The organism is Aeromonas sp. FDAARGOS 1414 (assembly GCF_019047065.1).
Taxonomy (GTDB): Bacteria; Pseudomonadota; Gammaproteobacteria; order Enterobacterales; family Aeromonadaceae; genus Aeromonas; species Aeromonas veronii_A.
The window spans coordinates 745,248-860,590 of record NZ_CP077210.1; the positions used below are offsets into that span (position 1 = coordinate 745,248).

87 protein-coding genes, 3 tRNA genes and 3 pseudogenes (2 of these 93 cut by a window edge) are annotated in these 115,343 nt (G+C 57.8%); 57 read left to right on the top strand and 36 right to left on the bottom strand.

The annotated features are described in order from the left end of the window. The 4 genes in view from I6L44_RS03360 to I6L44_RS03375 are tightly spaced (each overlapping or abutting the next) and all read left to right on the top strand, a layout consistent with a single transcriptional unit that may run on beyond the window. Positions 1-234 carry the 3' portion of a hypothetical protein gene (locus I6L44_RS03360; RefSeq protein ID WP_064338245.1) on the top strand. The gene continues 96 nt to the left of window position 1, outside the view, so the window shows 234 of its 330 coding nt (coding positions 97-330); its start codon lies off the left edge, out of view; it ends in the stop codon at positions 232-234. Then, complete coding sequence (locus I6L44_RS03365; protein WP_216953291.1) at positions 222-1,079, top strand: DUF692 domain-containing protein; 858 nt, start codon at positions 222-224, stop codon at positions 1,077-1,079. The genes I6L44_RS03360 and I6L44_RS03365 overlap by 13 nt, the downstream gene beginning before the upstream one ends. Then, positions 1,072-1,866, top strand: a complete 795-nt coding sequence (locus tag I6L44_RS03370; RefSeq protein WP_216953292.1) for a putative DNA-binding domain-containing protein — start codon at positions 1,072-1,074, stop codon at positions 1,864-1,866. The genes I6L44_RS03365 and I6L44_RS03370 overlap by 8 nt, the downstream gene beginning before the upstream one ends. Further along, positions 1,863-2,471 carry a DoxX family protein gene (locus I6L44_RS03375; RefSeq protein ID WP_064338242.1) on the top strand — a complete coding sequence of 203 codons (609 nt, stop codon included), beginning with the start codon at positions 1,863-1,865 and terminating at the stop codon, positions 2,469-2,471. The genes I6L44_RS03370 and I6L44_RS03375 overlap by 4 nt, the downstream gene beginning before the upstream one ends. 114 nt (positions 2,472-2,585) lie before the next feature. Here the strand turns inward: I6L44_RS03375 and I6L44_RS03380 are convergent, their stop codons facing one another. The 7 genes from I6L44_RS03380 to I6L44_RS03410 all read right to left on the bottom strand — a co-directional run bounded on the left by I6L44_RS03380 (position 2,586) and on the right by I6L44_RS03410 (position 8,096). Further along, complete coding sequence (locus tag I6L44_RS03380) at positions 2,586-3,257, bottom strand: NAD(P)H-dependent oxidoreductase (protein ID WP_216953293.1); 672 nt, start codon at positions 3,255-3,257, stop codon at positions 2,586-2,588. A 167-nt stretch (positions 3,258-3,424) separates the two neighbouring features. After that, on the bottom strand, positions 3,425-4,603 hold the full coding sequence (locus I6L44_RS03385) for an MFS transporter (protein WP_201995468.1): 1,179 nt from the start codon (positions 4,601-4,603) through the stop codon (positions 3,425-3,427). Between the two features lie 487 nt (positions 4,604-5,090). Then, positions 5,091-5,894, bottom strand: a complete 804-nt coding sequence (gene dkgB, locus I6L44_RS03390; protein ID WP_216953294.1) for a 2,5-didehydrogluconate reductase DkgB — start codon at positions 5,892-5,894, stop codon at positions 5,091-5,093. Between the two features lie 65 nt (positions 5,895-5,959). Continuing rightward, positions 5,960-6,256 (bottom strand): putative quinol monooxygenase, encoded by a 297-nt coding sequence (locus I6L44_RS03395; protein WP_064336428.1) that lies wholly within the window; start codon positions 6,254-6,256, stop codon positions 5,960-5,962. A 402-nt stretch (positions 6,257-6,658) separates the two neighbouring features. Then, a complete protein-coding gene (locus I6L44_RS03400) occupies positions 6,659-6,961 on the bottom strand; it encodes a hypothetical protein (protein ID WP_216953295.1) in 303 nt (100 codons plus the stop codon). A gap of 483 nt (positions 6,962-7,444) precedes the next feature. After that, positions 7,445-7,711: a VOC family protein gene (locus I6L44_RS03405; RefSeq protein WP_216953296.1), complete on the bottom strand. Its 267-nt coding sequence runs from the start codon at positions 7,709-7,711 to the stop codon at positions 7,445-7,447. Further along, positions 7,698-8,096, bottom strand: a complete 399-nt coding sequence (locus I6L44_RS03410; RefSeq protein WP_216953297.1) for a DUF6404 family protein — start codon at positions 8,094-8,096, stop codon at positions 7,698-7,700. The genes I6L44_RS03405 and I6L44_RS03410 overlap by 14 nt, the downstream gene beginning before the upstream one ends. A gap of 195 nt (positions 8,097-8,291) precedes the next feature. Here I6L44_RS03410 and I6L44_RS03415 point away from each other — a divergent pair, with 195 nt between their 5' ends. Then, positions 8,292-9,194, top strand: a complete 903-nt coding sequence (locus I6L44_RS03415; RefSeq protein ID WP_216953298.1) for a LysR substrate-binding domain-containing protein — start codon at positions 8,292-8,294, stop codon at positions 9,192-9,194. A 171-nt stretch (positions 9,195-9,365) separates the two neighbouring features. On the opposite strand, the gene I6L44_RS03420 is transcribed toward I6L44_RS03415, so the two are convergent. The 4 genes from I6L44_RS03420 to I6L44_RS03435 all read right to left on the bottom strand — a co-directional run bounded on the left by I6L44_RS03420 (position 9,366) and on the right by I6L44_RS03435 (position 14,403). Beyond that, entirely contained in the window at positions 9,366-9,599 is a 234-nt protein-coding gene (locus I6L44_RS03420; RefSeq protein ID WP_019446771.1) for a hypothetical protein, read from the bottom strand. Between the two features lie 193 nt (positions 9,600-9,792). Continuing rightward, positions 9,793-11,769 carry a methyl-accepting chemotaxis protein gene (locus tag I6L44_RS03425; RefSeq protein WP_216953299.1) on the bottom strand — a complete coding sequence of 659 codons (1,977 nt, stop codon included), beginning with the start codon at positions 11,767-11,769 and terminating at the stop codon, positions 9,793-9,795. A 228-nt stretch (positions 11,770-11,997) separates the two neighbouring features. Next, positions 11,998-13,500, bottom strand: a complete 1,503-nt coding sequence (gene glpK, locus I6L44_RS03430; protein WP_157160496.1) for a glycerol kinase GlpK — start codon at positions 13,498-13,500, stop codon at positions 11,998-12,000. Between the two features lie 54 nt (positions 13,501-13,554). Then, complete coding sequence (locus I6L44_RS03435) at positions 13,555-14,403, bottom strand: MIP/aquaporin family protein (RefSeq protein ID WP_005350866.1); 849 nt, start codon at positions 14,401-14,403, stop codon at positions 13,555-13,557. A 489-nt stretch (positions 14,404-14,892) separates the two neighbouring features. Between I6L44_RS03435 and glpT the strand changes: the two genes are divergently transcribed. From glpT to I6L44_RS03480, 9 genes are all read left to right on the top strand, one after another. Then, a complete protein-coding gene (gene glpT, locus I6L44_RS03440; protein ID WP_005337540.1) occupies positions 14,893-16,251 on the top strand; it encodes a glycerol-3-phosphate transporter in 1,359 nt (452 codons plus the stop codon). 102 nt (positions 16,252-16,353) lie between these two features. Next, a complete protein-coding gene (locus I6L44_RS03445; protein WP_005337538.1) occupies positions 16,354-17,112 on the top strand; it encodes a DeoR/GlpR family transcriptional regulator in 759 nt (252 codons plus the stop codon). 317 nt (positions 17,113-17,429) lie between these two features. Beyond that, a complete protein-coding gene (gene glpD / locus I6L44_RS03450) occupies positions 17,430-18,917 on the top strand; it encodes a glycerol-3-phosphate dehydrogenase (RefSeq protein ID WP_216953300.1) in 1,488 nt (495 codons plus the stop codon). 106 nt (positions 18,918-19,023) lie between these two features. After that, entirely contained in the window at positions 19,024-20,112 is a 1,089-nt protein-coding gene (glpQ, locus tag I6L44_RS03455; protein WP_216953301.1) for a glycerophosphodiester phosphodiesterase, read from the top strand. Between the two features lie 218 nt (positions 20,113-20,330). Beyond that, on the top strand, positions 20,331-20,813 hold the full coding sequence (gene eco / locus I6L44_RS03460; RefSeq protein WP_005337529.1) for a serine protease inhibitor ecotin: 483 nt from the start codon (positions 20,331-20,333) through the stop codon (positions 20,811-20,813). 298 nt (positions 20,814-21,111) lie between these two features. Beyond that, positions 21,112-21,483, top strand: coding sequence for a DUF413 domain-containing protein (maoP, locus tag I6L44_RS03465; protein WP_005337527.1), 372 nt, complete (start codon positions 21,112-21,114; stop codon positions 21,481-21,483). After that, complete coding sequence (hdfR, locus tag I6L44_RS03470; RefSeq protein WP_005337525.1) at positions 21,483-22,355, top strand: HTH-type transcriptional regulator HdfR; 873 nt, start codon at positions 21,483-21,485, stop codon at positions 22,353-22,355. The genes maoP and hdfR overlap by 1 nt, the downstream gene beginning before the upstream one ends. Before the next feature lie 171 nt (positions 22,356-22,526). Further along, complete coding sequence (locus I6L44_RS03475; protein WP_216953302.1) at positions 22,527-23,468, top strand: hypothetical protein; 942 nt, start codon at positions 22,527-22,529, stop codon at positions 23,466-23,468. A gap of 145 nt (positions 23,469-23,613) precedes the next feature. Then, complete coding sequence (locus I6L44_RS03480; protein ID WP_005350888.1) at positions 23,614-24,804, top strand: amino acid aminotransferase; 1,191 nt, start codon at positions 23,614-23,616, stop codon at positions 24,802-24,804. A 106-nt stretch (positions 24,805-24,910) separates the two neighbouring features. Here I6L44_RS03480 and I6L44_RS03485 read toward each other — a convergent pair whose 3' ends face one another. Together I6L44_RS03485 and I6L44_RS03490 are read right to left on the bottom strand one after the other, a co-directional pair. Then, positions 24,911-25,414, bottom strand: coding sequence for a DUF2062 domain-containing protein (locus tag I6L44_RS03485; protein WP_100646164.1), 504 nt, complete (start codon positions 25,412-25,414; stop codon positions 24,911-24,913). Next, positions 25,408-25,926: a DUF2062 domain-containing protein gene (locus I6L44_RS03490; protein ID WP_005350890.1), complete on the bottom strand. Its 519-nt coding sequence runs from the start codon at positions 25,924-25,926 to the stop codon at positions 25,408-25,410. The genes I6L44_RS03485 and I6L44_RS03490 overlap by 7 nt, the downstream gene beginning before the upstream one ends. Positions 25,927-25,953: 27 nt before the next feature. Here I6L44_RS03490 and I6L44_RS03495 point away from each other — a divergent pair, with 27 nt between their 5' ends. The 14 genes and pseudogenes from I6L44_RS03495 to I6L44_RS03560 all read left to right on the top strand — a co-directional run bounded on the left by I6L44_RS03495 (position 25,954) and on the right by I6L44_RS03560 (position 39,633). Further along, positions 25,954-28,155, top strand: coding sequence for a DNA internalization-related competence protein ComEC/Rec2 (locus I6L44_RS03495; protein ID WP_216953303.1), 2,202 nt, complete (start codon positions 25,954-25,956; stop codon positions 28,153-28,155). A gap of 104 nt (positions 28,156-28,259) precedes the next feature. After that, positions 28,260-30,023, top strand: a complete 1,764-nt coding sequence (msbA, locus tag I6L44_RS03500) for a lipid A ABC transporter ATP-binding protein/permease MsbA (protein ID WP_005359702.1) — start codon at positions 28,260-28,262, stop codon at positions 30,021-30,023. Continuing rightward, a complete protein-coding gene (gene lpxK / locus I6L44_RS03505; RefSeq protein ID WP_216953304.1) occupies positions 30,023-31,018 on the top strand; it encodes a tetraacyldisaccharide 4'-kinase in 996 nt (331 codons plus the stop codon). The genes msbA and lpxK overlap by 1 nt, the downstream gene beginning before the upstream one ends. Positions 31,019-31,141: 123 nt before the next feature. Continuing rightward, positions 31,142-31,330, top strand: a complete 189-nt coding sequence (locus tag I6L44_RS03510; RefSeq protein ID WP_005347033.1) for a Trm112 family protein — start codon at positions 31,142-31,144, stop codon at positions 31,328-31,330. After that, positions 31,327-32,076 (top strand): 3-deoxy-manno-octulosonate cytidylyltransferase, encoded by a 750-nt coding sequence (gene kdsB / locus I6L44_RS03515; RefSeq protein WP_128815636.1) that lies wholly within the window; start codon positions 31,327-31,329, stop codon positions 32,074-32,076. The genes I6L44_RS03510 and kdsB overlap by 4 nt, the downstream gene beginning before the upstream one ends. A gap of 212 nt (positions 32,077-32,288) precedes the next feature. Further along, positions 32,289-32,933, top strand: a complete 645-nt coding sequence (uvrY, locus tag I6L44_RS03520; RefSeq protein WP_005337448.1) for a UvrY/SirA/GacA family response regulator transcription factor — start codon at positions 32,289-32,291, stop codon at positions 32,931-32,933. Positions 32,934-33,060: 127 nt separating this feature from the next. Further along, the gene (gene uvrC / locus I6L44_RS03525) at positions 33,061-34,914 is read left to right on the top strand and encodes an excinuclease ABC subunit UvrC (RefSeq protein ID WP_216953305.1); all 1,854 of its coding nucleotides are present in this window, start codon (positions 33,061-33,063) and stop codon (positions 34,912-34,914) included. A gap of 199 nt (positions 34,915-35,113) precedes the next feature. After that, positions 35,114-35,668, top strand: coding sequence for a CDP-diacylglycerol--glycerol-3-phosphate 3-phosphatidyltransferase (gene pgsA / locus I6L44_RS03530; RefSeq protein WP_005337443.1), 555 nt, complete (start codon positions 35,114-35,116; stop codon positions 35,666-35,668). Positions 35,669-35,849: 181 nt separating this feature from the next. Beyond that, positions 35,850-35,925: transfer RNA gene (locus I6L44_RS03535), tRNA-Gly, on the top strand. A 35-nt stretch (positions 35,926-35,960) separates the two neighbouring features. Next, positions 35,961-36,034: transfer RNA gene (locus I6L44_RS03540), tRNA-Cys, on the top strand. 41 nt (positions 36,035-36,075) lie between these two features. Continuing rightward, positions 36,076-36,162: transfer RNA gene (locus I6L44_RS03545), tRNA-Leu, on the top strand. A 397-nt stretch (positions 36,163-36,559) separates the two neighbouring features. After that, positions 36,560-37,289 (top strand): annotated as a pseudogene (locus tag I6L44_RS03550) (IS3 family transposase); the annotation flags it as partial. 93 nt (positions 37,290-37,382) lie between these two features. Next, a pseudogene (locus I6L44_RS03555) lies at positions 37,383-38,234 on the top strand (IS5 family transposase); the annotation flags it as partial. Between the two features lie 220 nt (positions 38,235-38,454). Then, positions 38,455-39,633 carry an acyltransferase gene (locus I6L44_RS03560; protein ID WP_216953306.1) on the top strand — a complete coding sequence of 393 codons (1,179 nt, stop codon included), beginning with the start codon at positions 38,455-38,457 and terminating at the stop codon, positions 39,631-39,633. A gap of 63 nt (positions 39,634-39,696) precedes the next feature. Here I6L44_RS03560 and I6L44_RS03565 read toward each other — a convergent pair. Continuing rightward, positions 39,697-40,331, bottom strand: a pseudogene (locus I6L44_RS03565) (integrase core domain-containing protein); the annotation flags it as partial. A 176-nt stretch (positions 40,332-40,507) separates the two neighbouring features. After that, positions 40,508-41,863 carry an 8-oxoguanine deaminase gene (locus tag I6L44_RS03570; RefSeq protein WP_216953307.1) on the bottom strand — a complete coding sequence of 452 codons (1,356 nt, stop codon included), beginning with the start codon at positions 41,861-41,863 and terminating at the stop codon, positions 40,508-40,510. A gap of 1,182 nt (positions 41,864-43,045) precedes the next feature. Here I6L44_RS03570 and I6L44_RS03575 point away from each other — a divergent pair. Beyond that, positions 43,046-44,695: an MBL fold metallo-hydrolase gene (locus I6L44_RS03575; protein WP_216953308.1), complete on the top strand. Its 1,650-nt coding sequence runs from the start codon at positions 43,046-43,048 to the stop codon at positions 44,693-44,695. Between the two features lie 131 nt (positions 44,696-44,826). Here I6L44_RS03575 and I6L44_RS03580 read toward each other — a convergent pair whose 3' ends face one another. Further along, entirely contained in the window at positions 44,827-45,468 is a 642-nt protein-coding gene (locus I6L44_RS03580; protein WP_216953309.1) for a hypothetical protein, read from the bottom strand. Positions 45,469-45,586: 118 nt separating this feature from the next. After that, positions 45,587-46,963 (bottom strand): cysteine--tRNA ligase, encoded by a 1,377-nt coding sequence (gene cysS, locus I6L44_RS03585; RefSeq protein ID WP_216953310.1) that lies wholly within the window; start codon positions 46,961-46,963, stop codon positions 45,587-45,589. Positions 46,964-47,175: 212 nt separating this feature from the next. On the opposite strand from cysS, the gene I6L44_RS03590 reads away from it, so the two are divergent. The 4 genes from I6L44_RS03590 to I6L44_RS03605 all read left to right on the top strand — a co-directional run bounded on the left by I6L44_RS03590 (position 47,176) and on the right by I6L44_RS03605 (position 52,945). Then, the gene (locus I6L44_RS03590; RefSeq protein WP_005337417.1) at positions 47,176-47,673 is read left to right on the top strand and encodes a peptidylprolyl isomerase; all 498 of its coding nucleotides are present in this window, start codon (positions 47,176-47,178) and stop codon (positions 47,671-47,673) included. Then, complete coding sequence (locus I6L44_RS03595; protein ID WP_216953311.1) at positions 47,663-48,460, top strand: DUF4269 domain-containing protein; 798 nt, start codon at positions 47,663-47,665, stop codon at positions 48,458-48,460. Before I6L44_RS03590 ends, I6L44_RS03595 begins: the two co-directional genes overlap by 11 nt. Then, positions 48,457-49,212, top strand: a complete 756-nt coding sequence (gene lpxH, locus I6L44_RS03600; RefSeq protein WP_216953312.1) for a UDP-2,3-diacylglucosamine diphosphatase — start codon at positions 48,457-48,459, stop codon at positions 49,210-49,212. The genes I6L44_RS03595 and lpxH overlap by 4 nt, the downstream gene beginning before the upstream one ends. A 298-nt stretch (positions 49,213-49,510) precedes the next feature. Next, positions 49,511-52,945, top strand: a complete 3,435-nt coding sequence (locus I6L44_RS03605) for an ImpA family metalloprotease (RefSeq protein WP_216953313.1) — start codon at positions 49,511-49,513, stop codon at positions 52,943-52,945. A 177-nt stretch (positions 52,946-53,122) separates the two neighbouring features. On the opposite strand, the gene nrfD is transcribed toward I6L44_RS03605, so the two are convergent. The 4 genes from nrfD to I6L44_RS03625 form a co-directional block, all read right to left on the bottom strand. Further along, positions 53,123-54,076: a cytochrome c nitrite reductase subunit NrfD gene (gene nrfD / locus I6L44_RS03610; protein WP_216953314.1), complete on the bottom strand. Its 954-nt coding sequence runs from the start codon at positions 54,074-54,076 to the stop codon at positions 53,123-53,125. A gap of 69 nt (positions 54,077-54,145) precedes the next feature. Beyond that, on the bottom strand, positions 54,146-54,814 hold the full coding sequence (locus I6L44_RS03615; RefSeq protein WP_216953315.1) for a 4Fe-4S dicluster domain-containing protein: 669 nt from the start codon (positions 54,812-54,814) through the stop codon (positions 54,146-54,148). After that, positions 54,811-55,431, bottom strand: coding sequence for a cytochrome c nitrite reductase pentaheme subunit (gene nrfB, locus I6L44_RS03620; protein ID WP_216953316.1), 621 nt, complete (start codon positions 55,429-55,431; stop codon positions 54,811-54,813). Before nrfB ends, I6L44_RS03615 begins: the two co-directional genes overlap by 4 nt. Positions 55,432-55,584: 153 nt before the next feature. Beyond that, positions 55,585-56,196, bottom strand: a complete 612-nt coding sequence (locus I6L44_RS03625; RefSeq protein ID WP_216953317.1) for a c-type cytochrome — start codon at positions 56,194-56,196, stop codon at positions 55,585-55,587. 246 nt (positions 56,197-56,442) lie between these two features. On the opposite strand from I6L44_RS03625, the gene I6L44_RS03630 reads away from it, so the two are divergent. Genes I6L44_RS03630 through I6L44_RS03640 form a run of 3 tightly spaced genes read left to right on the top strand, consistent with a single transcriptional unit; the run spans position 56,443 to position 61,554 of the window. After that, entirely contained in the window at positions 56,443-58,527 is a 2,085-nt protein-coding gene (locus tag I6L44_RS03630; protein WP_216953318.1) for an OmcA/MtrC family decaheme c-type cytochrome, read from the top strand. Between the two features lie 55 nt (positions 58,528-58,582). Then, a complete protein-coding gene (locus I6L44_RS03635) occupies positions 58,583-59,557 on the top strand; it encodes a DmsE family decaheme c-type cytochrome (RefSeq protein WP_216953319.1) in 975 nt (324 codons plus the stop codon). Between the two features lie 11 nt (positions 59,558-59,568). Beyond that, positions 59,569-61,554 (top strand): MtrB/PioB family decaheme-associated outer membrane protein, encoded by a 1,986-nt coding sequence (locus I6L44_RS03640; RefSeq protein ID WP_216953320.1) that lies wholly within the window; start codon positions 59,569-59,571, stop codon positions 61,552-61,554. A gap of 391 nt (positions 61,555-61,945) precedes the next feature. On the opposite strand, the gene I6L44_RS03645 is transcribed toward I6L44_RS03640, so the two are convergent. From I6L44_RS03645 to I6L44_RS03680, 8 genes are all read right to left on the bottom strand, one after another. Next, complete coding sequence (locus I6L44_RS03645; protein ID WP_216953321.1) at positions 61,946-62,701, bottom strand: ABC transporter substrate-binding protein; 756 nt, start codon at positions 62,699-62,701, stop codon at positions 61,946-61,948. Between the two features lie 127 nt (positions 62,702-62,828). Beyond that, positions 62,829-63,584: an ABC transporter substrate-binding protein gene (locus tag I6L44_RS03650; protein ID WP_216953322.1), complete on the bottom strand. Its 756-nt coding sequence runs from the start codon at positions 63,582-63,584 to the stop codon at positions 62,829-62,831. Positions 63,585-63,704: 120 nt separating this feature from the next. Further along, entirely contained in the window at positions 63,705-64,451 is a 747-nt protein-coding gene (locus tag I6L44_RS03655; protein ID WP_216953323.1) for an ABC transporter substrate-binding protein, read from the bottom strand. Positions 64,452-64,522: 71 nt separating this feature from the next. Further along, the gene (locus tag I6L44_RS03660; protein ID WP_216953324.1) at positions 64,523-65,041 is read right to left on the bottom strand and encodes a GDYXXLXY domain-containing protein; all 519 of its coding nucleotides are present in this window, start codon (positions 65,039-65,041) and stop codon (positions 64,523-64,525) included. Then, a complete protein-coding gene (locus I6L44_RS03665; protein WP_216953325.1) occupies positions 65,038-66,042 on the bottom strand; it encodes a DUF4401 domain-containing protein in 1,005 nt (334 codons plus the stop codon). Before I6L44_RS03665 ends, I6L44_RS03660 begins: the two co-directional genes overlap by 4 nt. After that, positions 66,035-66,973, bottom strand: a complete 939-nt coding sequence (locus I6L44_RS03670) for a DUF2157 domain-containing protein (protein WP_216953326.1) — start codon at positions 66,971-66,973, stop codon at positions 66,035-66,037. The genes I6L44_RS03665 and I6L44_RS03670 overlap by 8 nt, the downstream gene beginning before the upstream one ends. A gap of 162 nt (positions 66,974-67,135) precedes the next feature. Continuing rightward, a complete protein-coding gene (locus I6L44_RS03675) occupies positions 67,136-67,693 on the bottom strand; it encodes a TMEM165/GDT1 family protein (protein WP_005346773.1) in 558 nt (185 codons plus the stop codon). Positions 67,694-67,952: 259 nt separating this feature from the next. Beyond that, positions 67,953-68,282 (bottom strand): translation initiation factor, encoded by a 330-nt coding sequence (locus I6L44_RS03680; protein ID WP_216953327.1) that lies wholly within the window; start codon positions 68,280-68,282, stop codon positions 67,953-67,955. Positions 68,283-68,401: 119 nt separating this feature from the next. Here I6L44_RS03680 and I6L44_RS03685 point away from each other — a divergent pair, with 119 nt between their 5' ends. From I6L44_RS03685 to I6L44_RS03695, 3 genes are all read left to right on the top strand, one after another. Next, complete coding sequence (locus I6L44_RS03685) at positions 68,402-68,629, top strand: FeoA family protein (protein WP_005337384.1); 228 nt, start codon at positions 68,402-68,404, stop codon at positions 68,627-68,629. Between the two features lie 129 nt (positions 68,630-68,758). Further along, on the top strand, positions 68,759-71,029 hold the full coding sequence (gene feoB / locus I6L44_RS03690) for a Fe(2+) transporter permease subunit FeoB (protein WP_216953328.1): 2,271 nt from the start codon (positions 68,759-68,761) through the stop codon (positions 71,027-71,029). Further along, a complete protein-coding gene (locus tag I6L44_RS03695) occupies positions 71,026-71,265 on the top strand; it encodes a FeoC-like transcriptional regulator (protein WP_005350974.1) in 240 nt (79 codons plus the stop codon). Before feoB ends, I6L44_RS03695 begins: the two co-directional genes overlap by 4 nt. A gap of 99 nt (positions 71,266-71,364) precedes the next feature. Here I6L44_RS03695 and I6L44_RS03700 read toward each other — a convergent pair whose 3' ends face one another. Further along, positions 71,365-72,015 carry a DUF2913 family protein gene (locus tag I6L44_RS03700; RefSeq protein ID WP_216953329.1) on the bottom strand — a complete coding sequence of 217 codons (651 nt, stop codon included), beginning with the start codon at positions 72,013-72,015 and terminating at the stop codon, positions 71,365-71,367. A gap of 98 nt (positions 72,016-72,113) precedes the next feature. Next, positions 72,114-73,409, bottom strand: a complete 1,296-nt coding sequence (locus I6L44_RS03705) for a DEAD/DEAH box helicase (protein ID WP_216953330.1) — start codon at positions 73,407-73,409, stop codon at positions 72,114-72,116. Between the two features lie 286 nt (positions 73,410-73,695). On the opposite strand from I6L44_RS03705, the gene I6L44_RS03710 reads away from it, so the two are divergent. Continuing rightward, complete coding sequence (locus I6L44_RS03710; protein WP_113738658.1) at positions 73,696-74,274, top strand: O-methyltransferase; 579 nt, start codon at positions 73,696-73,698, stop codon at positions 74,272-74,274. Positions 74,275-74,348: 74 nt separating this feature from the next. Here the strand turns inward: I6L44_RS03710 and I6L44_RS03715 are convergent, their stop codons facing one another. Next, on the bottom strand, positions 74,349-75,764 hold the full coding sequence (locus tag I6L44_RS03715; RefSeq protein ID WP_005346752.1) for an FAD-dependent oxidoreductase: 1,416 nt from the start codon (positions 75,762-75,764) through the stop codon (positions 74,349-74,351). A 12-nt stretch (positions 75,765-75,776) separates the two neighbouring features. Further along, positions 75,777-80,234: a glutamate synthase large subunit gene (gene gltB / locus I6L44_RS03720; protein WP_216953331.1), complete on the bottom strand. Its 4,458-nt coding sequence runs from the start codon at positions 80,232-80,234 to the stop codon at positions 75,777-75,779. A gap of 611 nt (positions 80,235-80,845) precedes the next feature. Between gltB and I6L44_RS03725 the strand changes: the two genes are divergently transcribed. The 9 genes from I6L44_RS03725 to I6L44_RS03775 all read left to right on the top strand — a co-directional run bounded on the left by I6L44_RS03725 (position 80,846) and on the right by I6L44_RS03775 (position 103,877). Beyond that, positions 80,846-81,775, top strand: a complete 930-nt coding sequence (locus I6L44_RS03725) for a TIGR01212 family radical SAM protein (protein ID WP_216953332.1) — start codon at positions 80,846-80,848, stop codon at positions 81,773-81,775. Between the two features lie 351 nt (positions 81,776-82,126). Next, positions 82,127-84,271 carry a type I secretion system permease/ATPase gene (locus I6L44_RS03730; RefSeq protein ID WP_216953333.1) on the top strand — a complete coding sequence of 715 codons (2,145 nt, stop codon included), beginning with the start codon at positions 82,127-82,129 and terminating at the stop codon, positions 84,269-84,271. Beyond that, on the top strand, positions 84,264-85,697 hold the full coding sequence (locus I6L44_RS03735; protein ID WP_216953334.1) for an HlyD family type I secretion periplasmic adaptor subunit: 1,434 nt from the start codon (positions 84,264-84,266) through the stop codon (positions 85,695-85,697). The genes I6L44_RS03730 and I6L44_RS03735 overlap by 8 nt, the downstream gene beginning before the upstream one ends. 37 nt (positions 85,698-85,734) lie before the next feature. Further along, complete coding sequence (locus I6L44_RS03740; protein WP_216953335.1) at positions 85,735-87,060, top strand: TolC family outer membrane protein; 1,326 nt, start codon at positions 85,735-85,737, stop codon at positions 87,058-87,060. 138 nt (positions 87,061-87,198) lie between these two features. Next, positions 87,199-87,951 (top strand): transglutaminase-like cysteine peptidase, encoded by a 753-nt coding sequence (locus I6L44_RS03745; RefSeq protein ID WP_254204305.1) that lies wholly within the window; start codon positions 87,199-87,201, stop codon positions 87,949-87,951. Between the two features lie 3 nt (positions 87,952-87,954). Beyond that, positions 87,955-89,880 carry an EAL domain-containing protein gene (locus tag I6L44_RS03750; RefSeq protein WP_216953336.1) on the top strand — a complete coding sequence of 642 codons (1,926 nt, stop codon included), beginning with the start codon at positions 87,955-87,957 and terminating at the stop codon, positions 89,878-89,880. 269 nt (positions 89,881-90,149) lie between these two features. Next, positions 90,150-102,458 carry a retention module-containing protein gene (locus I6L44_RS03760; protein WP_302055937.1) on the top strand — a complete coding sequence of 4,103 codons (12,309 nt, stop codon included), beginning with the start codon at positions 90,150-90,152 and terminating at the stop codon, positions 102,456-102,458. Between the two features lie 85 nt (positions 102,459-102,543). Next, positions 102,544-103,104, top strand: coding sequence for a hypothetical protein (locus I6L44_RS03770; protein ID WP_042056172.1), 561 nt, complete (start codon positions 102,544-102,546; stop codon positions 103,102-103,104). 56 nt (positions 103,105-103,160) lie between these two features. Beyond that, positions 103,161-103,877: an SIMPL domain-containing protein gene (locus I6L44_RS03775; RefSeq protein ID WP_005337338.1), complete on the top strand. Its 717-nt coding sequence runs from the start codon at positions 103,161-103,163 to the stop codon at positions 103,875-103,877. 136 nt (positions 103,878-104,013) lie between these two features. Here the strand turns inward: I6L44_RS03775 and ahpF are convergent, their stop codons facing one another. From ahpF to I6L44_RS03790, 3 genes are all read right to left on the bottom strand, one after another. Further along, complete coding sequence (gene ahpF, locus I6L44_RS03780; RefSeq protein ID WP_159163816.1) at positions 104,014-105,594, bottom strand: alkyl hydroperoxide reductase subunit F; 1,581 nt, start codon at positions 105,592-105,594, stop codon at positions 104,014-104,016. A gap of 123 nt (positions 105,595-105,717) precedes the next feature. Then, positions 105,718-106,284, bottom strand: coding sequence for an alkyl hydroperoxide reductase subunit C (ahpC, locus tag I6L44_RS03785; RefSeq protein ID WP_216953337.1), 567 nt, complete (start codon positions 106,282-106,284; stop codon positions 105,718-105,720). Positions 106,285-106,976: 692 nt separating this feature from the next. Beyond that, a complete protein-coding gene (locus I6L44_RS03790; RefSeq protein ID WP_013723842.1) occupies positions 106,977-107,423 on the bottom strand; it encodes a CBS domain-containing protein in 447 nt (148 codons plus the stop codon). A 212-nt stretch (positions 107,424-107,635) separates the two neighbouring features. Between I6L44_RS03790 and queA the strand changes: the two genes are divergently transcribed. The 8 genes from queA to I6L44_RS03830 all read left to right on the top strand — a co-directional run. Beyond that, positions 107,636-108,688 (top strand): tRNA preQ1(34) S-adenosylmethionine ribosyltransferase-isomerase QueA, encoded by a 1,053-nt coding sequence (gene queA / locus I6L44_RS03795; protein ID WP_042056163.1) that lies wholly within the window; start codon positions 107,636-107,638, stop codon positions 108,686-108,688. Between the two features lie 74 nt (positions 108,689-108,762). Beyond that, positions 108,763-109,899 carry a tRNA guanosine(34) transglycosylase Tgt gene (gene tgt, locus I6L44_RS03800; RefSeq protein ID WP_005337329.1) on the top strand — a complete coding sequence of 379 codons (1,137 nt, stop codon included), beginning with the start codon at positions 108,763-108,765 and terminating at the stop codon, positions 109,897-109,899. A gap of 51 nt (positions 109,900-109,950) precedes the next feature. Continuing rightward, entirely contained in the window at positions 109,951-110,286 is a 336-nt protein-coding gene (gene yajC, locus I6L44_RS03805) for a preprotein translocase subunit YajC (protein ID WP_005337327.1), read from the top strand. An 18-nt stretch (positions 110,287-110,304) separates the two neighbouring features. Beyond that, a complete protein-coding gene (gene secD / locus I6L44_RS03810; protein ID WP_216953338.1) occupies positions 110,305-112,158 on the top strand; it encodes a protein translocase subunit SecD in 1,854 nt (617 codons plus the stop codon). A 10-nt stretch (positions 112,159-112,168) separates the two neighbouring features. Next, complete coding sequence (gene secF / locus I6L44_RS03815; RefSeq protein WP_005344682.1) at positions 112,169-113,116, top strand: protein translocase subunit SecF; 948 nt, start codon at positions 112,169-112,171, stop codon at positions 113,114-113,116. Positions 113,117-113,200: 84 nt separating this feature from the next. After that, entirely contained in the window at positions 113,201-113,569 is a 369-nt protein-coding gene (locus I6L44_RS03820) for a rhodanese-like domain-containing protein (protein ID WP_005344690.1), read from the top strand. Positions 113,570-113,659: 90 nt separating this feature from the next. Then, a complete protein-coding gene (gene nlpI, locus I6L44_RS03825) occupies positions 113,660-114,595 on the top strand; it encodes a lipoprotein NlpI (RefSeq protein WP_005344691.1) in 936 nt (311 codons plus the stop codon). Positions 114,596-115,195: 600 nt separating this feature from the next. Then, positions 115,196-115,343, top strand: the beginning of a protein-coding gene (locus tag I6L44_RS03830) for an AraC family transcriptional regulator (RefSeq protein ID WP_216953339.1). The gene runs 830 nt beyond the window's last position; 148 of the gene's 978 nt are visible here — the first part of the coding sequence; the start codon lies at positions 115,196-115,198; the stop codon falls past the right edge of the window.

Consider the following 115,343-nt stretch of genomic DNA (forward strand, 5'->3'; position numbering starts at 1 on the left):
GCCACCCCGAGCGATGCGCCGGTCAAGGCCGCCCCCAGCGAACAGCACGGCGGCAAGTGTGCGGCGGGCAAGTGCGGCACCGAGAAGCGCTTCGAGAAGCAAGCCCTCGACAGTGATCCGCAGGGGCGGCTGGTGCGCGCCCGCGATGGCAAGTGTGGCGTGGCGGGCGAGGGGATTGATGGCGACAGATCCAGCAACGGCAGCAAGATGACGGAGGGGGTATGCGGCCAATAAGCTCCCGCAGTCGGGGGATCGGGCTGCGTCAGGAGCATCTGGATGCGCTCTGCTCCGGTCCCGTCCGCCCCGGCATCGACTTTCTCGAACTGGCGCCGGAGAACTGGATGGCCATCGGCGGCGCCAAGCGGGCGCAACTGCACCAGCTGGCCGAGCGTTACCCGCTGGTGGCCCACGGCCTCAGCCTCTCCCTCGGCGATTGCCAGCCCCTCAATCGCACCCTGCTCAGCCAGATCCGCACCTTTCTGGACGAGTTCGGCATCGGGATCTACAGCGAGCACCTGAGCTTTTCCCGCGACCAGCAGGGGTATCTTTACGAACTGCTACCGGTGCCGCGCCAGTGGGAGAACATCCCCTATCTGGCAGAGCGGATCGCGCAGGTGCAGGAGGCGCTGGCCCGCCCGCTGGTGCTGGAAAATATCTCCTACTACCACGGCTATGACCACGAGATGCCGGAGGAGGATTTTCTCGCCGAGCTGGTGGCGCGCAGCGGCTGCGAGCTGTTGCTCGATATCAACAACGTCTTTGTGAACAGCCGCAACCACGGTTACTGCCCCAAGCGGATGATTGCCGGGCTGCCGAGCAATGCGATCCGCTATTTCCATATCGCCGGTCATCTGGAAGAGGCGGATGGCACCTTGCTGGATACCCATGGTCGTCCGGTCTGTGAGGCGGTGGTAGCGCTGGCCCGTTATACGGTGCAGACCCACGGCCTGCGCCCCCTGCTGCTGGAGCGGGATCACCATCTGCCACCGCTGGCAGAGCTGGAGGCCGAGCTGGCGCGGGTGCACGGCGCCTGTTGCGAGGCGATAGACCGTCAGGTGCGGGAGGTGCGTTATGGATAGACGGTTATCCCTGATCACTGCGCCTAAAACGGCGCCGCAGCGAATGCAGCAGCAGACCGCCTGGCTGGCGAGCCGGGTGCGGCTGCCGCAGGATGGCATCGCCAGCCACTATGCCCGCAGCGTGCGCGCCAATGTGGAGTCGGTGCTGGAGAGCGCTTTTCCGCTCACCCACGCTCACTGGGCACCGGTGGATAGGTGGCAGCTGGTGGAGGGCTTTGTCATCGCGCACGGCGCCGAGGCCCCCGAGTTTCACCATATCGCCATCGAGTTTGTCCGCTATGTGCAGCATCGCCACGGCGAGGGCTCTCTCAACTGGCCCAAGCAGCGGCTGGCGCTGCTGGAGTACGAGTGGGCCTGCCTCTGTGTCGAGATTGATGAAGGGGTAGTGCCGCAAGTTATATCGGGGGTTGAGGTGACGGCGGAGAGTCCGCTTGTGCTCAATCCCACCCTGCAACTGCTGGAGATCCCCTTCGCCATTCGTCGCAGCGGCGTGGTGCCGACCCGGCAGGGCAACCACTTCTATGGCCTGTTTCGCAGCCCGGAGCATCAGGTGGTGACCCAGCGGTTGCGCGAATGGGATGTGGCGCTGATCCAGTTGCTGCAACAGCAGCCGGGGATCACTCAAGCCGCGTTCAAGCAACAGGTGCAACAGGTTCGCCGTGATTTTGATCTGACAGGGTGGGCACGCCATTTTCACCGGCTGGGTCTGTTGATCCTGCCCGTCGGTGAGCGCCAGCCCGGCGCCCCCTTGCACCCATTTAGCAAACACCAAGGAGAATTCCCATGAACAATACCCTGATCCAGTGGTACGAGCGGGCGGTGGCCCAGTGCAAGCGGCTCGATTTTCTGGCCCTGCTGGCCATTCGTCTCTATCTCATTCCGGTCATCTATGTGGGGGCCCACTCCAAGGTGATGGGCTTTGCCGGCACCGTCGCCTGGTTTGGTGCGCCAGTCTCGGAAGGGGGGCTCAACCTGCCGTTCCCGACCCTGCTCGCCTTTCTGGCTGCGGGCACCGAGGTGCTGGGCTGCATCTGCATCGCCCTTGGCCTCTTTACCCGCATCATGGCCATTCCCACCATCTTCCTGATGAGCGTGGCGAGCGCCATGGTGCACTGGAAGCACGGCTGGGATGCCATCGCCACCGGCAGTATGGAGGCCACCTTGCGCCTCAACGGCTTTATCGAGTGGCTGGCGGCGAATTTCCCCGGTCGCTACAACTACATCACCGAGCTCGGGGATCCCGTGATGCTCAACAACGGGATGGAGTTTGCCGCCACCTACTTCGTGATGCTGCTGGTGCTGCTGGTTTACGGCGGTGGCCGCTACGTCAGCCTCGACTACTGGCTCAAACGTGCCGTGACCGGCAAAGCAGGCGTGCAACAGGCGGCATAAGACCCGCTAACGGATAACAAAAACCATAACGACAGAGCGTGAAAAACAGCGAGCGGCCGGGTGCCGCTCGCTGTTTTTGTGCTTTTGGGGGGAGAGTGTCAGCTGCGTCAGCCGTTACAGGTAGCGGCCGACCGCGATGGGGGACTCCTGCTCAATCTGGCCAAGGCGCTCGGCCCACTGGGCGAGCCAGGTTTCCCGCTCTTCTTGCGAGACCCGCACCGGGGCATAACAGATATGGGGGCGCAGCACGTCGAAGCCGACAAATTGCAGGATCCCGCGCTGGATGGGGCGCAGCACCCCGTCGATATCGCCGTTGAAGCCGTCGGGCAGATAGGTCTCGGCGGGGCCGCCGGTGGTGAGGCTCAGCAGCGCCCGCTTGCCGCGAAACTTGCCGCTCTCGTAGATATGACCCTGACCATAGACTCGCCCCATGGCAAAGACCCGATCCACCCACCCCTTGAGAATGGCGGGCAGGCCAAACCACCAGAGCGGGAACTGGAAGATCAGCAGATCGGCCGCCTCCAGCTTTTGCATTTCCTGCTCCAGCTGCGGGGCAAAGCTGCCCTGCTCGGTGGCAGCCAGCTCTTCAAGCTGCAGCTTGAGAAAATCGGGATCGCTGGCGGCAGTGAAGTTGCGCCGATCCGAGACGGGATCAAAGCCCATGGCATAGAGATCGCTGGTCATCACTGTGTGGCCCGCCTGCTCCAGCACCCTGATGGCGTGGCAGAAGAGGGCACCGTTGAAACTTTTGGGTTCGGGATGGGCATAGACGATAAGCACCTTCATAACAGACTCCGTGGCAAATGATGCGAGGGTGACAGGCTTGGTTACTGAAAAAGTGACTGAAACAGTTGCTGAAATAGTTGCCGGGTTGACGCTGTGTCACAGCATAGAAGCCTGCCGCACCGATTGCAGCAGGCGCCACGCCCTTGCGTGACGCCTGCTGGCGCAGCTTATGCCTGACAGGCGGCGAGCCGGACGGCTTCGCGGCGCTCGCTGACATGGGTCAGTCCGTAGGCCAGCAGTACGATAAGGGCGCCGATCCAGGGGGTGTGCATCAGGCCGAGGTGCTCCACCACCAGGCCACCGACGACGGAGCCCAGCGCGATGCCAACGTTGAAGGCGGCGATATTGAGGCCGGAGGCCACATCCACCGCCTTGGGGGTGTGCAGCTCGGCCTGTTTGACCACCAGCACCTGCAGACCCGGCACGTTGCCGAAGGCAAAGGCGCCCCACACCAGCACGGTCAGCACGGCCAGCACCGGATGGGGGGCGGTGAAGGTGAGGGCCAGCAGCACCAGCGCCAGACCGGCAAACAGCAGCTTGAGCGCCGGCAGGGGACCCATCTTGTCGGCCAGCTTGCCACCCCAGATATTGCCGATGGCGACCGATACCCCGTACACCAGCAGGATCAGGCTCACCGCACCGGCGCTAAAGCCGCTCACCTGCTGCAGGATGGGGGCGAGGAAGGTGAAAGCGGTGAAGGCGCCGCCATAACCGAGGGCGGTCTTGGCGTAGACCAGCAGCAGCGGCTTCTTGGTCAGTACCGAGAGTTGCTCGCGGATGGTCGAGGCTGCTCCCTTGGGCAGGTTGCCCGGGATCAGCAGCAGGCTACCCACCATGGCGATGAGGCCCAGCAGGCTTACTACCAGAAAGGTTTCACGCCAGCCAAAGACCTGACCAATCCAGGTGCCGAGCGGTACGCCTGTCACCAGCGCCACGGTAAGGCCGCTGAACATGATGGCGATGGCGCTCGCTGCCTTCTCTTTGGCCACAAGACCCGTGGCGATGGTGCTGCCTACCGAAAAGAAGACCCCGTGCGCCAATCCGGTCAGGATGCGGGCCACAATCAGGCTCTCGTAACCGGGGGCCTGCCAGGCCAGCAGGTTGCCGGCGGTAAAGAGCGCCATCAGCCCTACCAGCAGCCACTTGCGCGGCACCTTGCCGGTCAGCGCTGTGAGCACGGGGGCGCCGATGGCTACGCCAAGGGCATAGAGGCTGACCAGAAGGCCCGCCGAGGGAAGCGAGACATTGAGCTGCTCGGCAATGGTGGGGATAAGCCCCACGATCACAAATTCGGTGGTGCCTATCGCAAAGGCACTCAGGGTAAGGGCAAATAACGCCAGTGGCATAACAACTCCTTGGTTAGGGACTCCCGACGGGAGAATGGCGCCAGTATGCCGATGGGTTTTGTTGGCAAAAATGACGGTGACATCAAATTACTTTTGCCAAATCAGCAGCAATGGCGATGAGTAGGAGGGGAATGGGAGAGACAAGAGTGGCCGCAAAGAGGGGGGAAGAGAGATGAGATCGAAGTGACTGGAAAGCAGAGACAAAGCGTGTTGAGCGAGTAGGGTATAAAGAGGAAACGGGGGCGGGGGTAATGGAAGGAGACAGGGTTGGCTGAACCTGCTGTGCGTGGGGGAATGAGCAACGAGTGAGATGAAAGGGCAAAAAAAGCGGGAGGCATGATACCTCCCGATTTTGCTGAAAAATGTCGTTGAGCGTTATTTGCACCCTTCTCCCGTCGGGAGAGGGGATAGTTCGCAGTTGCAATAGGCTCGTGAGAGTTGCCGGTATCCGCCGTCGAAGCAAGAGAGCCCATGTCTCCCTTCCCGTTTAATCCCAATCTGGTGCAAAGTCCGGGTTGGCGCAGCGCTCACCCCGATCCAGCGTGGCGATGGCGGCCATCTCCTCGCTGCTCAAGGCGATATCGAGAGCGGCCAGATTGGCAGCCTGATTCTCCCGCTTGGTGGAGCTCGGGATCACTGTCATGTCCTGCGCCAGCAGCCAGGCCAGCGACACCTGTGCAGCCGATACCCCGTGGCGTTTGCCAATCTCCATCAGCAGCGGCTCGCTCAGCACCTTGCCATAGGCGAGCGGCATATAGGCGGTGACGGCGATACCGTTAGCTTTGCAGAACTCGACCACCTTGCGGTTTTGCAGCAGGGGATGAACCTCGATCTGCTGGTGGGCGATGGCCCCAGGCCCCAAAATCTCGATAGCCTGTTTGAGCTGGGCCACGGTGAAGTTGGAGACCCCGATCTCCCGGGTCAGGCCCCGGGCCTTGGCCTCGGTCAACTGCTCCAGATAGACTGCCATCGGCACCTCATCCTTGGGGGAGGGCCAGTGGATCAGCGCCAGATCCAGATAGTCAGTGCCCAGTTTTTCCAGGCTTACCTCCAGGCTCGGGAGCACCTTGCCCGGGCCAAACTCGCTGGTCCACACCTTGGTGGTCAGGTAGATCTCGTGGCGGGCAACAGTGCTGCGGGTCAGCACGGCGCCGACTTCGGCTTCGTTGTCATAGATCTGGGCGGTATCGATATGGCGATAGCCCAGCTCCAGACCGTTGGTCAGGGTGGCAAGCAGCGGCTCGCCCTTCAGGCGGAAGGTGCCCAGACCCATGGGTGGCATATTGATCATCTTATTCCTCAATGGGGTGGTGGTTGGCCCTTGATGGGCTGAACAGAAACAGGCTCTAGGGCCAGTCAGGCGCCCAGTGGCTGATAGCGGCGAATGGTGCTGCTGGCAAACCAGGGCTCGGCCTTGGCGACAAATTCGGTAAAGTGGGGTTGGCCCTGATGGGCGGTGAGGGCCGCTTCGCTCTCCCACACTTCGTAGAGCATCCAGCTGTGGGGATTGTCCAAGTCTTGGTGCAACTGATAGCGCTGGCAGCCCGCCTCTTGCAGCGTGGCCGCAATCAGCGGCTCAAGGGCGGCGCGAAACTGGGCGGCGAATTCGGGTTTGGCTTCAAGCTGGGCAATCACAATCACGGGTGATGACATCTGAACCTCCTTGGCAAAAACGAAGGGTCAGTATGCCTGTCGTGACTTGCTGGAAACAGGGCGCTGGTCGCAAAACAGTATTGAGGGGAGAGCAGCAATGGGGTAATCCAGGACATATAAGAGGAATACGCTAATGACCTCATTACACGAATCAACAATTTATTTTTTTAGTTTCTAAGTTTCGACCTATTCTGATTGCAAGCGTCAGGATCTTATGTGCTTCTACATAAGCTTCGATTGTAGGTGATTTGCTGAATGTTCCATCCATCTTAACATCTTGAACTATTGCATCTACTAAATGATGAAAGTTAATAATTTGCTTCGATGTTTCATGATCTACCACGCCCAAATGTTTACAGTTTTCTTGATATACTCTGGAATAATGAGGCGGGATATCGGAGGCTAATATGTATGTATCATCTGGATTTCTTTTAAATGAGCAATGGCGTTATTGATACTGTCAAGAAACCCTCTTGTTTCCATTAAATTAAGTAATGCGGATATTTCGGTAATCAGAGATCTTGTAATTTGTAATGAAAACATTTTCTCTTTTTTACGTTCAATTATGCTAGAAGTAATAATTGAACTGAGCGAACCCAAAACTGCACCGCCAAGGGCTGCAATAACTGGAATCCATTCGTTCGATCCTTTACTTCCAATAGCCTTGATTGATTCAGTTACAAGATTAATTTCTTCTGGGCTCATAGAACACCTTTTATAAAATTGCCATATAGATGGCATGATATTCTACTGTAATTACCTTCAAAATAACACCTTGAAATTTTGATGCAATCTGACAGCCATCTGCATCTGCAATAGAATGTAATAATATTTGTTGGGAACTGTGTCTTAAATGCCATGATTAAGTCAAGAACACGTAATATGAAATGAACACTTCACCTGTTTTTTTCAAAAAAACGGTTCGGTGTTTTCTTTTATAAACCTTTCGGATATGTAGTAGAGAACGATATTATGAATAATATGGATGTAGATTGTTTCACTTCGTCCAGTATTATCAGGCGCTAAATAGCTGTTCCGAATAATAGATCACTGCACTCGTACAGCTTCTACAAGTGACATTGAGCACGCATCGTGCGCTAAGCCTTGTCACTTCAGGCTTTCTCGCCAGATTGCACAAATGCCTTACGCCACAAGGCTTCCGGCAAGATGGAGCACTATTAGGATCAGTTATTTAGCTTGCACCGACCAGACCGCAAACTCATTGCCGCTGGGTTCAACGAAGTGGAAACGGCGTCCACCGGGGAAGTCGAATAGTGGGCGATTGATGGTGCCACCGTGTTGGCTTACCTTGGCTTGGGTCGTTTCAATATCGGCGCTGTAGTCGGGGCCGTAACCGACAAACTGCCAGCCAAATACGGCCTGAAAGAATGCTTTGGTCGCGGCGAGATCCCTGGCCGCAAACTCCACATAGTTCAATTTTTCATGGGCTTTCATGCAGTTCGTCTCCCTCATCATCAGCATCGCTGGGTTCAGCAAGTTGTTCCCACGGGGTCAGTTTAAGCTGCTTGCGCCGTAGCCAGAGCCAAGATGCCATGGTCAGGCCGCAGAATCCCGCAAACAGGGCTGTTTGGCGCAGGGCAAACAGCGGATCTATCCCCATGGGGTGCCAACTGAAAAACCACATCGCCATGCCCCATACCAGACCAATGCCTACCCCGAATAGCAGAACGTTGGTTAGCCAACCCTCATAGTGAGGCGGTTTGACGGGATAACCGAACCTGCGCAGCAGTCTGCACAGCGGTGGATTGTAGTTGGCATGCCATACCCCTTTGTTAGCCAGCTCCTGATGGGCGGCGGCCAGCCGTTCTTCAAATGTCATGGTATTCATCCTTGTGAAATAAGTGGTGCCATACGGTGCTTTTCTGGCTGCATTGTACTGACAAATCGCGGGCATGATGTGGGCTCGCGGTCACGTTCTTTCTCTGTAGAAAAAAAGAACTGGCCTCACCGCACGCTTGCCAATCCACAGCGGCTGCGCCTATAAAGGCCCATTACTCTTGTCCGGATAACAGCAATGAAGACCCATTCTGATGAACTGACCCTGTTTGTGGCGGTGGTGGAGGCGGGTAGTTTTCGCCAGGCGGCGGAGAACCTCGGCATGGATAACTCGGTGGTGAGCCGTGGCATCAAGCGGCTGGAGGAGAAGCTCTCAACAGTTTTGCTCAATCGCACCACCCGCCGGGTCAGTCTGACCGAGGAGGGGAGCTGGTTCTATCAGCGGGCGGTGAAGATCCTGACCGAGATGAGCGAGGCGGAGGGGCATCTGCTGATGCGCCGGGAACAACCCGAAGGGGTGTTGAGAGTCGATGCGGCTACCCCCTTTATTCTGCACCGGCTGGTGCCGCTCATCGGCGAGTTTCGCCGCCGCTACCCTGCCATCGAGTTGCAGCTGCACAGTTCGGAGGGCTTTATCAATCTGATGGAGCGGCGGGTGGACATGGCCATCCGCATCGGCGAGCTGACCGACTCCTCACTGCGCGCACTGCCACTGGGCCGTTCGCGGTTGCGGCTGCTGGCTTCCCCTGGCTATTTGAGCGAGCGCGGCACCCCGCGCCAACCGGCGGATCTGCTGAGCGGTCACGAGCTGCTCGGCTTTTTGCATCCCGATCACCTCAACCACTGGCCGCTGCTCAGTGCCGAGCAGGGGGATCGCTTTGCCATTACCCCCAGCCTGCGAGCCAGCAGCGGCGAAACCTTGCGTCAGCTGGCGTTGGCGGGGCAGGGGATCGTCTGTCTGTCAGATTTCATGACCGGGCCGGATCGGGAGAGCGGCGCGCTGGTGGAGGTGCTGGCCCGCAGCAACAGTGGCGCCTCGCGCCCCATCAATGCGGTCTTCTACTCCGATGCCCAGCGGGATATCCGGCTGCGGGTCTGGCTCGATTTTCTCAAAGAGCAGCTGGGCAGCTATACCCTGTAGTTCAGGTTGGTTTGTGCGGTTTGTTTGAACGGTTCGTCGCTGCGGTTTGTTTGGCGAAGAACAAGCCGCGCCTTCGTTGCGGCCCATCAGCATGAGCCAGGTGGCAGATAAACAGACGGCCGACTTGAGGGTCGGCCGCCGGTTCGGGAAGGTGTGTGAGCTGAAGCGCAGTTAGCGGGGCAGTTTGCCCCATACCCGGCTGAGCAGGGCGCCGCCGATCACCGGCGGAATGGCTAGCAGCAGGGTCCACTGCCATGAAAGGCCGCCGACGGTGGCGGCCAGTACGATGCAGGTGAGCACCACCAGTTGGGCCACCATCATCAGGAAGGTGCCTTCGCGGGGGGTCAAGGTCTCTTTTTGAGTGGCGACGTGGGCTACGGGCGCTTGATTGGTGGTGGGTTTCATGGCGATATCCCTCTGTTGAGTCTGATATCACTAAGCAATGGCCGTTCCACATTTTTTCATGTTAATTATCAATGACTTGCAAGTCTTGTCGTCATTCCCGTTTCGAGAGCGCAGGCAAAATGATTTGCAAAATGAAAACGCCACCCTGCGGTGGCGTCTTGGTTATTGAGAGGGAGAGGGGGAAGCGCCGGGTCTAGCCAATCCGGTATTGGCGGATCTGCTCGTCGATGGCTTTGGCCAGTTCGAACAGTTCGCGGCTGGCGGCATTGCTCTCCTCTGCGTGTTCACGCTGATGCTCGGCCACCATGGCCAGCTCGTCAAGCGCAACTCTGGCTTGCCCCATCTGTTGATCCTGAGCTTGTGCCAGCGCGCTGATTTCGTTGAGTTCCCTTGCTGTCTGGTTAATTTGGCTGGTGGCATCGACCAGCACCTCTCTGGCTTGATGCATCCGGCTATAGCCCTCTTCGCTCAGGGTGTGGGAGCCTGCCATCGAGCTGCTGGCCTGCCGGGTTCCCTCCTGCAGACGCAAGATAAGATCCTGCACATCCTTGGTGGCGGTCTGGGTGCGCACCGCCAGTTGGCGCACCTCGTCGGCCACCACCGCAAAGCCCCGCCCCATATCCCCTGCCCGGGCAGCCTCGATAGCGGCATTGAGGGCCAGCAGGTTGGTCTGGTTCGAGACATCGCGGATGAGGTTCATGATCTGGGTGATGTTGTTGCTGTCCTTGACCACCTCTTCAAGCAGCGCGGACGAGGTGCCGATGCTGCTGCGCAAAGTATCGAGACGATCGGCACTCTGGATCACATCCTGTTCGACACTGAGCATGTGGTCAGCGATGCGCCGGGTCACGTCGCTGACCCCCTCGGAACGGCTGGCGATCTGCTCGGCGTTGTCACCGATGGTGGTGACCACAGTGGTCAGCTCCTGAATGCTCTGGGCCTGCTGGCATGCTTCTCCTGCCAGTGCCTGGGCCTGCTGCATGGATTGGGACGACTGGGCGGAGAGGGCGCTGCCTGACTGCTGGAAGCGGGAGAAGCTCTGGTTAAGACTCTGGATCAGCCGGTTGAAGCTCTGGGCCATCTGGCCCAGCTCCGACTCGTCGGAGAAGTCGAGGCGGGTCGCCAGATCCCGATCGGCGGTGATGTGGTGCATGCCATCGGCAGCCTGACGAATCGGGCGACTGATGGAGTGAGCCAACCAGGCGGAGGCCAGCATCGCCAGAGTGCCGATGGCGAGCGACACCATGATGATGAGCTGGCGTGACTCATGTAATCCCTCTTCCAACTCGGCGCTGTTGATCTCGCCAATCAGCAGCCGGTTGAGGGTGGGGATGTAGCGTACAGCAAGAAGGTAGGTTTCTCCCTCCAGCGTCAGTGCCTCAACTGCCACCTGTTCCCCAGCCTTGGGGATAAGCCGTTTGACGGTATCGAGAAAGGATTGTTGATGGTGAGCGGCATCTTTTTGCTCCAGTGCGGGGTGGATCTCGATATTGCCTCCCATGTCCGCCAGATAGACCTGACCGCTCTTGCCGATCCGATAGCTGCTGATGAGCTTGCTCAGGGTGCTCATGTCGATGGAGGTACCGGCCACCGCCAGGGTATTGCCCTCGTGGGTGACGGCGGTGTTGATATAGAGGGAGGCTCGCTGGTTGAAATCGGAGATGTCGAGGTTCAGTTCGTAAGGTTGATTGCGCTGGAGAAAACCGTAAAACCACTCATCTTTCGGGTCTGACTCGCTCAGCGCTTTCTGGGCGGTGGGGCCGTCACTGAAGTTGAGCAAGGTGTTGGTCTGGCGAGGGGCAATAAAGACGTTACCGCCGAGACGTCGTTGCAGAGCCTGAAAGTAGCGCTCCATCTCGGGCCACTCAGCTTCTGGCATGCCAGCGGTCAGCCAGTCGATGACGAAGCTGTTGCTGGCGAGCGCTTGCGCCTCGGTCAGGTGCTGGGTCAGCTGGGCGGTCAGCTGGTTGGCAATGCGGTCCACACTGCTTGGCAGCTCATAGCGTTCGACCCGCTGCTGTGCCTGCGTGTGGGATATCTGCTCGAGGATCAGGGTGATGCAACTGATGGCGATAACCATCAGTATCGCTACGCCGGAGAGGATCCGGGTGCGGATCCCGAGCCCTGACCAGAGTGAGTGCAGTGTAAAACGGTGTATCGCCCTCTCCATATTTCTCTCCTCCATAAAGAAAGGCCGCATATGCGACCCAGATGATGATTATAGATAGAGAACTCAATTGTGTTGTGGCGGATGATGACAACAGAGGGCGACAGAAAAACAGGAGGGAGCAGTTAGCGGGGAAGTGGGCAGAAAGCGGCAAGGGAAAGCATAAAAAGAGAGGCCGACATTGCGGTCGGCCTCTTGGGTGTTTATCTCAACGGAATGTCGGGTGCCCGATCAATCCTCTTCAGCCCAACGGCGTGAACGTTCAACCGCTTTTTGCCAGCCGCTGTAACGTTTGGCGCGATCGTCTCTGTCCATCTGCGGGATGAACTCGCGGTCCACGCTGAACTTGTCTTCCAGCTCGTCCGAGCTCTTCCAGAAGCCGACTGCCAGACCGGCCAGGAAGGCGGCGCCCATGGCGGTAGTCTCGATGCGGGTCGGACGTACCACCGGGGTGTGCATCATGTCAGCCTGGAACTGCATCAGGAAGTCGTTGGCTACGGCGCCGCCGTCTACCTTGAGAGCTGCCAGCTTGATGCCGGAGTCCTGCTGCATCGCATCCAGCACGTCGCGGCTCTGGTAGGCGATGGATTCCAGCGCGGCGCGGATGATGTGGTTGCGGTTGGCGCCACGGGTCAGACCGACCATGGTGCCGCGAGCATACGGATCCCAGTAGGGGGCGCCCAGACCGACGAAGGCCGGTACCAGATAGACACCGTTGGTATCGCCCACCTTGGAGGCGAAGTAGTCGGTGTCGCGGGCATCGTGAATGATCTTCAGCTCGTCACGCAACCACTGGATGGTGGCGCCGCCCATAAATACAGCACCCTCGAGGGCATAATTCACTTCCCCTTTCGGGCCGATGGCGACGGTAGTCAGCAGGCCGTTGCTGGAGCGAACCGGCTCGGTACCGGTGTTCATCAGCATGAAGCAGCCGGTGCCGTAGGTGTTCTTGGCCATCCCTTTTTCAAAGCAGAGCTGGCCGAACAGGGCAGACTGCTGGTCACCGGCGATACCGGCGATGGGGATGCGGGAGCCGCCACCACGGGTGGTGTAGCCGTACACTTCGGAAGAGGGTTTCACTTCCGGCAGCATGGACATGGGGATGCCCAGCTCGTCCAGCATCTTCTGATCCCACTTCAGCTCGCGGATGTTGTAGAGCATGGTACGGGAGGCGTTGGTCGGGTCGGTGACGTGCACTTCGCCATTGGTCATCTTCCAGACCAGCCAGGTGTCGATGGTGCCAAACAGCAGCTCGCCGTTCATCGCCTTCTCGCGGGCACCTTCCACGTTGTCGAGGATCCACTTCACCTTGGTACCGGAGAAGTAGGCATCCAGCACCAGGCCGGTGTTCTCGCGAACATACTCTTCCAGACCGCGAGCTTTGAGCTCTTCGCAGATGGCGGCGGTGCGGCGGCACTGCCAGACGATGGCGTTGTAGATGGGCTTGCCGGTGGCCTTTTCCCAGACAACGGTAGTTTCACGCTGGTTGGTGATACCGATGGCGGCGATCTCTTCGCTGCGCAGGCCGGTCTTGGCCAGCACTTCGGTAAAGACGGAGGATTGGGTCGCCCAGATCTCCATCGGGTCGTGCTCTACCCAGCCCGCTTTCGGGTAGTGCTGGGTGAATTCGCGCTGGGAGGTACCGACAATGTTGGCATCCTGATCAAACACGATGGCGCGGGAAGAGGTGGTTCCCTGGTCCAGAGCGACGACATATTTCTTTTCAGCAGACATGATGTTCTCCACGTTTCTATTTTCCACGTTTTTATACGTTGGAGGGGGCCGCTCTTATGCGGCAGCCTCTTCTTTGGCGGTTTGGGTCGCTTGCTCGGTGGTGACGACACGGTTGCCCGGGACGCAGGGAGCCAGCACTTTGACATACAGAGCGGTACCAATCTGGGCGCCAACGATGGGGCCAAGGATCGGAACCCAGAAGTAGGGGTTGTCACGACCACCGGTCAGGGCAACATCACCCCAGCCAGCAAAGAACGCGAACAGTTTCGGACCAAAGTCACGGGCCGGGTTCATGGCAAAACCGGTTAACGGGCCAAGGGAGGCACCGATCACCGCGATCAGGATACCGATCAGCAGGGCGGCAGCGAAACCCTTGGGGGCGCCGTTGTTGTTGTCACCCAGCGCCATGATGCCCAGCATCAGGACGGCGGTGATCACCAGCTCGACGGCAAAAGCTTGCATGTTGGTCAGCAGGGCATTGGGGTAGGTGGAGAAGATCCCGGCGGTGCCGAGGCTCTCGACACTGCCGCGCACCACGTTATGGGTCACTTCCCATTGGGTGAAAAGGTTACCATAAAGGAAGTAGACAAGGGCGGCGAAGCAGAAGGCACCGGCCATCTGGGCGATGATGTAGGGCACCACCTTGCGCTTGTCGAAACCGCAGAAGGTCATCAGCGCCAGGGTGACGGCCGGGTTCAGGTGGGCACCTGAAATACCGCCGGTCACATAGATGGCGATGGCCACGCCCAGACCCCAGGTAATGGAAATTTCCCACTGCCCGAAGTTGGCGCCTGCCAGCACCAGTGCCGCCACACATCCGACACCGAAAAATATCAGCAGGCCGGTTCCGATAAACTCGGCGATGCACTCGCCAAGCAGGGTATTGGGTCTTTGTATGCTCATACTTTTATTCCTTATATCCACCCGTAGAGGTTTGATGTTCCGTTCTATCTTTTTGTGTCTATCCGTTGCTGCCGAAAACGTTTCCTTGTTGTTTTTGCGTCTTGCGCAAACGTTATGCTCGTTTGTGCTCGTTATCGGTCGTGACAGAAAATAACCCTTCCCAATAATTTCACCATCCCCCCTCCATAGGAAATGTGGACAAGATCCCACTCATTGCTAAGAAAATGTGACGTAAAGCATCTTGATAACAGCTAGTTACCACTTAGGGGGTAGCTTGCAACCCTTGCCACACAAGGGCTGGCGCTTGCTGAGCAATTTCTCATTTGGAGCTTTTATTTGTAATAAAACTGCAATATTTGAGCATGCATCACAGATTAAATGAGCGCATATGAGCACAATTGGCTCGCTTGCGAATCGGTGGACTCACATGATTCGTTGGAATGGTCAGGGCATCCTCAACCGCCCATAACAACAATAAGGAAGCAGAACATGCTTAGTCTCTTCAGGCCTGCGGCGCACATCGACAGGCTCCCGGCTGACAAGGTCGACCCCTTCTACAAACGCATGCGTTGGCAGGTGTTTTTCGGGATTTTCTTCGGTTACGCCGGCTACTATCTGGTACGGAAAAACTTCAGTCTGGCGATGCCCTATCTGATCGAGCAGGGCTTTTCCCGTGGTGATCTCGGTTTCGCGCTCTCCGGGGTCTCCATTGCCTATGGTCTCTCCAAATTTCTGATGGGGAACGTCTCTGACCGTTCCAACGCCCGTTACTTCCTCTCCGCCGGTCTGCTGCTCTCGGCTGCCATCATGTTCATGATGGGTACCATGCACTGGGCCACCTCCAGCATTGCCATCATGTTCGTGCTGTTGTTCCTGAACGGTTGGGCACAGGGCATGGGCTGGCCGCCCTGCGGTCGCACCATGGTGCATTGGTGGTCACAGAAAGAGCGCGGCGAAGTGGTTGCGGTCTGGAACGTGGCGCACAACGTGGGTGGCGGCATGATTGGCCCGCTGTTTATCCTCGGGATGGGTTGGTTCAACGACTGGCGCAGTGCCTTCTATGTGCCTGCGGCAGCGGCGGCCGCCATCGCAGTGATCGCCTTCTTCGTGATGCGTGATACCCCGCAATCGGTCGGTCTGCCTCCTATCGAGGAGTACAAGAACGACTATCCGAAGGATTACAACGAGAGCCACGAGCAGGAGTTCTCCGCCAAGGAGATCTTCGTCAAGTACGTGCTGCACAACAAACTGCTGTGGTACATCGCGATCGCCAACGCCTTCGTTTACCTCATTCGTTACGGTGTGCTGGACTGGGCGCCAACCTACCTGAAAGAGGCCAAGCACTTCACCGTCGACAACTCCTCCTGGGCTTACTTCCTCTACGAGTGGGCCGGTATTCCGGGCACCCTGCTGTGTGGCTGGATCTCTGACAAGATGTTCCAGGGCCGCCGTGCCCCGGCCGGTATCCTGTTCATGGTGCTGGTGACCCTGGCTGTACTGGTTTACTGGTTCAACCCGGCCGGCAACCCGACCATCGACATGATGGCGCTGGTGGCTATCGGCTTCCTGATCTACGGCCCTGTCATGCTGATTGGCCTCTATGCTCTTGAGCTGGCACCGAAGAAAGCAGCCGGTACTGCGGCAGGTTTCACCGGTCTGTTCGGTTATCTGGGCGGCGCGGTCGCGGCCAACGCCATGCTGGGTTATACCGTTGACCACTTCGGTTGGGATGGCGGCTTCATGGTGCTGACTGTCTCCTGCGTGCTCTCTATCATCCTGCTGGCGATGACCCTCAAGCACGAGAACATTGCCGTTGCGGCCAAGAAAGCGGCTGCCCATAAGGCATAAAACGTGATCCTCAGCTTATTGATCCCAAAGGGGATCAGGTAAACTGCCAAAAGGCCCCGCATCTGCCGGGGCCTTTTTTTGTCTCATCATCGGAGTGCAAGCGTGAAGCAAACCCAACGACATCTGGAGATCCTGGACGTCCTGACGCGGCAGGGATTTGTCTCGACCGACGATCTGGTGACCCACTTTGACGTCAGCCCCCAGACCATTCGCCGGGATCTGAACGATCTCGCCGAACAGAACAAGATCCGGCGCCATCATGGCGGTGCCTCCCTGCATTCGAGTACCGTCAATACCGCCTACAGCGCCCGTAAAGTGATGCAACTCAAGGAGAAAGAGCGCATCGCCCGCGAGGTAGCGGCCAATATTCCCGACGGCTCATCGCTCTTTATCGACATAGGTACCACCACCGAAGCCATTGCCCGCGCCCTGCTCGATCACCGCGAGCTGCGCATCGTCACCAACAACCTCAACGTGGCCAGCATTCTGACGGCCAAGGATGACTTCACCGTCATCATTGCCGGCGGCGAGATCCGTAACCGCGATGGCGGCATCGTGGGGGAGGCGACCCGCGACTTTATCGGCCAGTTTCGCATGGACTATGGCGTCATCGGGATTTCGGGGATCGACAACGACGGCTCCCTGCTCGATTTCGACTATCACGAGGTGAAGATCGCCCAGGCCATCATCGCCCACTCCCGTCAGGTGTTCCTGGCCGCCGACCACACCAAGTTTGGTCGCAATGCCATGGTCAATCTGGGCAATCTCAGCCAGATCCACGCCCTCTTTACCGATCAGGAGCCACCGGAAAAGCTGGCGCGATTGATGGCGCAACACCAGATCGCCTGCCACATCTGCTGACGGCGAAACACGCCAAGGCTGTGCCGGTCGCCCGTCAGGGCGGCCTCCTTTCTCTTTCTCTCCCCCAGTCCCGCACTCATCTCACCCCTTTATGGGTATTGCCAAAACCACTATTCAATCAGGTTTTTTTGGCTATTAACCCGCCGGTTTTGGCCCGACGCCATTCGGTCACTTGCCGTATCACTTTTGCCACCTCTGGCGGGCTGTGGCGATCACACTTTCGCCATAAAATGTTCGTTTGTTGTATTTTCATGTTCTAAAATGAGCGAAATCAAACATTGCTGTTATAGCAATCATAAAAATGAAAGTAGGTGAACATGAGCGAACATTATGATCTGGTCGTCGTCGGTGGCGGCATCAACGGGGTCGGCATCGCAGCCGATGCGGCAGGACGGGGTCTGAAGGTTGCCCTGTTTGAGGCGCAAGATCTCGCCTCTGCCACCTCGTCCAACTCCAGCAAGCTGATCCACGGCGGTTTGCGCTATCTCGAGCATTACGAATTCCGGCTGGTGAAAGAGGCGTTGGCGGAGCGTGAGGTGCTGCTCGGTATGGCGCCTCACATCGCCCGTCCCATGCGTTTTCGCCTGCCGCACCGCCCGCACCTGCGTCCGGCCTGGATGATCCGCGCCGGTCTGTTCCTCTATGACAATCTGGCCAAGCGCGACAAGCTAAAGGGGAGCTGTGGCGTGCGCTTCCTGCCGCAAGATGGTTTGACCGCAGGGATCAACAAGGGGTTTGAATACTCGGATGCCTGGGTCGACGATGCCCGGCTGGTTGTGCTTAACGCCATGATGGCCCGTGACAAGGGGGCCGACGTGCAGACCCGCACCCGTTGCATCAAGGCGGTGCGCGGATCCAAACACTGGACGCTCACTTTGGAGCGGGAAGGGGGCGAGCAGTTCACCGTCACCTGCCGTGGTCTGGTCAATGCGGCGGGCCCCTGGGTCAAGACCTTCTATGACGAGAGCCTGCACGAGAAATCCCCCCGCGGCATTCGCCTTATTAAAGGCAGCCACATGATAGTGCCGCGCATCCATGAGCGCGAAGAGGCCTATATCCTGCAAAACGAAGACAACCGCATCGTCTTCGTCATCCCTTATCAGCAGGACTACTCCCTCATCGGCACCACGGATGTGGAGCACCACGGCAGTCCGCGGGAAGCGAAGATCAGCGAGGCCGAAATTACCTACCTGTGCGAGGTGGTCAACGCCCACTTCACTCGCCAAATTGCGCCGAAAGATGTGATCTGGACCTATGCCGGGGTGCGCCCGCTCTGTGATGACGAGTCAGATTCACCGCAGGCGGTGACCCGCGACTACACCCTCGAACTCTCTGGCGAGTCTGACGGTGCGCCGCTCTTGTCGGTGTTTGGCGGCAAGCTAACCACCTATCGGAAGCTGGCGCAGGCCGCCTGCAACAAGCTCAAGCCCTGGTTCAGCCAGATGGGGGATGACTGGACGGCGACCAGCCGTCTGCCCGGCGGCGAGTTTGACTGCTCGGTACGCGAGCTGGCCCGCGCCTTTGCGCTGGAGTTTGACTGGCTCGATGATCGCAGCGCCCTGCGCATCGCCGAGGCCTATGGCGCCCATGCCCGTCTCTGGCTGAAAGAGGATCGCGGCATTCACTTCGGTGGTGGCCTCTACGAGTCGGAAGTGCGCTATCTCATCGAACGGGAGTGGGCCTGTTCACTGGACGATATCCTCTGGCGCCGCAGCAAGCTGGGGCTGCGCCTGAACGACTCAGAGCAGCAGATGCTGCAGATCTGGCTCGACCAATACCATCAGGCTCTGCGCAAGGCGAGCTGATGAGTGACGGTGGGCAGTGCGCTGCTGCTCACCGCTTTCCACCGTAAATATGCAACAAACCTCTGATAGAACAATTACCTACACACAATAATAAAGAGCATCACATATGAAAAAACTCGCCGTTTCCCTCATCGCCTTGAGCCTTGGGGCCTCCCTCTCATTACCCGTGTTGGCTGCCGATGAAGGCAAGGTGGTGATCGCCCACCGTGGCGCTTCCGGCTACCTGCCCGAGCATACCCTGGAGTCCAAGGCGCTGGCCTATGGCATGGGGGCTGACTATCTGGAGCAGGATCTGGTGATGACCAAGGATGATCAGCTGGTGGTGATGCACGATCACTTCCTCGACGGTATCACCAATGTGGCGGCGCGCTTCCCCGGCCGTGCCCGTCCGGACGGCCGTTACTATGTGGTGGATTTCACCCTGGACGAGGTGCGTTCCCTGCGCATGACCGAGCCGTTCCAGCTGGTGGATGGCAAGCAGGTGCCGGTCTATCCGGCCCGCTTCCCGCTCTGGAAGTCAGACTTCAAGATCCACACCTTCCAGGAGGAGATCGAGATGATCCAGGGGCTCAACAAGAGCACCGGCAAGAACATCGGCATCTACCCGGAGATCAAGGCGCCCTGGTTGTTCCGCCACGAAGGCAAGGATATCTCCAAAGCAGTGCTGAAGGTGCTCAAGGAGTACGGCTATACCGGGAAGGATGACAAGGTCTATCTGCAGTGCTTCGATGCCGATGAACTCAAGCGCATCAACAGCGAGCTGATGCCCGCCATGGGTATGGATCTGAAACTGGTGCAGCTGATGGCCGAGACCGACTGGAACGAGACCATGGTCTACGACGCCAAGGGTAAGGCGACCCCCTACAACTATGACTGGATGTTCAAGCCGGGAGCGATGAAAACCATCGCCAGCTATGCCGAAGGGATTGGCCCGTGGAAACCGATGATCGTCACCGAGCCGGGCACTTTGGGCAAACCGGTCTTCACCGGTATGGTAAAAGAAGCCCATGCGGCGGGCCTGAAAGTTCACCCCTATACCTTCCGTCAGGATGAGGGGCAGATCCCGGCCTATGCCAAGGACTTTACCGATCTGCTCAACATCTTCCTCTATCAAGCCGATGTGGACGGGGTGTTCAGCGACTTCCCTGACAAGGCGGTGGCCGTCATCAAGGCCCATCAAGAGGCGGCCAAATAGCACTCTGGCGCCATTTGGATGCAAAGCGAGGCCAATTGGCCTCGCTTTTTGTTTCAGGTTCCTGTAACGGGAGTGTGCGCCCTGTCAGAAAATAGCCAGATCACGTCATGGTGTGCCGGATCTGCATCATTTTACGCAGTTTTTACGTAGCAGATCGCTGGCATGAAATCGGCAGAGCGGTTAGTCTAGCGGCGTTGAACCAACCCCATGAGGTACAGATGAAAACCGTATTGCGTTTTAGCCTGCTGGGCGCCTTGTTGCTGGGTGGCCATGCCTTCGCCGCCGAGCCGAAAAAATTTGATATCAGCATGTTCCCAGCCGCTGACGTGAATCAGGAACGTGTGGTGATCCGCCTGCCTGAAGTCGAGAAAGAAGCCGACATGATGGTCGAGCTGCAGGTCGGCAAAAAGATGATGGTTGATTGCAACGTACCGCGTTTTGCAGGCAACCTGGAACAGCACAGCGTCAAAGGTTGGGGCTACAACTACCTGAAGCTGGGCAAAGTCTCCGACCCCATCAGCACCCTGATGATGTGCCCGGATAACCAGCAGAAAGAGACCTTCGTCCAGATCTACGGTCAGGGCTTCTTCGTGAACTACAACTCAAAACTGCCGTTCGTGATTTACGTGCCGCAGGAGTATGAAGTGCGCTACCGTCTGTGGCGTGCCGACAACTTGGCCCAACCGGCCATGATTGAGTAAGCATGTTTGAACCAAAGGTTCAGCTGGTTCATCTGATGTGATAAATAAAGCGCCGTATGGCGCTTTATTTTTGCCTGCACAGTCCAAAAAGTGACGTGCAAATTGGCTGCACGTTTACATAAGTTTATTATTTATCAACGTTTTTTGTGTGTTATGCCACAAAATCGGCGTCAGCGATGGGGCAAAGTGACTTCGATAAAAGATATTTATTAACATAGTGAGAAAATTGATTTTGCACTCGGCGATGGCCTGATGATACTTGCCCGCAAAGGTCAAACTAACCAGAAAAAAGAGCACTATGAGCTTCGAATCAGACAAGCGTTTCAACGACTTCAAACATTTTCCCCGTGGCCTGCGTCGCAGTGGTGAATTCACTGTGGCCGAAGCGGACAGTCTGGAAAAGTATGGTACCGCCATGCTGGCACTCTACCAGGGCAACCTTGCACCCCGTGACGATGTCGAGTCCGCCTTCGTCGAGCAGGTCAAATCCGGCGCAGCCGGTGCCAACCCCCATGCCAAGGTGTGGTTCAAGTACCTCAAGGTGATCGGTCCCAAGCGTGTTCATCGCCTCTGCACCGTTGTTGGTGGTGCCAGCGAAGAGAGCAGCGGTGGCGGCAGCTTTGATGTCGGTGGTGGCAGCGGCGGTGGCAGTGACGAGTCCATCGATTAATGGATACCGAGCTGCTTCGGACCTTTATCGAGGTGAGCAAGACCCGGCATTTTGGCCGGGCTGCTGAAAATCTCTACCTGACCCAGTCGGCGGTGAGTTTCCGGATCCGCCAGCTAGAGCAGCAACTGGGTGTCAGTCTGTTTGCCCGTCATCGCAACAACATCCGCCTGACCGCCTCCGGTGAGCGTCTGCTGCCCTACGCAGACGCCATCTTGCACACCCTTGGCCGTGCCAAGCAGGATGTGGCGCTTTCACCGGGATTCAGCCAGCAGTTGGCCATCGGCGCGCCCGCGGTGTTTTGGGAGCTCGATTTCAACGACTGGCTCAACCACATCTATGCGCTGGCGCCCGGTTTGGCGGTACGGCTGGAAACGGCTTCCCGCGAGCACCTCTGCCGTCAGTTGCTTGAGCGCTCCCTCGATCTGGCCCTGCTCTCCGAGCCCACCAAGATCGACGAGATCGCCCTGCATCCCATCGGTGAGCTGGTATTCGAGCTGGTGAGCCGGGATCCGGCCGCCAATGCCGACAACCTGATGCAGATGCCGCATATCCATCTCGACTGGGGCACCAGCTTCGAGCCGCAACCCAGCCGTTTGCAGAGCCTGCAAAAGACCCCGGTGCTGCACTCCAGCTCCGCCAGCATGGCGTTGCAATTTGTGCTGGCCAACGGTGGGGCTGCCTACCTGCCACGGCGAATGGTCAGCCCCTTCCTCGAGAAGGGCGCGCTCCATCTGGTGGAGGGGGGGCAGCCGCTGAGCCGTCCGCTCTATCTCGCCTATCTGGAGAAATCCGATCGCCGGGAGCTGATCGATCAGCTGTTGACCCTGCCACTGGGTTGGCACGACGCCGAGCTGCGCCTCAACGTCGAATAAGCGTCGAGTGTTATCCAAGGAAGAGCCCACCCCACGGTGGGCTCTTCTGTTTGGGGAAAATTGCAGGGAGCGAGGTCACGTAATTGGAGCGGGAGGCTTGGCGTCATCGGCCTGTAACGGTACCTTTTCAGGCTGTTTATCCGATTGAGCACTGACAGGGATGGATTGTAATTGATCGACTTTAGTCACCCCGAATGGCGGGCGCTGGCGCAGCAGTTGCTGAGCCACTCACCTGTGGTGATCCGTGGCCGTCAGTGGCAACCGCTGGTGGGCCTGCTCAAGGATAACCAGCTGCTGCTCGCCCATGGCAACCACAGCTATGAGCTCACCCCGGCCGGGCGGCGCTATCTCACCCGCGAGCTGATGCTGGCCGAGATCGCCACCGCTCCCCCCGAGCCCGAGGAGTGGTTGCATGCTCAGGGCTGGCAATTGGGGGAGCAGGTCAACGAGCGGGTGCTGGCGGCGCTCTATCGCAAGTCAGAGGTGAACTTCACCCCCAACGAGCAGATCGATTTCGAGGACAAGGGGATCCGGCTCTGCGCCGATCAGCTGTTGCGCTTGCGCGCCGCCCAGCCGTTCAACCTCTTTTTCAGCGGCGGCACCCTGATCGACGCAGCCCCCTGGTTGCAGGCGCTGGGGGAGGTGGCCCTGCCCGAGCGCACCCTGGCGGGTCTTGGCAAGATCCTGTGGGGGGAGGGGAGTATCGAGCGGGTGATCACCACAGACAGCGTCGGCGCCTTTGCCGAGATGCCCCTTGATGCTGGCACCTTGCTGGTGTGGGCTCCCCCATCGGCTCCTCTGGCCTTGCAGCAGGTGGTGGCCGCCTTGCCCCCCAATGTGCTGTGGAGTCATCTCACCGCCCTCGACCCTGCAGGAGTGGATCGGCTGCAGGCGCTGGCCCAGCGCTTGGGTCGTCCGGCCAGCTGGTGGCTGCCTCGTGATCTGGCCCCCATCCTTAGCGCGTATGCCCAACCTTTGACCGAGGCTAGGCCCTGGGAACCGAGCCGGATCCCCAAGTCATTGTTAGCAGTTTGTAGCGGCTTGGTTGAGTCCAATGGTGGCTTGTCGGCCGAGGTGTGCGCGCTGGCGCCAGTGTGGCATGCCGTTGGTTGAAATTGGTCTGAAAGCGAGCCAAAAAGCGGTTTTCCCCCATTGAACACGGTGATATAAAGAGTTGACGAAGCGCTCGCCAGATGAGCGCTTTTGTTTATCAAGCCGCTTTGCCACCCAACGAACTCAACGGAATACAGGGAATACCATGTTTGAAAAGGTTGTTGCCGCCCCAGCGGATCCGATCCTGGGCCTGACCGAAGCCTTCCGCGCTGACTCTCGCAGCCACAAGATCAATCTGGGCGTAGGGATCTACAAGGACGAGTCCGGTGCCACCCCCATTCTTCACTGCGTCAAGAAAGCCGAGCAGAAGCTGCTGACCGACGAGAAGACCAAGAACTACCTCGGTATTGAAGGCAATATCGAATATGGCCGTATCGTGCAGCAACTGCTGTTCGGGCAGCATTCTGCGCTGGTTGCCAGCGGCCGCGCCAAGACCGCCCAAGCGCCGGGCGGTACCGGTGCCCTGCGTATCGCGGCCGAATTCGTGGTGCGCAACGGTCTGGCCAAGACCATCTGGATCTCCGATCCCACCTGGGCCAACCACGTCAGCGTGTTCCAGGCCGCCGGTCTGACCGTCAAGTGGTACAAGTACTACGACGCCGCCACCAAGGGACTCGACTTTGCCGCCATGCAGGCCTCGCTGGCCGAAGTGCAGCCGGGTGAGCTGGTGCTGCTGCACGGTTGCTGCCACAACCCGACCGGTATCGACCCCACTAGCGATCAGTGGCGCGCGCTGGCCAAGCAGAGTGCTGCTGCCGGCTGGTTGCCGCTGTTTGACTTCGCCTATCAGGGTTTTGCCCGTGGTATCGAAGAGGATGCCGAAGGTCTGCGGATTTTCGCCGAGTGCCATGACGAGCTGCTGGTGGCGAGCTCTTTCTCCAAGAACTTCGGCCTCTACAATGAGCGGGTCGGCGCCTTCACGCTGGTGAGCGCGACCAAGGAGATCGCCGACGTGGCCTTCACTCAGGTCAAGACAGTGATCCGTGCCAACTACTCCAACCCGCCGTCACACGGCGCTGCTGTGGTCACCGCCGTGGTGAGCGATCCAGCTCTCTATGCCGAGTGGGTCGAAGAAGTGGCTGCCATGCGGGTGCGCATTCGCGAGATGCGCGAACTGCTGGTAGAGAAGCTGGCTGCCCTCGGCGTGAGCCAGGATTTCAGCTTTATCCGCGAGCAGAACGGCATGTTTTCCTTCTCCGGTCTCACCAAGGATCAGGTGGAGCGCCTCAAGAGCGAATTTGCCATCTACATCGTCGGCTCCGGCCGGATCAGCGTAGCCGGGATTACCCGCGCCAATATCGATCCTCTGTGCGAGGCGATCGCCAAGGTGCTGTAATCGCATCGCCTTGCGCTCTGGTTCTATGCCATGAAAAAGCCCGTCACCTTGGTGACGGGCTTTTTTGATCGCCAACGGCTGATCGCCAAACAAGGGTAAGGGCGGCTCAGTGGTGGCGGACACCCTGCCACAGCTTGCGCAGTTGCAACAGCAGCGCGGTCAGGGCGCCGCCGCTCAGGGCGGTGAGTACCGCCAGCAGCAGGCTGCCGAGCAGGAAGGGAGGCACCAGGGTCGCAGCCTCCTGCTCCAGCCAGTGGAGGGTCCAGCTGAGGTGGAAAGGCTCCGGCGTCTTGTGCAGCACCAGACAGCCGGTGCGATAGGCGTAGAGATACATGAATGGCAGGGTCAGCGGATTGTTGAACCAGACCGCCAGCAGCGCCAGCGGCAGGTTGAGGCTGAATGCCAGCGCCAGACCGACTGCGATGAGCGAGTGCATCGGGATGGGGAACCAGCAGGCGAAGATCCCGGCCGCTACCGCGCCGCTCAGGGCGCGGGTTCCCCCTTGCCAGAGGGCTGGGGCAAGCAGTCGTTCACCAAACAGGGCAAACCACTTCTGCTGGCGCAGGGTATCGGGATCTAGCTTGAAGCGGGCAAACCAGCGACTCAGCATGGGCGTGCCATCTTGCGTTTTTGCCACTGACGTACCGTGCTGATCCGCCAGAAGGTGCGGATCAGGGTGTAACCGATAAGGGAACTGAGCAGGGCCAGGATCAGCGAGCCCAGCAACAGCGGTGGTGCCACTGTGCCCAGTACCGAGACCAGCCACTCCCAGGTGAATTCAATCTCGATCTGCTGCGCCGAATGTCCCAGCAACTGGCAACCAACCAGATAGGCGCCATAGAGCAGGGGAGGCATTGTAAAGGGGTTGGAGAGCCAGACCAGCGCCACCGAGAGCGGCAGATTGACCCGGCACAGGATGGCGCCTCCGGCGGCCAGCAGCATCTGGCAGGGGAGCGGCACCCAGGCCATGAAGAGGCCCACCGCAAAGGCCCCGGCGGCCGAGCGGCGGTTGAGGTGCCAGAGGTTGGCATCGAGCAGCAGTTTGCCGAACAGCCGCAGGTGCTTGTGTTCTTTCAGGGTTTGCTGATCGGGCATCCAGCGTTTAATGAGTCGTTTGGGCATATTGAAACCTTGCTAAATACTTGCTCCATGGATCTGCGTCTGTTGTCGTTTGCCCTGGGGGCAAGCTCCTCACTGTTCTGGGCATGGTTACCTTCACTCGCATGGGGGGGCCTGTTGCTGTCCCTGCTGATCCCCCTTGCATATTGTCGTGCCTGGCGGTGGCTGTTTCTCCTGCTCGGCATCCTCTGGATGCAGGCCAATCTTGCCTATCGGCTGGCCTGGCTGGAGCGGTTGGGCGATCAGACGAGCCACATGATAACCGCACAGCTGCAAAGTGCAGAGCCCGAGGGGGATAAATTTGTCCGGCTGCTGCTGCGGGTGAGCACCCTCGACGAGCAACCGGTGACACCTGAGCCCCTGATCCGGGTCAATGCCTACAAGGCATTACCCGCCATGACAGTGGGCAGCCGGATCACCCTGGTGACCTCGTTGAAACCGGCTCACGGTCTGGCCAACGAGGCGGGGCTGGATGGGCGGCGTCTGCTGCTGGGCAAAGGGATCACCGCCACCGGCAATTTGCGCCGGGTGATCGACATTCAACAAGCACCTGTGGGGTGGCGCGAACGCTGGTTGGGCGCGGCGACCGAGAGTTGGCGTCCGCTTGACCATGCCCCCTTGCTGGCGGCGCTCACTTTTGGCGAGCAGAGCGGCATCACGGATGCCCAGTGGGAGCTGTTTCGCGGCAGCGGCCTGACTCACATAATCGCCATCTCAGGGCAACACATTGCGCTGGTGGCGGTGCTCGGGTGGTGGTTGGGCAGGCTGTTTGGTCTGCGCGGCGCCATCATCACCTCCCTGCTGTTTGCCGCCGTCTACAGCGCGTTGGCCGGGTTTGCTGTGGCCACCGAGCGGGCCCTGATCATGGTGCTGGTGTGGAGCGTGTTGCGCTGGAGTCGGCGAGAGTGGCCGGCCTGGCGCATCTGGCTGTGGGCCTTTGTGGTATTGACCCTCTGGGATCCCTTCGCCCTCTATTCGGCCGGCTTCTGGCTCTCGTTTCTGGCGGTGGCCATCTTGCTGCTGGTGGGATATCTCCACGACAAGCCGGGGCTCTGGCAGATCCAGCTCTGGCTGCTACTCGGTCTGCTGCCGCTGCAACTGGCGTTGTTCGAGGGGATCGCGCCCCTTGCCATGGTGATCAACCTGTTGGCGGTGCCGCTCTTTTGTATCGCCATCATCCCGCTGGCCCTGATCGGTGTGCTGCTTGCACCGCTTTCCACCTCGCTTGCCTATGTCCTGTTCTGGCTGGCGGATCTGGGGCTCGGGTGGGTGCTGACCATCCTGAATTGGCTGGCAGACCAACTGCAACTGTGGTGGCCACTGCCCGGTTGGTGGCTGCCACTCTGCACCCTGCTGTTGCTGCTCTGGTTCGCCGCACAGTGGCGCCCGGCACGCTGGCTCTGGTTACCGGGTGCCCTTGCGCTGGTGTTGGTGTGCTGGCCAACGCCTGCCCGCTGGCAACTGCGGGTGCTGGATGTGGGGCAGGGGCTGGCGGTGCTGATCAGCAAGGGGGAGCGCGCCATCCTCTATGACACCGGCGATCGTTATCCCGGAGGCTACAACATGGCGGACGCGGTGATCCTGCCTCAGCTAAGCCATCTGGGGATCCGGGTGATTGATCGCCTCATCATCAGCCACAAGGATCGGGACCATGCCGGCAATCGCAAGCGACTGCTCAGCGCCATGCCGGTGCGTCACGAGCTCTCCTCTTATCCCTTCAGTGAGGGAACGACGCTCTGCCAGCGTGGGCAACAGTGGCGCTGGCAGGGGCTCTCGTTTGCAGTGCTCTGGCCCGAGCGCCCCGGTGGCGGGCGCAATAATGATGGCTGCGTGGTGCGTATCAGCGATGGGCAGCGCAGCGTGCTGCTGAGCGCAGATATCGAGCGGCAAGCCGAGCAACGGCTGGTGGCGCTGGAGGGGGATGGGTTGGCCAGCACCTTGCTGGTGAGCCCCCATCATGGCAGTCGCACCTCCTCCACGCTCCCGTTTGTCGCGGCGGTGGCGGCAAAGGATGTGATCCACAGCGCCGGTTTTATGAATCAGTGGGGCTTTCCCCGTCCAGATGTGGTGGCCCGCTATCGGGATACCCGCCAGTGGATCACCGGTCAGCAAGGGGCGATGCTGGTCGAACCCACTGCAGCGGGCTTGAGCGTCACTGCCGAGCGAGATCTGGGGCCCTGGTACCGGCGCAGTGGTGAGTGGTGGCGGCCGAGAGTGTGGTTTGAGCAATAATCCGTCATTTCCGCAGCGGATGGATTCTATATCGGTGGCGACGCTTGGTGTAATCCTGCGCTTTGGCTAGAATAGCCCGTCATTTCCATTACTAACGGCTATTCATGCAACAAGAAACCTCACAAGAGAGCTGGCCAGTATTCAAACGCCTGCTCGGTTATGTCCGTGATCGCAAGCTGGGCCTGGTCGGTGGCATCATCGGGATGCTGGGCTACGCCGCCGTGGATACCACCTTTGTCTACTCCATCAAGCCGCTGATCGATCAGGGCATCAATGGCAACGACAGCACCGTTTTGAAATGGATGCCCTTCTTCGTCCTCGGCATCGTTGCCCTGCGCGGTGTCGCCAACTTTCTCTCCAACTACTGCATGGCCTGGGTTGGCAACCACGTCGTGATGCGTCTGCAACAGCAGGTGTTCAATCACATGGTGGCGATGCCGATGAGCTTCTTCGACCGTCAGAATACCGGTCATCTGCTCTCCAAGGTGACCTATGACGCCAGTCAGGTCTCCTCGGCGGCGAGCACCACGCTGGTGACCCTGGTGCGGGAAGGGGCGACCGTAGTCGGCCTGCTCGGCCTGATGTTCTGGCACTCCTGGCAGCTGTCGGTGATTTTCCTGGTGGTTGGCCCACTGGTGGGGGTCATCATCGGCCTTATCAGCCGCCGTTTCCGCCAGATCAGCCGTCATATTCAGCAGGCGGTAGGGGATATCACCACCTCCACCGAGCAGATGCTCAAAGGGCACAAAGAGGTGCTGATGTTTGGTGGCCAGAAGGTGGAAGAGAAGCGCTTCTTCCAGGTCAGCAACAACATGCGCCAGCAGACCATGAAGATGGTCGCGGCTGATGCCATCGGCAGCCCTGTGGTGCAGATGGTTGCCTCCATCGCGCTGGCGGCCTTCCTCTACGTCGCGACCATTGACAGCGTCAAATCAACCCTGACTGCCGGTACGTTTACCGTCATGATCACCTCCATGATGATGCTGCTCAAGCCGCTGAAAAGCCTGACCGACGTCAACAACCAGTTCCAGCGTGCCATCACCGCCTGCCACAGCCTGTTTGGCCTGCTCGACACCGAGCCGGAGCAGGATACCGGCACCCGCACTCTGGAGCGTGCTCGCGGTGAGATCGAGTTTCGCAACGTCACCTTCACCTACCCGACCAAGGATACCCCGGCGCTGCACAACGTCAGCTTCAAGGTGGAGGCGGGTAAGTCGGTGGCGCTGGTGGGCCGTTCCGGCTCTGGCAAGAGTACCATTGCCAGCCTGCTGACCCGCTTCTACGACATCGATCAGGGCGAGATCCTGCTGGATGGCATCAACATCCGCGAATACAAGTTGAGCGAGCTGCGCAAGCAGTACGCGCTGGTCTCCCAGCATGTCCACCTGTTCAACGACTCGGTGGCCAACAACATCGCCTACGCGGCAGAAGACAAATACAGCCGCGACCAGATCGTGCAGGCTGCCCGCATCGCTCATGCCGACGAATTCGTCAGCAAGATGAGCAACGGGTATGACACTGTGGTTGGCGAGAACGGTGCATCCCTCTCCGGTGGTCAGCGTCAGCGTGTTGCCATCGCCCGCGCCCTGCTGCGCGATGCGCCGGTTCTGCTGCTGGATGAGGCCACCTCGGCCCTCGATACCGAGTCCGAGCGCCACATTCAGGCGGCTATCGACGAGCTTTGCAAGGCGCGTACCTCGCTGGTGATCGCCCACCGTCTCTCCACCATCGAGAAGGCAGACGAGATCCTGGTAATCGACGAAGGTCATATCGTCGAGCGCGGGAACCACGAAGCATTGATGGAGCAGCGTGGCACCTATGCCCAGCTGCGCGCTATTCAGTTTGGCAACGCGGGAAGCAAGGCCTGATGCTGGAACGGCTCTGGTATCGCAAAAGTGGCTGGCGCTGGTTGCTGGCCCCCTTTGCCCTGCTGTTTGCCATCATCAGCGGCACCCGCCGCTACGCCTATCGTCACGGCTGGCGCAAGGGGTATAGCTCCTCCTTGCCGGTGATCGTGGTGGGCAATATTTCGGTGGGGGGCAACGGCAAGACGCCAGTGGTGGTCTGGCTGGTGGATCAGTTGCAAGCCCGCGGCTATCGCCCCGGGGTGGTGAGCCGTGGTTATGGCGGCAAGGCGCCCCATTACCCCTATCGGCTGGATAAGACCAGCACCACGGCACAGGCGGGGGATGAGCCGGTGCTGATTGCCCGGCGCTGCGGCTGTCCGGTGGTGGTTGCCCCGAAACGTGCCGACGCGGTACGACTGCTGGAGCAGAGCGGTGAGGTGGATATCATCATCACCGACGATGGCCTGCAGCACTACGCGCTGGCCCGCGACATCGAGCTGGTGGTGGTGGACGGAGCGCGCCGTTTCGGCAACGCCTGCCTGTTGCCGATGGGGCCGCTGCGCGAGCCGGTCACTCGTCTCAAACGGGTGGACGCCATCATCTGCAACGGCGGCGAGCCGGGCAAGGGGGAGTACCCCATGCAACTGGTCGCCGACACCCCGCGCCGGGTGCGCGACGATGCGCCGCTTGTAGCCCCTTTGTCGGGGCCGGTTGATGCGCTGGCGGGGATTGGTCATCCGCCCCGCTTCTTTGCCACCCTGGAAGGGCTCGGCTATCAGCTGGATCAGCAGGCAGCCTACGGCGATCATCACCCCTTCGATCGGGATGAGCTGGTGGGGCGCTTTGCCAGCAAGCCGCTGCTGATGACCGAGAAGGATGCGGTCAAGTGCCGCCCGTTTGCCCTCGATAACTGGTGGTATCTGCCGGTCAGCGCCGAGTTGCCCGCCTCCCTGCTCGATGCCCTGCTGCACAAGCTGGGGGCGAAGGCAAAGGGCGCGACCAGGGCACAAGATTAATCTCTCTCGCCTGAATGGGGGAGAAGTGGACCAATAGCGGTCCCGTATGGAATATCTGGTTGCTCGACATCCATCGCTGGCGTGATGAAGCCGCCAGCGCGACATCGTTGAAGGAGTATCGTTTTGGCTTTGGACATCAAGTTGCTCGACATCATCGCCTGCCCGGTCTGCAAGGGTAAGCTGCATTACAACAAAGCGGTTCATGAGTTGGTCTGCCGCTTCGACAAGCTGGCCTATCCGCTGGAGGAGGGGATCCCGGTACTACTGGAGAACCGTGCCCGTCCGCTCAACAGCGATGAGCTGCCGTCATGAGTTTCGTCGTCGTCATTCCGGCCCGCTATGCGTCAACACGCCTGCCGGGCAAGCCGCTGGCGGATATCCATGGCAAGCCCATGGTGCAGCACGTGGTGGAGAAAGCCCTGCAATCGGGGGCCGATCGGGTGATCGTCGCCACTGACGATGCCCGGGTACAGCAGGCACTGCTGAGCACCGGCGTCGAGGTGTGCATGACCTCACCGGATCACCAGTCCGGCACCGAGCGTCTGGCCGAGGTGTGCCGTCACTACGGCTTTGCCGCCGATACCATCATCGTCAATGTGCAAGGGGATGAGCCGCTCATTCCGCCCGCCATCATTCGTCAGGTGGCGGACAATCTGGCCGCTGCCACGGCGCCGATGGCGACCTTGTCGGTGCCGATCAAGGATGCCGAAGAGGCGTTCAACCCGAACGCAGTGAAAGTGGTGACTGACAAGGATGGCTACGCCCTCTACTTCAGTCGCGCCAGCATTCCTTGGGATCGGGATCGCTTTGCCAAGAGCCATGAGCAGATTGGTGACCACTACCAGCGTCATATCGGTATCTATGCCTATCGCGCCGGCTTTATCCAGCGTTACGTAGACTGGGCACCGAGCGTGCTGGAGCAGGTCGAGGCGCTGGAGCAGCTGCGGGTGCTCTGGTACGGGGAGAAGATCCACGTCGCCCAGGCCCTTGAAGCGCCGCCTGTCGGGGTGGATACCCAGGCCGATCTGGAGAAGGTGCGCGCCTTTTTGGCCAAGTGATGGCCACAGCACTAACGTCATGAAGAACGGTGTCGCAAGGCACCGTTTTTTGTTTTGAAATTTTATATAATTATTTGATTTTAAACGCTAAACATGGGTTTTCTCAAACTTTTGGCGTGCATGGTTTGCCAAAGCGACGAGTTTGGTTATGATGCAAGACGCCCTGTTAACCCTAACCGGGCGGCTAAAACGAGATAAAACGGGGTGTTTGGGTGATAAATGTATTCCTGGTCGATGATCATGAGCTGGTGCGTACAGGGATAAGACGCATTCTTGAAGATGTGCGCGGGATCAAGGTGGTGGGCGAGGCACAGAGCGGCGAGACCGCAGTCACTTTCTGTCGCCAACACCATCCGGACGTGATCCTGATGGACATGAACATGCCGGGTATTGGTGGTCTGGAAGCGACCCGCAAAATTCTGCGGATCCGCCCCGATGTGCGCATCATAGTGCTGACCATTCATTCAGAAAATCCGTTCCCCACAAAGGTGATGCAGGCAGGCGCCGCCGGTTACCTGACCAAGGGGGCTGCCCCTGACGAGATGATCCAGGCGATCCGGTTGGTGCACTCCGGTCAGCGCTACATCTCCCCGGAGATTGCCCAGCAGATGGCCCTCAGCCAGTTTGCCTCCGCTGACGAGAATCCCTTCAAGTCCCTTTCCGAGCGCGAGCTGCAGATCATGATGATGATCACCAAGGGGCAGAAGGTGACCGATATCTCCGAGCAGCTCAACCTGAGCCCGAAGACGGTCAACAGCTACCGCTATCGGCTGTTCAGCAAGCTGGGGATCAACGGTGACGTGGAACTGACCCATCTGGCCATTCGCTATGGCATGCTGGATGCCGATACCCTCTAATCGGGTGGCGTGTGGTCACAAAGGCGGCGCGTGCCGCCTTTTTGCTTTTCTGTCCTTTTGCTTTTCAGGCGGCGGGGGCAGTATGCTCTGCCCGTCAATTTTTGCCTTTGTGTGAGCCGAGCAGCTGATGACCCTCTCTCCCGAACCTCTCTTCGACAGCAAGGCGTTTCTGAGCGCCGTCACCCATCAGAGTGGCGTCTACCGCATGTATGACAGCGGTGGCACCGTGATCTATGTGGGCAAGGCCAAGGATCTGAAAAAGCGGCTCGCCTCCTACTTTCGCACCAACGTCGACAGCATCAAGACCCGCACCCTGGTGCGACAGATCGCCGATATCCAGGTTACCGTCACCCACACCGAGACCGAGGCGCTGATCCTCGAGCACAACCTGATCAAGCAGTACCAGCCCCGTTACAACGTGCTGCTGAGGGACGACAAATCCTACCCCTGGATCATCATCACCGCGCACCAGCATCCACGCATCGGCGTGCATCGCGGTGCCCGCAAGATCAAAGGAGAGTACTTCGGCCCATACCCCTCTGGCGGCGCGGTGCGCGATAGTTTGCATCTGATGCAGAAAATATTTCCGGTACGCCAGTGCGAGGATGCGGTCTATGCCAACCGCACCCGTCCCTGCCTGCTCTATCAGCTCAAGCGTTGCGCCGGCCCTTGCGTGGCTGGATTGGTGAGCGAGGCCGAATATACCCAGCAGGTGGAGCTGGCCAAACTGTTTCTGGCGGGCAAGAACCAGCAGGTGATTGGCGAACTGGTGGGCAAGATGGAGTCCGCCAGCGGCGATCTGCGCTTTGAAGAGGCAGCTCGCTATCGGGATCAGATCCTGGCGCTGCGCCGGGTCACCGAACAGCAGTCGGTGAGCGGCAACGTGCTGGACGAGCTGGATGTGGTGGGGGTCGCCTTCCAGCAAGGTGCTGCTTGCATCCACGTGCTCTTTATCCGTCAGGGCAAGGTGCTGGGTTCGCGCAGCTACTTCCCGAAAGTGCCGGCTGACACCCCGCTCGATGAGGTGGTGCAATCCTTCCTGCTGCAGTTCTATCTGTCGGGGCAGGGGGGACGGCAGATCCCGAGCGAGGTGCTGCTTGATGTGGCCCTTGAGGATGAAAGCGTCATCGCCGAAACCCTGAGCCAGACAGCTGGCTACAAGGTGCGGGTGGTGAGCCGTACCCGCGCCGAACGGGCCCGCTTTATCAAGCTCGCCTCCATCAACGCCGAGACGGCGCTGCGCTCGCGGCTGGCTCACAAGAGCACCATCACCGCTCGCTATGATCAGCTGGAAGAGCTGCTGGAGCTGGAGCGCCCCATCGCCCGCATGGAGTGTTTCGATATCTCCCACACCATGGGGGAGCGCACCGTGGCCTCTTGCGTGGTGTTCAACCGGGAGGGGCCGCTCTCATCGGAATATCGTCGTTTTAATATCGACGGTATCACTGGCGGTGATGACTACGCGGCGATGGAGCAGGCGCTGGAGCGCCGCTTTGGCAAGCAGCAGGAGCCGGACAAGGTGCCTGATGTGCTGTTTATTGACGGTGGCCTCGGCCAGTTGCGCCGCGCCGAAGAGATCCTGGCCCGTCAGCTGGAGTTTCTCGGCGGCAAATATCCGCTGCTGGTGGGGATTGCCAAGGGGGTCACCCGCAAGGCGGGGTTGGAAACGCTTATCATGGGGGAGAGCCACGAAGAGCTGCATTTGCCGGCAGATATGCCCGCTTTGCACCTTATTCAGCATATTCGCGATGAATCCCACCGTTTTGCCATTACCGGCCACCGGGCCAGACGGGCCAAGGCCCGCACCAGCAGTAGTCTGGAGGATATTCCGGGGGTGGGGCCGAAACGGCGGCAGGCACTGCTCAAATATCTGGGCGGCCTGCAGGAGGTCAAAAAGGCGAGCGTGGATGAACTGGCCAAGGTACCCGGCATCAGTCAGGAGCTGGCCCAGACCATCCACGATGGCTTGCACAGCGCCTGAGCAGGGTTAGCAGCATGGCAAAATCGCTAACTCCTTGATGCACAAGAGCCGTGACGCGGGGGGGCCGTAAATGCCATAATGGCCCCCGCATTTTGAGAAGATTGATGGATTAAAAAGACCAAGACGGGCGCCAGTGCGGTTGCATCGCAAATCGGCTTTGGCGCACTATGTAGCGACGTACAAGAAGTGGCTGAAAATAATGACAAACATACCTAACCTGTTGACGTTTTTCCGGATTTTGCTCATTCCCGTCTTCGTCATCCTGTTCTATCTGCCTTATCAATGGTCCTATCTGGCTGCCGCCATCGTCTTTATTCTGGCCGCTGCCACCGACTGGTTTGATGGCTATCTGGCTCGCAAGCTCAATCAGTCCACCGCCTTTGGCGCCTTCCTCGACCCGGTTGCCGACAAGATCATGGTCGCCGCCGCACTGGTGGTTATCGTCGAACACTACAACACCATCTGGGTGACCATCCCCGCCATGACCATGATTGGCCGCGAGATCATCATCTCCGCCCTGCGTGAGTGGATGGCCGAGCTAGGCAAACGCTCCTCGGTGGCGGTCAGCTGGATTGGCAAGTGGAAGACCATGATCCAGATGGTGTCGCTCACCGGTCTTATCTGGCAATACAACGTCTGGATGGTGTGGCTCGCCTATGTGATGCTCTATGTCGCCACCGTGCTCACCTTCTGGTCGATGTTCCAGTACATGAAGGCCGCCTGGGGCGATTTGACCCACCACGCCAACCTGTGAGTCACCCGCACCGCAAGGTGAGGTTTCCGCTGATTTGAGGCAGGAAACGGCCAAAGGCGCTAAAACCGTTCAAAAAGGGCAAAAAATGCCCGAACGATCAGGTAATTAAATATTTCTGGTTGACTGGGCGAGGAACATCGCTAGAATGCGTCCTCGTAGTCAGGCAGTCAGCCAGACCAATGCGGGAATAGCTCAGTTGGTAGAGCACGACCTTGCCAAGGTCGGGGTCGCGAGTTCGAGTCTCGTTTCCCGCTCCAAATTCAGACAATAGAGAGCCAACTCTCTTTTGCATGGCGCGTTAGCAAAGCGGTTATGCAGCGGATTGCAAATCCGTTTAGTCCGGTTCGACTCCGGAACGTGCCTCCATATTGACAAGCCCGCCACGCGAGCTTGATACCGATTGCGGTGCCCGAGTGGTGAAATCGGTAGACACAAGGGATTTAAAATCCCTCGACGTTCGCGTCGTGCCGGTTCGATTCCGGCCTCGGGCACCATTAAAATCAAAGAGTTACGAAAGGCCACTAGAAATAGTGGCCTTTTTCTTTTTCCTAAATGGCGCCAAAATGGCGACAGCGATTGTGTCGAGTCCACTGCTTCATAACAACAAAGCCTGCTGAAGGCAGGCTTTTATAGGGGTCTGTATATAGCCGAGGGATTTACCTCGTGGGGCAGGGTATGGCCGCTTACTTCCACCACTCCTTACCCGGTAAGTTATTCCATTCTCCAACCGGGTATTCATGGCCATGAAAGCGCTGCGTGGTGCCTAATGTTCTCTGACTGGTGGTCTGAGAGGCTCCGTCCTGCTCTACGGTCCCTGTTTTCGCTTTGGTTACTACTCTCAGATCATTTAGCCCGTTAGATATCCCTGACAGGACTTGGAGGAAAGCCCTCATCACTTTGGTCTGCTGCGCTTGCGATGCTCCCTCGTTCTGTTTTTATGATTATCTGGTTCGTAGGAGAGTAATTAACCGTGAGTGCATGCAACAGTGCCGTTAGTTGCGCCGTTTGTTCAAAGAGAGCCGGGATTCCGCAGGCAGTCGCGCCTTGATGTCGATGATGCGAACGCTGGGGTATCAGATTGGCCGATTCAAAGTCCGTAACCTGATGAAGGAATCCGGGTTGGCATCCAAACAGCCGGGCGCACACCGTTATAAGGTGCCCGGTCTGCACGACCGGATATTCCCGATCTGCTGGCCCGCAAATTTGATGTCCAGCAACTCAATCAGGTGTGGCTATATCACCTAGGTTTGGGCAGGGGCTAGTTGGCATTATCTGGCTGTGATGCTCGACCTGCATACCCAGCGAGTTGTGGGCTGGACGATCTCTGGTAAGCCTGATGTAGATCTGGCCATCAAAGCTCTGGAGATGCCCTATCAGCAGCGGGCTTGTCAATCAGGGTGTGCTGTTTCACTCCGACCAGGGCAGCCAATAGGGCAGTCGGGCATTTCGGCAACGACAGTGGCGCTATCGCATGGCCTGGAGCATGAATCATGGTGGTAACTGCTGGGATAACGTCCCGATGGAGTTGCTGTTCAGAAGCTTGAAGTCACAGTGGCTCCCAGCAACGGGATACCTGAACCTGCGGGAAGCGAAGCTGGATATCAGCTATTACCTGATGGATTGCTAGGCGTTGTTGCCCAAATCGATGCAGCTTGAATGGAACTAGCTGAGGACTCGGTGATCTGCTCATCACCATCCTCTTCAAGTTTGCATCATGGGCATTTCGCTGCACCCCATCACCAACTGGCCTAAATACAACAAGTCTTTGATTCACCGTGGTTCACCCACCTTCTGGGTTGATGCCGAGGCCATGAGCAACTGGTTTCACCACGACTATCACGGACGGCAAGGCCGCAGCCAGTTCTACACCAACCAGACCATCTGTACCTTCCTGATGCTCAAGGGAATTTTCAACTTCACCCCGCGGGCCACTCGGGGACTACTCGACTCCCTGCTCGAGTTGAGGAATCTGGCGTTGTGCGCACCGGACTATAGCTGTGTCTGCAAGCGAGCCCGTATGGTGAAAGTGGCTTATCGCTCCCCCCAAGGGGACGCGTTACCGACTTGGTTATCGACTCAACCGGGCTGAAGGTGTTTGGTGAAGGTGAGTGAAAGGTCAGCAAACACTGCGCCGAAAAACGGCGAGTGTGGCGCAAGTTGCATCTGGCGGTAGATCCGGTGAGCCACGATATCGTGGCGGCGGAAGTCTCGCTGGGACATGTTTATGCGGATGGCGCCGACGACAGTAAAGCCAGCCATCAGCTTATCTAGCGCACAGGGGGCGACAGCCTGTATCCTGACTAGCGAAAGCACGGCGTTATGGAAAAGGGACACCCGAGAAATGATGCTGTGTTGTGATGCGCAAGGAAGGGCTAGCGGACTGGAAGAAGATATCGGGGTATCACCGTCGCTCGCTGGCCGAGACGGTGATGTATCGGTTCAAGCAGTTGTTGGCGGGGAAAATCAGTCTGCGTAACTAAACGGCCAAGTGGGAGACGTCATGGCGTATGTAAGCGCCATAAACAAACTCAATACCCTGGGTCTACCTGTCAGAAAACCCCGAGTGTTGCGGTCACCAGGGGCTGGGGAAGTCATGACTTGCTGGGGGATTTGGGCAACAACGCCGATTACTACAACTGGCGGCATCCACATCAACACAATTACGGGGTCACGCCAGCAAAAGCCGAGGATCCGCCTAATCAAGAGTCCGGATTTAGTTGACCACTACAGACTGTGCTTGAGTTCATGTTACAATTTGTCAATCTTTCACTATCTACGTCAACCATATGCAAAACCAGAAAAGCAATAGGATTGATTTCGCAAACACTCTAAGAGGCTTTGCTGCATTAGCTGTAGTTATTTCACATTACTATGGCGTTTTTTGGTCAAGCCGTGCAGCTGTAGAGGTGTTAACAAATGCGCCAATGCTTCCCTTTGAAACGCATGCAATTCCTATTTATGTTTCATTATTAAACGCCTTTTCATTATTTAATTGGGGGGCATATGGTGTAGCATTATTTTTTATCATTAGTGGCTTCGTAATTCCATTTTCTTTGCAAAAAACAAGTTGGTTTGGTTTTACTATCAATCGAATGCTGCGAATTGTGCCAACATATATTGTAGGTTTTAGTATTACGTTGGTTGCCATTTTAATTAGCTCGCATTATTTTTCAAGGGAGTGGCCATTCACTACTCAAGAGGTATTGATTCATTACATACCTGGTATTAGAGATGTCTTATGGTCAAGAGGTATTGATGGAATAGTGTGGACGCTAGAGATAGAAATGAAGTTTTATTTTGTCTGTGCGTTATTGATTGTGCTATTTCGAAAGCAATCAACCATGGTTTTTTTAGCCCCGATATTTATCTTCATAGCATCGATTGTTATTAATAAGTATATTCCCGGTTGGGGTAATACGGATGCAAGGTTGTGGCAATTGGCAATGACCTTTATGACAGTGTCGCAATATATTATATATATGTTCATTGGGGTGGTGTTTCACTATGTCCAACGTGGTCGTATTGAAAGAGACAAAGCATATCTTTTAATTGGAGTGATTTTTTGCCTTTTCTGTTTGCAATGGTATATTGGCCCCGCAGCTGCCGGAATAACGGTAGCATGGAGCTATGCATTTGCATTGTTGACCTTCATTTTTGCATTTACGTATCAGGATTTTTTCAGGTCAAACAAGTTCTTCGATTTCCTGGCAGATATAAGCTACCCACTTTATGTGATACATGGTGTCGCTGGCTATGTAGCGCTTAGAATCTTACTCGATCTTGGCATGAAAGCTTGGGTTTCACTGTTGATTGTGACTGGTGGGTGCATATTTTTATCTTGGGTTTTACATAAGCTAGTGGAAAAGCCATCCCAACGAGTTGGTAAAAAATTGGCTGGCTACTTTATTATCAAAAAAAATGACTGTAGAGTTAATAATGAAGTGGCCGTTAGTCATTTAAATTAAGTCTATTAAGCTGCTGTACAGATCTAGTTATCACCTGACACCGGCCTCAAGCCGGTGTCTTGTTTACGCTACTTTAGAGCGCACTTCCTTCGGTATCAATTTCAGACCCTTCTTGAACATGCTGTAGGGCGTCAGTCCCTCCATCATCCTGCCCTGATGCGGCCGCTGGGTGTTGTAGTGCGCCAGGTAGCTACCCAGGTCTGTCTGCATCTGCTCTACCGACTCATACCAGGTCGTCCTCCCCTTGATACGGAAGTGTTCATCCAGCAGTGTGCGATGCAGCCGTTCGATAAAGCCGTTGCTCTGCGGCCTGCGTACCTTGGTTGTCCGGTGCTCAATCCCCTCCAGTTGCAGGAACAGCTCGTAGGGATGATGGTCTGGGCGCCCACAGAACTCGCGCCCGTTATCCGACAGGATGGTATAGACCCGTGCCTCGTGGGCCTCGAAAAACGACTGTACCGTTTCATTGAGCACATAGACCGAGGTCACCGGCAGCTTGCTGGTGTAGAGCCGTCCCCAGGCGTGGCGGCTGTAGCAGTCCAGCACGGTTTGCAGATACACCTGCCAACCCCTTGGATCGCGCCGACGAAGAAGGTGCCGACAGCCACCAGTTCTCCGGTGTAGTGGACCTCAATCTGACGTTCTCGAAACTCTGGGCTGAGACGCTCGAACAGGCGAAGTTACTCGTCATTGAGCTCTTTGGCGAGCTCTGGCAGGCTGAGTTTTTCTCGTTGCAGGTCTACGGTGACTCCAGATAACACAGTAGGGGGCACTGTTTTGTTATCCGGTTTGAAGCCATATGACCACTCCCTTTTGTGGACAACTGTCAGGTGAATACCAACTCCATACAGCCAGGGAGTGGCACCAGAGTCGGCTAGCCATGCACCAGCGCGGCGGCGGCCACCTTGTGACGGGCAATAAGCTGCTCGATATCCAGCCCCTCGATGGCACCGTCCACCACCCGCCACTTGCCACCCACCATCACCCGATCGGCCCGCTCGGCGCCGCACAAGATCAGGGCCGCGATGGGGTCGTGACTGCCGCTAAAGCGCAGGTCGTCGAGCTTGAACAGCGCCAGATCTGCCTGCATGCCGGGCAGCAGCTCACCGAGATCGCTGCGCCCGAGCAGCCGGGCCGAGCCTACGGTCGCCCACTCCAGCACCTTGCGCGGAGTGATGCGCTCGGCGCCGTAGCGCAGCCGCTGCAGATAGAGGGCCTGACGGGCCTCCTGCATCAGGTTCGAGGCATCGTTGGAGGCCGAGCCATCCACCCCGAGCCCCACCGGCGCACCGGCTGCCTCCAGATCCAGGGTCGGGCAGATGCCGGAGGCGAGCCGCATATTGGAGACCGGACAGTGGCACACCCCGGTGCCCGCCGCCCCCAGCCGCGCAATCTCGTCCGGATTGAAGTGGATGCCGTGGGCCAGCCAGGTGCGATCGCCAAGCCAGCCCACCTTTTCGAGATAATCGACGGTGCGCAGGCCAAAGCGTGCAAGGCAGAACGCCTCCTCATCCAGCGTCTCCGCCAGATGGGTGTGCAGCCGCACATCGAGCTCGGCCGCAAGTCTGGCGCTCTCCACCATGATCTCCTCGGTCACCGAGAAGGGGGAGCAAGGGGCCAGCGCAATCTGGATCTGCGCCCCGGCGCCGCGCTCGTGATACTGGCGCACCAGCCGCAGACTGTCATCGAGGATCTGCTGCTGCCCCTGCACCGTGTGGCGCGGCGGCAAGCCCCCCTCATCTTCGCCAAGGCTCATGGAGCCACGGGTCAGCATGGCGCGCATCCCCAGCTCACGCACCGCCGCCACCTGAATATCGATGGACTCCTCCATCCCGCGCGGGAAGAGGTAGTGGTGATCGGCCGCCGTGGTGCAACCCGAGAGCAGCAGCTCCGCCATCGCCACCTTGCTCGCCAGCGCCAGAGCGTCGGGCGTCAATCTGGCCCAGACCGGATAGAGAGTCTTGAGCCAAGGGAAGAGCGGCTGATTGACCACCGGCCCCCAGGCGCGGGTCAGGGTCTGGTAGAAGTGGTGGTGGGTATTGATAAGGCCCGGCAGCACCACATGGTCGCGAGCATCGAACAGCTGTTCGCACGGTCGGGCAGGCTGTTGGCCTGCCGCCAGCACCTCGCTTATCAGACCGTTTTCAATCACCAGCCCGCCGCGGCCATCGACCGTTTCGGGGGTAAAGGTGGCAAGGGGGGTTTTAATCCAGATACGGGTAGCGGACATGGCCGACTCCTCCATCAGTGACACATAGGGGTGAGCCAGCTCAGTTATACCCTGTCTGCTGATCCAGAGGCGGCGGTCAGCGACCGCGGCCAACCCAGTCTAGACATACGGCGCAAAAAGTCTGTGATCGCCGTTTTGAATCAAGGTGATAGCGACGGATTACCCAAGGCGACCATCCACACAAGGTTTACCCCGCAATTAATCAACCAGTGATTAACAAAAGCTTGTGCCAGCGCAAAAAAACCTCTGGTTTCTGATAGTTGCGTGATAGCCGCCATAGTTAAGCGCTCAATGAATCCGTAAGATATTTGGCGGCGCCTGTTGGCCCCTTTTCCCAAACCAAGGTCAACGGCGCAATGTGGCAGCGACAGTCAGGGGCGGTAGCGTCTTTCACGGAGACCAGCCGGTCTCCCGCCCCTGCGCCAAGGCAACCGTCCCCTCTCCTCCTGCGGGAGAGGGTTAGGGTGAGGGGTCGCCAACCCCGTTGGCATGACTTCGCCAGCAGGGTCGGTAGGGTCGATTAGCGAAGCGTAATCGTCCGCGGTAACCGCTCCCCTTACAGGTGAAGCCCATGGCGCAATCCGCCAAGCCTGTTGCCGCAAGCAAACCCGCGTCGAATAGAGGTGCAATTCACTTCGTTCATTGCACCCTACGGTATGGGACAAACGGGATCACCCCGGCGAACAACAAGGGGCAACACCCAACCCGCAACGCCGAGGCCGGTTAACAGGCGTAGGGTGCACCAAGCGCAGCGCATTGCACCAAGGTAACCGTCCCCTGCCTATTCGGGGCACAGATTGGGCGGGTTGTTAGCTCGCAGCCAGCCCCTCGACCACCCTATGGCGAGAGCAGATTGTCACTCCTATGCAACAGGTGTCATCGCCATGGTTGCATAGGTGAAAAATCATGGTGAGTATAACGGCAAGCGGCACCCATCCCTTTCGGGAAGCGGTTTTATATTGAAGGCCCGATAGTAAGTATTTCACCGTAATAACGACTTATTTCTCGAACCTCTGATTATGCTTCGTCAATCGAACCTACGACCTTCTAAACGATGATCTAATGCTTGATTCTACGAAATCCAAAAATATTTTTCTTTAGCACAGCAATATGAAAACTAACTAGCCACCTAAAAGGCATCAGAATCAATTAAATTTTTTATTGAAAAAACAAGGAGGTTTTATGCTAAAAGTGAACTTTGTTGGCGCTGTTAATGGCGTCAGTGGCTCTTGTTCTTGGTTACATCACACTGACTCGGACATTCAATTTCTTGTCGATTGTGGTGCTTATCAAGGTGGTGATGAGCCGCAAAGAGTAGAAAAGTTTGAGGATTTTCCATTCGATGCAGAGCAAATTAGCTTTATTTTACTTACCCATGCCCACCTAGATCATTGCGGTTTAATTCCTACATTAATTGAGTATGGTTTCACTGGAAAAGTCTATGCCACTAAAGCTACTAAAGAAATTGTAGAGGTAATGTTGTTGGACTCATTAAAAATAAGCGGAATGGACCAATGTCTTTTAAAAGAAATATCATGGTTTTTGATTGATGAACAACCATTTAAATGGGGGAAAACAATATCTCTATCAGATGGACTAAAGTTTACATATTTACGAAGTAGCCATATTCTTGGAGCTGCTCACATTTCATTATCTTGGAAAACCCCAAATAGTCCTGACAGCAAATGGAAAACTATTTTGTTTAGTGGCGATATCGGTGTTAATGTAGATGGTGCTGAATATTTACCGTTACTCAAATCTGAACATTACCCTTTTCCGCAAACTGACTATATGGTCATAGAGTCAACATATGGTTCTAGAAACAGAGAACCAACAGTTAAATCAAAAGATAACCGTATCGCTGAACTGTGGAAAGTTATTAACAACGTTTGTATAAATAATGACGGCACACTGTTAGTTCCTGCATTTTCATTGCATAGAACTCAGGAGTTAATATGTGACATCTGGGCTGCAATTGAAAAAAACATGCCACCAACTTATGATGAAAATAACAAGCCAAAGAGATTTCCATGGTGTGTCCACTCGCCTCTTGGTAATAAAATATCAACTATTTATAGCGATAGACTATTTGATAAAACATCGACTGGAAAAGGCATGTACATAAATGAGTCATTATTGCAAACACTGGGGTTTGATGACTATTCAAAATTAAAAGACCTTTTTGAAAAAGATAATAATGTGTCCGAACGTCAAATTTTAAGAAAGATTGGTACCAATCAAAAATCCTCAATCAAGACACCAGAAGATGTTATCCGAAAAAGACACAAAATAATTATTGCAAGCTCAGGAATGTGCAATGCAGGGCCTGTTGTCGATTATCTTGATTTATTATCTGATAATTCCAACAATGCGATTATAATTACTGGTTATCAGGCCAAAGAAGCCAATGGTAGCTCCACGCTAACTCAAAGAATGAAAAATAGTAAAGCATCTATTTTTGACTTCTCCAGTTATTACTCTGCCCATGCTGATCAGTCTGGTCTAGTTGATTTCGTTTTGAACACTCAAAACACTGAACAATCCAATTGCAACCCTGTAACAATATTCATTAATCACGGTTCAGATGATAGTAAGGCTGGACTAAAAAACAAATTAATTGAAGGTGTAGATCTGTCAAAGAGAAAAATAAAAGACATATATCTTGCAAGCTCACAATGGTTTGATCTTGACGCGGGTACCTATCTTCCAGATACATCAGATGATACGCTCACTCTATCATTAGATCAAAAAATAGACTTGTTAGGAAATGAATTGAAAGAAATAAAGATCATGCTCAGAAGACTGCTGAGAAAAACTACACTAAAGAAGTGAACTGTCATTCATATTATTTTGGATTTTTGACGTCAATATGATCTTACGTTATTTTGAAGATGAAAAACCGCAGCCTTGAGCTGCGGTTTTTATTTCTATTCCCCAAACACACTTCTATCCCAACTAAAAAACTATTTCCCCAACCCCTTGCACTGCTCTCCCCCTGCGGCGGGATAAGCGGTGAGCGTCTCATAGAGGGCGGCGCGCAGGCTGCCGGATTGGCAGAAATCACAGCTGCCGCCAGCGTCGATATCGGTGATGCGGGCGCCTTGCGGCCCGTCCAGTACCAGATAAGTGCTGACAAAACGGTAGGTGCCGCTGGGGGCGTCAAGCGGGGTGCCCGGTTCGCCAAAGGTGAAACGCACCTTGACCTCGCTGCGATCCCGGCTGCCGGCGATGGCGCGCGACGAGAGGATCTCCGAGCCCAGCAGGTTATCCCAGGCGTTGGGCAGGAAGGGGTTGCCCTCGACAAAGGGGGGCTTCTCGTCAGGGGCCTCGCGGGTGGCTATTTCGCGCGCCTTTGAGGCGGCATTGAGCAGGCAGAGCAGCTCGGGGGAGACGATAGCGGGCAGCGCGCCGCCAAGCTCGTTCTGATAGAGGCCACTCGGTTTGACTGCGCGCTCCCAGTCGAGAAACTGGGCCACCTTGGCCTTGGCGCGGGCACTGGCGGCTGGATCGAGTTTGCCGCTGGTGGTGGTGCCCGCATGGGCCGGGGCGATCAGGGCCGCCGCAGAGAGGGCCAGTGCCAGCAAGGGCCAGCTGGATATCTTCATGATGCCATCTTCCTTATGTTCGCTTGCATGGGCCGAGCCTTGAACAAAGCGCAGGGCCCTGAAAAAAAGAGCGCAGCCCAAGGGCTGCGCTCTGCGTCAGGTCGTCAACCGGCGGCCCTTAGGCACGGCGCCAGCTGGTCTTGCCGGCGCTGTCTTCCAGCACTATGCCCATCTCGGTGAGACGGTTGCGGGCGGCATCCGCCGCAGCCCAGTTCTTGTCGGCACGGGCCTGATTGCGCTCGGCGATCAGGCGCTCGATCTCGGCAACCTCTTCGTCCGCTTCATCACCCTTCAAGAAAGCCTCAGGGTCTTGCTGCAGGATGCCGAGCACGGCGCCCAGCTCGCGCAGACGGGCGCCCAGCGCGGCGGCAACGGCCATGTCCTCGCCCTTCTGGCGGTTGATCTCGCGCACCAGATCGAACAGGGCGGAGTAGGCTTCCGGGGTGTTGAAGTCGTCGTCCATCGCATCAACGAAGCGAGCCACCTGCTCGTCACCACCGGCAGCAGCGGCTACCGGCAGATCGCGCAGAGCGGTGTACATGCGCTCCAGCGCGGCGCGGGCTTGCTTGAGGTTATCTTCCGAGTAGTTGAGCTGGCTGCGGTAGTGGCCAGACATCAGGAAGTAACGGACGGTTTCGGCGTCGTAGTGGGCCAGCACATCGCGGATGGTGAAGAAGTTGCCAAGGGATTTGGACATCTTCTCTTTATCCACCATCACCATGCCGCTGTGCATCCAGGTGTTGACGTAGTCGCCACCGTGGGCGCAGCAGGACTGGGCGATCTCGTTCTCGTGGTGCGGGAACTGCAGATCGGAGCCGCCGCCGTGGATGTCGAAGTGGTTGCCAAGGTGCTTGGAGTTCATGGCGGAGCACTCGATGTGCCAGCCAGGACGGCCCGGACCCCAGGGGCTTTCCCAAGTCGGCTCGCCCGGTTTGGACATCTTCCACAGCACGAAGTCGAGCGGGTTGCGCTTGGCATCGACCACGTCAACGCGGGCACCGGCTTGCAGTTGCTCCAGATCCTGACCGGAGAGCTTGCCGTAGTCGGCGTAGGATTCGACGATAAACATCACGTCGCCGTTATCGGCCACATAGGCGTGCTCTTTATCCAGCAGGGATTGCACCAGCTCGATGATCTCTTCGATGTGCTGGGTGGCACGCGGTTCGATATCCGGGCGCACCATGCCGAGGGCGTCGAAGTCGGCGTGCATGTCGCCAATCAGACGCTCGGTCAGCTCGTCGCAGGTGACGCGGGTTTCAGCGGCACGCTTGATGATCTTGTCATCCACGTCGGTGATGTTGCGCACGTAGGTGAGGTCATAACCGGCGTAACGCAGGTAGCGAGCGACCACATCAAAGGCGACGAAGGTGCGGCCGTGGCCGATATGACAGTGATCGTAGATGGTGACACCACACACATACATGCCCACCTTGCCCGGGTGGATAGGTTTGAATTCTTCTTTTTGACGAGTGAGTGTGTTGTATATCTTCAGCATCTTCTAACCACTGCCTGTGAGTAAAATGGTTGGTCATAATACCCCGTTCAGGGGCAGAAAACGAGGCAGAAAACGTGGCCAATCCCGCCTGCCAGCACGGTTACGGCGCCAGAGAGACTATGCCGCCAGCCCCTGATGGGCTAGAATTGCCACCACTTTATGCCATACACCTGCGGGCACTTCGTCGTCCGCATCAAATGAAAGGACATATCATGGTCACTCTGCACACCAATCACGGCGACATCACCCTCACCCTGAACGCTGAAAAAGCCCCGGAAACCGTGGCCAACTTCCTGCAATACTGCCGTGACGGTCACTACGACAACACCATTTTCCACCGCGTCATCGACGGCTTCATGATCCAGGGCGGCGGCTATGCCCCGGGCTTTGAAGAGAAAGACACTCGCGCTCCCATCAAGAACGAAGCGGCCAACGGTCTCTCCAACAAGATCGGCACCATCGCCATGGCCCGCACCATGGAGCCGCACTCTGCCAGCGCCCAGTTCTTCATCAACGTGAACAACAACGACTTCCTCGACTTCAAATCCGCTACCACCCAGGGTTTCGGCTACTGCGTATTCGGTGAAGTGACTGCCGGTATGGACGTGGTCAACAAGATCAAGGGCGTCAAGACCGGTAACTACGGCCGCATCCACCAGGACGTGCCGGTAGAAGACGTGGTGATCACCAAGGTGACCCTTGCTGACTGATCTCTGCCGACTCGGCACTGACAAAACTGCGGCCCCGGCCGCAGTTTTTCCATCTGCCTCCTCCACTGCCAGCCCAAACTGGCGCCGCCTCGACTATCTGGCCCACGGCAACCCGCGCCAGCGCTCGGCCCATGCCCTGCTCACCGCCGGTGTGTGGGATGAGCTGGCCGCGCAGTGCGCCGATATGGCACTGGTGAGCACGCTCGCCATCGGCCTGGATCGGCCGGGCAGCGATCTCGATATCCTCTGCCAGCATCCAGATCCCGCCGAGTTTGCCGCTACTTTTGCAGAGCAAGGCTGGCAGGCGAGCGACAAAGGCGACAATGTCTGGCTGCTGGAGCGCACCTTTTCCTGCCTCGAGCAGAAGAGTATCGATAGCGATTGCTACAAGAGCGATGCCTGCTGGCTACTGGAGCTCTATGTCACCCCAGCTCCCATCGAGATGCAGAACGGCTGGCGCCACCTCACCTTGATGGCGGCCCTGCTAGAGCGTTTTGGTGATGCCTTCTACCGTGACGTGCTACGTCTGCGCCTTGAAGAGGGACTAAAAGGGGAGGCGGCCATGTGCCGGTTGCTGGGGCTGGAGGGCGATCCTTATGAAGCGCTGCTGACGCTGGAGGGATGCAATCTGGCCGAGCTGTCATGGCAGCCGCCATCCCGTGACGATATCCATACCTCAACTAGCGCGATGGCGCCCGCAGCACACGATCCGTCCCCTGTTGTGTCTACTATCTCTGCCACCCCTGTTTGCCCTGTTTCGACCGAGAGCCCGATCCCCACATCATGAGCACCCTCTTTATCAGTGACATTCACCTCTCTGCCCAGCGGCCCGATATGACCGCGGCACTGGTGCGCTTTCTCGAGCACGACGCCCCCGGCGCCGATGCCCTCTATGTGCTGGGGGATCTCTTCGAATTCTGGATTGGCGATGATGACCCCAATCCGCTCCATCAACAGATGGCCGATGCCTTTTTGGCCCTGAGCCAGCAGAACGTGCCCATCTACTTTATCCACGGCAACCGTGACTTTCTGCTGGGCCAGCAGTTTGCCAAGCGCGCGGGGATGACCCTGCTGGGGGACCCCTGCGTGATCGACCTCTATGGGGAGCGGGTGGTGCTGAGCCACGGCGATCTGCTCTGCACCCTGGATCTGGGGTATCAGAAGTTTCGTCGTATCACCCAGCTCAAATGGCTGCGCTGGCTCTTTTTGCGACTGCCGCTTGCCCGCCGTCAGGCCATCGCCAGCAAGATGCGCGGCCAAAGCCAGATGGAGAATGCCCACAAGAGCCAGATCATCATGGATGTGACGCCCGCGGCGGTGGACGACACCCTGCGCGCCCACGACTGCCGGATGATGATCCACGGCCACACCCACAGACCCGCCATCCACGACTTCACCCTGGACGGCCAGCATGCCCGCCGCATCGTGCTGGGAGACTGGTTCGAGCAAGGCTCGGTGCTGGTCTGCCGCCCCGGCGAGCAGCGGCTGGAAATGCGGGCGCTGGCAATGATCGGCCCCGCCGCTCACCCATCCGTCTGACATCCCCCTGCGAGGGTTGCAGGCAAAACCTGCGGCCCGGCATCCCCTGTTAACCCGGTGAAGCGACTCATTACGGTGAGCTCAGGCTGGTATGGCCTGTGCTGATGGGGTGCTCGCCCCATCCCTATCGGTTCTGCTGCGCCAGCAACACCAAATACGGCAAACGCCGGCCAAAAAACACATCCAACATGCTGAAAATAAAGATAATTAACCATTCAATCAGCGTTGAAATAAACGAAACCGCTCATTAGACTACCGACTCCTCCCACCCGTCGTAACACAAGGAACGTATCAAACAATGAAAAAGACGGTTCTCACCCCCTTACTGGCGCTGTTGATCACAGGCTGTGGCGGCGGTGATGGCGAACAGGAAGAGACCCCTATCCGCCCCCCTGTCACCCCCAACTATTTCGAGGCATCCAGCCAGAGCAGCGCGGGCGGACAGTTGAACCCCACCAGCCTGCGGTTGGCGGCGGGTGAACAGGGGCGCTTCTCGGTACAGGCTGACAGCGGTTACCTCCTGACCGAGATAAGCGGCTGTGATGGCACCCTGGACGGCCTCACCTATACCACTGGCCCCATGCGCAGCGATTGCCAGATCTCGGCCAGCTTCACGCAGGAGAGTGCAGCCGTCTATTTCAACGCCACCACCCAAGCTTCTCTGGGAGGCGCGGTCAGTCCCGACTACCTGCGCCTGAATGCGGGTGAACAGGGGCGTTTCACCGTGCAGCCCGAGAGTGGCTTCGTGTTGGCAAACATCACAGGGTGTGAAGGCACCCTGACGGGTAACACCTACACCACAGGCCCCATGCGTGGTGATTGCCAAATCTCGGCCAGCTTTATCAGCGATGCCGCCAATGCCATTACCCGGGAAGATCATACCCTTGCCAGCGAGCAATCCCTGATCGCCCATGCCCGCGCGGCGATTGCTGACAGTGAGACGCACCGCACCGAGCTGGTTCGCAGCCTCTATCAGGGGATGGCACAGATCAGCTGGAACCCGAGCCACGACTCCATCACCTTTTCCAGCTTCCAGCCTGAGAGCACGGTGACCCTGCTCCCCTCCAACATCAATGGCAAGGGGGAGAGCGAGATCCGGGGGCTGGTGATGGTCTCCGAGCAAGCCGATTACCGTCAGGCTGCCATGGGGGCGAACCTGTTTTCCGTTGACCGCACAGCGCAGAGCGAGGCGCTGCTCAAGGGGCTGATTGGCTGGCTGACCCGGGGCAAGGATAGCGATGGCCTGCGCATCATTACCACCCAGATGCCAAGCCGCGCCGATAGCGTCTATTTTCCCCACAACGAAGGCGTGCGGGACTGGCTCAAGGCGATCTATCCCGACAAGCACAGCATCAACCCGGCCAATACCTGCGATTATCAGGCGCTGAGCGACTGTATCGACACCATGGCGCCGGAGCTTATCGTGATCAGCGATATCGACCGCCAGGGGCTGGGGTATCAGGGGATCGCACAGGGGATCGCCAAGGCCAAAGCGGCCGGGATCCCGCTGCTGCTCTCCAACTATCGGCGCGATGCCAGCCCGCTGCTAAGCCCCCTCTATCTCGATATGGGGCTGGTCACCTGGGGCAACTACTGGTCAAAACTCAGAGCCAGCGATCTGGCAGTGAACACCATCATGGCACCCGACGCCCAGCTGATGGCGGTCGATACCCTGCTTGGCAACCTTCAGGATCGCAACTTCACGACCCAGTGGCTCGATAGCTGCGGCGGCAACTTTATCAATTGCGGTGGCTCGGAGAGCTTCAACCAGCAGTTCAAGCTGGGTGCCGACTGGCTGAGAAATGGGGCCATCACCCTCGACAAGGCCGGGATCAGTCCCTTTGCCCGTGACGGCGTGACACTGTTGCCCGCCACCCTGCTGCTGGCCGACAAATACCGTGCCGCCATCGACTACCCGATTGCCTGGGATGAGCATCAATCCTGGCAGCAGGCGATGTTTGCCGACTGGCTGGTGAGCTATGCCCGCACCCGTACCCCGGCCCAGCCCGATCTGGGGGAGTACGTCACCGATCGCAACAAGGTGGTGAAGGGACAAGCGGCTCACTACGCCTATCCCGCAACGCTCACCGACAGTCGGCGCATTGCGGTTCCCTACAGCGGGCAGTGGACCACCACCGGCTGGTATGCCCTGCCGGGACAAACCATCACCCTGAGACGCACCGATAACGCCGATGTGTCCGCTACCGTCCGACTCAACTACCACAGGCCCAATACCAATCGCGCCTATGAGCAGAAGATCTATCGAGCCCCGCTGGAGCTGGCCACCGGGCGGCTGATCTTGGCCAAGGGGGGCAGTGTCACCTTCACCTCGCCCTATGGCGGCCCTATCTACCTCTATCTGGAAGGGGCGGCTGCATCGCTGGCCGTCCAGGTGAGCGCCACGGGCGTCACCCGTCATCCGGCCATCATGGATTTCAGTGATGAGCAGCAGATACGAGAGTTCAACGAGCGGCTGGAACAAACCGAGCTGCCCCATATCGATCTGCGGGCCGATGGCGCCGAACAGCATCTGCGCCGGGATCGCTTCACCAAGGCGGTTGGTGGCGTCATCCCCGACACCAATGCCCTGCTCGACAGCATCGCCCGGGATCACATCAATGGTGTCTACACCCTGGCGGGCCTGAAAATTCAGGGCAAGGGGCTCGATGAGTCGCTGCCTGCGGATGTTAAAAACGCCTGCGTGGCACTGTTGGGGGAGGGGTGTCTCGATGAATCGCTCCATACCCGCACCATCATCCAGCATGCCAACTATGACCAGAATGCCCATTGCGGCAGCGGTTGCAGTGGCAACCCGTGGGACTCTTCCGGCAGCATCAGCCCGACCGGCTGGCTCGACAATCACGAACTGGGCCACAACCTACAGACCAACCGGTTGAACGTGCAGTACGCTGCGGCAGACGATGCCGACAACTGGAGTGGCTACGGCAGCCGGGCGGGGGAAAACTCCAACAACATCTTCCCTTATGTGGTGAAGTGGCGCGCCCATTATCTGAGAGATGGCAACACGGCGCCCATCAAGGATGGACACATGAATCACAAGGATCTCTTCTATGTGTTCATGTCTGATGCGGCGCAGGTACGGGACAGGAGTGGCAACCGCGTCGTGCTCGGGGCCAACTGCAAGGTGCTCGATACCGGCGAGAGTCGCTACGAAGCCCCCTGGAAGAGCAATGCCTACGCCGTCCACAACGGCTATCGCATGGCGTTTTATATCCAGATGGCATTACGCGCCCACCGTATGCTCCTGACTGATGGCACCCGGCTGAACGATGGCTTCACTCTCTTCACCCTGCTCTATCAGCATTCACGGATCTTCGGCGCGGTAGCCGACAGTGAAGCGCAGTGGAATGCCAACAAGGATAGGCTCGGCTTTAGCCTGTTCCCCTACTCGGGGCATGCGGTCTATGGCGGCAAACGGGTGCGCGACATACCGGGCAATGACTTTATGCTGGTTGCACTCAGTCGGCTCACCGGCTGGGACTGGCGCAATCACTTCGATCTGCTTGGCCTGCGTTACTCCAGCCTCGCGGTCGCTCAGGTGCAGGCCAACCAGCGTTATGGCAGCCTGCCGATGGGGATGTATGTGCTGGAGGATGACCTGCCCCCAGCCAACATGAGCGAAGGCGTCACATTCCTGCCGCTCTCTGAAAGCGACGGATCCACCCTCTGGCCCCGCAACAGCGGCTCGCCAAGCGCCTGCCCAACACCCTGAATCCGGTCATCACGATAACCACAACAAGCGCCCGGCAGGGCGCTTGTTGTTTATCCAGCCTTTGGCCCCATAGTGGATGCCGAGAAGGTTGGGGAGTCTGCGTGGAGAAGAACGAGCCGAAAATGTGTAAGCCTGTGTAAGGACTAGACACATCTCTGGCCCATCCACGCAGCAATGTTACAGCACCGTCATCTGACCGGCATAGAGGATGAAGTAGCGCAGCAGCAAGATCCCCACCAGGCTCAGGCTGCAGACCAGCACCAGGTGGGAGCGCTGGAGCTGGCGAGCTGGCGAGCTGAACAGCCCCAACAGTTGGGGAAGCAGGATGCCGATGCCAATCACGCCAAACCAGAAGACCTGCGACCAGAAGCCGCCGCCTATGGCCGCCCACATCGCTGCCTCCCGCTGGCCGCCACCGAAGTAGAGGCCGGTGAAGAAGCAGACCAGCAAGAAGATCTCGATAGCCACGATGGGACGCTCGAAGCGGTGCACAAAGCTCACCCCCTTGCTATGGCTGCTCTCCTTGAACAGAGTCACCGCCAGCAAGATGGTGGAGGCGACCCCCGAGCTGATACCGGATACCAGAAACAGCGCCGGCAGGATCGGGTTGTTGAGCATGGGGTAGGTCTTGAGCGCCGAGAGCAGGAAGCCGGTATAGGCCCCCAGCAGTACGGCCAGCAACAACAACAGGGGAGTAAGCAGTCGCTCAAGCTGTGCCATCTTGCCTATCAGGGTATCGATGAAGGCGAACCTGTCTGCCAGCAGGTGCCGCCGCAACCCCTCGATCTCGGCTCTGAAGACCACCGCCAGCCAGGCAAACAACACCGTCATATAGACCTGAAACAGCATGACCCCCATCGACATCACGGAATCGAACTGATAGTGGAACATCAGCTTCCAGAAAGTCCAGGGTCGCGCCAGGTGGAAGATGAGGATCAGCAGCCCCAGTATCACGCTGAGCGGGGCCAGAATGGCGGTCGCCCTGATGATGCCGCTCTCGCTGCCGGCCCCGCGCTGGCGCAACAGCACCGAGAGGGTGACTGAACCGGCGGAGATCCCCAGCAGAAAGAGGTAGATGGCGATGGGACCATCCCAGACCAGTGAGTCGAAGTGAAATGCGTTATGCCACATGGTACATACCTCCCGTTTCGCTACTCACCATCTGCAGAGGGATACCGTCATGATGCGGGTTATGAGGACTCATGATTTTACCTCCCCTTTCGGTACCCGATACATCTTGGGCGAGGTGCCGAGGAACTGTTTGTAGCGATAGGTGGTTTCATGCACCAGCCGTCTGGCGATCGGGCTGTGAGGATCATCCAGATTGCCGAACACCAGCGCCTTGGTAGGGCAGGCTTCGACACAGGCGGGTTGCTTGCCGTTGGCCAGATTGGTTTTGCGGCAAAAGTCGCACTTGTCGGCAATGCGGGTGACCGGGTTGATAAAGCGTACCTGATAAGGGCAGGCCGCCAGACAGTAGCGGCAGCCGACACAGAGATCGGGGTTAATGTCGACGATGCCATCCTCGGCCCGGATATGGGATGCACCCGTCGGGCAGACATGCACACAGGGGGCGTTATCACAGTGCTGGCAGGACTTGCGGAAAAACCGGTACTCCTGATCCGGATATTCACCCACAGGGCCGGAGCGCAGGATCTGCAGGCGGGCTACCCCTTGTGGCACCTGATTGACTTCCCGGCAGGCATCCATGCAGGCGGTACAACCGATGCAGGCTGTCTCATCGTGGATCATGCCGTAGCGCACCCCCCCGATGGTCATGCTGTTGGCCAGGGCGCGGGGCGACCCCGTCATCAGGATCAAGGCGCTGGCACTCATCCCCACCATAAACTCGCGACGGGTCGTGCTCATGCGCCCTCCTTGGCCGCGGCTTGCTGCCTGGCCTCATGCTGCTTGCTGTGGCAGTCGACGCACAGCTTGATGCGGGCCTTCTCGGGAATGCCGACCATGGGCTCTTTGGCCGGGTGCAACTGATGGCAGCTGGTGCAGGTCACGCGAGTCGCATGCACGTCGTGAGCCCACAGCGCCTTGCGCAGATCATCGGGCTCATGGCAGCTCATGCAGACGCCGTTTTGCTGGCTGAGCGGGAAGGCATCGTCGCCAAAGCGCATCACGTCGACAATGCCGCCACGCTGTTTGCGGTGCTGGGCTGACGGGTTGCCGTGACAGTTGGTACAGGTCACCGCTTCATTGGTATTGGGGTTGGTGACGCTGGCATGCTTGCCATGCATCCCCTCGTTTCCGTCGTGGCACTTGTCACACTTGGCGAAACGGGCGGCCGCTTTTTTCTCGGCTGCGGCCTTCTTCGCGGCTTTGGCCTGGCGTGCGGCCAGTGCATCGGCGGCACTGCTATCGGCCACAGTGCTGACGGCAGCAGACGCTGGTTCGACGGCGGTCACTGCGAGGGCAAACTCGCTTGCACCCAGACAGATCGTGGCAAGCAAGGCCCACTGCATTATTTTTTTCATACTGGACTCCGGATCAAAGAGGTTCAGCGGCGTTATCCACCCCCTGACAAGAAAAAGAGCGACAAATACCTCCCAAAATGCCAGAAACGGGCAAGAGTCCCCCACCCACGACAGAGTGGGGGCTTGATCAATGGATAAACCTGACCGCTTTGGTTATTGCTGGCTGGCGTAGTACTCGGCCAACGCCTGGAGATCGGCATCACTCATGGCAATGATGGCGTTATTCATCTTCTCGTCATTGCTGCGCTTGCCGGCCTTGAACTCTTGCAGGGCCATCAGTATGTAACCTTTTGGCTGACCGGAGAGGATGGAGGCTTCATCGTCGGCAACGGAGCCACCTTCGGAGTGACACTTCTTGCAACCAGACTCCTCATGCAGTTTTTGTCCTGCTTTGGCCAGTGCGGCATCGAACGGCTGCTTCATCGGCTGGTAGGGCAGTTCGGCATAGTAAGCTGCCAATTCGTCGATCTGATCGTCGCTAAGACCCTTAACAATGTCGGTCATGTTTCCCTGTTTGCTGGTGTCACCGGTGACATGATTAACGGTCTTAGCAGGGCGGCCATCTAGGTAGCTTCGCATCTGCTCCGCAAGATTAGATTCTGCTATTCCGGCGATTGTCGGAATATCTGTATGTGAGCTGATCCCCTGATTACCGTGACATGCGTTACATGTTTTGGCCATCTCGTCGACCCCGGCAAAGGCTGGCCCAATTGAACCAATCAACAGAGATAACCCCACCACTTCCCATTTCATGCTTCGCTTCATTTTGCACTCCTCTTGACATAAAAATCGCAAAAGACAGCTTATACCGTTTTTTTATTCGAAAAAGTGGGCTTAGTCCCGCTTTTGAGACTTCTGTCAACGTCGAGAGCCACATAAACCTTATAATTCGAGTGGAAATGGTTTTTGACCAAGGTGGGGCTCAAAAGGCTTCAATGTTGCATGTTTTTGGGACTTTTCTGAGACAGCTCATACATGAAATAAAAAATCCGATAAAAAAGGATAAACAAGATGAAATACTGGAAAGCGCTGGTGGCAGCTGCAATGGTGCTCACCCTCTCGGCCTGTGGTGGCGGGGGGGATGGCAGTGACAAGAGTGAGCCACCCACCCCTCCTCCAGGAACCCCTGGATCTCTGATTATCTCGGCGTCGACACCGGTTCTCACCCCGGATGGTCAGCTCTCGGTACAGTTCAACGTGACGGACAAACAGGGCTCGGGTTACGACCTAGGCGCTACGATCCCCTCATTCACCCTCAACAAGGTGATCCCCGGCCGCGATGCCACACGTGAAGACCCGGCCATCTGGAAGAGTTTTATCTACCGTTCCGGCAAAGCCACCAGTGAAAACAGCGGCAAGCTGGAGTCACTGGGCAATGGGCAATATCGCTACACCTTTGCTATTAACCCCACCACAGTGTCGGATCCCTATCCTGCTGATTCACAGAGCAACAATGGCGTGATTAGTTGGGATGAAACGGCGACTCATCGTGTGGGTATCTTTTTTGGTGGCAGTAACAATGTCCCCGTCACCAACTATGTGCTGGACTGGGTGCCGGCTGGGACGCGCGCCGCTTTGACCCGGGATATCGTGGATCAGAGCAGTTGTAACAGTTGTCACATGAAGCAAGCGATCAAACACGCGGATCGCGCTGACCCCAAACTCTGTGTCACCTGTCACAACGAGAGCAATCCGGCCATTGCTACCCGCCGCTCTCTGACGACCATAGTGCACAAGTACCATGGCAATCTGGATAGTACGGATACCAAGACGGTCAGCCACTTCCCGCAAGACTCGCGCAACTGCGATACCTGTCACAAGGACGCCACGCCAGCCACCCTCAATGCCGGTAACTGGCAACATGCCCAGGAAAAAGCGTGTGGTGCCTGTCATGCCGATTCAACCAGCTCCACAGGTTTTGATGCTCACATCACTGGCAAGATAAACAGTGGCGCAGTCTGCACCCAGTGCCATGGCGCTGATCCGGCCAGCAGCAAGTCCCCCTACATGGTCCACCTGGGTTACATGGCCAACGAGGCGATTGGACGCGACAAGCTGCAGTTCACGTTCGATGACGTTCGCTATGCCGCTCCCAATATCGAGATCGAACTGACCGTCACCGTCGACGGTACGCCGGCCGAGAGCGTTAATGACGTGCTGAAATATGTCAAAGATGGCAATCCGGCCATTCTGGTCAATTGGGATCAGGGCCAGGGATTCGAGCTGGCCACCACCAACCCGCAGACTTTCGCCACTGGCAACAAGATCGAGTTCAGCAAGTGTGTCAGCCAGGGCACAGGTCGCTTCCTGTGCAGCAAAGAGACAGGCAACGAGGTCAATGGCACCCTGGCCGCGACCATCGCCGATCTGAGAGTCTGTGTGGCGCGTAAAGCCGATCGCAACGGGGCGTTTGCCGCAGGGGATCTGCTGCCTTGCAGCAGCACTGCCAGCGCACTCTCCCTGATCGCCATCAATCCGGTCAACGCCTACTTCCGTGCCGAAGGGGGCATCGACAGTAGCTATCTGCTCAAGGCCGGAGCCGATCTCGCTTCCTGCAACAGTTGCCACAAGGAGCTGGCAGTCCACATGAGCAATCATGCGGCCAAGGATATGAGCCAGTGCACCAGTTGCCACAACGCGACCCGTACCTCGTTCTATGCGGGGGTGCCGGGGGACCTGAAATATCACGTCCACTCCTTCCACGCGCTGGGCGCCAAACATGGGGGAAGTGCTACCTTCCCGGGCGATATCAGCAACTGCGAGTCCTGTCATACCCAGGGGCAATACAACCTGCCCAACCAGCAGAACGCGCGCCCCTCTCTGGTCGCCACCACGGCTGACAACAAACAGCCCAAATACTTCAGCCCGGTGCTGGTGGTCTGCTCCAGCTGCCACCTCAAATCACCGCTGGGGTTGGTCAAGCCGGATAGCCCGGTGGCAGGGGATGAGTGGGCTACCCACATGAAGAATAACGGCGCCGTCTTTGGTGCAGAGACGATCGAAGCCGCAACCGGTGTTGAACAGTGTGCCTCTTGCCATGCCGTCGGGCAGGAGCAGGGTGTCGACAAGGTTCACAAGGTCTACGACTTCCGTTGATGAAATCCTGCGGTCAGGGGGTAACCCCTGGCCCTTCGCCGTTGAAGGAAACAAGATGAAAAAGACCATCACGCAGTGGTTATTGGCTGGCATGCTGGCCCTGAGCTGCCTGTCAGCCTGGGCCAAGAGCGATGCCGCGCAACCCGCTGGCGATGCAGATCCGCGACTCCAGATTGAATCGGCTCTGGACAAGAAATTTGACCAGGGAAAATACTCCCCGAAGGGAGCTGATACCTGCCTCAAGTGCCACGATTCAGATTCACGCAAACCCGCGACCGGCATATTCCACAGTGTGCACGGCAATCTGGGCAACCAGAATGGCCCCATGGCCGACCGGCAGTGTGAAGCTTGTCATGGTCCGGCAGGCAACCACACGCGCAATCCTCGCAAAGGAGAGAAACGGGAGCCGATGATCACCTTTGGTCCCGATTCACCTGTGCCGGTCGAGAAGCAGAACAGTGTCTGTCTCTCCTGTCATACCGATACCAACCGGATGGGCTGGCATGCCAGTGTTCATGCGGTCGAGGATCTCTCCTGTACCAGCTGCCACACATTGCACCAGGCCAAGGATCCGGTGATGGACAGCAAGAAACAGGTCGAGGCCTGCACCAGCTGCCATGCCGCAGAGAAATCGGATCTGCACAAGCGCACCAGTCATCCCATCCTGAATGGCGAAATGCCCTGCTCCAGCTGCCACAACCCGCATCAGTCACAAAATGAGGCCAGCCTGAAACAGCCAACCGTCAACGAGAGCTGTTACGAGTGCCATGCCGAGAAGCGGGGCCCCTTCCTGTGGGAGCACGAACCGGTGACCGAGGATTGCTCTCTATGCCACAGCCCCCACGGTTCCATCAATCAGGCGCTGCTCAACAAGCGCGTGCCCCAGTTGTGTCAGGAGTGTCACAGCGTCCCCCATGCCAACGTGTCCATCCCCGAGGGGGATCTCAAGGTGCGCGGCGGCAGTTGCCTGAACTGTCATAACCAGATCCACGGGACCAACCATCCGAATGGGCAGTCCCTGCGACGTTGAGGAGAGAAGTCATGAAACATTCAACACTTTGGCTCTCCTTGCTGACCATCTTCTCGGCCCATGCCACCGAGGAGCCGCTGGCTGTCGAGGATTACTCCCTGCAATCGGCCAGGGAGGCCAAAACCGCGCGCTGGCGCTGCGCATCCTGTGAAAGCGAGAGTGGCTGGTTTGGTGAGGTGGGGCTGGGGACAGGCTACATCAACGATGATGGCGCGACCCGTTTTCGCAACTGGGTGCCCGCCGCCAACGATACCGGCATGCTGGGGATCTTTAACGCTGACCTGCAGTATCGGGGAGAGGGATCCCGTTATGGCGCACTCGAGGCCAGGGATCTTGGAATGCGCCGTTTCAGCATGTCACTGGAGCAAGGGTTCTATGATGGCGCGCGCGCCAAAATTGGCTACTCCGAAACCCCCTTTTACTGGAACAGCCATGGCAAGAGTGTCTATCGCTCTGACGATGCGCCTATGGCGGCTGGTGCGCTGGCCGAATTTGACAAGGAGGTGGTCCGCAAGAAGCTGACTATGGGGCTTGCCTATACCCCCAAGAGCCCATGGCGCCCTTATGCCGATTTCTCTTATGAGAAAAAAGAGGCAACGCTGGCCACTTATCAGTCCAGCATCCCGGGGATAGGCAGCATGCCGGGCTTTGTACCCAAGCTGGTCGATGGCAGCAGTACCACCCTGGTCAAGAGTGGCATCAGCTACCTGGGTGAAGGCTGGCTGGTTGATCTGGCCTACAACGGCTCACTCTATCGCAACGAGGAGACCGCATTCTTTTTCGGTTCGGCCAGCGACCCCTATGCCAATGAGCGGGCTTACGAACCCGACAACAGCTTCCATCAGGTCAGTTTATCCGGCCAGTACAACTGGAACCGGCAGAGTCTGAGCGGTCGCATTCTCAGCAGTCGAGCAACGTCGGATGGCAATCTAGCCGCCTTCCGGCAGGTGCCGATCACCCAGAGCGATTTCCATGGCGAGATCGATACCATCCAGACCAATGCCAAATGGGTGGGGCGTTTTGGCCGGGATTTGACTCTGCGTGCCGGGGGCGAATACCGGGATCGGCAGGACAACTCGGACAAGCAGGTTGTTATTGGCAAACAACGGCAGCCGGGGGATCGTTCTCACAGTAAAGCCAATCTGGAAGCGGATTACCGCCTTAGTCGATCGGTCAAGGTAACCGGGGGTTACCAGTATCGTGCCGATGAACGGGAGTACGCGGATCGTCGCAAGACGGATGAGCAGACATTGTTCCTCAAGAGTCGCTATCGCCCGGTGGGTGATCTGCAACTGGGGGGGAAACTCTCCTGGAGCACCCGGGATGGCTCTGAGTGGAAGAATAACAATACCAATGTCAGCCCGACCTTGCGTCAGTTCTATCTGGCCAATCGTGACAGGTTCGAGCTGCGTGGCGATCTGCAGTATGCCTTCAGCGAGCAGTTAAGCTCCTCGCTGGAAGGGTGGTGGGCACGGGCAAACTATCCGGAGCCTGACATCGGACTCAGTGAAGGGGAAGACTATGGTATCGATCTGACCCTTAACCAGCAGTTTGATGAGAATCTCAGTGGCCATCTATTCAGCAATGTACAGTGGATCACCTCAAGCCAGAACCATGCTTACACCGGTGCCCCGGACTGGGATCCCTATTCGACCCGGGTTCGTGACCAAATCACTACTCTGGGAGTGGGTCTAAGCCAGAAGAAGGCGTTTGATTTGGCGCTGGAACTGGGGGTGGATTACAGCTTCTCCTATGGCCGTGGCCAGACAGATGCCAGCAAGGGTTATGACTACCCCGACCTGACCAGCAAGCAACACCGTCTGGAAGGCTATGCCCTCTATCAGCTCGACGAGAAGCAGTCACTGCGCTGGGATATGCGCTACGAGTTCTACCACGATGTGGACTACCTCTACACCGGTGAGGAGTACAGCATGGGTCATGTTAACCAGAACTATAACGGTTACTTCACCGCTATCTCCTGGCTCTACAAGTTCTAACGCCGCAAGTGCCACAAGGGGAGCCTGGCTCCCCTTTTTCATGCCCGGCACAGACACCCGAATGCGGATAGCAATTGATGCCTGGATGCCGCGAGGCATGTTGCTATCTAATTGATTTTCTATATTTCAGATCTTCCCAGCAGCTGGGTTGCATGGCGGCACTGCGACGTTAGGCCGCTGATCTTGTGTGGCGCCGAACGGGCCGATCGGGTGATGGTGGGCGACAAGTGGCGGGTGTGAATGGCGCCGTCGTGGGGCTCGATATCGAACAGCTTATCGCCCTTCACAAGGTGGCTGCTGCTGTGCTGGTACGTGGCCAGGTGAGAGCAAATGGTAAAAAGCGAAGGGGCCCGCAGCGGGCCCCTTGTTGTTGGCGCTTTTCGCTGCGCCGCTATTTGGCGGCGGGGGCAGGGAAGTATTTGCTGTGCAGCAGCGGGTATTCACTACTCGCCAGCACCTGGGTCAAGCCGGTCTGGAACTCTTTGACCAGTTCGTCGCTTACCGGATGGCTGAAGGCGAAGCAGAACTGCTCCGAGCTAAGTACCCACTGCTCCTTGAAGCGGGCGGGGTCGAGTTTTTGCTCCACGATCAGCTGTTCCATGGTGGTTTTGTTGGTGGAGACCAGATCGATCCGACCTGAGGTGAGCATCTTCAGCGCTTGTGCCAGCCGATTGGCTGCCATCAGCTTGGTCTCGTCAAAGCCGTTGTTGAGTAGCAACTGTTCTCCCACATCAGCCCGTACCGCCCCGATATTGAATGCTTTGGCATCATCGAGCTTGGTGATGGTGATATTGCGCTCGGCCAACCCTACCAGCACGATTTCGGCGTAACCAATGGGACAGGCCCATTTGAACAGAGGATCCCGCGCCTGGGTGCGGGCGGTGGAGAAGAGTACCGCATTGGGCTTTTGGGTCAGCAGGTAGTAACCGCGCGCCCAAGGCATGATGGTGATGGGCTGCGCTGGGGTATTGGTCTTTTTCCATACCAGTTGCAGCAGTTCGACCGCGAGGCCGGTGGGGGCGCCACTTGCATCGGCGTAGTTGTAGGGTTTGTACTCTTCGGTAATGTAGTGAAGCTTGGCCAGCTCGGGGCTGGCGTTGGCAAAGGAGGTAACAAGCAGTGTGGCCAACCCGATCCATGGTTTCATTTCTCTATCCTGCTCAAGGGAATACCTATGCTCAATTGTGACCAAGCCGGATGATTTCGCCAAGGCGGGTTTGCAGTTTGGCAAAAAGTGCAGGAGGCCGCCGGCATGTTGTGCTGTGTTGCGAGGGTCAGAGAGACTGGCGCAGTGGCAGGTATTTGGCTTGCAGTTGCGAAAATTGAGGGGAGGCCCGGGCACGATCCAGAGCTTGTTGAAAGCGGCTTATATCCCTGTCTGGCACCTGACGGCTAAAGGCATAGCAGAGTGGCTTGCTGTCGAGCACAAAGGCCACATTGAAGTCATTCAGATCCATGTTGAGGTCCTTGAGGGTTTGATAGCCGACCAGCTTGTTGGTAGCAAAGAGATGGGTACGGCCCGAGGCGAGCATTTTGGCCGCCTGGCTGAGACGGTTTGCCTCGACAAGGTTGCTTTCATCCAGACCCCGCTCCTGCAACAGCTGACTCGATACGGTCGAGCGCACCACCGCAATCTTGTATTGTTTCATTTGTTCGGCAGAGACAAGGGTCAGCTTGTCAGCTGCGCGGCCAAGAAGCACAAAGTCCGAGTTGTCGATGGGGCAGGCCCACTTGAAAAGCGCTTCCCGTTCGGGTGTCCGTGCGGTGGCAAACAGCACCACATTGTGCTTGCTGCTTAGTTCTTTGTAGCCGCGGGCCCACGGCAGAATGCGTATTGGTTGGGGGGAAAGGTCACTATATTGCCAGATCATCTGCAGCAGTTCGACGGCAAGGCCGGTGGGCTGACCCTCTGCGTCACTGAAGTTAAAAGGCGGGGAGATTTCGGTGCAGTATTCGAGCTTGTCCAGATCTGCACGGGCAAAGCTGGCCCACAGAAGGAGTAGGATGTGGGAGAGATGCCATTTCCGCATGGAAGAGATCCTTCACTATATCGACAATGCCAAACAGTGTGACGGCTCGAGTTCGCAATAGCCAGCTCCTTGAGGGCAACCATAGTGCGACTGAGGGACCATCCCAGCCGCAGCCGAGAGTCAGCGCACCGGCAGGTATTTGGCCTGCAATTTGCGAAACTCCTCCGAGGCGAGGGCGCGGGTCAGGCCCTGCTGAAAGAGGGTGATCTCGCTGTCAGGCACCTGACGGCTGAAGGCGTAGCAGAGCTGCTCGGCGCTCAGCACCATGGCCACGTTGAAGTCGTCGCTGCTCAGCTTCAGTTCGCGGATGGCGTCATATCCCGCCAGCTTGCTGGTGGCGAGCAGGTCGGCGCGGCCGGAGAGCAGCATCTTCAACCCCTGCGACAGGCGGTTGGCCGGGATGATGTTGTTGTCATCCATGCCGTTGTTGAGCAGCAGCTGTTCGGCTGCATCCGAGCGCACCGCGCTGATCTTGTATTGGCTCATCTGATCGAAGGCGGTCAGGGTGATGTTCCGCGCTTTGCGGCCCAGCAGTATGTATTCCGAGTAGCCGATGGGGCAGACCCACTTGAAGAGATCCTCCCGCGCCTGGGTGCGGGCGGTGGAGAAGAGCACCACGTTGGGCTTCTGGGTTAGCAAGTAATAACCTCGCGCCCAGGGCAGGATGCGCACCGGCTGGGGCGTCACGCCGCTGTGTTGCCAGATCATCTGCAGCAGATCGACCGCAAGCCCGGTGGGCTGGCCTTGCGGATCGCTGTAGTTGTAGGGGGGGTACTCTTCGGTGAGGTACTCGAGCTTGCCCAGATCAGCCCGGGCCGTCGAGGCCCAGCAGAGCAGCAACAGATGACAGATCAGCCATATCCTCATTGGGAACATCCTTAGCGATCAACCTTCCCTTGAGTGTGACCATGAACAGAGTAAATAGCCACTCACGGCCGTTACCAGCGGGCGCGGGTCTGCCCGATGGGCTGGTAGGCCTCATCCCGCAGCCCCACCAGCAGGGTCTTGCCATCGGCTTGCAGCCGGAACTCGCCGTAGCGGGCCGTTTCGTACTGCTCCCCCGTGCCCTCTTCAAAGAAGTAGGCATCGGGGCCGATCTGCCACTGCCGCTCGCTCTGGTGTACCTGCAATAGCCGCTCATCGCTGGCGAGCCGATCCGGTTTGCCATCGACCACCAGAGTGGCTACCTGATGGGCATCGAGGCGGATCACCAGGGTGTCGCTGCCCTTGTCTTGAGTCGCACGGGCGTCGCGGCTGGTCAGCTCGCGGGCAATTTCATAGTTGAGCCGCATGTAATCCCCCTGCATCAGAGAGCGGGGATCGACCGGAGCGAGCCGCAGCAGCACCACTTCGCCGCTGCTCATGGCGTACTCATAGCGCCAGACGGTGGCATTGATGCCCGCTAGGATGGCGAGGCCGCTCAGCAACAGGGCGAGCTGTCGGGTCACAGGTTTCATGAATCGCTCCTTGCCGCGAAGGTGGTGAGCAGCTGGCGGGCCCCCAGCAGCAGGATGCCGGAGCCAAGCAGCAGCCAGGATTTGGTCATCAGGGTGAGCCCCAGATCGTAGTAATAGAGCGAGCCATAGCCGAGCAGCAGCAGGGCCGAGAGGGTCATCAGCCCCAGACTGCCGGCATAAAACCCGAGGATCAGCACCAGTGCGCCTGCCCCCATGCCGGGGATAACGGCGCTGATCAGCACCAGCGGCAGGCCAAACAGCAGAGGGAGCTTGAGCTTCACCATCACCGCCAGCAGCAGGGCGGCGCAGAGCAGGGGATTGAGCCAGAGCGGCAGGCGGGACAGCCCCAGTTCGTCCAGCACGCTGCTGCCGCCATCCCACAGCGGATGGTGCAGACGGCCCAGCACCAGCAGGGAGAGGGCCAGCCCCAGCGTGATGGAGTGGTAGAGCTGGTGGCGCTCTGGATCCCTATCTGCCCGCAGCCAGCAGAAGGTGATGGCCGCCATCACCAGCGGCAGCGCCAGCAGTTGCAGCCCGATGCAAGCGAGGCCAAGGGTGAGCAGCAGGGCCGCCGCCACGCTGTGAAACAGCCGCACCAGCCAGTGATCGAACAGCACGGCGATGGCAAGGGACAGCAGGCACAACCCAAACCAGAGCAGGGCATGATGGAGATCAAGCTGATCGAGCAGGCCATAGAGCAGCCAGGCATCGGCCGCCAGGGTGAGGGCCAGCACGAACTGATCCCAGAGATCGCCGCTTTGGCTGCGATTGAGGGCGTAGGCCCCCGCCAGCAGCACGGCCCCCAGCAGCAGGGCGCTGTTGGCCTCGCGGGTCAGCTGTTCGAAGGTGAGAAACAGGAAAAAGAGCAGGAACAGGGCGGCAATCCACCCCACCAGCCCCAGCATAAAGCGGCTCGACCAGTGGGGCTGGGTATCACTGGGCTGATCCCCTTCCACCAGATTGGCCTGTTGCAGTGCTTGCCAAAGGGTCAGATCACTCATGAGACCTCCGTTGTTGTTGCAGCCAGCGGGCGGCGGTGACAGAAAGGCCGATGGCAATCAGGCTCAGCAGCAAGAAGCCGTTGATGTCGGGCTCCATCCACTTGCCCAGCGCCGCGAGGATGACGGCAATCAGGCTGAGGCACCCCATGGCGAGTCCGGCGATAAATCTGTGGTGCCACAGGGCATAGGCCGCAGCGAGCCAGCCAAGCCAGAGCGGCCACACCAGCGGGGAGGCGACATCAAACAGCGCCAGCAGGGTGAGCAGGGTGGCCCCCAGACCGGCAGCAAGGCCCGCCAGCCAGCTTGGCATCAGGCGCCAGCGGGCCGGTGCCAGCAGAAGCAGAGCCCAGAGGACAGCGTTGAGCAGGGTAAGGCACCAGCTCAATCCCTCTTCATCGAAGGTAAAGAATAACGTGAACAAACCGAGCCGCCAGTAGAGCACCAGCGCCAGCTGGCCGAGCAGCCAGCTCAAGGTCCAGAGCAGGGGGCTTTGGCCAAATGCCGCCAGCGGCACCAGCATCAGCGCCCAGGTGGCGAACAGCTGCCAGGGATCGGCGCCAGTCTGGTAGGTCTGACCCACCAGCGCCAGCAGGGCGCCGATATTGAGGGCGATGGCGAGCAGCAGCGCCTGACGGGGGGTATCCCCCAGCGGTTTGCGCCACAGCAGAAGCAGCATGGCGAGCAGCGGCACCTCCAGCAGGGCGAGGCGGGAGACCCGGCCCAGCTCTTGCCAGTTGAAGGCGACGAAGAAAATAAGGCCAGCCCCGATGCAGAGGGCACCGAGCCAGAGCAACAGCCGGTCAAACAGCCACTGCCAGCGCGCCGGATGAGGGGGAAGATCGGCGAGGGTCAGGGCGTCCACCAGCTTCTCTGGCGCCAGCCGTCCCTGTTTGACCCATTCGAGAAGCGTCTCTCTTGATACGTTGTGCATGGGGGACTCCGCGAGGTTTGCCCCATTATGGCATGAGGCACCCGCAACCGTGCACTGCCCCTTGGCTCTGCGGATGGTGGTTGCGACAGCGGGTTACGCAATAGACACAGCAGTAAACAAAAAGCCCTCCACAGGGGAGGGCTTGAGCAGCGGAAAAGGCGATCAGGCAAAGATCAGAGTGCTCACCCCAAGGCCGACGAAGAGGATGGCGCAGGCGATGCGGATCCCCTTGAGCGGCAGCTTGTCTGCCCCCAGCTTGCCGATCAGCACCACAGGCACGTTGGCCAGCATCATGCCGAGGGTGGTCCCGGTAATGACCTGTACCAGCGAGTCATATTTGGCGGCCAGCAATACGGTGGCGATCTGGGTCTTGTCACCGATCTCGGCAATAAAGAAGAGCACGAAGGTGGCCATAAAGGGGCCGTATTTATCCAGCGGGCTCTCCTCGTCATCCATCTTGTCCGGCACCAAAATCCAGATAGCCATGGCGATAAAGGCGATGGCGACCAGCCAGGTCATTATCTTGGGATCGAGCCAGCGGCTGATGAACTCACCAATCCAGGCAGCGCCCGCATGGTTGAGCAAGGTAGCCGCCAGCATGCCGGCAATGATGGGCCAGGGCTTGCGAAAACGGCAGATGAGCAGCAACGCCAACAGCTGGGTTTTATCACCGATTTCGGCAATGGCAACGCTGAGGGTTGAGGTTAACAAGGCTTCCATAAAAATGACCGGGGGACGGAATTGTTATAAACCAAAGACAAGCCTGCGCCATCCGTCCCCGGTATTGGCACTGGCCCGTCAAAGGTCTTGTCAAATCCATGGCTGGCATGGATCACCCTGACCATGGTGATTTGGCACCAAGTATGTTGATCAGGGTCGCAAACCGGTATTCATGCAATGGATGGCACCGGTGTGCGAGACTACTCCCCCTCGATGGGAGCGGGCATTCTAGGGAAAAACCGCATGAGTGACAAGGGGATCAGCCACCCACCAGCTTGACGCTGAAACCGGCTTTCTCCAGCTCGGTTTTGATCAGGTCCCGTTTATCCCCCTGGATCTCGATCACTCCCTCCTTGATACCGCCTCCGGTGCCGCACTTTTTCTTGAGCAGGGTGGCCAGGGATTTTTGCTGATCGGCGGGTACGCCATGAATGGTGATCACCCCGGCACCCTTGCGCCCCTTGGTCTCGCGGCGAATGCGCACGGTGCCGTCGGTGGGGAAGGGGGAGGCGGATTGGGGAGCGCTCTGCTCCTTGATAATGCCGCCATCTGTGCTGTAAACGAGGCGGCTGTTGTTGTCGTGACTCATGGCAATACTTTATGGGTTAGCTAAGCGGAGTTTGATTTTACTCAAATAAAAGTTGAAGACACAGCTTATAATGCCCCAAGTAAAAGCGAATTATTATTGTTTAACTTCAGGAGTCAGTCATGGTACTCACGCAGTTGTCACCGGGACAGAGTGCTCGCATCAAGAATATGAATCAGCTCGCCCGGCCGCTGCGCCGCAAACTGATGGTGATGGGCCTGTTGCCCCAGACTGAAGTCATCTATCTGCGCTCCGCCCCCCTGGGGGACCCGCTCCAGATCCAGTGCCAGGGGATCTGTCTCTCCATGCAAAAGAGTCTGGCCCAGCAAATAGAAGTCGAGCCGGTATAACCCCCTGCTCGGCTACCGCTCTGGTCAAGAAACGTCACCGGGAGCGGTTCAGAGACAAGAAGTCGAACCTGCAAAGCGGCTTGCCACACGCACGCGGCGGGTTCAGAAGATAATAGAGGTAGAGCTGGTATGAATTATTCCCTGGTAACGGTAGGTAACCCCAATAGCGGCAAGACCTCCCTGTTCAACGCCCTGACCGGCGCCCGCCAGCAGGTAGGCAACTGGAGTGGTGTCACCGTCGACAAGAAGATGGGTGAGTTCAGCGCGGGTGAACATCACTTCAAGCTGATGGATCTGCCCGGCATCTATAGCCTGGCCAGTCAGGATGGCAGTCTCGACGAGCAGATCGCCAGCCGCTTTGCCCAGGGCCAACAACCCGACCTGCTGCTCAACGTCATCGACGCCGCCAATCTGGAGCGCTCCCTCTACCTCACGCTGCAACTGCGCGAACTGGGCCTGCCGATGGTGGTGGTGCTCAACAAGCTGGATATCCTGCAAAAGCGCCGCATCGTCATCGACGAGAGCAAGCTCGGCAAATCCCTCGGTTGCCCGGTGGTGGCCCTCTCTGCCCACAACAGCAAGCAGGTTGCCGCCTTCAAGCAGCAGATCCGGCAGTTTATCGGTCAGCCGCAAGCCGCCTTGCAGCTCGATTACGGCCACGCGCTTGAAACCGATCTGGCGGAGCTGGAGACTCTGCTCGCCCCGCATCACCTCACTGCTCGTGGTCGCGCCCTGCGCCTGCTGGAAGAGGATGCGGTGATGCAGGAGACCCTGCTGCCCGGTCAGCAGGCGGCCGCAGCTAATGTAGTGGCTCGCGCCCATCAGGGACAGGATATCGACCTGCAACTGGCAGATATTCGCTACGGCCATATTCACCAGTGGGTACAACAGGCTCGTCAGCAGAAGGGCAAGCTCACCGAGGCCCAGAGCGAGTGGCTGGATCGGGTGCTGCTCAATCGCTGGATTGGCATCCCCTTCTTCCTGTTTGTCATGTACCTGATGTTCCTGTTTGCCATTAACGTCGGCAGCGCCTTTATCGACTTCTTCGACATCATGGGCGGCGCCCTGTTTGTCGATGGGGTGCACCACCTGCTGGGGCTGGTCAATGCCCCCGAGTGGCTGGGCGCCATTCTGGCGGACGGCTTTGGCGTTGGCTTGCAGACGGTGGCCACCTTTATTCCGGTGATTGGCTGCCTCTATCTGTTCCTCGCGGTGCTGGAGAGCTCCGGCTATCTGGCCCGTGCCGCCTTCGTGGTGGATGCCCTGATGCGCCGCCTCGGCCTGCCGGGCAAGGCGTTCGTGCCGATGCTGATGGGCTTTGGTTGTACCGTCCCCTCGGTGATGGCGACCCGTACCCTCAACTCCGAGCGGGAGCGGCTGATGACCTCCGCCATGGCCCCCTTCATGTCGTGCGGTGCCCGTCTGCCGGTTTACGCCCTGTTTGCGGTGGCTTTCTTCCCCGAGTCTGGCCAGAACCTGGTGTTCGGTCTCTACCTCATCGGCATTCTGGTGGCGGTGCTCACCGGCCTGTTGCTGCGTAGCACCCTGCTGCCGGGCAAGAGCGACTCCATGCTGATGGAGATGCCGGATTACGAGTGGCCGCGTCCGGTCAACGTTGCCATCAAGACCTGGCAGAAGCTTAAATCCTTCGTCTTTGGCGCAGGTAAAACCATCGTGCTGGTGGTCGCCGTGCTGAGCGTGCTCAATTCGCTCGGTACCGATGGCAGCTTTGGCCATCAGGAGCAGGAGAGCTCGGTCCTGAGCAAGATAAGCCAGGCGGTGACCCCGGTGCTGCACCCCATCGGTGTACGCGATGACAACTGGCAGGCCACGGTCGGTATCGTCACCGGTATCTTCGCCAAAGAGGCGGTGGTCGGTACCCTCAACAGCCTCTACGCCGGTGGTGGCGATGCAGAGGAGGAGAGCGAGTTCTCGCTGGTGGCCAGTTTCCACGAGGCGATCGATGCCGTGGCGGCCAATCTGGCGGAGATCAACCCGAGCGACCCCATGGGACTTGATGTTGGCAACCTCGACGACCAGAAAGCTGCCGCCGAGGCGCAGGAGGTGGATGTCTCCACCTACGGCAACATGCAGACCCACTTCGACGGGGCGGCCGGTGCCTTTGCCTACCTCTTGTTCGTGCTGCTCTACATGCCTTGCGCCGCCGCCATGGGCGCGCTGGTGCGGGAAACCGGTCGTCAGTGGGCGCTGATGACGGCGGTATGGTGCAACTATATGGCCTTTATGTGCGCGACCCTCTTCTATCAGGTGGCGACCTTCGCCGCTCATCCGGAGCAGAGCCTGTTCTGGATCGTCAGCTACGGCCTCTCTCTGGTACTGCTCTGGTGGGCCGGTCGCCGTCACGGTGACATCGTTGCCCGCAAGGTGGTGACCTTATGATCCTGCGCGAGCTGGGGGATTACCTCGCCGCGCAGCAGAAGGTGAGCCGGCGTGATCTGGCTCGCCACTTCCACACCTCGGAAGATGCGGTGGAGGCCATGCTCGGCGTCTGGATGCGCAAGGGGCGGGTCATCAAGCGTGAAAGCCGTGTCTGTGGTGGCAGTTGCTGCGGCAAGAGCGAGGAGGTGATGTTCGAGTGGTGTGACGCGGGCCAGATTGGCATCAAGATCCGCTGAACGACTACCAGACCTCATCACCAAACATCGAACAATAAAAAACGGCAGGCCCTGCATTAAATGAGGGTCTGCCGTTTTTATTGCTGCAACATGGCGGGATCAGGCGCTCTGGCGGGCTTCGCCCAGCAGTGCCAGCGCCGGTTGGGCGTTGTCTGGCATCAGCCGGTAGGCCTTGTGGTGTTTGACCAGGGAGGTTTTCTTGTTGCCCTGGCTCAGCAGCAGGCCGTGCTTGAAGGCCGCCTCGGCCAGCACCTTCTCGTCACCGCGCACATAGAGGGTGAGGGGGTTGACAAGCTCACCGTCCTCGATATGGCCTGCATATTCGCTGTGGCTTACCACCAGACTCGCCTGACCGCCAGATTGCAGGCGCAGCTTGGCATTCACCTCGCTCTCGGTCAGCACCAGCCAGCCTGCCGTTGCCAGCTCCTCCAGCAGGGCCGCCAGCTTGGCCCCCAGTTGCTGCGGATTGGTCATGGCGCACTGGTACTGGAAGGCGATGCGCTCCAGCAATCCCTTGAGATCGGCGCCCGCACCCAGCGTGCGGCCAAGCTGCACCCACGCTTTCAAATCTTCCATCACCAGACGGGAGAAGCGCTTCTCCTTGAGGGAGTCGGCCATCCAGGTGCAGAGAAAGTGGCTCTCTTGGGCCGGAGTGCGCTTGCCCGCCTTTTGTTCGGCGGTGCGGGCCAGTTCGGCCAGGCTCTGGGTGGCCATCTCGAGCAGGGCCTGATTGTAGGTAGGAGAGGTCATAAGCAATCCTTGAGTTGACCACCAGGGGCCAACACCGATGACAGAGATGGCAAAGGCGCCAGTGGCGCCTTTGCGGTTCAATAGAGCAACTGCCCGCCTTATTTCGGCTGACGGGGCTTCTTGGCTGCAGCCAGACGCTTGAGGCGCTGACCCTGCAGCTTGGCTTCGGCCATCACCTGGGCAACGGCGTTATCTTCACGCTGCGGACGCTTGCCGAAGCGGCGACGCTCCTGCAGCTGTTTGATCAGCTCGTCACGGCTGCTCACCTCATAGCCCGGCACCATGATGCGACGGATCTTCTGGCCGATCAGGGCCTCGATCTCCAGCAGGGTGCGCTCCTCTTCACGGCTGACGAAGGAGATGGCCATGCCGCGCTTGCCGGCACGACCGGTACGGCCGATGCGGTGCACGTAATCTTCCGCCAGGAACGGCAGATCATAGTTGACCACGTATTCCAGATCCGGAATGTCCAGACCACGGGCGGCCACTTCGGTGGCGACCAGTACCCGTACCTTGCCTTCCATGAATTCGCGCAGGGCGCGGCGACGGTTGCCCTGGGCCTTCTCGCCATGGACAACGGCGGACTTGATGCCGTCGAGGTTCAGCTCCTCGACCAGCACATCACAGCTCTCGCGGGTACTGGCGAACACCAGTACCTGCTGCCAGTTCTGCTTGCCAATCAGCTCTGAGAGCAGCTCGCGCTTGCGCTTCTGCTCGACCGGATAGACGGTGTGGCTGACGGTGTCGGCGGTGGAGTTCTGCTTGTTGACGCTGACGATCTGCGGTCTGTCCAGCATCAGGTTGGCCAGCTTCTTCACCGCGTCGGAGAAGGTGGCGGAGAAGAGCAGGTTTTGACGGGTCTTGTTGACCGCTTGCAGGAGCTTCTGCACATCGGCACTGAAGCCCATGTCGAGGATGCGATCCGCTTCATCCATCACCAGACACTCGACGCCGGAGAGGCTGAGGTTGCAGGCGGTGAGGTGCTCCAGCAGACGGCCCGGGGTGGCCACAATGATGTGAGCGCCCGCTTTGAGCTTCTTGGCCTGCACGTCCTGCTTGCCACCGCCGACGATGGTGATGGTGGTGATATCGAGATACTTGGCGAAGTCATTGATGTTGCTCGCCACCTGAGCCGCCAGCTCGCGGGTCGGGGTCAGGATCAGCACACGGGCGTTGGAAGGCTGGACCGGAGCCGGATTGTCTACCAGACGCTGCAAGATGGGCAGGGCGAAGGCGGCGGTCTTGCCGGTACCGGTCTGGGCGCTGGCCAGCACATCGCGGCCACGGCGAATGGCCGGGATCGCCTGTTGCTGCACAGGGGTCATCTCCTGATAACCGCAATCTGAGACAGCACGCAAAATCTCGGGGGCAAAATCGAACGATTCAAATCTCATAATGGGTTCCTGTGTTCCAGCTGGGCTGTGTTTGGCTTGGTTAGCTCGGCATGAGCGAGACGGAGGTTGTAACCACCGACGGCTGCGCCTGACATCAAGTCAGAGAGTGAGCCGGAAAATGGCGGGCGCGAAGTGTAACAGATAGACGTCACAAATTCTGCCTCAAATGGTTGTCCTTTTCTCATCCTTTGTGGTGTGAATGGCGGTTGAAAGCAATCATTTGACTCCCAAATGCCAAGCTTAGATGCGTGGCTAACGGTTTTGGGCAAGGACGAAAGGGATATCGATGGAACTGGAACAGTTAAAACGCCAGCTGGAGCAGCTTGGCGAGCGCAATGACAGCATGCAGCAGGCTCGCCACCGCAAGTTGCTCAATATCACCCGCGACACGGGGGAGTTGCTGTCAGTATTGGTGCAGACCCGTGGGGCGCAGGCGGTGCTGGAGATCGGCACCTCCAATGGTTACTCCACACTCTGGCTGGCAGAAGCGGTGCGTCGGTTGGAGGGGCACGTGACCACCATTGAGCTGGATGAGGATAAGCGCGTGTTGGCCCATGACAACTTTCAGCAGGCAGAGTTGGCCCCCTGGGTAACCTTGCTGGCAGGGGATGCGGGCGAGCTGTTACCGACCTTGCCGCAAGCCGGCTATCAGCTCATCTTCCTCGATTCGGATCGTCAGCACTACCGGGCATGGTGGCCACAGATCCGCCGCCTGCTGGCACCCCGTGGCCTGCTGGTGGTCGATAACGCCATCTCCCATCGCAGCGAGATGGTGGAGTGGATGAACGAGGTCGGGCAGGATCCGGCCTTTGCCACCTCGCTGGTGCCGGTCGGCAAGGGGGAGTGGCTGGTGGTGCGTTTGTAGGGGTAGCTACAAAAAATCAGCCCCGCATTGGCGGGGCTGATTGTGAAAGCTCATCATGGCCTTGGCCGGTCGGATTAGACCGCCAGATAGTCCATGATCCCTTCGGCTGCCTTGCGCCCTTCGTAGATGGCGGTCACCACCAGATCGGAGCCACGTACCGCATCGCCACCGGCGAACACCTTGGGATTGCTGGTCTGGAAGGCGTATTCCGCCTGCTCGCGGGCCTTGATGCGATCCCGGTTGTCGAGCTCGATGCCGAACTCCGCCATCCAGGGTTGGGGGTTGGGCTGGAAGCCAAACGCCATCACTACCGCATCGGCGGCCAACACCTGCTCGGAGCCCTCGATGACCACCGGATTGCGGCGGCCATTGGCATCGGGTTCACCCAGCTCGGTGCTCACTACCTTGATGCCGACGGTGCGACCGCTGGCATCCAGCTCGACCGCTACCGGTTGCAGGTTGAACATGAACTCGACCCCCTCCTCGCGGGCGTTTTTCACCTCCCGCTTGGAGCCCGGCATGTTTTCCTCGTCGCGGCGATAGGCGCAGATCACCTTGGCAGCCCCCTGACGGATGGCGGTACGCACGCAGTCCATGGCGGTATCACCACCGCCCAGCACCACCACCTGCTTGCCGGCGAAGTCGATGTAGTCGGCTTGTGCCTTCTCGAAGCCCAGCAAGCGGTTGGCGTTGGCGATGAGGTAGGGCAGGGCGTCATAGACTCCCGGCGCCTCTTCGTTGGCAAAGCCGCCCTTCATGTACTTGTAGGTGCCGACCCCGAGGAAGACCGCATCGAACTCGCCGAGCAGGTCGGCGAAGGTGATGTCCTTGCCAACTTCGGTCTCGAGACGAAACTCCACACCCATCCCCTGGAAGATCTCGCGGCGACGCTGCATCACCTCTTTTTCCAGCTTGAAGGAGGGGATGCCGAAGGTGAGCAGGCCGCCAATTTCGGGATATTTGTCAAACACCACCGGGGTGACGCCGTTGCGTGCCAGCACGTCGGCACAGGCAAGACCCGCAGGGCCGGCACCAATGACGGCGACCCGTTTGCCGGTCTTGACCACGTTCGAGAGATCGGGCTTCCAGCCCATCTCGAACGCCTTGTCGGTGATGTACTTTTCGATATTGCCGATGGTCACCGCGCCGAAGCGATCGTTGAGGGTGCAGGAGCCCTCGCACAGGCGATCCTGCGGGCAGACCCGACCGCACACTTCCGGCAGGCTGTTGGTCTGGTGGGATAGCTCCACCGCCTCCAGAATGCGCCCCTCTTTGGCCAGTTTTAGCCAGTTGGGGATGTAGTTGTGGACCGGACACTTCCACTCGCAATAGGGGTTGCCGCACTCGAGGCAGCGATCCGCCTGCATCTGTACCTGCGGCTGATTGAAGGACTCGTAGATCTCCACAAACTGGATTTTGCGGATCTTGAGCGGCTTCTTGGGCGGGTCGACCCGCTGGACATCGATAAACTGAAATACGTTCTGGCTCATAGGGTTCCCTCCTTATTGCGCCTGGATTCTGAGTTCTGCACTGGAACGGCTGGTGTGACCCAGCAGCGATTTCACGTCGCTGGACTTGGGTTTGATCAGCCTGAACTTGGGCACATAGGAGTCGAAGTTGGCCAGGATCTCCTCGGCGCGCGAGCTGCCGGTCTCATTGAGGTGCGCCGTGATGATGCCGCGCAGGTGCTCCTGATGGATGGCGAGATCCGCCACGTCCAGCAGTTCCACCAGCTCGGGGTTGGTGCGCTTGGCGAAGTTGCCGCACTCGTCGAGCACGTAGGCAAAGCCGCCGGTCATGCCCGCCGCGAAGTTGACGCCGGTCTGACCGAGCACGGTGACGATGCCGCCAGTCATATATTCACAACCGTTGTCGCCAATCCCCTCGACTACCGCCAGAGCACCGGAGTTGCGCACCGCGAAACGCTCGCCGGCAGTGCCCGCGGCGTAGAGTTTGCCGCCGGTGGCGCCGTAGAGGCAGGTGTTGCCGATGATGGCCGCCTCATGGGATTTGAACGCCACGCCGACATGGGGCTTGATCACCAGCTTGCCGCCGGTCATCCCCTTGCCCACGTAGTCGTTGGCATCGCCAGTGAGGATCATCTCAAGGCCACCTGCGTTCCAGACGCCGAAGCTCTGGCCTGCGGTGCCGTTGAAGTGCACCTTGACCGGATCGGCCGCCATCCCCTGATTGCCGTGCCGTTTGACGATTTCGCCCGAGAGGCGCGCACCCACCGAGCGGTCGGTGTTGCGAATGTCGTAGCGGAACTCGCCGCCGCTTGAGGTTTCCACCGCTTCCAGCAGATCTTCCACCATTTTCAGGTTGAGCGGCCCCTTGTCGAAGGTGGGGTTGTGCTGCTGGCTGAACAGGCTGGAGCCTGCCGGCGCAACCGGACGGGCCAGAATGCCGGAGAGATCCAGCTTGGCCTGACGGGCGGTGAGGCCGGGCAGGGCTTCCAGCAGATCGGTGCGGCCAATGAGGTCGGTCAGCTGGGTGACGCCGAGCTGAGCCATCAGCTCGCGGGTCTCCTCGGCGATGAACTTGAAGTAGTTCATCACCATCTCCGGCAGGCCGGTGAAGTGCTCGCGACGCAGCTTCTCATCCTGAGTGGCAACGCCGGTGGCGCAGTTGTTCAGGTGGCAGATCCGCAGGTATTTGCAACCGAGCGCCACCATGGGGCCGGTGCCAAAGCCGAAGCTCTCGGCGCCGAGGATGGCCGCCTTGATGATGTCCAGACCGGTCTTGAGACCGCCATCCACCTGCAGCCGCACCTTGTGGCGCAGACCGTTGGCGACCAGCGCCTGCTGGGTTTCAGCCAGACCCAGCTCCCACGGGGAACCGGCATATTTGACCGAGGTGAGGGGGCTCGCGCCAGTGCCGCCGTCATAACCTGAGATGGTGATGAAGTCGGCATAGGCCTTGGCCACGCCGCAGGCAATGGTGCCAACGCCGGGTTCGGAGACCAGTTTCACCGACACCAGACAGCTCGGGTTGATCTGCTTGATGTCGAAGATGAGCTGGGCCAGATCCTCGATTGAGTAAATGTCGTGGTGCGGCGGCGGCGAGATCAGGGTCACGCCGGGCACGGAATAACGCAGCTGGGCGATCTGGGCGGTGACCTTGTCACCGGGCAGCTGGCCACCTTCGCCAGGCTTGGCACCTTGAGCCACCTTGATCTGCACCACATCTGCGTTCATCAGGTAGTGAGGGGTGACGCCAAAGCGGCCGGAAGCCACCTGCTTGATGCGGGAGTTCTTCTCGGTACCGAAACGCTTGGGATCCTCGCCCCCTTCACCGGAATTGCTCTGACCACCTAGGCGGTTCATGGCGACAGCCAGCGCTTCGTGGGCCTCAGGGCCGAGGGCACCGATGGACATGGCGGCGGAGTCAAAGCGGGGGAACAGCTTGTCGGCCGGCTCAACCTGATCCAGTGCGACCGGATTGTCGACCTTCTTCAGGGCCAGCAGATCACGCAGGGTAGAGACCGGGCGTTCGTTGACCAGACGGGCGTACTCCTTGTAATCGGCATAGTTGCCGGAGCGCACCGCGGTTTGCAGGGTCTGCACCACATCCGGGTTGTAGGTGTGGTACTCGCCGCCGTGAACGAACTTGAGCAGGCCGCCGTGGGCGAGGGGCTTGCGGGCCAGCCACGCCTGACGGGCCAGCTTGAGCTGATCCTGCTGGATGTCGGCAAAGTCGGCGCCCTGAATACGGCTCGATACGCCACGGAAACAGGTCTCGACCACGGCTTTGGCCAGACCCACCGCTTCAAACAGCTGGGAGCAGCGGTAGCTGGCGACCGTGCTGATGCCCATCTTGGACATCACCTTGTAGAGCCCCTTGTTGATGCCGTTGCGGTAGTTGACCATCGCCTGGCGCAGGGGCATGGCGAGCACACCCTCTTCAACCTGTTTGGCCAGGGTTTCGTAGGCGAGATAGGGGTAGATGGCGGTCGCGCCAAAGCCCAGCAGCACCGAGAAGTGGTGCGGATCACGCACACTCGCGGTTTCCACCAGAATGTTGGCGTCACAGCGCAGGTTGTTGTCCACCAGAGTACGCTGCACCGCACCCACTGCCATAGCGGCCGGGATGGGCAGGGTGTCGGCGCTGATATCGCGGTCCGACAGCACCAGCAGCACGGTACCGCTCCTGGCGGCAGCCTTGGCCTCCTCGCAGATGCGCAAGATGGCCGCTTCCAGCCCCTCTTCGGGCTTGAAGTTGAGGCTGATCACCTTGTGCCGGTAGTACTCTCCCTCCAGTGCCAGCAGCTGGTGGAAGTCGGAGTAGAGCAGGATCGGTGACTGGAACAGCACCCGGTGGGCGTGGCCAAAGGTCTCGTTGAAGACGTTCTGCTCGCGACCGATACAGGTGGCGAGAGACATGACGTGGTTTTCCCGCAGCGGATCGATGGGCGGGTTGGTCACCTGTGCAAACATCTGGCGGAAGTAGTCATAAAGGGTGCGAGCGCTGGAAGAGAGTACCGCCATAGGGGTGTCATCCCCCATGGAGCCCACCGCTTCCTGACCATTTTCACCGAGAACCCGGATGATCTGATCCAGCTCCTCGAAGGAGTAGCCAAACAGCTTCTGATAGGTTTTCAGCTGCTCATCGGAGAATTCGCGGCTACCGGTCTGGCTGTCGTCCATCTGCTCGAAGGGGACCAGCCGGCGGCAATGTTTATCCATCCACTGCTTGTAGGTGTGACGGTTCTTGAGGTCGTCATCGATCTCGAAGCTGGTCCACACCTTGCCGTTGCTGGTATCCACCACGAACAGCTCGCCCGGGCCGACCCGGCCTTTCTCCAGCACTTCGTCCGGGGTGTAGTCCCAGGTGCCAACTTCTGAGGCGAGGGTGATGAACTTGTCCTTGGTGATGACGTAGCGGGCCGGACGCAGACCGTTGCGATCAAGTGCGCAGGTGGCGTAGCGACCGTCGGTCATGACGATACCAGCGGGGCCATCCCACGGCTCCATGTGCATGGAGTTGAAGTCGTAGAAGGCGCGCAGGTCGTCATCCATGTTCGGGTGCTTTTGCCATGCTGGCGGGATCAACAGGCGCATGGCGCGGAACAGGTCCATGCCACCGGCGAGGAAGAGATCCAGCATGTTGTCGAGGCTGGAGGAGTCCGATCCCGTGGTGTTGACGAAGGGGGCCGCTTCCTGCAAATCGGGAATGAGCGGCGTCGCAAACTTGTAACTGCGTGCCTTGGCCCACTGGCGGTTGCCGGCGATGGTGTTGATCTCGCCGTTGTGAGCCAGATAGCGGAACGGCTGGGCCAGCGGCCAGCGCGGGCTGGTGTTGGTGGAGAAACGCTGGTGGAAGACGCAGATGGCCGCCTGCATACGGATGTCGGCGAGATCCAGATAGAAGCGCGGCAAGTCCACCGGCATGCACAGTCCTTTATAGACGGTGACCAGATTGGAGAGGCTGACCACATAGAAGTAGTCGTCGTTGACGCGCTTTTCGATGCGGCGGCGCACGATATAGAGGCGGCGCTCGAGATCCTTGTCGACCCAGCCGGGCGGGGCGTTGACAAAGACCTGTTCAATGCTGGGCAGGGAGGCTTTTGCGATAGTACCCAGTACGTTGGTATCGACGGGCACCTTGCGCCAGCCGACCAGACTCAGGGTCTCTTTTTCCAGCTCTTCGTCGATGATATCGCGGGTCTGCTGTGCCAATACGGGGTCGGGGTTGAGAAACAGCATGCCGACCGCATAGTTGCGGCCAAGGTGCCATCCCTTCTCCTCGGCGACAGCTCTGAAGAAGCTGTCCGGTTTTTGCAGCAGCAGACCGCAACCATCGCCGGTCTTGCCATCGGCGGAGATCCCGCCGCGGTGCTGCATGCGAGCCAATGCTGACATCGCGAGACGGACAAGCTTGTGGCTGGCTTCCCCTTCCATGTGGGCCAACAGGCCGAAGCCACAGTTATCCCTCTCCAGCTTTGGATCATATAGTGACATTGCATTTCTCCCTTGCTCGGCCTTGTATCGCACAGTCATCACCTGACTGCATAAATTGCGATTGGCTCTTGTGGTTCCGTCTGCCTGACGTGGCGAATCTCCAAACTAATGGGATTTTCTGGCGAGGTCAATCGCAGGTCAGGTTTGTCTTCATGGTTACATTCGCATAACAAAATGTCGGGTTAGGGGGATTAGCTCGCAGTTATGAAGTATTTATTCTACGTAGTTTGATTTTGTTGGTTAAATATATCGCCATTGACGGGCTCAATGGTGTGCTCGGCGACGATGGGCGAATGTAGTAATTTTACCAACCCGATGTGGCCGACAGCGGAAGGGATCACATTTTCAATATCCCATGCTTGCAATTGTGTGCTGTCGGATCTCTTTGAATTTTTCATTGTTCAACAGTGGGTTATCAGGTCTCATTTTCATATGGATGTTTACTGTTTGAATCGTCAAAGAACTGTAAAAATCCTTTTTTTGCGCTTTTTCTCTATATTTATTCAAAATTGGTCGGGTATTTATATGTTTTACCCTCTCCGCTAGCTTGATCCAGCTCAGCCCCTGTTTTGCGCAAGCTCGTACAATGGCGCTCCTTTAGCGGAGGTGTCATGCAGTTACACGAACTCGTCAATACATTCGGTCAGGATCTCAAGCAGCGTCACGGTCAGAAGATCCACAAACTCTCCATCCACGGGGCCTTCACCTGCCCGAACCGTGACGGCACCCTGGGCCGTGGTGGCTGCACCTTCTGCAACGTATCCTCTTTTGCCGACGAGTCGGCCCAACAACTCTCAGTGGTGCAACAACTGCTGGCTCGCCGGGACGAAGTCACCCGTGCCAAGCGCTATCTTGCCTATTTTCAGGCCTATACCAGCACCTATGCCGAGGTCGAATATCTGCAGCGGATGTATGAAGAGGCGCTGTCGGTGAGCGATATGGTGGGGCTCTGTGTGGGCACTCGCCCCGATTGCGTGCCGGATGCGGTGCTGGATCTGTTGGCGGGCTATCAGGCCCGGGGCTACGAGGTGTGGCTGGAGCTCGGGCTGCAAAGCGCCAACGACAAGACTCTGCAACGGATCAACCGCGGCCACGGTTATGCCGCCTATGAGGATGCGGTAAGACGTGCCCATCAGCGCGGCATCAAGGTATGTGCTCATCTGATCGTCGGCCTGCCGGGCGAGGTGTCGATGGACAGCCTCGATACCCTGCATCGTATCGTTGGGACCGGTGTTGAGGGGATCAAGCTGCATCCGCTTCATGTGGTAGAGGGCAGTACTCTTGGCAAAGCGTGGCAAGCTGGGCGGCTTGAGGTATTGACGCTGGAGCAGTATGTGGAAGCCGCTGTCGCCATGATCCAGCACACACCACCCGAGGTGGTGTATCACCGGATTTCGGCATCGGCGCGCCGCCCAACCCTGCTTGCTCCCGCCTGGTGCGAGAATCGCTGGACTGCGATGGCGGACATTGCACGAGCACTCTCCTTGAGTGGCCCTCAGGGTCATGCACTGGGAAGACCCTTCATACTTCCTGACCTATAATTGAGTTCGTAATTATTATTTTCACGTAAAACATAGGGTTATATAAAAAGTTCATACCATAAACTATAGTTTTGGTACCTGCAGGTTGATATAGTGATGCGCCACAATAAATGCCATTATCAATTAACACCTCCATTTACCTGAGGGAGGCGTCGGCATGATGCTCACAGGCTGGTTTTACCAATCATCATGCAAGGAAAATTGGTGGTGAGTGTCACGATGTATCCGGATAGGTTTATTCCCTGATCAGGCTCATCTGTGGGAGGGGGCTCGTTTTTAGAGTCGCTATAGCAGGAAAATATGAGTGATACCCCTCTCGTATCGACCTTATTAATGCAGTGACGGGATGCTATGCAAGCAGAAACAAGTCGTATCGATGAGTTATTGGAGTGTCTGGTCTTCTTGACCCGCTTTTATGGTGTGCCCAACAGCCAGGATGCCCTGACGACCGGGTTGCCACTGGTCTCCGGACGACTGACTACAGCACTCTTTTGTCGTGCTGCCGAGCGGGGCGGGCTATCTGCCCGTGAAGTGATCCAGCCGCTTGATCAGATCTCTCCCTTGCTGCTGCCCTGCGTATTGCAGATGCGTAACGGTGGCGCCTGTATTTTGCTGGAGTGGAACGAAGATCGCAGCCAGGGGAAAGTGATTTTCCCGCAGGCAGGTGATGCCGCCCAATGGCTGACTGCTGCCCAGCTGGGTGATGAGTATTTGGGGCGTCTCTTTTACGTTAAGAAGCAGTTCAAGTTTGACGATCGCTCTCCCAAGGTGCTGGAAACCCGTGATGGACACTGGTTCTGGAGCACCTTGTTCGAATCCCGCGGTATCTATCGCGATGTGCTGATCGCCTCCATTCTGATCAACCTGTTTGCCATCGCCAGCCCTCTTTTCACCATGAACGTCTATGACAAGATTGTACCCAATCTGGCGTTTGATTCGCTCTGGGTGCTGGCGGTCGGGGCCATGGTGGTCTTTACCTTCGATTTTGTGATGCGGCAGTTGCGCAGTTACTTTATCGATATCGCTGGCAAAAAGTCTGATGTGCTATTGTCTGCCAAGATTTTCGCCAAGGTGATGGGCATGCGGATGGAGTCTCGTCCCGCTTCCACCGGCGCTTTCGCCAAACATCTGCAGGAATTTGAATCGGTGCGGGAGTTTTTCACTTCCGCGACGGTTTCTACTCTTATCGATCTCCCTTTTGCTGTCTTCTTCCTCTTTATTATCTGGATGTTTGCTGGCGTGATGGTGGTGGTCCCCATCGTCGCCATGCTGATCCTCATCGCCTATAGCGTCTATATTCAAGAGCCGCTCAAAAAGTCCATCGAAGAGGGTTCCCGGCTGGCCTCTCAGAAAAATGCCAACCTGATCGAAAGTATTTCTGGGCTGGAAACGGTCAAGATTTTTGGCGCCGAGAGTCTGTTCCAGCACCGTTGGGAGCAGGCTGTTTCCCATATTTCCACTTGGGGTGTACAAACACGGCGAATTACCAACTCCATGTCGTCACTGGCCAGTTATATCCAGCAGGTTGTGACGGTCGGTCTGGTGATCGTCGGTGTTTACCAGATCTCCGAAGGCTTGGTCACCATGGGGGGGATGATTGCTGCCGTGATGCTCTCCAGCCGTGCCATTGCGCCCATGGTGCAACTCTCAGTGTTGTCGACCCGTTATAACCAGGCCAAATCTGCACTGGATATTCTGGAAAAAATCATGCAAACCCCGGGTGAGCAGGAGGAGGGCAAGCAATATATCCATCATCCGGTGATTGCCGGTCGAATTGAATTCGAAAATGTTTCGTTCAAATATCCAGGAATGGAAACCAGCACCCTGCACCATATCAATTTGCGTATTCAGCCGGGTGAAAAGGTGGCAATTATCGGCCGGATTGGGGCGGGTAAAACGACCCTCGAGAAGTTGTTGATGGGGCTGTATCGGCCGACTGACGGTTCGGTCCGGATCGATGGTTTCGAAATAGACCAGTTACCTCCCTCGGTGATTCGTCGCAATATCGGTTGTGTTCCCCAAGATGTCATTCTCTTTTTTGGTTCGGTGCGAGACAACATCATGCTGGGTAATCCGCTGGTGGATGACGTGAGAGTCTTGCGCGCTGCCAAGCGGGCGGGCGTCACCAATTTTACCAACCGTGATCCCAACGGGTTGGATCGGCAGATCGGCGAGGGTGGCCGCCAGCTCTCCGGTGGCCAGCGTCAGGCGATCCTGCTGGCACGCGCCCTGCTCAATGATCCCCCCATTCTGGTGATGGATGAGCCTACCTCCAACATGGACAACCAGTCCGAGATGCAGGTCAAACAGGAGCTCGCCAGACTGGGCCCGGAAACCACCTTGATCCTCATCACCCACAAGACCTCAATGCTGGATGTGGCCTCGCGGGTTATTGTCATCGAGCAGGGACAGATTGTGGCAGATGGCCCCAAAGAGGTGGTGTTGCAGCAGTTGAAGGAAGGCAAGGTGCGCGTGCAGGAGGTGTCCCATGGTTAAGGGGCTCATGGACTGGTTAAAACGCAGCAAAAAGGCGCCTTCCGGTGATGTATTGCCGGCCCCCGAGCATCTGGAGTTTGTCGATGACGGCGCGGCCGCTGTGTTGCTTACTACCCCAACAGGTGCCCGCATCCTGTTGTGGTGCTGTTTCCTCTTTTTCATGAGTGCCATCGTCTGGGCTGCCTGGGCCGAGCTGGATGAAGTCACCGTGGGTCAGGGCAAGGTGATCCCATCCCGCCAACTGCAGGTGATCCAGAATCTGGAAGGGGGGATAGTAAAAGAGATCTTCGTCAAAGAGGGAGATATCGTCGAGAAGGGACAGCCGCTGCTGCGTATCGATGACACCCGTTTCCGCTCCGATTTTCGAGAGCGTGAGCAGGAGCTGGTCACTCTGAAAGGAGATATTGCCCGGTTACGGGCCGAAATGGCCAGTGTTGAGGTTAAAAATGACCCTGCACTGGGGTGGCGTGAACAGGTAGTGGTGGGAGAAGCGCCAATTCAGTTTCCGGATGGCTATGAAACCGTCTTTCCCGAATATGCCAACCGTGAACGCTCGGTACAACGGGATCGCCTTAATAACCTGAAGAACCAGCTCTATATTCTTGGTCAACAGATCGAGCAGAAAGAGCAGGAACTGATTGAACTGAATGCCAAAATTCGCACCGTGAATCGCAGTGTGGATCTGGCCAGACAAGAGCTCAATATTAGCCGTCCACTGGCAAAAGAGGGTATAGTGCCTCAAGTGGAGCTAATCAAGCTGGAGCGGCAGGTCAACGAGATGCAGGGGGAGCTGGAGAGCAACCGTCTGCTGATCCCAAAACTCAATTCGGTGTTGCGTGAGACTATTTCCAAGCGCAATGACATAGCGCTGAAATTCCGTGCTGACTCCCAGACGGAACTGAATGAGAAGCAGGGGCGACTTGGCCAGTTGTCAGAAGGGCAGGTTGGCTTGCGAGATAGGGTTGATCGGACCAGCGTGATTGCTCCGCTCAAGGGCACCATCAAGAAACTCAAGATCAACACTCTGGGCGGCGTGGTGCAGCCCGGCATGGATTTGATGGAGATAGTGCCGCTGGAGGACACCTTGTTGGTTGAAGCCAAGGTGTCGCCGAAAGATATCGCCTTCCTGCGACCGGGGCTGGATGCCATCGTCAAGATTACTGCCTACGACTTTACAATCTATGGAGGATTGCATGGCAAGGTTGAACAGATAAGTGCGGACTCGATCCAGGATGAGGAGGGGAACTCCTTTTATCTGGTTCGGGTGCGTACCGAGAAGAGTTACTTGGGCGATGAGCTTAACGCACTTCCCATCATCCCCGGTATGTTAGCCAGTGCTGATATCATTACTGGTAAAAAAAGTGTCCTAGACTATTTACTTAAGCCGATTTTACGGGCTAAGCAGTCGGCACTGAGAGAACGATAAGCCAACAATCTAAAAACAAAACATGACTGGAGATAACATGAAAAAAACGATTGTTGCCATGCTGGTCAGTGGCATCACCCTGATCCCTAGTTTGGGTCAGGCCCAGACTCTGGAAGAGTCGGTGGCACAGACACTCGCTACGCATCCCAAGATCAAGGAAGCGTTTGATCTCTACCAGGCACGCCTCTATCAGCATGATGGCGCCAAGGGTGGCTATTATCCAACGATCGATCTGCGTGGCGGCGTAGGCTATGAAAAGACTGACAGCCCTTCTACCCGGGCTGCTGGTTCAAACAGCAATATTGATGACTCCATGACTCGCAAAGAGGCTGGGCTCAGTTTGCGGCAGATGTTGTTTGATGGCTTTGATGTCAGCAACAACGTCTCCCGAACTGAAGCTGAAGCCAACGCCCAGCGTCTGGCGATGATCTCCGAAGCAGAGAATACCGCGCTGCGAGTGGCTGAGGTCTACCTCAATATGCTGCGCCAGCAGGAGATCCTGGAACTCTCCAAACAGAACCTGGAAACCCACGAACAGATCCGTAGCGACATTCAGAAACGGACTGATTCAGGGCTTGGTTCTACTGCTGATCAGACCCAGATTGATGGTCGTGTTGCCAGGGCCTACGCCAACCAAGCCGCCGCTGAAAACAACTACCGTGATGCGGAAAGCGAGTTTATTCGGGTGGTTAACGAGGTACCAAAAGATCTCGTTCAACCGGTACCTAATGCCGAGTTGGTCCCGGCTAGTCTCGATACTGCCCTGAAAACGGCGACAGAAGTTCACCCGACCCTGCTCTCATCCCTGCAAGATATTGAAGCGGCCAAGTATCAGCATGAAGGTGCCAAATCCGGTTTCTACCCTAACGTCACTTTTGAAGTGGACCAAAACTGGAATGAGGATATTGATGCCGTTAAAGGTCGCAATGACGATCTGACAGCTATGGTGCGGATGCGTTACAACCTGTTCCGAGGTGGTTCTGACGTAGCCGAGAGCAATGCAACTTCGGCACTGTACTCTCAGGCGAAAGACATTCATCTGAATGCATTTCGTCAGGTAGAAGAGGGAACCCGTTTGGCATGGAATGCGAAAGAGTCGCTGGCCAAACAGAAAACCTTCCTTAAAGAGCATGTGGATGCAAGCTACGATACCGTTCAGGCATACAAGAAGCAGTTTGGCTTGGGTCAGCGAACCTTGCTGGACGTATTGAACACCGAAAACGAATTGTTCGAAGCGCGTCGCAGTTATATCACTGCTGAGTATGATGCATTGCTGGCGGACTATCGCATCCTCAATGCGACTGGAAGTCTGCTCAACGCATTTAGCGTCAAGCAACCCGCTGAATGGCAGCCCAGGCAATAACCGTTTGCCAATGATCCCGCCGGGATGATGATGAACGCCAACATGGTGACTGCAGCTGGCAGTCACCATGTTTGGCTAAAGCAGGTGGTTGCGCGGTTTTTGAGGAGTGCAGAAGCAATCATGCAGCAGGCATATGACGTGACACTCCAGCGTGGTACCGGAGGCAGATGGTATGATCTCCTCAATAAATGGAGATACCGATCTCTACGTACTCTGCGCCACTCCTTATGGATCCTGCTGTTACCCTTCTCACTTTTGCTCTGTGCCAGCCAGCCTCTGCCACAGGAAGACCTCAACTTGATCAAGCGGGCGGAGCAGACCTATGGCGCCAGAGCTGGCAAGCGTGTAACCAGTTGGCGCATGCTGGTGATGGAAACGAAGGGAAAGGCACTGAGCGAGACGAAAAAGCTCGAAAGAGTGAACAACTTTTTTAATCAAATGCGCTTTGTTGATGACATCAAGTTGTGGCGCAAGAAAGATTACTGGGCAACCCCGCTCGAGTTTCTGGGAGCTGCCGGAGGAGATTGCGAAGATTTCAGTATTGCCAAATATTCCACACTACTGGAATTGGGGATCCCGGATGAAAAAATGCGGATGGTTTATGTCAAGGCCCTTGATTACAACCAGTTCCACATGGTGGTGGCATATTATGAGACACCCTCTTCGGTTCCGGTTATTTTGGATAATTTGATAGGCTCTATTCGACCCGCTACCCAACGGCGAGATTTGGTACCTATCTATAGTTTTAACGGTAGTCACTTGTGGTTGATGAAGGCGCGAGGCCAAGGGGAGCTGGCTGGCCAATCATCTCGCTTGGGATTATGGAATGATTTACGCAATCGCATGACATCGGGGCGATTGGCTAGGCCTGTGGTGAATTTGGATGATTAACCTATGACGCTTTATAGACAGTTATTGGCCACCATGTTGCTGTTGTTTGGACTATTGTTTGCAGCTACTTATTGGGTGCAATTCAATTCGACACGAACTTATCTGGCACAACAGCAGGAAACAACGGTAATCAACACCGCTACGTCACTGGGACTGGCATTAACCCCTTATCTTGAAAATGGCGACAAGGTGGGAGCTGAGTCGGTGATTAAGGCCATATTTGATGGTGGTTATTACCGTATGGTTCGTCTTGACCTGCTTGCGTCGAAAGATGTGATTGAAGAAGAAAACAGCAGCCGTATTCAAGGTGTACCTGACTGGTTTATTGAACTTGGCTTGTTTCCGGAAGTATCCAATGAGTCAATTCTGACGTCTGGCTGGCTGCAACTTGGCAAGCTCAAGGTGGTGGGCCACCCAGGACAAGCCTATCACGAACTGTGGGCAGGGATGAGCGAACTGGCGACCTGGTTTGTGATTGGATTTTTGGTAACCACGATCTTGCTTATGCGTGCACTTAATTTCCTGTTAAAACCGCTCAAGCAGATTTGTGAGCAGGCCGTCGAGATTGAATTGCATCATTTTGGGCATACCATTCCAGAGCCCAAGACCTATGAATTGAAGCAGGTTGTACAAGCGATCAACATCTTATCCGGAAAGTTGGCGGTGCAATTCAAAGAGCAGGCCGACGAGGCGGAGAAACTGCGTGAACGAGTTTATGTGGATGCCGTTTCTGGCTTGGGTAATCGAGCCTATTTTGTTGGTCAGGTTAATGCCTGGATTGCAGAATCTGGCCAAGGGGGCATCATGTTGGTTGCGGTAGATATGCTCGATGATATCTACCGTGATGAAGGTTTTGCTGCCCGTGATAATATGGTCAAATCTATAGCACAAATCTTACGCGAACAGCTTAAGGGATGGGATGGTGCAGCTGTGGCGCGGATATCAGCGACCGAATATGCTCTGCTCTGCCCGACAGATGATTTGGGTCAGCTTAAGGAGTTGGCAGAAATTATCAATTCTCGTATTGCTGATCTGGTCGTGAACCCAATGGCGGAGGGTAATCCTCTCTCCGTCATTGGTATTGCAGGCCGTGATGGTAATGATGATCTCTCAGTCCTGTTGACTAAAGCGGATAATGCACTCGGCAAGGCGCGTAATGAACGCCGTGGTGCTGTTGTCATGGAAGGGGGAGCCGAGCAGGGGTTGATGGGGCGCTTGGCATGGCGTGATTTGGTTCAGGATGCTATTTCGCATCACCTCTGGCGATTCAAGGCTCAGCCAGCTTGCCGATTTGATAACGGGGCCAGGTTGCATGCCGAGTTGTTTGCATCTATCTCTCGCGATGGCACGGACTATTTTGCCGGTCAGTTTTTGCCTGCCATCGAACAGTTCAAATTGGGGGGCGATTTTGATCAGGCAATACTTGATGCATGTGTTCCCTTACTGCACAAACAAGCGGATCTAGTGCTGGCAATTAATATAACGGCAGGTTCGCTTTGTTCGGATGAGTTTTTGACCTGGCTGACGCACTATCTGGTCGAACATGGCGAATTGAAAGAACGGCTGTTATTCGAGATACCCGAGGCAGCCATTATGAAGCACAAAGATCATGTGGCCGCTTTGGTAGGCGCATTGCAGGTCCATGGTTTCCAGTGGGGGGTTGACCACTACGGCCGTCACTTCCAGTCACTGGGCTATCTGGAGGAGTTAGCGCCTGCCTATGTCAAGGTGGATCACGGTTATACCAGTCAGGTCATGGAGCCTGGTGCTGACACCTCATTCTTGGCTGCAGTGTGCCGAGCTGCGCACAATGCCGGTGTGACCACCATTGCAACCCGCGTCGAAGATCAACATCAAGTGGAACTGCTTTCCAAGTTGCATATCGATGGTTATCAGGGATTTGTGCATCCTGCTTTCCCCTTGTCTTGATTGATATGTGCACTGTAGAAATGGCCCCGAATGGGGTCATTTTTTATATCAATACAATATATTTTTTGATTTTTTTATTATCAAATTAATATGGGTGTTATTTGGTTCCATTTGTATCGTTATGATTTTGATGAAGAAAAAATAACCTTTCGATTTTATTCTCTATATCGGTTTGAGGGCAGTCAAACCTATAGATTATTGCAACGGAAAAGCACGTTATCTCCCTCTACGGTGTAGACATCAAGATCTGTCACGTTGGAGCAATGGATATGCGTACCCAAATCATCGACAAGTCCGTGGTTGTCTCAGCTATCGAAGGGAATGTGGAGATTGTGCTGGCTGATGGCAGCAGTCGCCCCCTGCAAAAGGGGGAAATACTCCAGCCCGGTGCCAAATTGACCATAGCGGATGATGCCAAGCTTGTTCTTTCCCCCTATGACGATACACCAGCGCAGAATGTACCCACCGGTTCCGAATTAGCAGAACCGGGACAACCGCAAGGTGGTGCCAGCACGGAGGGCGCTCCTTCTGACATTGCTGCATTGCAAGAGTCAATTTTGCAAGGCGTTGACCCGACGCAAAACTTTGAGGCTTCAGCAGCAGGTGGTGCACCTGCTGCCGGTGGTGGCGGTGGTATTGGCGGGGTAGCAGGAGCAAGCGGCAATGGTGGCTTTGTCACCATTGATAGAACCGGTGATGCGACCATTGCCGAGGCCGGTTTTGATACCAATTATCAGGCTGAACCCATTATCAACACTGAGCAAGCGGCTGAACCACTGTTAGAACCGGAGCCACTAACTAATCTCTTGTTGGATGAGAGTGAAGTATTTTCGATGGATGAAGATAACCCTGTCAGTGGTGATCTTTTGGCCAATAGCTCCAACCCGGATGGTCCCTTGGCTCAATCCATCATCAGCTATAGCTGGGGTAGTAATATTGATGTTCCCGCAGGTGTTACATCGACCCTTACTGGCATTGGTACGCTGATCATCAACAGTGATGGCTCTTTCACCTTTACCCCCGCTCCTGACTATTCTGGTGCAGTTCCTACAGTGAGTTATCTGGTCACCGATAGTTCTGATGTTGTTACTTCGACCTTGACGCTGATAGTGACGCCACAAGGTGACATCGACTTCAACGTCGAGGCGCTGAATGCGGGTGCGACCGAAACGGATGGCACGGTACAGGTGCTGCTGACCAACACGGTGAGTATCAGCGATGGCGACGGGTCAGAGACCTGGACCAGCCTGGTGTATACCTTCAACAATTTGCCTGCGAATACCACTGCAGTGGGTGGCACCCTGGTGGGTTATGTCCTGACAGTGAACGTGGTGGCGGGGGCATTGCCGCCGGCATTCGGGCTGGTGTTCCCGGCAGACTATTCGACGGCCGGGGTGTCGGGCAGTGCGAACAACACCGGTGCGCCCATCAGTTACACCGTGGTGGCGACCACCAATGAAGGCACGGCCAACAGCAGTGGCACGGTCACTATCGGAGTGGAAGGGGATATCAGTGTCAGCGCCACCAACCTGGTGCTGGCAGAAACGGATGCACCGGTGGCGGTATCGCTGGCGGCGCAGCTGGGTGTTACTGCGACCGACGCGGATGGTTCGGAGCAGGTGACCGGCGTGACGGTGACCCTGAGCGGTGTGCCGGCAGGTGCGTTGATGGGGGCAGGCTGGGTGGCTGGCGCGGTGGCGGGCAGCTACAGCTGGAGCGGTGCGAGCACAGCGGGCGTGCCGGGCTTTAGCTTGCCGGCGGACTGGAGCGGGGTCGTGAATGGCAACGTGGCGGGGACCACGGACGAGGGTGGGGCAGACAACAAGCCCTTCACCGTCACTATCAATGCCGGCCATGACATCGACTTCAACGTCGAGGCGCTGAATGCGGGTGCGACCGAAACGGATGGCACGGTACAGGTGCTGCTGACCAACACGGTGAGTATCAGCGATGGCGACGGGTCAGAGACCTGGACCAGCCTGGTGTATACCTTCAACAATTTGCCTGCGAATACCACTGCAGTGGGTGGCACCCTGGTGGGTAATGTCCTGACAGTGAACGTGGTGGCGGGGGCATTGCCGCCGGCATTCGGGCTGGTGTTCCCGGCGGACTATTCGACGGCCGGGGTGTCGGGCAGTGCGAACAACACCGGCGCGCCCATCAGTTACACCGTGGTGGCGACCACCAATGAAGGCACGGCCAACAGCAGTGGCACGGTCACTATCGGAGTGGAAGGGGATATCAGTGTCAGCGCCACCAACCTGGTGCTGGCAGAAACGGATGCACCGGTGGCGGTATCGCTGGCGGCGCAGCTGGGTGTTACTGCGACCGACGCGGATGGTTCGGAGCAGGTGACCGGCGTGACGGTGACCCTGAGCGGTGTGCCGGCAGGTGCGTTGATGGGGGCAGGCTGGGTGGCTGGCGCGGTGGCGGGCAGCTACAGCTGGAGCGGTGCGAGCACAGCGGGCGTGCCGGGCTTTAGCTTGCCGGCGGACTGGAGCGGGGTCGTGAATGGCAACGTGGCGGGGACCACGGACGAGGGTGGGGCAGACAACAAGCCCTTCACCGTCACTATCAATGCCGGCCATGACATCGACTTCAACGTCGAGGCGCTGAATGCGGGTGCGACCGAAACGGATGGCACGGTACAGGTGCTGCTGACCAACACGGTGAGTATCAGCGATGGCGACGGGTCAGAGACCTGGACCAGCCTGGTGTATACCTTCAACAATTTGCCTGCGAATACCACTGCAGTGGGTGGCACCCTGGTGGGTAATGTCCTGACAGTGAACGTGGTGGCGGGGGCATTGCCGCCGGCATTCGGGCTGGTGTTCCCGGCAGACTATTCGACGGCCGGGGTGTCGGGCAGTGCGAACAACACCGGTGCGCCCATCAGTTACACCGTGGTGGCGACCACCAATGAAGGCACGGCCAACAGCAGTGGCACGGTCACTATCGGAGTGGAAGGGGATATCAGTGTCAGCGCCACCAACCTGGTGCTGGCAGAAACGGATGCACCGGTGGCGGTATCGCTGGCGGCGCAGCTGGGTGTTACTGCGACCGACGCGGATGGTTCGGAGCAGGTGACCGGCGTGACGGTGACCCTGAGCGGTGTGCCGGCAGGTGCGTTGATGGGGGCAGGCTGGGTGGCTGGCGCGGTGGCGGGCAGCTACAGCTGGAGCGGTGCGAGCACAGCGGGCGTGCCGGGCTTTAGCTTGCCGGCGGACTGGAGCGGGGTCGTGAATGGCAACGTGGCGGGGACCACGGACGAGGGTGGGGCAGACAACAAGCCCTTCACCGTCACTATCAATGCCGGCCATGACATCGACTTCAACGTCGAGGCGCTGAATGCGGGTGCGACCGAAACGGATGGCACGGTACAGGTGCTGCTGACCAACACGGTGAGTATCAGCGATGGCGACGGGTCAGAGACCTGGACCAGCCTGGTGTATACCTTCAACAATTTGCCTGCGAATACCACTGCAGTGGGTGGCACCCTGGTGGGTAATGTCCTGACAGTGAACGTGGTGGCGGGGGCATTGCCGCCGGCATTCGGGCTGGTGTTCCCGGCGGACTATTCGACGGCCGGGGTGTCGGGCAGTGCGAACAACACCGGCGCGCCCATCAGTTACACCGTGGTGGCGACCACCAATGAAGGCACGGCCAACAGCAGTGGCACGGTCACTATCGGAGTGGAAGGGGATATCAGTGTCAGCGCCACCAACCTGGTGCTGGCAGAAACGGATGCACCGGTGGCGGTATCGCTGGCGGCGCAGCTGGGTGTTACTGCGACCGACGCGGATGGTTCGGAGCAGGTGACCGGCGTGACGGTGACCCTGAGCGGTGTGCCGGCAGGTGCGTTGATGGGGGCAGGCTGGGTGGCTGGCGCGGTGGCGGGCAGCTACAGCTGGAGCGGTGCGAGCACAGCGGGCGTGCCGGGCTTTAGCTTGCCGGCGGACTGGAGCGGGGTCGTGAATGGCAACGTGGCGGGGACCACGGACGAGGGTGGGGCAGACAACAAGCCCTTCACCGTCACTATCAATGCCGGCCATGACATCGACTTCAACGTCGAGGCGCTGAATGCGGGTGCGACCGAAACGGATGGCACGGTACAGGTGCTGCTGACCAACACGGTGAGTATCAGCGATGGCGACGGGTCAGAGACCTGGACCAGCCTGGTGTATACCTTCAACAATTTGCCTGCGAATACCACTGCAGTGGGTGGCACCCTGGTGGGTAATGTCCTGACAGTGAACGTGGTGGCGGGGGCATTGCCGCCGGCATTCGGGCTGGTGTTCCCGGCAGACTATTCGACGGCCGGGGTGTCGGGCAGTGCGAACAACACCGGTGCGCCCATCAGTTACACCGTGGTGGCGACCACCAATGAAGGCACGGCCAACAGCAGTGGCACGGTCACTATCGGAGTGGAAGGGGATATCAGTGTCAGCGCCACCAACCTGGTGCTGGCAGAAACGGATGCACCGGTGGCGGTATCGCTGGCGGCGCAGCTGGGTGTTACTGCGACCGACGCGGATGGTTCGGAGCAGGTGACCGGCGTGACGGTGACCCTGAGCGGTGTGCCGGCAGGTGCGTTGATGGGGGCAGGCTGGGTGGCTGGCGCGGTGGCGGGCAGCTACAGCTGGAGCGGTGCGAGCACAGCGGGCGTGCCGGGCTTTAGCTTGCCGGCGGACTGGAGCGGGGTCGTGAATGGCAACGTGGCGGGGACCACGGACGAGGGTGGGGCAGACAACAAGCCCTTCACCGTCACTATCAATGCCGGCCATGACATCGACTTCAACGTCGAGGCGCTGAATGCGGGTGCGACCGAAACGGATGGCACGGTACAGGTGCTGCTGACCAACACGGTGAGTATCAGCGATGGCGACGGGTCAGAGACCTGGACCAGCCTGGTGTATACCTTCAACAATTTGCCTGCGAATACCACTGCAGTGGGTGGCACCCTGGTGGGTAATGTCCTGACAGTGAACGTGGTGGCGGGGGCATTGCCGCCGGCATTCGGGCTGGTGTTCCCGGCGGACTATTCGACGGCCGGGGTGTCGGGCAGTGCGAACAACACCGGCGCGCCCATCAGTTACACCGTGGTGGCGACCACCAATGAAGGCACGGCCAACAGCAGTGGCACGGTCACTATCGGAGTGGAAGGGGATATCAGTGTCAGCGCCACCAACCTGGTGCTGGCAGAAACGGATGCACCGGTGGCGGTATCGCTGGCGGCGCAGCTGGGTGTTACTGCGACCGACGCGGATGGTTCGGAGCAGGTGACCGGCGTGACGGTGACCCTGAGCGGTGTGCCGGCAGGTGCGTTGATGGGGGCAGGCTGGGTGGCTGGCGCGGTGGCGGGCAGCTACAGCTGGAGCGGTGCGAGCACAGCGGGCGTGCCGGGCTTTAGCTTGCCGGCGGACTGGAGCGGGGTCGTGAATGGCAACGTGGCGGGGACCACGGACGAGGGTGGGGCAGACAACAAGCCCTTCACCGTCACTATCAATGCCGGCCATGACATCGACTTCAACGTCGAGGCGCTGAATGCGGGTGCGACCGAAACGGATGGCACGGTACAGGTGCTGCTGACCAACACGGTGAGTATCAGCGATGGCGACGGGTCAGAGACCTGGACCAGCCTGGTGTATACCTTCAACAATTTGCCTGCGAATACCACTGCAGTGGGTGGCACCCTGGTGGGTAATGTCCTGACAGTGAACGTGGTGGCGGGGGCATTGCCGCCGGCATTCGGGCTGGTGTTCCCGGCAGACTATTCGACGGCCGGGGTGTCGGGCAGTGCGAACAACACCGGTGCGCCCATCAGTTACACCGTGGTGGCGACCACCAATGAAGGCACGGCCAACAGCAGTGGCACGGTCACTATCGGAGTGGAAGGGGATATCAGTGTCAGCGCCACCAACCTGGTGCTGGCAGAAACGGATGCACCGGTGGCGGTATCGCTGGCGGCGCAGCTGGGTGTTACTGCGACCGACGCGGATGGTTCGGAGCAGGTGACCGGCGTGACGGTGACCCTGAGCGGTGTGCCGGCAGGTGCGTTGATGGGGGCAGGCTGGGTGGCTGGCGCGGTGGCGGGCAGCTACAGCTGGAGCGGTGCGAGCACAGCGGGCGTGCCGGGCTTTAGCTTGCCGGCGGACTGGAGCGGGGTCGTGAATGGCAACGTGGCGGGGACCACGGACGAGGGTGGGGCAGACAACAAGCCCTTCACCGTCACTATCAATGCCGGCCATGACATCGACTTCAACGTCGAGGCGCTGAATGCGGGTGCGACCGAAACGGATGGCACGGTACAGGTGCTGCTGACCAACACGGTGAGTATCAGCGATGGCGACGGGTCAGAGACCTGGACCAGCCTGGTGTATACCTTCAACAATTTGCCTGCGAATACCACTGCAGTGGGTGGCACCCTGGTGGGTAATGTCCTGACAGTGAACGTGGTGGCGGGGGCATTGCCGCCGGCATTCGGGCTGGTGTTCCCGGCGGACTATTCGACGGCCGGGGTGTCGGGCAGTGCGAACAACACCGGCGCGCCCATCAGTTACACCGTGGTGGCGACCACCAATGAAGGCACGGCCAACAGCAGTGGCACGGTCACTATCGGAGTGGAAGGGGATATCAGTGTCAGCGCCACCAACCTGGTGCTGGCAGAAACGGATGCACCGGTGGCGGTATCGCTGGCGGCGCAGCTGGGTGTTACTGCGACCGACGCGGATGGTTCGGAGCAGGTGACCGGCGTGACGGTGACCCTGAGCGGTGTGCCGGCAGGTGCGTTGATGGGGGCAGGCTGGGTGGCTGGCGCGGTGGCGGGCAGCTACAGCTGGAGCGGTGCGAGCACAGCGGGCGTGCCGGGCTTTAGCTTGCCGGCGGACTGGAGCGGGGTCGTGAATGGCAACGTGGCGGGGACCACGGACGAGGGTGGGGCAGACAACAAGCCCTTCACCGTCACTATCAATGCCGGCCATGACATCGACTTCAACGTCGAGGCGCTGAATGCGGGTGCGACCGAAACGGATGGCACGGTACAGGTGCTGCTGACCAACACGGTGAGTATCAGCGATGGCGACGGGTCAGAGACCTGGACCAGCCTGGTGTATACCTTCAACAATTTGCCTGCGAATACCACTGCAGTGGGTGGCACCCTGGTGGGTAATGTCCTGACAGTGAACGTGGTGGCGGGGGCATTGCCGCCGGCATTCGGGCTGGTGTTCCCGGCAGACTATTCGACGGCCGGGGTGTCGGGCAGTGCGAACAACACCGGTGCGCCCATCAGTTACACCGTGGTGGCGACCACCAATGAAGGCACGGCCAACAGCAGTGGCACGGTCACTATCGGAGTGGAAGGGGATATCAGTGTCAGCGCCACCAACCTGGTGCTGGCAGAAACGGATGCACCGGTGGCGGTATCGCTGGCGGCGCAGCTGGGTGTTACTGCGACCGACGCGGATGGTTCGGAGCAGGTGACCGGCGTGACGGTGACCCTGAGCGGTGTGCCGGCAGGTGCGTTGATGGGGGCAGGCTGGGTGGCTGGCGCGGTGGCGGGCAGCTACAGCTGGAGCGGTGCGAGCACAGCGGGCGTGCCGGGCTTTAGCTTGCCGGCGGACTGGAGCGGGGTCGTGAATGGCAACGTGGCGGGGACCACGGACGAGGGTGGGGCAGACAACAAGCCCTTCACCGTCACTATCAATGCCGGCCATGACATCGACTTCAACGTCGAGGCGCTGAATGCGGGTGCGACCGAAACGGATGGCACGGTACAGGTGCTGCTGACCAACACGGTGAGTATCAGCGATGGCGACGGGTCAGAGACCTGGACCAGCCTGGTGTATACCTTCAACAATTTGCCTGCGAATACCACTGCAGTGGGTGGCACCCTGGTGGGTAATGTCCTGACAGTGAACGTGGTGGCGGGGGCATTGCCGCCGGCATTCGGGCTGGTGTTCCCGGCGGACTATTCGACGGCCGGGGTGTCGGGCAGTGCGAACAACACCGGCGCGCCCATCAGTTACACCGTGGTGGCGACCACCAATGAAGGCACGGCCAACAGCAGTGGCACGGTCACTATCGGAGTGGAAGGGGATATCAGTGTCAGCGCCACCAACCTGGTGCTGGCAGAAACGGATGCACCGGTGGCGGTATCGCTGGCGGCGCAGCTGGGTGTTACTGCGACCGACGCGGATGGTTCGGAGCAGGTGACCGGCGTGACGGTGACCCTGAGCGGTGTGCCGGCAGGTGCGTTGATGGGGGCAGGCTGGGTGGCTGGCGCGGTGGCGGGCAGCTACAGCTGGAGCGGTGCGAGCACAGCGGGCGTGCCGGGCTTTAGCTTGCCGGCGGACTGGAGCGGGGTCGTGAATGGCAACGTGGCGGGGACCACGGACGAGGGTGGGGCAGACAACAAGCCCTTCACCGTCACTATCAATGCCGGCCATGACATCGACTTCAACGTCGAGGCGCTGAATGCGGGTGCGACCGAAACGGATGGCACGGTACAGGTGCTGCTGACCAACACGGTGAGTATCAGCGATGGCGACGGGTCAGAGACCTGGACCAGCCTGGTGTATACCTTCAACAATTTGCCTGCGAATACCACTGCAGTGGGTGGCACCCTGGTGGGTAATGTCCTGACAGTGAACGTGGTGGCGGGGGCATTGCCGCCGGCATTCGGGCTGGTGTTCCCGGCGGACTATTCGACGGCCGGGGTGTCGGGCAGTGCGAACAACACCGGCGCGCCCATCAGTTACACCGTGGTGGCGACCACCAATGAAGGCACGGCCAACAGCAGTGGCACGGTCACTATCGGAGTGGAAGGGGATATCAGTGTCAGCGCCACCAACCTGGTGCTGGCAGAAACGGATGCACCGGTGGCGGTATCGCTGGCGGCGCAGCTGGGTGTTACTGCGACCGACGCGGATGGTTCGGAGCAGGTGACCGGCGTGACGGTGACCCTGAGCGGTGTGCCGGCAGGTGCGTTGATGGGGGCAGGCTGGGTGGCTGGCGCGGTGGCGGGCAGCTACAGCTGGAGCGGTGCGAGCACAGCGGGCGTGCCGGGCTTTAGCTTGCCGGCGGACTGGAGCGGGGTCGTGAATGGCAACGTGGCGGGGACCACGGACGAGGGTGGGGCAGACAACAAGCCCTTCACCGTGACCGTCACTGCAACTAACGATGCTCCCATGCTGACTGTCTCGGATCTGCGCATATCCGAGGAGGGATTACCGGGATCCAATCCAGACAATTCACCCAATCCCGGCGATATTACCGATAGCACCTCGACCCATGCGACGGCAAGTGTGACAGATATCGACAGCAATACCTTTACGTTCACTCTTTCTGCTCCATCTGGCCTGAGCTCTGGAGGGGTACCAGTTGTGTGGAGTGGTATAGGGTCTGCGACACTGGTGGGTTCAGCGGGAGGGATCCCAGTCATACAAGTATCTGTAGATCCGGTTGGTAAATATACCGTCACCTTGCTGGGGCCCATCGATCATGAATTTGGAGACAATAAGGAAGGACTGAAGACATTTACCTTCAACCTGTCAGCCAGTGATGGTGACTTGAGTGATACCAAGCCGGTCAGTGTTGTTATTGAAGACGATATGCCCGTGATCACAGGCATCGAAAGTCTGGAAGTGATGAATGTAGCCGACATCACTACCGGTGGATTGTTTGGCGTCTCTTTTGGTGCTGATGGCCCTCTGGGTACTGGTGGACTGAAACTGACTGGATGGCCTGATTTGGCAGGGATCACCGAAACCTTGTCGACTGATGGCAAGACTCTGGTAGCAACCATTGATGGTAGTGGGCAGCCACCTAAAGTGTTCTATACATTGACACTCAATGACGACAATACTTACAGCTTTGAACTGGTTACTCCCCAGCCAACCCAGACTTTCTCGATCGGGGCACAGTTCGGTGCTGGAGGGCCTGTTGAGACGATCGGGGTTACTGCTGGCGGGATTGGTGTACTGTTCGATGGTCTGCTGTTCAATGGCAGCGTCAATAATCCTCAGGATCTGCCGGGGAGTGATGCAGATAATCTCAACCCGAACAACAATGGTTTCGGGATTAAGAACGGCAACCTGGACAATAACGAAGGGTTCAAGGTATCCACGACTGCAGCCGTTGATGGGCTCTCTTTCAACGTCTACGGGGTTGGCAACACCAATACCAGCACCATACAGTGGGTGGCTTATGCTGCCGATGGCGTGACCGTCGTCGATTCCGGAGAGCTTGTTCTGTCAGGACTCAAAGGGTCGATGCAGTTGGCCAGCATAGAACCCGATGGGGAGTTCAGCCAGCTTTATGTCCGCTTTGTGCTGAATGGCAATGACTCAGTGAGGATCGAGAATTTCGGAGTGATCGACAAGATCACGCCTCCTGATATTGACCTTGATTTCAGTGCTACCTTGACTGATGCCGATGGAGATAAAGCCAGCGCCAACTTTACTGTATCGGTCAAGAGCAATGAGCCTCCCGTCGCGTCCAATATTCTGGTTGTGGGTAGCAACACCTCGGATACCCCCGACACTACCGGGACCCCCGGCACGGATGATGATCACAAGGTGCCCAACTCCAACGGTAGTGTGGATGGTCTGGTTGCAGGCGGTGCTGGTCACGATATTGTGGTGGGGGACATCGGCGGCACCAGTACCAATTTCATCCCGGGTGAGAATTACAATATTGCCTTGGTGGTCGATGTGTCTGGCAGTATGGCTGGATCACGACTGAGTATGCTCAAGGCCTCCCTGACCCATTTGGCGAACCAGTTGAAAGATCATGATGGTGAGATCAATATCACCTTGATTGGTTTTGCGGCGAATGCCAGCGAGAGTGTGACAATAGTAGGGCTTGATGCCAGTAATGTGAGCAACCTGACCAATGCCATTGATGCACTGGTTGCCAATGGTGGCACCAACTATGAAGCCGCGTTCAATCAGGCCGTGCAGTGGTTCAATGATGGTAGCAAGGCTGCTCCCGGTTACCAGAACCTGACATTCTTTGTCACGGATGGTAACCCGACTTACTACCTCAATGACAGCAATCAGGTCGCTGGACCAGGCAACAGCACCACATTTGAGGTGATCAAGGAGTCGGTGGATGCTTTTGTTTCACTCAGTGCCATCAGCCAGGTCAATGCAATCGGGGTGACCAATGATGTTAACAAGGATTTGTTGAAGTTCTTTGATAACACGACTGAAACGGCAGATCAGTTTTACTCGGCAGGCAGCTTCCTTGACTTGGCCACATTTGGTAGTGGTAGCGGCATAAATGCCGCCTCGGGATGGGTGCTCAGTGGTGATGCTCAGGGATCGCATACCGTTACAAATGGAAGCTTGCGGATCCGGGATGATCGAACCGGTTCTGATTCTGACAGGACAATATTGGCGCTCGCCGTGGCCAATGCCATCCAGGTTTCTGCGGCACAAGCCGGAGCAAGTCTGCAGTTCCAGTATGCCTTGAATGGTGTTAATAGCAGCGACAGCTTCACCTGGAAGTTGGTGAAACTCGAGGGTGGCGTCTGGGATATGCTCAATCCAGTGCAAACGGGCACCATTACTGGCGTTAGTTCATCTGTTTTGACGGCTTACAGCACTATCACAACCGATGGACTGCCTGTCGGGCAATACGGGTTTGTGTTCGAACTGCTCGACAGCTCCAATGACCGGAATGCTGAGGTACGGATAGACAATATCCGGATCGAGCAGGGTTTCAATGCCCCGATCGGCGATGCCCAGATTGTGACCAGTGCCGAGCAGTTGACGGCAGCCCTGACCGAGGGGGATCAGATTACCGTGTTGCTGGGGGCCGGCAATGACGTGGCCGATGGTGGTGTTGGCAATGACATCCTGTTTGGCGATGTACTCAATACCGATACGCTGGCCAGCGAGTTGGGACTGGATCTGCCCCAAGGTTCTGGTTGGCTGGTATTTGAAACGCTGGAGTCCAGTCATGGGTGGACACGTGAACAGACGGTGGATTACATCCGGACCCATATTACTGAGCTGAGTGGGGAGAGTAGCCGCAGTGGTGGTAATGACACCCTATATGGTGGCAGTGGTAACGATATCCTTTTTGGCCAGGAAGGGAACGACACCCTTGTTGGAGGTGTCGGTGATGATTATCTGGATGGTGGTTCTGGTAGCGATATACTCACGGGCGACCTTGGTAAGGACATTCTGATCGGCGGCCTTGGCAGCGATACCATGACCGGTGGTGGGGAGAGTGACACCTTCAAGTGGCTGGCGGGGGATGCGGACGGCAGTATCGATACCATTACTGATTTCACTTTAGGTGATACCAACAATGGTGGAGATGTACTGGATCTCTCGGATCTGCTGGTCGGCGTACCTGCAGTGGGGAACAACGAGGATCTGGCAGCCGTGCTGGACAACTATCTGCAGTTCAACACGACGACCAAGACGTTGACGATAGATCCTGCCGGGGCCGGTGGGAGCCCGGAACTGACCATCCAGTTCCAGAACTCACTCGACCTCGCCTCACTGGGCTCCAATCAGGAGATCATCAAGCACTTGCTGGATGACGGTAACTTGAAGGTTGATCCGTAACCCTCTCTCGGGGCCGGGCTTGCCTGGCCCCTGTTTTTTCTTTAGGTGGATGGATAAGATAGCGGCCGTAGAAGAGAGGGTAATCATGCAGTCATTCAACTGGGTCGACATTGATGGCATCCGTTATAGCTGGGATGGACAGGGCAACATTACCTGCGCAGGTCAGTTTGGCTATCAGGCCTCGATCGCCGGTGATCGGCTGGATGGGATGGAGATAGAGAATGAGGCCGGTGATGTCGCGGGCTCGCTCTATGTTGACTTTGCTGCAGCCTCTATCACCTATGTGCCTGTTTTGGATACCGAGTCTGCCCATAACATGATTCTGGTTGGCCATGAGCAGGGTCAGCAGGAGTATCCACTGGTCAGTTTTCACCCTCCGTTGTTGCAAAATTTGCTTGGGCCGTCTGATACCATCCCTTGGTCTGCGATGGAGGAGGCAATTGGTGGCACCGATCTCGGACAGGCGGTGCAAGGACATGTTCTGTCGTGGGACTCGTTCCATTTCGATGATGAGGTGCAGGTCTGCGGTGCGACATCGTCACAAGATAAGGTAGAGCAGAGCCCAGATGTCTGCAGCGTGGTCACCATCAGTCTCGATCTGACCAATCAGATACTGGATCAGTTCCCCCCCTCGCATGATATATGAATCCCGTAGCTGCACGGGCATAATGGCCTCAATCTTTTCGATTGAGGTTTTTTTCTATGTGGCGTCCCCTTCTTACTCTTTCCGCTCTGGTTGTCAGTGCTCCGCTGCTGGCGATTGAAGTGCCGCAAGCGCCCCATCTGGTGGTGAGTGGTTATGCCGAGCAGAAGACCGAACCCGATATGCTCACCCTCAATGTGGCGGTGAGTGCACTGGATAAGCAGGGCCTCAAGGCCAAGCAGCAGGTCGATACCAAGGTCGCAGCCTTTTTCAGCCAACTGGAAGGGCTGGGGATCAAGCGCAGCGATGTTGAGGCTGGCAACCTGATGGTCTCTCCGGAATATCAGTATGGCGAGAACAAGAAGCCGGTATTGTTGGGATACCGTGCTCAGCGACAATTGGCGGTGAAGCTCTATCAGCTCGACAAGTTGAGCCCCCTGATGGATACCGCACTCAAAGCCGGGCTGGAGTCCGTATCCCAGATTGAGTACGGGTTGAAATCGCCGCAGGTCATCAAGGAGCAGGCCCGTTTGAATGCCGTTGAGGATGCCAAAACCAAGGCTGAATCTCTGGCCAAGGCCTTCGGGATGAAGCTTGGCAAGGTCTACAGTGTGGAGTACCGCAATGCTTCGCCCATTACCGCCTACAGCCGCAACCTGAAGGTAGTGCAGGCCATGGCGATGGCTGCACCTGCGGCGGATATGGCGGACAACAGCTATCAACAACAGCAGATCACGGTAAGTGATAATATCGAGGCTGTTTTCTTGCTGGAGTGATGCCCGTCGTTTAAGTCCAGTCATGAACACCCCCGCCATTTGCGGCGGGGTTTCTATTGCGCATCGATGCAGATATAAAAAAGCCGACGCTCGTGTTTACTAAATCGAGCATCGGCTTTTTGTTGCGCTGGGTTTATCAGGCGGTCACAGCATCAGCCTTGGTCGCTTCCGGCGCCGGGTTGCGGATGAGGTAATCAAACGCACCCAGTGCGGCGGTGGCGCCAGCACCCATGGAGATGATGATCTGCTTGAACGGTACCGTGGTGGCATCTCCTGCGGCGTAGACGCCGGGCAGGGAGGTCGCCCCTTTGGTATCGATCTCGATCTCGCCAAAGCGGGTCATGGCAATCTCGCTCCCTTTCAGGAACTCGGTGTTCGGTACCAGGCCGATCTGGACGAAGATACCCGCCACCGCCAGGTGTTTGATCTCACCTGTGGTGCGATCTTCGTAATCCATGCCGACCACCTTGCTGCCATCACCGATCACTTCGGTGGTGCGGGCGCTCATGATGATGTCGATATTGCCCATGGAGCGAGCCTTCTTCTGCAGCACTTCATCGGCACGCAGGGTGTCGGCGAACTCCACCACAGTCACATGCTCGACGATGCCAGCCAGATCGATGGCCGCCTCGATGCCGGAGTTACCGCCACCGATCACAGCTACTCGCTTGCCCTTGAAGAAGGGGCCATCGCAGTGCGGGCAGTAGGCCACGCCCTTGGTGCGGTACTCGAGCTCACCCGGCACATTCAGATCACGCCAGCGGGCACCGGTCGCCAGGATCACGGCACGGCTCTTCAAGGTGGCGCCAGAGGCGAGATCCACGTTCACATACCCATCTTTGCTGATGGCGGCGGCACGCTGTTCGGTGATCACTTCCACGCCGTACTGTTTGACGTGCTGCTCCAGGCTGGCGGCCAGCTTGGGGCCTTCGGTATAGGGCACGGAGATAAAGTTCTCGATGCCGACGGTGTCCATCACCTGACCACCGAAACGCTCGGCAACGATGGCGGTGCGAATGCCTTTACGAGCGGCATAGATAGCCGCTGCGGCGCCAGCCGGGCCACCGCCCACCACCAGTACGTCGTAGGGATCTTTCTCATTCAGCTCGGCAGCCTTGCGCTCGGCGGCGCCGGTGTCGAGTTTGGCGACGATCTCTTCCAGCGATATCCGGCCCTGGCTGAACGGTTGACCGTTCAGGTAAACATTCGGTACCGCCATGATTTGACGCTCGGCGACCTCTTCCTGGAACAGGGCGCCGTCGATCATGGTGTGAGTGATGCCGGGGTTCAGGGTCGCCATCAGGTTGAGGGCCTGTACTACGTCCGGGCAGTTGTGGCAGGAGAGGGAGATATAGGTCTCGAAGTGGAACTCACCTTTGAGATTGCGGATCTGCTCCTGCACTGCCGCATCGGCCTTGGAGGGGTGGCCGCCGCTTTGCAGCAGGGCGAGTACCAGAGAGGTAAATTCATGACCCATGGGGATGCCGGCAAAGTGAACACGCGGTGCTTGGCCCTGCGGCGCGACACTCATGGAAGGCTTGCGAGCGGCAGTGCCAGAGGTCTGGGTGATCTTGGGGGACATCTCGGCGATCTCGCTGGCCAGTGCCAGCAGCTCTGCAGATTTGTCGCTGTCGTTGCCGGACACGCTGATCTCGATGGGATTGACGATGTACTGCAGATAGGTGTTCAGCTGTTGTTTGAGGTTGGTATCCAACATGGTCGAATTCCTTCTTGTAATGGCGAGTTGGCATTAAATGTGAGTCGGTCTGCTTTCAGGCCTATTTGGCAATGCCGGAAAGCAGACCGGCCCTTATGCGGGCCGGTCTTGGAAGCGGGAGGCTTAGATCTTGCCTACCAGATCCAGGGACGGGGCCAGAGTGGCTTCGCCTTCTTTCCATTTAGCCGGGCACACTTCACCCGGGTGGGAAGCAACGTACTGGGCTGCTTTGACTTTGCGCAGCAGTTCCAGTGCGTCACGGCCGATGCCGCCAGCGTTGATCTCGACGATCTGGATGATGCCCTGCGGGTCAATCACGAAGGTACCGCGGTCAGCCAGACCAGCTTCTTCGATCATCACGCCGAAGTTGCGGGTGATGGTACCAGTCGGGTCACCAATCATCGGGTACTGGATCTTCTGAATGGTGTCAGAAGTGTCGTGCCATGCTTTGTGAGTGAAGTGGGTATCGGTAGAGACAGAGTAGATCTCAACGCCCAGCTTCTGGAATTCAGCGTAGTTGTCAGCCAGATCGCCCAGCTCGGTCGGGCAGACGAAGGTGAAGTCAGCCGGGTAGAAGAAGACCACGGACCACTTACCTTTCAGGTCTGTATCAGAGACCTGCACGAATTTGCCATTGTGGTAGGCGGTAGCATTGAACGGCTTGATTTCAGTGTTGATGTAGGTAGACATGTAATTGCTCCTTGGTGATGTACATATGCCGGTCTGGTGTTGAAGAGTCTTGCCAGACGAGGCGCTTAACTTTCGATGGATTCATCATAAGGGCTTCCGCTAATCGATAAAAGCCGCATTTTTGAATCGCTTAAATCTACTTATTAGATAGCTCACTATGGCTGTACCTAACATGAATATCTCTGGCTTACTGAGATAACTCCTTGTCGTGGTTCAATATCTGTGCGCTACATCGCCTTTTCAAGGCATAAGAAGGGGTGTGTAGAGTTACGATGACGCGATGAGATAAACGGTGGTGCAAACAGGTGGGGCAGGAGGTTGAGGGAACTGGTCGCAGCGATGGGGGATGTGCTGGTAGGGAGGAAGCCGAAAAGCGCAGATAAAAAAATCCCGGCGCTATCGCAACGACAGGGCCGGGTCATCAAACAAGGAATGGCTATATAAACAAATGCTTTACAGCAAAGACTAACTACGGGGTGTGCAAACTTGCAGACATATGAGAGGAAGATAATGGGTGCACAATCCCTCGTCTCCCCCTCGGCAACTATTGCATGAGAGGAATAATAGTGTGATGCAGATCACAAGGCAAGTGTTTGGTGTAATTTTTCAGTCAAAATGAAAGTGTTTCATCATTTCAGCTTATTTTGACGGCTGAAAACGCTTTTATTGTAATTTAATTACACCAAAATCTGTCAAAAGTCGGTTGGGGGCTCCTGCTCTTCCATCAATTCAAGCAGGTTGATGGCCACGGCAATAAAGTCCGACTCGGTGACAATGCCGATTAGCTTGCGTCCTTTGAGTACCGGCAGGCAGCCATATCTGTGGCGCTGCAGGTAAAGTGCTGCCTCCTTGATGCCGGCGTGAGGATCTACGCTCGCCACTTGCCGTGTCATGATCTCGTCGAGTTGCACGCTGTCGGTAAATTCGGCTTCCCGCTCCGGGCTGATGAGCAGCAGCTTGGATTCCCGGGTGGCCAGGATATCGGTGAGAGTTACCAACCCCAGCAGATGATGCTGCTCGTCGACGATGGGAATGTGGCGGATTCGCTCCTGCTGCATCAGGTCCATCGCCTGTTTGACACTGTTTGACGGACCCAGAGTGAAGGGGTGTTCGGTCATGATTTCGGATAGGGTCATCATGGTGGGCCTCCTTGTGTATCTGCTTTCACCCTAGCCCAGTGCCCATTGGCAAAACATGATCAGGGTCAATACAGAACATTAAAGAATCATTAACCGGATGTGTGTCTCAATATTGCTCGCTACCCCTTGTCTCTCTTGGGTTTTTGGTCTTTTGGGTTGCCTTGGAAGATGGGGATAACTAGACTAGCCGCCGATTCCCCCCGAGGTGAAAGATGCAAGTATCCGATTTTCATTTTGATCTGCCAGACGAGCTGATTGCCCGCTATCCGATGGCAGAGCGTACTGCCAGCCGCCTGTTGCAGCTCGATGGTCAAACTGGCGCCCTGCGCCACGGTCAATTTGTGGATGTGCTGGATCAGCTCAATCCGGGTGACCTGCTGGTATTCAATAACACCCGTGTCATTCCGGCGCGCATGTTTGGCCAGAAGGCCAGCGGTGGCAAGCTGGAGGTACTGGTCGAGCGCATTCTGGACGAGCACAGCGTGCTGGCCCATGTCCGTGCCTCCAAGGCGCCCAAGCCCGGCACCCGGATGATCATGGATGGTGGCGTTGAAGCCGAGATGCGCGCCCGCCACGACGCCCTGTTCGAGATCCACTTCCTCGACCCGCGTCCGGTGCTGGAGATTTTGGAGGCCATCGGCCACATGCCGCTGCCCCCCTATATCGACCGCCCCGACGAGGATGCCGACAAGGAGCGCTACCAGACCGTTTACAATCAAAAGCCGGGCGCTGTCGCTGCGCCGACCGCCGGCCTGCACTTTGATGAGCCGCTGCTTGAGAAAATTCGGGCCAAAGGGGTTGAAACGGCCTTCGTCACCCTGCATGTAGGGGCGGGCACCTTTCAGCCGGTGCGGGTAGATAAGATTGAAGATCACCACATGCACTCCGAGTATGCGGAAGTGCCGCAAGAGGTGGTGGATGCCATCGCGGCCACCCGTGCCCGTGGTGGCCGGGTGATTGCGGTCGGTACTACTTCGGTCCGTTCGCTGGAGAGCGCGGCCAAGGTCACCCTGGCACAGGGCAAACCGCTGGCGCCCTTTTTTAGTGACACCGATATCTTCATCTTCCCTGGTTACCAGTTCCAGATTGTCGATGCCATGGTCACCAACTTCCATCTGCCGGAGTCGACCCTGATCATGCTGGTCAGCGCCTTCGCCGGTTATGACAACGTGATGGCGGCCTATCAGGCAGCCGTGGTCGGACAGTACCGTTTCTTCAGCTACGGGGATGCCATGTTCGTCACCCGTCGCCAGGTTGAAGCATAAGCTTCAGCTTATTTACCGGGCCGTGAGCGGCCCTCCTATAGTCAGACTGTTTATCTGACGCAGCCGAGGTAGCAATGAAATTTGAACTGAAAACCACCGACGGCCGTGCCCGTCGCGGTCAACTGGTCTTCGAACGTGGTGTGGTACAAACGCCGGCCTTTATGCCGGTCGGGACTTACGGCACCGTCAAGGGGATGACCCCGGAAGAAGTGCGTGAAACCGGCGCCCAGATCCTGCTGGGTAACACCTTCCACCTCTGGCTGCGCCCGGGTCAGGAAGTGATGCGTGCCCACGGCGATCTGCATGACTTCATGAACTGGCAGGGCCCGATCCTGACCGACTCCGGTGGTTTCCAGGTGTTCAGCCTGGGACATATTCGCAAGATCACCGAAGCGGGCGTCCACTTCCGCCACCCCATCAATGGCGAGAAGATCTTCCTCGACCCCGAGAAGTCCATGGAGATCCAGTACGATCTGGGCTCCGACATCGTGATGATCTTCGACGAGTGCACTCCGTACCCGGCCACTTATGAAGAAGCGCGCAAGTCGATGGAGATGTCCCTGCGCTGGGGCAAGCGCTCCCGCGACAAGTTTGATGCGCTGGGCAACAAGAACGCCCTGTTCGGCATCATTCAGGGCTCGGTCTACGAAGATCTGCGTGATGTCTCCCTCAAGGGGCTGCTGGAGATCGGTTTCGACGGTTATGCGGTCGGTGGTCTGGCCGTGGGTGAACCCAAAGAGGACATGCACCGCATCCTCGAGCACGTCTGCCCGAAAATTCCGGCTGACAAGCCGCGCTACCTGATGGGTGTTGGCAAGCCGGAAGACTTGGTGGAAGGGGTGCGCCGTGGTATCGACATGTTCGACTGCGTCATGCCGACCCGCAACGCCCGCAACGGCCACCTGTTCACCACTGATGGCGTAGTGAAGATCCGCAATGCCCAGCACCGCAACGACACCAGCACCCTGGATGCCGAATGCGATTGCTACACCTGCAAGAACTACAGCCGCAGCTACCTGCACCATCTGGACAAGTGCAACGAGATCCTCGGTGCCCGTCTGAATACGATTCATAACCTGCGTTACTACCAGCGTGTGATGCAGGGTTTGCGGGACGCGATCGAGCAGGGTAAATTAGACGACTTTGTAACAGAGTTTTACCGTCGGCAAGGGAAGCCTGTGCCTCCGTTAGCTGAAAATGACGTTAAATAACAACAACATATAATTTTGTTTTTTTAATCTACATCAATAAGAGGTTGTTAAATGAGCATTATCTCCAAGGCGTATGCAGAAGGCGCAGCACCGGGTGCACAGGGTGGTGGTATGGAAATGATCATCATGCTGGCCGTATTCGGCCTGATCTTCTACTTCATGATCTATCGTCCCCAGGCCAAACGTGCCAAGGATCACCGCAATCTGATGAGCTCCTTGTCCAAGGGTGATGAAGTGCTCACTTCTGGTGGCCTGGTTGGCAAAATTGCCAAAGTGGCTGCAGACAGCGATTACCTGGTGATCGCCCTGAACGACCAGACTCAAGTCACCATCAAAAAGGACTTCGTCTCTGCCGTTCTGCCCAAGGGTTCTATCCAGTCCCTTTAATCTCCCAAGGAGCACAGCGTGTTGAATCGCTATCCGCTGTGGAAATACCTGATGGTGATCCTGGTGATCGCCATCGGTTTTCTATATGCAGCCCCCAATCTTTACGGCGAAGATCCGGCTTTGCAGGTTTCTGCCAGCCGTGGTGCCGAAGTCAAGCTAGATACTCTTGATCTGGTGAAAGAGACCCTTGAAGCGGCCAAGATCCCGGTCAAACATGCTGCATTCGAGCACGGTTTTATCCTGATCCGTTTCAAGAACACCGAAGACCAGCTGAAGGCGCGCGATATCGTTGCCAACAAGCTGGGCGACAACTTCATTACCGCACTCAACCTGGCACCTTCCACTCCCGCCTGGCTCGAAGCCATCGGTGCGGCGCCTCTGAAGCTGGGTCTTGATCTGCGCGGTGGTGTGCATTTCCTGATGGAAGTGGACATGGCCGAAGCACTGACCAAGCAGCAAGAGCAGATGGTGCAGGATTTCCGCTCCGAGCTGCGCACCCAGAAGATCCGTTACTCCGGCGTACGCCGGGTCGGTGATCAGGTGCAGGTGATCTTCCGTGACGAAGCCGATCAGGAACGCGCCGTTTCTCATCTGCGTCGTCAGAACCCTGATTTGACTTTCACTACCGAGCAGAAGGGGGATGAGTTCATCCTGCTGGCTGGTCTGAGCGAAGCCAAGATCAAGGAGGTGAAGAAGTACGCCCTCGAGCAGAACATCACCATCATCCGTAACCGGGTCAACGAACTGGGTGTGGCCGAGCCGCTGGTACAACAGCAGGGCGCCGAACGCATTGTCGTTGAACTGCCCGGTATTCAGGATACCGCTCGTGCCAAGGAGATCCTCGGTGCGACCGCGACCCTGGAGTTCCACATGGTGGATGAGGCGGCTGATATTCAGGCGGCTGCTGAAGGGCGAGTTCCCCCCAGTTCCAAGGTTTATACCGATCGCAATGGTCGTCCGGTGGTACTGCACAAGCGAGTGATCCTGACCGGTGACCACATCGTGGGTGCCCAGTCCGGTTTCGACGAGTACAGCCGTCCCCAGGTCAACATCAAGCTGGATGGCCAGGGTGGCAACAAGATGGCCAACTTTACCAAGGACAACGTCGGTAAAGGGATGGCGACCGTCTTCATCGAGTACAAGCCGGTCGGTCAGCCTGGTCCGGATGGCAAGCGCAAGTTCCGCAAGCAGGAGGAGGTGATCAACGTCGCCACCATCCAGTCGCGCCTTGGCAGCCAGTTCCGCATCACAGGTATCGACAACGCCAACGAAGCCCACAACCTGGCGCTGTTGCTGCGTGCCGGTGCCCTGATCGCCCCGATCCAGATCGTGGAAGAGCGCACCATTGGCCCGAGCCTGGGTCAACAGAACATCGACAGCGGTATGGAAGCCATCGGCTGGGCCATGCTGGTGATCGTGCTGTTCATGGGGATCTACTACCGCGCGTTCGGCTGGGTCGCCAACTTGGCGCTCTGCATGAACCTGGTGTTGATTGTCGGCATCATGTCGATGATCCCTGGGGCCACCATGACATTGCCGGGTATCGCCGGTATCGTCTTGACGCTGGGTATGGCGGTGGATGCCAACGTACTGATCTACGAGCGTATTCGTGAAGAGATCCGCAACGGTCGCGGTGTTCAGCAAGCCATCCATCTGGGCTTTGATCGGGCATTCTCCACCATCGCCGACTCCAACGTGACCTCGCTGATCACTTGCGTGATCCTGTTCGGTATCGGTACTGGCGCCATCAAGGGCTTTGCCCTGACGCTGGGCATTGGTCTGACCGCCTCCATGTTTACTGCCATCACAGTTTCCCGTGCCATTATCAACCTGGCTTGGGGTGGACGGCGTATCGACAAGCTGCCCATCTGAGGATAGAGAAATGTTTCAGATTCTACATTTTGAAAAACCGATCCCGTTTATGCGCTATGCCAAGCCGGGTGTGGTTTTCTCTTCCGTGCTGATGGTGGTAGCCCTGTTCTTCCTGTTTGATCGGGGGCTGAACTGGGGTCTGGACTTTACTGGTGGTACCACCATCGAGGTGGGATTCCAGCAGTCGGTGAGCCTGGACAAGATCCACGACGTTCTGGAAGAGCAGAAGATTGAAGGAGCCACCCTGCAACACTTTGGCTCCAGCCGTGACGTACTGTTCCGTCTGACCCCTAAAGAGGGGGTCAAGGTCGAGCAGCAGGGTAACGAGGTGCTGGCAGCGGCCAAGCTGCTCGATGAGGGCGCTGTACTCAAACGCGTCGAATTCGTCGGCCCTTCAGTCGGTGACGAGCTTGCTACTGACGGGGCGCTGGCGATGCTGGCCTCCATCATCTGTATCCTGATCTACGTGGCGGTGCGCTTTGAATGGCGTCTGGCCATGGGCGGCATCCTCTCGCTGGTGCATGACGTGGTGATCACCCTGGGCGTCTTTGCCTACTTCCAGTACGAGTTCGACCTGACCGTGCTGGCGGCATTGATGACCCTGGTGGGTTACTCCCTGAACGATACCATAGTGGTGTTCGACCGCTTGCGGGAGAACTTCCGCAAGGTGCGCAAAGGGGATACCGACTACATTCTCGATCTCTCCATGACCGAGACCCTGAGCCGTACCATCATCACCTCCGGGCTCACCTTCGTGGTGGTGCTGGCGCTGCTGCTCAAGGGCGGCGCGCTGATCCACGGTTTTGCCGTGGCCATGGTGATCGGTGTGGCGTTCGGTACCTACTCCTCCATCTATGTGGCGAGTGCGTTTGCCATGTTCCTCGGCGTCAAGCGCGAGCACATGCTGCCCACCCAGGTAGAGAAAGAGGGTGCGGACCAACAGGAAATCCTGCCGTAACAGTGAAGAGCGCCTCATGGCGCTCTTTTCTTATCTCTGCGTGTCGTTTGCTGACGCAGATGATTTCAACAAAAGGAGCTTGCCATGCAACACAATCCCCGTTTTTTGGCGCTGGTTGACGGGATCCGCTCCCGCATCACCGAAACCGATGTTCACCAGATCAAGCGCTGGCAGGACGAAGGGCGCACGTTTCACCTGATCGACGTGCGGGAAGAGAGCGAGTGGGCCAAAGGCCATCTGCCCGGAGCCCAATATCTGGGTCGTGGAGTGATTGAGCGGGATATCGAGACCCTGTTCCCGGATCCCGAGACCACGCTCTATCTCTATTGTGGTGGCGGTTTTCGCTCCGTACTGGCGGCCGACAATTTGCAACAGATGGGTTATCGCAACGTAATCAGTGTTGACGGCGGTTTTCGCGGCTGGCTGGAGGCCGGATACCCTGTCGAATCCTGATTTATTTGATGGAGAGGGGCTCAGCTACATGACAAAGTGGCGGCTGACCTTTACCATATGCGGGGTCAAGCGTAAGCGTCGGAGTGTTCATTGAACGTCAGGAAAGGGATTGGATACCTCCTTGGTATCCTGTTGCTGCTACCCATGTGGGGTTGCAGCAGTAGCAGTCATGTCAACACCCCTAAGGTTCCCAAGGCGCAGCCTGCTTCACTGGTATTGGCGACCCCCCTGCAGGTCTCCTACCAAAGCGAGTTGGCGCTCGCCCGACTCGGGCAGATGCTGAGTGAAATGGAGTTGACCACGGAGCAACGGGCCGAGTTGTTCTATGAACGTGCCGTGGTGTTTGATCGCGTCGGCTTGCGTTCCCTTGCCCGTCTCGATTTCAACAGGGCCCTGCGGGAGAAACCGGATTTCGCTGAAGCCTACAACTTCATCGGTGTCTATCTGGTACAGCAGCAGAACTACGACGAAGCCTATGAGGCATTCGACTCAGCCCTCGAGCTGGCACCCGATTATGACTATGCCTACCTTAACCGCGGTATTGCCCTCTATTACGGTAATCGTCCCGAGCTGGCAGCGGCCGATATGAAGCGTTTCTACGAAGCGCAGCCGGAAGACCCTTATCGGGTGATCTGGCTCTATCTGGCCGAGCAGAAGCTCAATCCCGCTGCGGCCATGAGCCGGATGCGCGAGCGCCTCAACAAGTACGATGACGATGCATGGAACTGGGATCTGGTGCGTCTCTACACCGGTGAGATCAACGCGTCCCAGCTGATGGGCAATGTGGTGAAAGGGGTGAAAGATAACCGGGAGCTGGCCGAGCGCCTGTGTGAAACCTATTTCTATCTGGGCAAGTTCGAGTTGGGCAAAGGCAACCGCAAGGAAGCCATCAGCTACTTCAAGCTGGCGCTCTCCAACAACGTCTATGACTTCATCGAGCACCGCTATGCTCTGCTCGAACTGGAGTTGATGGCGCGCAAACCCTTGCCGCCGGGTGCCCAGAGCAAAGGCGAACAGCCCTCCTGAATGGAGATGGCGATTACCCGGTGATAAAAAACCTCGGTATGAGGCTAATGCCAGTCAGTAAAGCCTGACTGGCATTGTTTTTATCTGCTTTTTCACACCCACTCCCGTGGCTTGGCTCCATGTCACAGTGAGCTTCGTGTCGCTAATCCACACAACCCCACCAGTTTTTCCAACTCTGCCGCCCGCCTCTGAATAATGAACGGGCACATCTGATCCATGCAGCTCAACAGATGGATGGGGCCGACTCCGTGTGAAACCCGGTCGGCTCGTCGTATGCCTCCTGATATGGGTGATTCTCTTCCCTATCGCGGTGGGCGACTGGTTGACTATCGCTGCTCTTGTCCGATTCCTGCCGGACTGCCTCTCTCATAATGGGTGAGGCTGACGATAGGGAGTAAATATGCGTGCTGGCCCGTGCTTTTACACTCCGTTACATCTGCTCGTCCTGTGACCGCCCCATAATGGTCCTTGGTCTCCTAACCCTGTTCGATGGGAGGTGGATCAGTAGTCGATAAAGTGGAGATCACGAGCAATTTCCTGTCAGCACGGAGGCCTGGACGACGGATGTCACAGAGCGTATCAAACCAGGTGATCAGACGAATGCTGGGAGCCTGCCAGCAGCAGGGGGGCGATCCCGATGCCATTTTGATGGCGGGCGGCCTCACGTCGTTCGACATCGAGCGGGAGCAGGGCCGGCTGCCGGCCCACAGCCACTACCGGATGCTGCAACTGATGCAGCCCTATCTGG

What these genes read in the sequence shown, in the direction of transcription:
- I6L44_RS03365 (WP_216953291.1), top strand. Translation starts at nt 222, where the DNA reads ATGCGGCCAATAAGCTCCCGCAGTCGGGGGATCGGGCTGCGTCAGGAG.
- I6L44_RS03370 (WP_216953292.1), top strand. Translation starts at nt 1,072, where the DNA reads ATGGATAGACGGTTATCCCTGATCACTGCGCCTAAAACGGCGCCGCAG.
- I6L44_RS03375 (WP_064338242.1), top strand. Translation starts at nt 1,863, where the DNA reads ATGAACAATACCCTGATCCAGTGGTACGAGCGGGCGGTGGCCCAGTGC.
- I6L44_RS03380 (WP_216953293.1), bottom strand. Translation starts at nt 3,257, where the DNA reads ATGAAGGTGCTTATCGTCTATGCCCATCCCGAACCCAAAAGTTTCAAC.
- I6L44_RS03385 (WP_201995468.1), bottom strand. Translation starts at nt 4,603, where the DNA reads ATGCCACTGGCGTTATTTGCCCTTACCCTGAGTGCCTTTGCGATAGGC.
- dkgB (WP_216953294.1), bottom strand. Translation starts at nt 5,894, where the DNA reads ATGATCAATATGCCACCCATGGGTCTGGGCACCTTCCGCCTGAAGGGC.
- I6L44_RS03395 (WP_064336428.1), bottom strand. Translation starts at nt 6,256, where the DNA reads ATGTCATCACCCGTGATTGTGATTGCCCAGCTTGAAGCCAAACCCGAA.
- I6L44_RS03400 (WP_216953295.1), bottom strand. Translation starts at nt 6,961, where the DNA reads ATGAGCCCAGAAGAAATTAATCTTGTAACTGAATCAATCAAGGCTATT.
- I6L44_RS03405 (WP_216953296.1), bottom strand. Translation starts at nt 7,711, where the DNA reads ATGAAAGCCCATGAAAAATTGAACTATGTGGAGTTTGCGGCCAGGGAT.
- I6L44_RS03410 (WP_216953297.1), bottom strand. Translation starts at nt 8,096, where the DNA reads ATGACATTTGAAGAACGGCTGGCCGCCGCCCATCAGGAGCTGGCTAAC.
- I6L44_RS03415 (WP_216953298.1), top strand. Translation starts at nt 8,292, where the DNA reads ATGAAGACCCATTCTGATGAACTGACCCTGTTTGTGGCGGTGGTGGAG.
- I6L44_RS03420 (WP_019446771.1), bottom strand. Translation starts at nt 9,599, where the DNA reads ATGAAACCCACCACCAATCAAGCGCCCGTAGCCCACGTCGCCACTCAA.
- I6L44_RS03425 (WP_216953299.1), bottom strand. Translation starts at nt 11,769, where the DNA reads ATGGAGAGGGCGATACACCGTTTTACACTGCACTCACTCTGGTCAGGG.
- glpK (WP_157160496.1), bottom strand. Translation starts at nt 13,500, where the DNA reads ATGTCTGCTGAAAAGAAATATGTCGTCGCTCTGGACCAGGGAACCACC.
- I6L44_RS03435 (WP_005350866.1), bottom strand. Translation starts at nt 14,403, where the DNA reads ATGAGCATACAAAGACCCAATACCCTGCTTGGCGAGTGCATCGCCGAG.
- glpT (WP_005337540.1), top strand. Translation starts at nt 14,893, where the DNA reads ATGCTTAGTCTCTTCAGGCCTGCGGCGCACATCGACAGGCTCCCGGCT.
- glpD (WP_216953300.1), top strand. Translation starts at nt 17,430, where the DNA reads ATGAGCGAACATTATGATCTGGTCGTCGTCGGTGGCGGCATCAACGGG.
- glpQ (WP_216953301.1), top strand. Translation starts at nt 19,024, where the DNA reads ATGAAAAAACTCGCCGTTTCCCTCATCGCCTTGAGCCTTGGGGCCTCC.
- eco (WP_005337529.1), top strand. Translation starts at nt 20,331, where the DNA reads ATGAAAACCGTATTGCGTTTTAGCCTGCTGGGCGCCTTGTTGCTGGGT.
- maoP (WP_005337527.1), top strand. Translation starts at nt 21,112, where the DNA reads ATGAGCTTCGAATCAGACAAGCGTTTCAACGACTTCAAACATTTTCCC.
- hdfR (WP_005337525.1), top strand. Translation starts at nt 21,483, where the DNA reads ATGGATACCGAGCTGCTTCGGACCTTTATCGAGGTGAGCAAGACCCGG.
- I6L44_RS03480 (WP_005350888.1), top strand. Translation starts at nt 23,614, where the DNA reads ATGTTTGAAAAGGTTGTTGCCGCCCCAGCGGATCCGATCCTGGGCCTG.
- I6L44_RS03485 (WP_100646164.1), bottom strand. Translation starts at nt 25,414, where the DNA reads ATGCTGAGTCGCTGGTTTGCCCGCTTCAAGCTAGATCCCGATACCCTG.
- I6L44_RS03490 (WP_005350890.1), bottom strand. Translation starts at nt 25,926, where the DNA reads ATGCCCAAACGACTCATTAAACGCTGGATGCCCGATCAGCAAACCCTG.
- I6L44_RS03495 (WP_216953303.1), top strand. Translation starts at nt 25,954, where the DNA reads ATGGATCTGCGTCTGTTGTCGTTTGCCCTGGGGGCAAGCTCCTCACTG.
- msbA (WP_005359702.1), top strand. Translation starts at nt 28,260, where the DNA reads ATGCAACAAGAAACCTCACAAGAGAGCTGGCCAGTATTCAAACGCCTG.
- lpxK (WP_216953304.1), top strand. Translation starts at nt 30,023, where the DNA reads ATGCTGGAACGGCTCTGGTATCGCAAAAGTGGCTGGCGCTGGTTGCTG.
- kdsB (WP_128815636.1), top strand. Translation starts at nt 31,327, where the DNA reads ATGAGTTTCGTCGTCGTCATTCCGGCCCGCTATGCGTCAACACGCCTG.
- uvrC (WP_216953305.1), top strand. Translation starts at nt 33,061, where the DNA reads ATGACCCTCTCTCCCGAACCTCTCTTCGACAGCAAGGCGTTTCTGAGC.
- pgsA (WP_005337443.1), top strand. Translation starts at nt 35,114, where the DNA reads ATGACAAACATACCTAACCTGTTGACGTTTTTCCGGATTTTGCTCATT.
- I6L44_RS03560 (WP_216953306.1), top strand. Translation starts at nt 38,455, where the DNA reads ATGCAAAACCAGAAAAGCAATAGGATTGATTTCGCAAACACTCTAAGA.
- I6L44_RS03570 (WP_216953307.1), bottom strand. Translation starts at nt 41,863, where the DNA reads ATGTCCGCTACCCGTATCTGGATTAAAACCCCCCTTGCCACCTTTACC.
- I6L44_RS03575 (WP_216953308.1), top strand. Translation starts at nt 43,046, where the DNA reads ATGCTAAAAGTGAACTTTGTTGGCGCTGTTAATGGCGTCAGTGGCTCT.
- I6L44_RS03580 (WP_216953309.1), bottom strand. Translation starts at nt 45,468, where the DNA reads ATGAAGATATCCAGCTGGCCCTTGCTGGCACTGGCCCTCTCTGCGGCG.
- cysS (WP_216953310.1), bottom strand. Translation starts at nt 46,963, where the DNA reads ATGCTGAAGATATACAACACACTCACTCGTCAAAAAGAAGAATTCAAA.
- I6L44_RS03590 (WP_005337417.1), top strand. Translation starts at nt 47,176, where the DNA reads ATGGTCACTCTGCACACCAATCACGGCGACATCACCCTCACCCTGAAC.
- lpxH (WP_216953312.1), top strand. Translation starts at nt 48,457, where the DNA reads ATGAGCACCCTCTTTATCAGTGACATTCACCTCTCTGCCCAGCGGCCC.
- I6L44_RS03605 (WP_216953313.1), top strand. Translation starts at nt 49,511, where the DNA reads ATGAAAAAGACGGTTCTCACCCCCTTACTGGCGCTGTTGATCACAGGC.
- nrfD (WP_216953314.1), bottom strand. Translation starts at nt 54,076, where the DNA reads ATGTGGCATAACGCATTTCACTTCGACTCACTGGTCTGGGATGGTCCC.
- I6L44_RS03615 (WP_216953315.1), bottom strand. Translation starts at nt 54,814, where the DNA reads ATGAGCACGACCCGTCGCGAGTTTATGGTGGGGATGAGTGCCAGCGCC.
- nrfB (WP_216953316.1), bottom strand. Translation starts at nt 55,431, where the DNA reads ATGAAAAAAATAATGCAGTGGGCCTTGCTTGCCACGATCTGTCTGGGT.
- I6L44_RS03625 (WP_216953317.1), bottom strand. Translation starts at nt 56,196, where the DNA reads ATGAAGCGAAGCATGAAATGGGAAGTGGTGGGGTTATCTCTGTTGATT.
- I6L44_RS03630 (WP_216953318.1), top strand. Translation starts at nt 56,443, where the DNA reads ATGAAATACTGGAAAGCGCTGGTGGCAGCTGCAATGGTGCTCACCCTC.
- I6L44_RS03635 (WP_216953319.1), top strand. Translation starts at nt 58,583, where the DNA reads ATGAAAAAGACCATCACGCAGTGGTTATTGGCTGGCATGCTGGCCCTG.
- I6L44_RS03640 (WP_216953320.1), top strand. Translation starts at nt 59,569, where the DNA reads ATGAAACATTCAACACTTTGGCTCTCCTTGCTGACCATCTTCTCGGCC.
- I6L44_RS03645 (WP_216953321.1), bottom strand. Translation starts at nt 62,701, where the DNA reads ATGAAACCATGGATCGGGTTGGCCACACTGCTTGTTACCTCCTTTGCC.
- I6L44_RS03650 (WP_216953322.1), bottom strand. Translation starts at nt 63,584, where the DNA reads ATGCGGAAATGGCATCTCTCCCACATCCTACTCCTTCTGTGGGCCAGC.
- I6L44_RS03655 (WP_216953323.1), bottom strand. Translation starts at nt 64,451, where the DNA reads ATGAGGATATGGCTGATCTGTCATCTGTTGCTGCTCTGCTGGGCCTCG.
- I6L44_RS03660 (WP_216953324.1), bottom strand. Translation starts at nt 65,041, where the DNA reads ATGAAACCTGTGACCCGACAGCTCGCCCTGTTGCTGAGCGGCCTCGCC.
- I6L44_RS03665 (WP_216953325.1), bottom strand. Translation starts at nt 66,042, where the DNA reads ATGAGTGATCTGACCCTTTGGCAAGCACTGCAACAGGCCAATCTGGTG.
- I6L44_RS03670 (WP_216953326.1), bottom strand. Translation starts at nt 66,973, where the DNA reads ATGCACAACGTATCAAGAGAGACGCTTCTCGAATGGGTCAAACAGGGA.
- I6L44_RS03675 (WP_005346773.1), bottom strand. Translation starts at nt 67,693, where the DNA reads ATGGAAGCCTTGTTAACCTCAACCCTCAGCGTTGCCATTGCCGAAATC.
- I6L44_RS03680 (WP_216953327.1), bottom strand. Translation starts at nt 68,282, where the DNA reads ATGAGTCACGACAACAACAGCCGCCTCGTTTACAGCACAGATGGCGGC.
- I6L44_RS03685 (WP_005337384.1), top strand. Translation starts at nt 68,402, where the DNA reads ATGGTACTCACGCAGTTGTCACCGGGACAGAGTGCTCGCATCAAGAAT.
- feoB (WP_216953328.1), top strand. Translation starts at nt 68,759, where the DNA reads ATGAATTATTCCCTGGTAACGGTAGGTAACCCCAATAGCGGCAAGACC.
- I6L44_RS03695 (WP_005350974.1), top strand. Translation starts at nt 71,026, where the DNA reads ATGATCCTGCGCGAGCTGGGGGATTACCTCGCCGCGCAGCAGAAGGTG.
- I6L44_RS03700 (WP_216953329.1), bottom strand. Translation starts at nt 72,015, where the DNA reads ATGACCTCTCCTACCTACAATCAGGCCCTGCTCGAGATGGCCACCCAG.
- I6L44_RS03705 (WP_216953330.1), bottom strand. Translation starts at nt 73,409, where the DNA reads ATGAGATTTGAATCGTTCGATTTTGCCCCCGAGATTTTGCGTGCTGTC.
- I6L44_RS03710 (WP_113738658.1), top strand. Translation starts at nt 73,696, where the DNA reads ATGGAACTGGAACAGTTAAAACGCCAGCTGGAGCAGCTTGGCGAGCGC.
- I6L44_RS03715 (WP_005346752.1), bottom strand. Translation starts at nt 75,764, where the DNA reads ATGAGCCAGAACGTATTTCAGTTTATCGATGTCCAGCGGGTCGACCCG.
- gltB (WP_216953331.1), bottom strand. Translation starts at nt 80,234, where the DNA reads ATGTCACTATATGATCCAAAGCTGGAGAGGGATAACTGTGGCTTCGGC.
- I6L44_RS03725 (WP_216953332.1), top strand. Translation starts at nt 80,846, where the DNA reads ATGCAGTTACACGAACTCGTCAATACATTCGGTCAGGATCTCAAGCAG.
- I6L44_RS03730 (WP_216953333.1), top strand. Translation starts at nt 82,127, where the DNA reads ATGCAAGCAGAAACAAGTCGTATCGATGAGTTATTGGAGTGTCTGGTC.
- I6L44_RS03735 (WP_216953334.1), top strand. Translation starts at nt 84,264, where the DNA reads ATGGTTAAGGGGCTCATGGACTGGTTAAAACGCAGCAAAAAGGCGCCT.
- I6L44_RS03740 (WP_216953335.1), top strand. Translation starts at nt 85,735, where the DNA reads ATGAAAAAAACGATTGTTGCCATGCTGGTCAGTGGCATCACCCTGATC.
- I6L44_RS03750 (WP_216953336.1), top strand. Translation starts at nt 87,955, where the DNA reads ATGACGCTTTATAGACAGTTATTGGCCACCATGTTGCTGTTGTTTGGA.
- I6L44_RS03760 (WP_302055937.1), top strand. Translation starts at nt 90,150, where the DNA reads ATGCGTACCCAAATCATCGACAAGTCCGTGGTTGTCTCAGCTATCGAA.
- I6L44_RS03770 (WP_042056172.1), top strand. Translation starts at nt 102,544, where the DNA reads ATGCAGTCATTCAACTGGGTCGACATTGATGGCATCCGTTATAGCTGG.
- I6L44_RS03775 (WP_005337338.1), top strand. Translation starts at nt 103,161, where the DNA reads ATGTGGCGTCCCCTTCTTACTCTTTCCGCTCTGGTTGTCAGTGCTCCG.
- ahpF (WP_159163816.1), bottom strand. Translation starts at nt 105,594, where the DNA reads ATGTTGGATACCAACCTCAAACAACAGCTGAACACCTATCTGCAGTAC.
- ahpC (WP_216953337.1), bottom strand. Translation starts at nt 106,284, where the DNA reads ATGTCTACCTACATCAACACTGAAATCAAGCCGTTCAATGCTACCGCC.
- I6L44_RS03790 (WP_013723842.1), bottom strand. Translation starts at nt 107,423, where the DNA reads ATGATGACCCTATCCGAAATCATGACCGAACACCCCTTCACTCTGGGT.
- queA (WP_042056163.1), top strand. Translation starts at nt 107,636, where the DNA reads ATGCAAGTATCCGATTTTCATTTTGATCTGCCAGACGAGCTGATTGCC.
- tgt (WP_005337329.1), top strand. Translation starts at nt 108,763, where the DNA reads ATGAAATTTGAACTGAAAACCACCGACGGCCGTGCCCGTCGCGGTCAA.
- yajC (WP_005337327.1), top strand. Translation starts at nt 109,951, where the DNA reads ATGAGCATTATCTCCAAGGCGTATGCAGAAGGCGCAGCACCGGGTGCA.
- secF (WP_005344682.1), top strand. Translation starts at nt 112,169, where the DNA reads ATGTTTCAGATTCTACATTTTGAAAAACCGATCCCGTTTATGCGCTAT.
- I6L44_RS03820 (WP_005344690.1), top strand. Translation starts at nt 113,201, where the DNA reads ATGCAACACAATCCCCGTTTTTTGGCGCTGGTTGACGGGATCCGCTCC.